We start from the raw sequence: 99,694 nt of genomic DNA on the forward strand, positions 1-99,694 counted from the left end.
GGGGCGGACCTCGCACCCAAAATGCGAGACCCACCCCTCAGGGCGTCCCGAATCAGTCCTCGATAGACCCGGCCACCGTGCAGAAGTTGCCCTGCACCGCTTCCGTGTCGCCGGTAATGGCTCCACCGCCAGTGTCAACAAGGGTGCCGTCGCCCTCGAATGCCTGCTCGCACTCCACGTTCTGCAGGTTGCCGATGACCACGGGGTGCGGGTACGGGTCGTCGTAGCCGCCGGCACTGGCTACCCCGCCACCGACGAGGCTGATGCCGCCGACCATGGCCGCCACGGCCGCAGCCCTCTTCAGCTTGTGCATGCTGTCTCCGTTTTCCTCACGCACACGACCCTCCTTACGGACCGTGCCCGACTGATCACAGACGATAACATACCCTAGCCAATACACCATTCCAGACATGCCCGATGAATATCACCAATTTGCCCGTATGTGCTTTAGCGGCACCGAAAGCACCGGACCGACAGCAACAACAAGGCTCGACACCCCCGAAAAGCCAACCCGACAAGAACCGAGGGGCGGACCTCGCACCCAAAATGCGAGACCCACCCCTCAGCGCGCCCTGAATCAGTCCTCGATAGACCCGGCCACCGTGCAGAAGTTGCCCTGCACCGCTTGCGTGTCGCCGGTGAGGTCTCCACCGCCAGTGTCAACAAGGGTGCCGTCGCCCTCGAATGCCTGCTCGCACTCCACGTTCTGCAGGTTGCCGATGACCACGGGGTGCGGGTACGGGTCGTCGTAGCCGCCGGCACTGGCTACCCCGCCACCGACGAGGCTGATGCCGCCGACCATGGCCGCCACGGCCGCAGCCCTCTTCAGCTTGTGCATGCTGTCTCCGTTTTTCTCACGCACACGACCCTCCTTACGGACCGTGCCCGACTGGTTACAGAAGATAACACGTGCCTCTCTTACCCTTCATTTCCGACACATCCGATTGGATGGCATTGGTCAACTCATGCGAGTTTTAAGGCTGTTGTGGACGACGTCGGGGAGGCGCACCGTCAGGGAGTGCAGATCTCGGTGCTCTCACTGCCGCTCGTCACCTTGGCGCAGACCTTCGCGAGCTTGGGCACGGTGACGCTGACGCTCTGCTGGACGTTGGCCTGAACGGTCTGCTGGAACGTCAGGAGCTCGACGCCGTCCGCGGTGATGGTCGCGGTGACGGGCCGGGTCTCGGCGCACCAGATGTTGACGGTGGCCGTGCTGGCCACGGCGTTGCTGAACCTCTGGACGCCGACTGAGCAGGGAAACGCCTGCTGCGCGGAGGCCTGCGTCGGTACGGCGACGAGTAGCGACGCGGAAGCCAGCATCACGGCGGCCGACGAACGGAGCATACGGTGGGGCATTGGTCCTCCCAGGTGTTCCTTGGGCACGCCGCCAGCGGCGATCGGCCCTCGACTACGGCGCCCAGATGTCTCTTACGCGCCTTTTGGGGAGATGTGACCACGGGTGTACCTAACCGGCAACACAGGGGCGGCATGGCACCGGCCGGGTGGCCGCGAGGAGCGCAGCATCCGGACGGTGCATCGAAAGTTGCCGGTCGTGCCCCAGCGCCCGAAGGTCGAGGAGGATCGGCGAGCCGGATCTCCCGGATGTCAGTTCACGCGTTGTCTCAGCGGGTTGACGGCCCAACAGGCCCAGCAATGCCGTGGGCGCCGGTTCTTCCTGTGGACGAAGGAGAAGAGCATGAAGAAGCGGTTGATTGTGGCGCTGTGTGTGGCAGCCGCTGCGGCACTCACCGCCACGCCCAGCCGAGCGGCTCAGACCGAACTGCTGGTGGACGATGACGGTGTGCAATGCCCGGCGGCGACTTTCACCTCCATCCAGGCGGCAGTTGACGCCGCGCTTCCGGGCGCGACGATCCGTGTCTGCCCCGGGACGTACAACGAAGTGGTCACCGCGAACAAGGCGGACCTGCAACTGGTGGGGCCGAGTGCCCCGTCCGGGTGTACTCAGCCCGCCGCGCCGAACCCTGCCACTCAGGCGATCGTCCAGGCGAGCAACGCCGGCGGCGGCGTCGTCAACCTGCTGGAGAACGGCATCAGGTTCCAGCAGTTCACAGTTCAGAACAATCCGGACGGCCCCGGCGTTCTCACGGGTGCCTCGTTCTCCGGACACAAAGTCACGCAGAACACGGTGCAGAACAACGTGTTCGGGGTCTCCTTCGACTCCGATGGCACAGCACTCTCCGCGGTCCAGCAGAACTGCATCCGCCAGAACAACAGAGACGGAGCCTCCAGCGGTGCCGGAATCTACTCCGACCAGGACCTCGAGAACGCGGACATCGTCCAGACATCTTCTTCGACAACATCGTCTCCGCGATCGTACTGAACGGCACGGCACCGGGAGACGTCAACGACGTCGACATCGAACGGAACATCTCCCAGCAGGACGGTTCGCGCTGGCCATCTTCAACTCCACAAACACCGATGTGCGGTCGAACGTCGCCCGGAACAACTCCGGTTCCGCAATCTTCATCGGCAACGCCAACAGCGGACTGGGGATCCGCTCCAACGCCATCACCAGTGCTGCACGCGGTGTGCGGTCCAGCGCGGCGCTCGGCGTAGGGGGACCGAGCACCGACGCCAGTATCGCGTCCAACGCGATCAGCAACTCGACCAGCCCCACCAGCGGCGACGGGATCAACGTGCGTCCGGACTCGCTAACCAACTCCCTCATCTCGTCGAACGCCATCAGGAACAATGCGAGGGACGGCATCCGTATCGAGGCGGGCGGCAACGGAGGCAACAGGATCCTCTCCAACGCGCTCAGGAGCAACGCTGAGCACGACTGTCACGACGACACCACCGGTACGGGAACCGCTGGCTCACCTCTGGCGACTTCGGCCCGGACAGCGTCGGAGGACCGGGGGTCGTCGCGACGCTCTGGCTGAGGCAGGCGATAGGGCCTCGGTGGTGCGCGGGCGTGCGATCGACGTGTCCGCCACGGGAATGGACTTCTTTGCGCGCTGCGCCGTTCGTGTGGCGTCTGCGACGGATTCTTGTCACATGTTCGGCGTATATGCGGTACTCGACGTAGCCGAACCGGCGGGCCGCCCATCCCTTGTCCGGGGAACGTGGTGGCCGCACGCCGGTTCGTTCCGTTCCTCGCTCGACCGTGCGATGCGTTGTCACGATGGGCACACGAGCCTCGGACAGGGCTGGTCGTCAAGGTCCTGCGCGCGAACGCCGTTAACTCGGTGTTGGACCCGCACCCCTGGTGCGCCCCGGCGACCTGAGATGCGATCGGCCGGTTCGGTACGTCGGCTGCCTGGGATCCCAGGCAGCCGACGTCTTTCAGTCCGGTTCGTGGGCCCGGTGTTCGCTATGCCGACAGAGCGCTGACCGCCCAGCCGACACAGCACCCACCAGCGGAAACATCCGGCCCCCCAGCAAGAGTTCCCACACCATTAACTCATATGGGTGATATTCGGGGTTCCCCATTGTCCCCCGGTTACGGTCGTGGGCTAATGAGATCGGCAACAGACCCGGCGAGCCGCCCATCCTCCGGGGTCGTTGACTTCAGGATGACGTTACTGCCTCCTGAGTCGGCGAAATTGAAGGGGCGGCCTCTCTGAAAGCCGGCGAGAGTTTCTTGCCCGCTGTCGATGTCCCGAGCTACGGGGCTCTCTGGCTGTCCCCATCCAGATCAGGTGACCCCGATCGGGAAGGGTACGTCGTGATGACCAGTGATGCATTGTCGAAGAGTCGTCGGTTGCCGGGGGAACGGAGCGGTTCCCCACCACTCCGCCACTGGCCTGACGGCAGGATCCACTGGTTGATCCACTGACCACGCGGAGCGAGTTCGCGCCGCCACCACGGACAGCCATACCTGCTGCTCGTGCCTGACCACTCCCCGACGTTGGTGCCCCTCTCCCACCGAGGGCGGTACGCGGTGGATGCCGCGAAGTGCTTTGCCGCGGCCCGCCACGCTCACCGCCGTGCGGTCCGCACTACCTGCCTGACCTGGTCCGCCCTCGTCCAGGCCACTCGAGGACTCAGCCCACCACATTATCCATGAACGCCCTGTCTGCAAGGGCTTGTTCGCGAACCGCACCGCTTTCGACTCAGCCCAGGTGATTGCGGCTGAAGCACTCACGATGAGAGGAGGGAATTGCTGTGTCCATTCTGAGGCCGGCATCTGCCGTCCGGCGGAGGACGACCACCGTCGGTCCTTTCGCGGGGGAGCGTCATCAGAAACTCCACTGCGCATCGTGCTGTCACGACGTCGGCCCGGCGTTTGCACATCAGCGCGCGCAGGGCCCTCCGGTCCACCGCGGTCGGTCCGGTGGGCCGTACGCCGGCAACCAGCGGAAACCGGTGGCTACGGACGGGCAGTGCCACGGCTGCGCCCGGAAGGAGATCTCGGCAGCCGGGCTGAACGGGGTGTGCCGGACGACGAGTCGGCCGGACAGCAGGATGCGCGCCGTTGTCCTCGATGGCGGCGCGTGCGCTGACGTCGAGGACCGGCTCGACGAAGAGCTGAACGTGGTAGCACGCCTCTCCGCATCCGATGACTTCCATGAGATCGACGCCGCCCTGACCCTGCATCGGCCCAGGCTGCTGTTCCTCAAGTCCTCCCTGGAGAACCTGGACGCGCGCCTGATGTCTCTTTGCACGGCCCACCGTGTCGAAGTTCTCCTGCTGGCACGCCCCACTTACGGGCTCCTCGGCTCGGTACGGCTCCGGCGGTTCGGTGGACTTGCCTGGCTGCGCCTGCGCTGGCCGGTGCGTGGTCGTGCGGGCGCCTCGGCGAAACGGGCGATGGATCTGCTACTGATCGTGCTCAGTGCTCCGCTCTGGATGCCGGTGATGCTGCTCATCGGTCTGACGGTGTGCTGGGACGGTCCCCCCTTCTACCTACAGGACCGTGTGGGGCGGAACCGGCGCATCATCCGCGTCGTCAAGTTCCGCACCATGCGAGTCGATGCGGAGCGCGACACCGGCCCCGTCCTGGCTGCGGTCGATGACAAGCGCGTGACCCCGGTCGGCCGCGTCCTCAGGCGAACTCGGCTGGATGAACTGCCGCAACTGTGGAACATCCTGCGCGGCGACATGAGTCTGGTCGGTCCGCGCCCCGAGCGGCCGGAATTCGTCGAGGACTTCGTCCGCCAACTTCACTGCTACGACCTGCGCCATCTGATCCGGCCCGGGCTGACCGGCATCGCGCAGCTCACGGACGGCTACCAGGCGACCGTTCCGGAGAAACTGCGCTGTGACCTGCTGTATGTGAGCTGCCGCTCACTGTTCTTCGATGCCCGGCTGCTGATCCAGACGGTCAAGGACCTGCTGCGGGGGTTTCCTCATGGTTAGCACCGCGGACGCTGTGACGGGACGGCTGGCCCGCAACGGGATCAGCGTATGCGCGGCAGGCGCGGCCACCGCGCTGGCGAGCGTGGCATCCGTGCCGGTGCTCTACGAATGCCTGGGGCCACGCCGGTTCGGTGTGTGGGTCGCACTGAACGGGGCCATGGCGGTCGCCGCCCTCATGGACATGGGTCTGGGCTCCGCCCAGGTCCGGGAGGTGGCCCGGGCGCTGAGCGAGGGATGTCACCGGCGCGCACGCATGGTGCTGGGCATGGGTCTGGTATGGACAGCCGGTCTCGGAGTTCTTCTCATGACGGTCACGCTTGTGTACTGGCCGTGGCTGGCCGACTGGTTCGACCTGGGTGAGCTGTCCGCACAGGCACGCGGCGCGCTGTTGCTTCTCCTGGTGGGTCTGGTTCTGGACGGTCTTGGTACGCCGTGGCGGGCCGTACTGGAGGGGGCCCAGCGGTACGCCGTGGTGGCGCAGGTGACGGGCGGTACTGTCGCCTGCGGGGCGGCGGCGGCCATGATCGTGGCCGCGCGCGGCGGTGGGCTGATGACGCTGGCCGCGTGCAGCGCCGCCACCAGCGGGATCCGGGCTCTGGTGCTGACGGCTGCCGCTCGCCGCCACGCTCCCGCGCTGAAGCCGACGCTCCGGGGCATGCGCCGTACCGACATCTCGGCGGTGGCCGGCTACGGGTCGCGGATCCAGGTGTCCAACGCGGCCGCCGTGATCAACAACGAGAGTGACCGGCTGGTCCTCGCGGCCTTCAGCTCCCCGGTGGCCGTGGCCGGCTTCGATGTGGGCAGCCGCCTGGTGAACGTGTTGCGCCTGCCGCCGTGGTCCGTGCTCACCACCCTGTTTCCGGCCGCAGTCACCGCGGCCTGCGGTGAGACGAGGGAACGCCTGGACCGGCTGTACATCGTGATGACCCGTTACCTGTCCGCCTATGTGGCCATGGCTACGGCGATGCTGGTGGTGTCCGCGGAACCGCTGGTCCGGCTGTGGCTCGGCGAGGACGTCCCGCTGGCCTCCGCCACCATCGTGATCCTCGGACTCGGATGCGCGGTCAACATCACCAGCGGAGCTGCCGCCGTGGTGACCCGGTCGGAAGGGCGGCCGGGCCGGGAAACCCGGTACGCGCTGCTGGCCGCCGTACTGAACCTCGCGCTGACGGTGCCTCTGCTGCGATGGCTCGGGCCGGTGGGGGTGCCGCTGTCCACCGCGGTGGCGGCATCGGCAGCCACCGTCTACTTCTTCGTGCATTTCCACCGCGACTCCCGGCGCCCCTTCATGCCGTTGGTGCGGGCCGTAGGGGTTCCCGCCCTCGCCGCTGCCGTCGCCGTGGCCCTGACGTGGGCAGCTGTCCCCGTCCTTCCCGAGGGACCCGGACGACCGGGAGCCGCGCTGGCCGTGGCGAGCCGGAGCGGAACGGCCCTGGTGATCACGGTCGGGGCACTGGCCGCCCTGGGCTTCTTCGACCGGGCCGACCGGGATCGGCTGCGCACCGCGGCGCAGTGGCTGCTGCCCCACCGTCGTAAGGCGACGAGTTCCGACCGGAGGATGACATGACCTTGACATCAGCGCCGGAGACCTGCCTGGTGTGCGACAACGCACCGGGGCGTGCGCTCCTCTTCGACGGCTGTCTGCGCCAGTGCAGCAACTGCACCTTCAAGTGGACCGCCACGCGCGGCCCGACACCGACCGGACAGCTGTACACCTCTGACTACTTCGCCTCCGGCGGCTACCACGACTACTTCCGCCATACGGCGCAGTGGCGTCATGAAGCGCGGCGACGGCTTCGCTGGCTGCTGTCGGCCACGCGTCCGGCGACCCTCCTCGAAGCCGGGTCGGCGGGCGGGTTCTTCCTGGAAGCCGCGCGGGCGGCCGGCATCGTGGTCACCGGGGTGGAGCCGTCCGAGGCGTGCGTACGCTTCGCCGAGACCTCGCTCGGGCTGATGGTCAGGCATGGCGGGTTCGAGACCGCTCAACTGGGCACGCGCGTGGAGGCGGTGTGTGCCTTCCACGTCCTGGAGCACGTGGACGATCCCCGCCGGTTCCTGGACAAGGCCAGGTCGGCCCTGGTCCCCGGTGGCTGGCTGGCACTCGAAGTGCCGAACGTGGCCTCGGCCGCGGCCCGGCGCCAGGGCCGGTCCTGGCACGGTCTCCAACCGGAGTACCACCACTGGCACTTCGACCGCCGTTCTCTGCAGATGCTGCTGACAACGTGCGGATTCGCCGTTCACCGCTGCGACACCGTGCTGCCACGCCACTACATGAGGCTCCGTCAACGGATCAGGCCGTCGGCCATGTCCAGGATCGCGGCGGACTGGATGGAGTGCGGCTCGCTCCACACGGTCCAGCCCGAGATCGGGGACTACCTGCGTGTCCTGGCCCGACGCTCGGACGGGGGGCAGCCGTCATGACGCGTGTCGAGGTCTCCGTTCTGATCGTGAGCTGGAACACGCTTGCCGAGACACGGCGCTGCCTGGACTCCGTGCGTGCGGTCGAAGGCGTCGGCATCGAGGTGATCGTGGTGGACAACGGTTCCCTGGACGGTTCGGCCGAGATGCTCGCCGGCCGCGACGACATCCTGCTCATCCGCAACGGCGAGAACCGTGGCTTCGCCGCCGCGGTGAACCAGGCGTACACGTGTGCGTCCGGCGAGCTGCTCCTGCTGCTCAACAGCGATGTACGGCTGGAGCCCGACACGCTGCGCTCACTCGTCCACTTCTTGCGCGACCGGCCCGAGGCTGCCGGTGTGGCCCCGCTCTACCTCGGCCCCGACGGCATGGTCCAGCAGCACTACATGCGACTGCCGACCTTCGCCGGCGCACTCGCGCTGGCCACCGGACTGCGCAAGCTCCCGGGATTCCGAGCGGCGATGCGCCGATACCTGATGGACGGCGAGGACTTCTCCCGCCCCCGCCCCGTGGAACAGCCCTCGGCCAGTTGCCTGTTGCTGCGGCGGAGGGTCCTCGGCCCACACAGGGTCTTCGACGAGCGGCTGCCCGTCTACTTCAACGACGTATGGCTGGCCCGCAGGCTGAACGACGCCGGCCACCAGCTGTGGATGACACCTGATGCCGTGGTCACCCACACCCTGGGGGCTTCCACCCGCCTGCTGAGCCACGCGGCCCGCTCCCGCCACCATCTCGGCGGCCTGGTCCGCTATCTCCAGCTCACCGAGTCCGCGCCACGCATGAAGCTCTTCCGCGCGTTGGTCTTCGTCGATCGCGCGCTGCGCCGGGCACTGCACCTGCATGGCCACCTGGGCCTGGGGGATCTGCGCGCGGCCCTGGCCGGTGACACCGGCCCGCTCCCCGACGGGGATCCCCGCGAGTGGGTCGTCATGCTCAGCGCCGTTGGCTGGCCCGTTGGCTGCCAGCGCCAGCACGCGCTCGCCCGCCAGCTCGCCGCCCACTACCGGGTGCTCTTCGTCGAACCGCCCGGACAGCGTCCGCGCTGGCGCTTCTCGGTACAGGCGGTCGCACCGTCCCTGTGGCGGGTGACCCCGCCCGGCGTGCTGCCGTTCGGCCGCCAGGTGCCCGCGATCAACCACCTCAATCGCCGGGTGGCGGGCCGGCTGATCCGCCGATGGCTGGATGAGCGCCCGGCTGCCAGAACGGTGTGGCTCGACGAGGACCTCGCGGTGCCCGCAGTCGGCAGGCTCGGCGAGAAGGCCGTGGTGTACGACGTAGCCGATCTGGACTGGACGTTCACCCGCCGCTGGAACCGGTGGCACCTGCGCAGTGCCGCCCGGACCGCAGCCGACGTCGCCGACCTGGTCATCGCCTCTTCCCCCGCGCTGCCCGAGCGGCTGCCCTCCGCGCGGCGCCCGCCCGTCGTGGTGCCGAACGGCTGCGACCCGGAACTGTTCACCGCACAGGGCCCGGTCGCCGACTGGGTGAACCGTCTTGCGGGTCCACGGCTCGGCTACGTCGGAGTGATCGATACCCGCGCCTTCGACGGCGAGCTCTTCGCGGCCGTCGCCCGGCGCCGTCCCGACTGGACCTTCGTGCTGGCGGGGGCATCGACCAGGGCCGGCCGGGCCGCTCTGCGCGGGCTGCCCAATGTGCACCGGTGCGGTCAGCTCCCGCTGGAGGAGGTCCCGGCGTTCCTGCGGGGATGCGACGTGTGCCTGGTGCCCTACCGCGTCGGCGGGCTCATCGACTACGTCCAGCCGAAGAAGCTCTACGACTACCTGGCACTGGAGAAGCCGGTGGTCGCCACGCCACTGCCCGCGCTGTCCCGTCTCGGCCCGGATCTTGTCCGCCTCGCCACGGACGCCGACGGGTTCGTCGCGGCCGTCGAACAGGCGCTGCGCGCCGCCCGGTGCCCCCGTGCGCGAGCGGCGCGCAGGGCCGCGGCGGTGGCCAACAGCTGGACGGCGCAAGGCGAGACGGTACGCACGCTGCTCGCCGGGGTGGGGAGGGCCGATCCGCGATGAAACCGCTCTTCGCAAGTCTCGTGGCCGGCACGATCGCGGTGGCTTCGGGCGCCGCGGGTGCCATGGCGCTCGGCATGCTCCCCGGCGACCTGGGCGCCCTCTGCGCCGGTGCGCTGATCTGCTTCCTGACCTTCCTGCTGTGGCCGTATTCCATCCTCCCCATCGGAATCGTGGGCGGCACGGTGGTCGCCGGGTATCTCGCGGGCGGCCGCGTCAGCGTCGTCATCGCCCTGCACGCGGGCATTCTGGCCATCGGCTGCCTGGCGTTGCTGACCCGGCGCGTCTTCGTACGCGCCGAGGACCGACAGCCGCAGCGCACCGCGGCCGACGGCGCCATGCTGGTCACGGTCTTGTTCCTGCTCGTCGCCGCGGCCTACGGACTGGCCCGTGGCAACGCTCCCCACGCGGTCCTGGTGGCCGCCTACGAGTTCGCCGTCATCCCCGCCTACTTCTTCCTCACCACCTTCACCCTGCCCACCCCCCGGGATCTGGCCAAGGCCGCGGCGTGGTACCTCGCTGGTGCCATCGGGCTGACCGTGGTCCAGCTGATGGAGCCCGACCGGCACGGAGGACTGCTCGCGGCGCTGGCGCTCCCCCCGCTCCTGGTGGCAGCAAGCCGCGTCGGCGGCTGGAAGCGGGGCGGGCTCGCCCTGCTGATCGCGGTCACCGCCCTCGATGTCGTGCTCGCCTCCTACCGGGCGATCTGGCTGGCGACCGGGGTCGCCCTCCTCGTCCTCGCGCTGCGGGGCACCGCACGGGTCAGGCGCACGGTCATGACCGCCGGGGCCATCGGTGCCGTGGCGATCCCCCTGGTCGTCGTCCTCAGCCCGGCGTTGCGGACCCGGGCCCTGGCGACCGCTGAAGCCCTTGAGGAATCCTCCGGCTACCGGCTGCCCGAAGCGTCGGTGGGCCTCGGCACGTTCGCCGACCAGCCGCTGACCGGGGCCGGTCTGGGGCAGTCGACGCCAGGGGTGCACCTGCCTGACTTCGGGGTCACCACGGTGGGACCGGCGTACCACGTCTTCTACGTGATGATCCTGGCGAACCTCGGGCTCACCGGTCTGCTGCTGCTCAGGCCCCTGGCGATCGCGGTCCGCACCGGACTGTCGGCACCTGACGACAAAGCCGTCTCCTTCGCCGCGCTGACCTGCGGTTTCCTCGTCGCCGCCGCCTTCGCCGGACCCACTGACGGTCATTGGGAACTGGGGCTGCTGCCCGCCGTCACACTCCTGGTCGGCCGGGCCGCGAACTCCTCTGTACGCCCTGTACCAAGGGAGGTGCCGTGCAGGATCTGAACACCACCGCGATCGTGGTCACGTACAACTCCGCGGCCTGCATCACCGATTGCCTCACGGCCTTGCGGGAGGCGGGGGCGGAGGTGCGGATCGTCGACAACGCCTCGTCGGACGACACCGTCACGCTGGTCACCGAGCGCTTTCCCGACCTGACTCTGGTCGCCAATGCGGTGAACGTCGGCTTCGCGGCGGCCGTGAACCAGGCCCTGGCGGGCGTCACCACCGACACCGTTCTGCTGCTCAACCCCGACTGCGTCCTGTCGGCCGGTACCGCTCGCGGCCTGGTCACGACCATACGAACCCAACCGCTCGTCGGCGTCACCGGCCCCCGCCTCCTCGGGCCGGACGGCCGCAGCGTCATCAGCGCCCACCCCTTCGAGTCGTTGCTGACCGTCCTGGCCAGTCGCTTCGGCGGCAGCCTGCTGCCCGTCGGGCTGCGGCGCCTGCTGTGCGGGAACCTGCGGCGGCTGGCCTACGACGCCTGCCGTGAAGGCGGTCTGCCGGTCTGTGTCGACTGGCTGTCCGGAGCCTGTCTCGCGGTACGCACCAGCCTGCTGCAGCGGCTCGGCGGCCTCGACGAGGGCTACTTCATGTACTACGAGGACGAGGAGTTGTGCTGGCAGGCGCGGCAGGCCGGCGCCAAGGTCCTGTTCCTGCCCGCGCTTCAGGCCACCCACATCGGCGGTGCCAGCAGCAGCGCCGACCCGACGCAGGTATGGCCTCACCTGTACCGCAGCATGCTGCGGTACTTCGCCCTCCACCACCCCGGCAGCTACCTCCTGGTCCGCACAGCCGTGCTGCTCCGAGCCCTGCTGGGTGTCGGCTGGGCGCTCGTCCGCTCGCCACTGCGGCCGGCCGCCGCGTCCGCCCGTGCCCGGGCCTGGGTCCGGATCGCACGGGTCGCCGCCACCGCTCGCACCCCTCTTTTCCAAGGACGGCAATCATGCGCATTCTGATCACGGCGGTCGGCCAGCGGACCGAGCACTGGATCGACCTGTTCACGGCGCTCACCGACCGGCCGGACGTGGAGCAGCTCACCGTGTACGCCTCCGACGTCTCCCCACTCACCGTGCAGGGGCTTGAAGGCCTCGCCCGCCATCAGGCGCGTTTCCGCTACCGTCTCGCTCCCCACCTGATGGCAGAGGGCCGCACGGGCCACATGGCGTCCGTGATGTTCCGGCCGGGCAGCGGCAGGATGGTGCGCGACGAGCGGCCCGACGTCGTGCACGTCATCGGGGAGGCCGCATATCTGTCCACCCAGCAGGCAGTCCGGCTGCGCAACCGGTACTGGCCCGAGGTACCGCTCACCCTGTACGCCGCCCAGAACGTCGTCATCCGTTTCCCGTTCCCCTTCCCGCTCCTCGAGCGCCGCGCCTACCGGGCAGTCAGCCACGCCCTTCCGATCACCCCGTCCGCACGCCAGGTGCTGCGCGACAAGGGCTACCGGGGGCCGGTCACGATCGTGCCCCTGGGAGTCGACACCGAACGGTTCCACCCGATGAGCGTGCGTCCGCGGCGCTCCTTCACGGTGGCGTTCGTCGGCCGGCTCGAACCACACAAAGGCATCAGCGACCTGCTGCGTGCGGCGGAACTGGCGGACTGCGACGCGCTGGTGGTCGGCGACGGCAGCCTGCGCGGCCTGGTGGAGAAGGCCGCGACCGACCGCCGAGGCCGTGTCGAGCTGAGGAAGTGGGTCGATCACTCGGAGCTTCCCTCGATCCTGGCCCGTGCGGACGTACTTGCCCTGCCCTCACTCCCGGTGACGCAGCGAAACCTCGTCCCGTGGATCGGCATCCCCCTGCGGGAGCAGTTCGGCCGGGTCCTGGTCGAGGCGATGGCCTGCGGCATCCCCGTCGTCGGCAGCGACACCGGGGACATCCCCCACGTCGTCGGAGCGAGCGGCCTGGTCTTCCCCACCGGTGACGTCGCCGCGTTCGCCGACTGTCTCAAGCGGCTTCGGAACGAGCCCGGCCTCGCGCAGCGGCTCGGAACAGCGGGACGCTCCCGCGCCTGCGAGGAATTCGGCTGGCAGGTCATCGCCGACACCCTGTGCCGCACCTGGCGGGGACTCATCGCGCCCGTCCACCGGCTGCGCGCGCCCTCGCCTCGCCCGTCGTCGCCTCCTGGCCGCCCTACGCCGTCCGCCGCCGGGTCGGACCGCGGCAAGGAGGAGACCCGGTGAAGCCGCTGTCCTTCTCCTTGAGCCCGCGAGCCACCGGATTCCGCGTGGCCGTCCCGCTGCTGATGCTCGGCGTGGGCGTGGGCGGGGCCGGCCTGGTGACGGCACTGACCCCACCGACATACCAGGCCCAGGCATCGGTTCTGGTCACCGGCACCGCCACGCGTACCGCCCCGTCACGCGTCGACCAGGCAATGCTGCAGAGCGCCACCCAAAGCCTGATGCCCACGGTGGTCCGCCTGGCCAAGTCCAACACCGTGGCCCTTGCCACCGCCGCTGAGGCCGGCCTCCCGGCAGACCTCGTGACCGACAGCATCGACGCGGACGCACAGCCCAACGTCCAGATCATCACCCTCACGGCCAAGGCCGGCACTCCGAAGCGCGCCTCGGCCATCGCAAATGCCCTGGCACGCACCCTGGAGACGCAGCTGACCCGCAGGCCGCTCAGTGGCGAGACTCTCCTGAGAGTGAAGGGGCGTCAGCTCGACCGGGCCGCACCCCCTCGACAACCGGTACAGCCCCAGCCCCTGCTGAACGCGGCAGTGGGCGGGCTGCTCGGTCTGATCTCCGGTTTCGGCCTGGTCTCCTTCCGCGAGAACCGCGACGACCGCCTGTACTCGCCCGGCGAGATGGAATCCGAACTGGGAACGCTCACGCTGGCCGTCGTCCCGAGGCTGTCGTCCCGCCTCAAGCGCCGCGGGGCACGCATGGTCTACGACCATGCCGACTTCCGCGCCGCGACACGCACCGCGATCGGGGCGCTGGCCGCGGTCTCCCCGCCCACCCGCTGCAAGCGCGTGCTGATCACCAGCGTGCGCGATGACGACGGCAAGACCATGGTGGCCACCCTGCTGGCTCTCGGGCTGGCCGAACAGCACGAACAAGTCACCTTGGTCGAGGGGCAGTTGCACAGCCCCACACTGGCCCGCCACTTCCCCGAGGTCCGGGAGCACACCCTGCAGGACATGCTCGGCAGGGATTCCGCCCCCGTCCATCACCCACTGATCACACACCCGCGGCTGTGCGTGATCCCCGCGCAGACGACCAACCCGCAGAACAGTGCCGCACTGCTGCGCAGCCAGAACTTCACCCGTTTCCTGGACGACGTCGCCGACCGCAACGACATGGTGCTCGTCAACGCGCCTCCGGTGCTCGGCAGCCCGGACTTCGCCGCCCTCGCCCGCCAGTGCGACGTCGTCATCCTCGTCGCACGGGCCGGACACACCAGCGGGCGCGACGCGGGGCGCGTCCTGCAGCTGCTCCAGCGCATCGACACGCCCATCGCGGGCCTCATCGTCACGGACACCCCCGAAGACCGGCGACGCGACCGCAGGCCTCCCACGCCCCTCCCCGAACCGCCGGACTCGTCCGGCGACCGCCTGCCCCCTGCCAGAACACCCCAGAACCTCGGCAGGGCCAGGGCCGCGCACCAGGCCTTCACGCCGACTGCTGCGGACCACTCCCGCCGGATGAACACCACAGCAATGAAAGGGAAGAAGTCATGACCAGTCAACGAGCCATCCGCACCCGCGCGGACGGCGCCGATCCGCTGCCCCGCACGGCGGCGCACACCAAGCCCGGGCCGGGCAACCTCCGTCTGCCGGTGTCGATCGCCGCAGCGGCGGCCATGGCCCTCGCCGGCCTCCTGCCGACCGCCGCACCCGCCCAGGCAGCGGCCGACCGCGCTCCCCTCGCCGTGGCGCTGCCCGCCCAGCCCTATCCGCCCCCCGGATGCGCGGCGACGGTGAACCGCACCGTGGTGTCCGGGGGCGATGATCTCACCGTCTCGGGCAACTGCTTCATGCCGTTCTCCGTAGTCACCATCAGGCTCGACAACACGATCCTCGAGACGGCCGTCGCCGACTCCAGCGGAGTCGTCACCGAGACCGTCACGATCCCGGAGGACACACCCATCGGGCGACACACCATCTCCCTGAGCGGGACAGGCTCAACAGGGAGCCCGATGACACTGAGCGTCGAGATCCGGGTGACGTTCTAGCCGCGGCCGACCGGCATCCATGTGATGCCGACGTCGTGGCCGCACCGGCCGGTGCCGCTGTCCCGACCGAGGACGCGGTGCCGGCCTCGCAACCTCGCCGTATCGCTGTATCGCTGTATCGCTGTCGTCGAGGAGGAATCACGGATGACGGACCAACCACGCCCCGAGCACCTGCCGAAGCGACGACGACGGCGCCGTCTGTTGACCGGGGGCGCGGGCACGCTGCTGATCACGGCCTTCGCCGGCTGGCTCGTCGTCACCGGGTTCTCGGCCCAAGCGGACCTCGAGGCGGCGCGTCGCGCCGTCGACCGACTGCACGCCGACCTCCAGGACGGCCACGCCGAGCGCCCTGACAGCCAACTCGCCGAGATCCGACGTCACACGGCTGCCGCCCGCAGTTCCACGTCGGGCATCGCCTGGTGGCTGGCGGCGCGGCTGCCGCCGACCGACCGCGCCGCGCGCTCCGCACGCGGCATCGCGGCCGCCGCCGACACGATCGCCCATGAGGTGCTGCCGGAACTCACCCGCGCCGCAACGACCCTGCGGCCCGCCGGGACGCTGGTATCCGGCAACGGCGTCGATCTCGCCGCCCTGGCCACCGCGGCCGGCCCGCTGACCGACGCAGACCAGAAACTGACCCGCGTTCAGGCTCAGTTGACGGCCCTGCCGAAGCACAGCGGCATCGACCGTCTCGACCGGGCCAGGGCCGACCTGCTCCAGCAGACAAGTCGACTCACCGACGCTGTGGGGACGGCAGCCACGGCCGCCCGCCTGCTGCCGCCCATGCTGGGTGGCGACGGCCCTCGCCGCTACTTCCTCGCCCTGCAGACCAACGCCGAAGCACGCGGTACCGGCGGCCTGGTCGGCGCCTTCGCCATCCTGGCCGCCGACCACGGGCGTCTGCGGTTCGAGCAATTCTCACCCAACAACGCCCTGCCGAACGCCCCGAAACCCGTCATCGAGCTGGGCCCGGACTTCGACCGCCGCTACACCGACGCACAAAGCACCCAACTGCTCGCCAACTCCAACCTCTCCCCCCACTACCCCTACGCCGCCCGCATCTGGACCAGGATGTGGCAGGAGCGCACCGGCATCCGTCTTGACGGTGCCATCGCCACCGATCCGGTCGGTCTCGCCCATCTGCTCAACGTCACGGGACCCGTCTCCCTTTCCGACGGCCGACGGCTCACAGCCGCCAACGCGGTCGCCCTGACCGAACGGGACCTCTACACCGACTACCCCGACACCAAGGCCCGCAAGAAGGCGCTCACCCGGATCGCGGACTCCGTGGCCGAATCCCTGACCCGCAGGCGGCTGCACGCCCCCGGAATGTTCAAGGCCCTGTCCACCATGGCCACGGACGGTCGCCTGCTCGTGTGGAGCCGCCATCCGGGCGAGCAGCGGCTGCTGGCCGACACCGCCCTCGGCGGCGTCCTGCCGGACACGTCGGCCCCCTACGCACACCTCGTCGTCAACAATGCGGCGGCCAGCAAGCTCGACTACTACCTGCACCGCCGACTGGACTACCGGCTCGGTCCCTGCCGCAACGGCATCCGGAAGAGCACCGTACGCATCCGCCTCACCAACTCCGCCCCGCGCACCGGGCTGCCGGACTACGTCGTCTACCGCGGTGACGATCCCCAGCGCACCCACGTCCACGGCTCCAACCTGCTGTGGACGTCCCTCTACACCACTCAGGGCGCCGAGTTGGCGGAAGCGACCCTCAACGGCAGGCAACTGCTGATGTCGGTCGACCGGGAGCGAAAACACACCGTCTTCTCCACCGTCCTGGAGATCCAGCCAGGACAGACCCACGTCCTCGACATCCGCCTCGTCGAACCGGCCGGCACCGCGCCTCCGCTCACACGGGTGCAACCCCTGGCCCTCCCACAGACCACCACGGTGTCCGGAAAACCCTGCGCAGACCGCTGACAGCACGCCGCCGTCTCCCCACCGGCGACATTCCCGCCACGCACGACCAGAAGGATTGCCCCATATGAAAGCCCTTGTCCTCGCCGGTGGCTCCGGCACCCGCATGCGGCCGATAACCCACACCTCCGCCAAGCAGTTGGTGCCAGTGGCCAACAAACCGGTGCTCTTCTACGGTCTGGAGGCGATCGCCCAGGCCGGCATCACCGAGGTCGGCATCGTCGTGGGGGACACCGGGGACGACATCCGCGAGGCCGTCGGCGACGGCTCCCGGCTCGGTGTCAGGGCCACGTACATCCCGCAGCACGCCCCGCTCGGCCTGGCCCACGCGGTGCTGATCGCCCGTGAGTTCCTCGGTGACGACGACTTCGTGATGTACCTCGGCGACAATTTCATCGTCGGTGGGATCAGCGCTCTGGTCGACGCCTTCCGCGCCGAGCGCCCCGACGCCCGGATCCTGCTCACCCAAGTGCCCGACCCCACCTCCTTCGGCGTCGCCGAACTGGACGCCGAGGGCCGGGTCATCGGTCTGGAGGAGAAGCCGAGCAGGCCCAAGAGCGATCTGGCGCTGGTCGGCGTCTACCTGTTCGGTCCCGCGATCCATGAGGCCGTACGCTCCATCGGCCCGTCCCGGCGCGGCGAGCTGGAGATCACCCAGGCCATCCAATGGCTGATCGACAACCGGAGCGACGTGCGTGCCACCACGATCGCCGGCTACTGGAAGGACACCGGCGACGTCGTCGACATGCTGGAGGTCAACCGCTCCGTCCTGGAAGCGGTCGACCGCTCCGTCCTGGGCAGGGTCGACGAGGCCAGCGAGATCATCGGCCGGGTACGCATCGACGCGGGCGCGCAGGTGCGCGGCTCCCGCATCGTCGGGCCGGTGGTCATCGGTTCCGGCGCGATGATCAGCGGCTCCTACATCGGCCCGTTCACCTCGGTCTCCGAGAACTGCCGGATCAGCGACAGCGAGATCGAGTACTCCATCGTCCTGCGCGACTCGTCCATCACCGGAGTGAGCCGGGTCCAGGCCTCGCTCATCGGCCGCAACGTCGAGGTCACCCCCGCGCCGCGCACCCCCTCAGCCCACCGACTCGTCCTCGGCGACCACAGCAAGGTGCAGATCTCCCCATGACCACAACCAGAATCCTGGTAACCGGCGGCGCCGGCTTCATCGGCTCCCACTACGTCCGCACGCTCCTCTCTCCGGGCGGGCCCGGACACGTGACGGCGACCGTGCTCGACAAGCTCACCTACGCGGGAAATCCCGCCAACCTCGACCAGGTCCGTGACCACCCCCGCTTCGCGTTCGTGCGGGGCGACATCTGCGACCCTGCGTTGGTGGCGGAGCTGATGGCCGACCACGACCAGGTGGTGCACTTCGCCGCCGAGTCGCACGTGGACCGCTCCATCGGATCGGGCGCCGAATTCGTCCGTACGAACGTGGTGGGCACGCAGACCCTGGTCGACGCCGCCCATCGCGCGGGCGTCCAGACCTTCCTGCACGTTTCCACCGACGAGGTGTACGGCTCCATCGACAAGGGCTCCTGGCCGGAGTCCCACCCACTGCGGCCCAGCTCCCCCTATTCCGCGACCAAGGCGGCCGGTGATCTGATCGCGCTGTCCCACCACCACACCCACGGCCTCGACGTCCGAGTGACCCGCGGCTCCAACACCTACGGGCACCACCAGTTCCCGGAGAAGGTCATCCCCCTGTTCATCACCAACCTGCTGGACGGCAGGAAGGTCCCGCTCTACGGAGACGGCGGCAACGTCCGGGAATGGCTGCACGTCGACGACCACGTACGAGGTATCGAACTGGTCCGCACCGAAGGCAGCCCCGGCGAGGTCTACAACATCGGCGGTGGCACCGAGCTGACCAACAAGGAGCTCACCGGGCTGCTGCTGGAGACCTGCGGCGCCGACTGGGACAGCAGCGTCCACCACGTCACCGACCGCAAGGGCCACGACCGCCGCTACTCGCTGGACTGCACCAAGATCCGCACCGAGCTGGGCTATCGGCCCCGCACGGGCTTCGCCACCGGCCTCGCACAGACGGTGCGGTGGTACCGCGACAACCGCGACTGGTGGGAGCCGCTCACACGCCGTCCCGCCTTCACGACAGGCCCGGCAGGGCCCCGCGCCCTGCCGGGCCTGTCCACCGAGGAGGCCATGACATGACCGCCACCTGGATGGTGACCGGCGCCCGCGGCATGCTGGCGCAGGAACTGCTGATCAGACTGGCCCGGGACGGGCAGAGGGCGGTGGGCTTCGACCGTGCCGTCCTCGACATCACCGACCCCGAGGCGGTGCTCCGCACCGTCGGAGAACACCGCCCGGACGTCGTGGTCAACTGCGCGGCGTGGACGGCGGTCGACGAAGCGGAGGCCCGCGAGACCGAGGCACTGCGGGTCAACGGCGACGGACCGCGCCATCTCGCCGACGCCTGCGCCGCGAGCGGCGCCCGGCTGCTCCAGGTTTCCACGGACTATGTCTTCGCGGGCAACGATTCCTTCCCCTACGCCGAGGACGCCCCGACAGCACCGCGCTGTGCCTACGGCCGCACCAAGCTCGCCGGTGAACAGGCGGTGCTGGCAGCTCTCCCCGACACGGGGTACGTGGTGCGCACCGCGTGGCTGTACGGCGCGGGCGGTGCCAATTTCGCCCGTACGGTGATGAGGCTCGCCGACGTCAGGGACACCCTTCACGTGGTCGTCGACCAGCTCGGCCAGCCCACCTGGGCCGCCGACCTGGCCGATCGGCTGGTCCGGCTCGGCCGCGCGGCGCTCACGGGAACCGCACCGGCCGGTGTCTACCACGGCACGAGTGGTGGTGAGACGACCTGGTTCGGCTTCGCCCGCGAGGTCTTCCGGCTGCTGGGCGCCGATCCGCGACGTGTCCGGCCCACCACCAGCGACACCTTCGCCCGCGTGGCACCACGACCCGCGTACAGCGTTCTCGGCCATGCCCGCTGGCGGACGGTGGGCATCGAGCCGATCCGCGACTGGCGCGAGGGGCTGCACGCCGCGTTTCCCGAGCTGTTGGCAGCGGAGCGGCGCTGATCCCGCGAGGGCCACGGACCGCCGTGCGGGTCGCGGCTCAGGCGCGGGGTCGGCGCAGATGGGCGTAGTACGCCTGGCAGACCTCGTACGAGGGCAGCAGAGCGGCCGCCTCGGCTTCCGCCAGGGTCGGTGCGGCGGAGTCCTTGGGCGACAACGTGGGCTCCAGGGAGGCGGGCCATTCGATGCCGAGTTCAGGGTCGAGGGGGTGGATGCCGTGCTCCCGCCGCGGGGCGTAGCCCTCGGAGCAGAGGTAGACGACAGTGGCGTGATGGCTCAGGGCCATGAAGGCGTGACCGAGGCCCTCGGAGAGGTAGACGGCCTGGTGGCCGACGTCGTCGAGGCGGACGGTCTCCCACCGGCGGTACGTGGGGGAGCCGGTCCGGATGTCGACGATCGCGTCGAGTACCGCACCGCGTACACACGTGACGTATTTGGCCTGGCCCGGGGGCACATCCGCGAAGTGGATCCCGCGCAGGGTGCCCCGGCCGGACACAGAGCAGTTGGCCTGGGCGAGCCGCAGTCCATGCCCGGTGGACTCGGCGAAGTCGGGCTGCCTGAACCACTCGTGGAAACTGCCACGGCTGTCGGAGAAGACTTTCGGCTCGTCCACCCAGGCTCCGGAGATGCGGAGTGGCCTCATAAGGGATCACGTCCTCGCGCAAAGTCTCATTCGGCAGGAAGCGCGGCGCGCTGGGGTGAGGGCCCTGGCTGTTCAGAGAAGGCAGAACCGTCCGGCCCGTGGCCCCCCGCAGGGCGACAAGTCCCGTTGTGCAATCCCAGTGACCCATTGGAGAAACCCGATACGCAACGCGCATGACGCCACATCACCCGATTGGCCGAGCGAACCGTCAGGGGTCGGTGCTCCATCATGGGGCCGGTCCGCAGACGAGGGCGTCAGCGCCGGTACAGCGCCTCTATCTCGTGGGCGTATGCCGTCGTCACCGCGTGGCGCTTGACCTTCATGGATGGGGTGAGGAGGCCGTTGTCCTCGTTGAACTCGCCGTCTACCAGCCTGAACTCCCGGATGGACTCGGCGCGGGAGACCGCCTGGTTGGCGTAGTCGACGGCCTTCTGGACGTCGGCGCGCATCCGGGGGTCGTCGACGAGCTCGGAGAGCGGGGTGTCCGGGGACATGCCGCGGACGTGGAGCCAGTGGGTGACGTCCTCGGGGTCGAGGGTGATGAGGGCGGCGACGTAGGGGCGGTTGTCGCCGACGACGATGCACTGGCCGACCGGGGGGCGGCTGCGCAGGCGGTCCTCCAGGACTGCCGGGGAAACGTTCTTGCCGCCGGAGGTGACGAGGATGTCCTTCTTGCGGCCGGTGATGGTGAGGTAGCCGTCCTCGTCGAGTGCGCCGAGGTCGCCGGTGGCGAACCAGGCGTCGGTGAGGGCGGCGTCGGTGGCGACCGGGTTGTTCCAGTAGGTGCCGAAGACAATGGAGCCCTTGATGAGGACCTCGCCGTCGTCGGCGATGCGGATGGCGGTGCCGGGGACGGGCTGGCCGACGGTGCCGGGGCGGGGCTTGAGGGGCGGGACGATGGTGGCGGCCGCCGTGGTCTCGGTGAGGCCGTAGCCCTCGTAGACGATGATGCCGGCGGCGTAGAAGAAGAGGTTGAGGTCGCGGTCGAGGGGGGAGCCGCCGCTGATGGCGTAGCGGAGGTGGCCGCCGAGTTCCTTGCGGACGCGGCGGTAGACCAGGAGGTCGTACAGGGCCCAGGCGGCGTAGAGGCCGCGGGTCGGGCCGGGGCCTCGGTCGAGGAACTTGTCCAGGTGGGACTCGGCGAAGCGGATGCCGATGCGGTGGGCGCGGTCGAAGGAGGCGCCGCGGCCGATGCGTTCGGCGGTGGCGCGGCCGGTGGCGTGGATCCGCTCGAAGAGGTACGGGACGCCGACGAGGAAGGTGGGGCCGAATTTTTTGAGCGCGGGGCGCAGTTCGGCGGGCTTGATGCTCGGGTAGTGGCCCAGCTCGATACGGGCCATCAGGCAGGCGATCTGGATCGTGCGGCCGAGGATGTGGGCCAAGGGGAGGAAGAGGAGGGTCGAGGCGACCTGGCCGGTGACCTCCTTGAAGACGGGGTGGAGCAGTTCGACCGTGTTGGCGGCCTCGGCGTGGAGGTTGGCGTGGGTGAGGACGCAGCCCTTGGGGCGGCCGGTGGTGCCGGAGGTGTAGCAGATGGTCGCGGCCGTGTCGGGGGTGAGGGCGGCGCGGCGCTCGGTGACGTCGTCGGCGATGGTACGGCCCAGGTCGGCGAGGTGGGAGAGGGCGCCTTCGTCCAGTTGCCAGATCTGCGGGGGCTGGGTGTGGCGATCGGTGGCAGTGGCGACGGCGGCCGCGTTCTCCGGGGTCTCCACGATCACGAAGCGGGAGCCGGAGTCGCGGACGATCCACTCGATCTGGTCCGGCGAGGAGGTCGCGTAGATGGGGACGGACTGGCCGCCGGCCGCCCAGATGGCGAAGTCGAGGACCGTCCACTCGTAGCGGGTGCGGGACATCACCGCGACCCGGCCGCCCGGTTCGAGGCCGGCGGCCATCAACCCCTTGGCGGTGGCGGTGACCTCGCGGGCGAAGGCGGCGGCCGTGACCGGGTGCCAGTCGCCGCGGTCGTCGGCGCGGCGCAGGATCACGGCGTCGGGGGCCTCGGTGGCGTTGACGAAGGGCAGGTCGGCGATGCTGCCGCTGGTCGCGCGGGGGGTGAGTGCGGGCGTGCGGGCCTCGCGGACGACACCGTGGGCGTCCTTCACGACTTCGACCTTGACCCGTTCGGTGAGGTCGGTGCGGTGTTTCGCCTGGTTCAGGTCCTTGCGTACGCCCATGGCAGCTCCCCGAGGCCGACGACCGTTTCATTACTGGCGAGTCAACTTACCGGCGCGTAAGGAATTTTCAATGGTTTCGGCTCACAGTCCTCGCCCTCGACTTCCACGCCTACTCGTACGGTCACGGGCGGGCTTTCGCTCACCGGCGCCGGCCGCAGCCAAGTCATGTCATCAACCCATCCGCCGTCGCGATCGTCTCGGCCAGGTCGTACAGGTCCTGGTCCTCGCGGTGTCGGGCCAACTCATCGGCTCGATAGGAGAGTTGGCTTAGGGACGGGCTGCCCGGGAGGTCTGACCAGCGGCTGTCGCCCTGGCGTAGGGCGTCGGCGAAGTACGCGGCTACGGCTGCGACCTGGAGGCCGTGTGGTGATGTGGCCCAGAGGTCGTCGTGGAGGGTGGAGGCTTCGACGGCGGACGATTCCTCGTGCGGGGTGCGGGTGTCGGGGTCGAGCCAGCGGACGGTGGCGGTGGCCAGGTGGCCGTCGGCGCCCGGCTTGGTGCGGACGGCGTAGAGGGCCGTGACGGTGTGGCCGGGGCCGACCTCGCCGCCGTCGACGCGGTCGTCGCGGAAGTCCTCGTCGGCGACCTGGCGGTTGTCGTAGCCGATCAGGCGGAACTCCTCGACCGTCTCCGGGTCGAAGGCGACCTGGGCCTTGGCGTCGCGGGCGGTGAGGTCGATGTGGCGCGGGAGTTCCTCGCAGAAGAGCTTCTCGGCCTCCTCCTCGGTGGAGACGTAGGTGGTGTGGCCGTCGCCCTGGTCAGCGAGCTGTTCCATGAGGGCGTCGCCGTAGTCGCTGCCGACGCCGACGCCGAAGAGGGTGATGCCGTGCTCGCGGCGCTCGGTGCCGATGCGTTCGAGGATGGTGTCGGCGTCGGTGTCGCCGGTGTTGGCGAGGGCGTCGGAGAGGAGGACGACACGGTTGGTCGCGCCCTTGCGCAGGCCCTCGACGGCGGTTTCGTAGCCGGTCTCGACGCCCGCGCCGAGGTTGGTGGAGTTGGTGGGTTCCAGACTGTCGACGGCATCGTGGATCTCGCCCCGGTTGTCGTCGAGGCGGGTCATCGGCAGGACGGTCTCGGCCTCGTCGCTGAAGGTGACGATCGCGACGGAGTCGTCGTCGCGCAGTCGGTCCGTCATCGTGCGCAGGGCGTCCTGGGCGAGGTCGAGGCGGCCCGGTTCGGACATGGAACCACTGACGTCGATGACGAAGGTGAGCGCGGCGGGCGGGCGTTCGCCGTCGTCCCCGGCGGGGCGGGTGGCAAGGCCGACGCGGACCAGGGACCAGTTCTCGTCGGACGTACGGGCGCCGTCGACGGTGACCGAGAAGCCGTCGCCGTCGGGGCGTTCGTAGTCCTGGCGGAAGCTGTTGACGAACTCCTCGGGGCGGATCGTGGTGGGGTCGGGCAGGGTTCCGTCCCCGAGGGTGCGGCGGGCGTAGCCGTAGGAGGCGGTGTCGACGTCGAGGGCGAAGGTGGAGGTGTAGTCGGGGGTCGGGGCGATGTCGCGGGACTCGTCGCCCGGTTGCTCGCCGCGCTGTTCGCCGGAGTCGGTGCCGGTGCCCTCGGGGGCGGGGGCCGGGAAGCCGCCCGTGCTGTTGCCGCCCCCTTCGCGGTCGTACACCGACGAGTTGCCCCGGTCGACGCTGCTCTTGCCGCAGCCGGTGAGGAGCAGGGCGGCGGCCGTGCCCAGGGCGAGGAGCCCGGTGCTCAGCCGCCGTCGTGTCGGTCCTGTCCTGAGTGTCCTGCGATACGCACGCATCCGGGCCCCCTCGGCAGTCAGCTGTCGCCCTTCTGTGGGCGACTGTTGTGACTGTGACGGCGGAGGGGGCCCGGATGTGCGCTACGGGGTGTTGCGGATGCGTCTCGAAGCGGCCACGACCAGGGCCGGTCGAGACCGGTCGGTGATCTTCCGTTGACCTACGAGACCACGTCCTTGCGGCCGAAACCGCGGAAGGCCAGGGCGAACAGGATGAGCGCGTACGTTATGGAGAGGGACGTGCCCTGGATCATGTCGGAGTAGTCGGGCTGGGGGCGGACGACGTCCAGCCAGGCGTACTGGTAGTGCGCGGGCAGGAAGTCGCGCCAGTCACCGAGGGCGGTGACCTCGTCGAGGACGCTGCCGATGATGGTGAGGAAGACGGCGCCGCCGACCGCGCCGAGCGGGGCGTCGGTCCTTGTGGAGAGCCAGAACGCCAGGGCCGCGGTGACCAGTTGGGACACGAAGATGTACGCCACGGTGATCAGCAGCGCCTGCGCGGCTGCCGCTGGGGCCAGTTCGCCGCCCGTGGGCAGCTCCAGTGGGCCCCAGCCGTAGGCCGCCGTGCCGATGGCGAGGGCGATGACCGGCAGCAGCACCAGTGCGGCCAGGCTGAGGGTGAGGCCGACGGCGAGCTTGGACCACAGCAGGCGGGCGCGGGGCACCGGGGCGGCGAGGAGATAGCGCAGGGAGGACCAGCTGGCCTCCGAGGCGACCGTGTCGCCGCAGAACAGCGCGACGGGGATGACCAGCAGGAAGCCCGCGCCGGCGAACAGGTTCACCGCGGCGAAGTTCGTCCCGGACGCCGTCGCTGTGTCCATCAGGTTGACCCGGTTGCCGCCCTCGCCCGGGGTGCCGCCGACCTGGAAGGCGATCAGCAGGATGATCGGCAGGGCGAACAGGACGCCGCCCATGATCATCGTGCGCCGGCGCTTGAGCTGCCGGACCAGCTCGACCCTCAGGGGCAGGGTGCGGCCGGCGCGGTAGCCGTCGGCGACCTCGACGGGGGGCTCCGTGCGACCACCGGGTTCGCCCTGCCCGCCGTGTCGGCCGTCCTCGGCACGGTCGTCGCGCTCGGCGCGCTCGGTCAGCGTGCTCATGCGGACTCTCCGATCAGGGTGAGGAAGGCGTCTTCGAGGCGGCGGTGCGGGCCCACCGACTCCACGGGCACTTCCAGCCGTACGAGTTCGGCGACCAGGCGCTGTGCGCTGCCGCCGGCGTCGAGGCGGACGACCAGGCCGTCGTCGGTGAGCACGGCCGAGTCGATGCCCGGCAGTGCGGCGATCTTCTCGACGACCGGCTCCTCCACGGGTACGGAGGTGCCGACCAGCAGGGTGTCGCCGGAGCCGACGATCTCGCTCACGGGGCCCGCCTGGACGAGCTTGCCGTGGTCCATGACGACCAGGTGGGTGCAGGTCTGTTCGACCTCCGCCAGCAGGTGGCTGGAGACGATGACCGTACGGCCCGCCGCCGCGTACCGGATCATGACCTCGCGCATCTCGCGGATCTGTGGCGGGTCGAGTCCGTTCGTCGGCTCGTCGAGTATGAGCAGATCGGGCAGGCCGAGCATCGCCTGGGCGATGGCGAGGCGCTGGCGCATGCCCTGGGAGTAGGTGCGGACCGCGCGGGCCAGGGCGTCGCCGAGGCCGGCGATCTCCAGGGCCTCGTCCAGGTGGGCGTCCTCGGCCGGGCGGCCGGTGGCCTGCCAGTACAGCTCCAGGTTCTCGCGGCCGGACAGGTGCGGGAGGAAGCCCGCGCCCTCGACGAAGGCGCCGACCCGGGAGAGGACCGGGGCGCCCGGCACGATCGCGTGGCCGAAGACGCGGATCTCGCCGCCGTCCGGCTGGATCAGGCCCATCAGCATGCGCAGGGTCGTCGTCTTGCCCGCGCCGTTCGGCCCGAGGAGGCCGAGGACCTGGCCCTTCTCCACGCGGATGGAGAGGTCACGGACGCTGTAGCGGTCGCCGTTCTTGTACTTCTTGCTCAAGTCCGTGATCTGGAGCGGCACTTCGGCCAGCGTCGGGTCGGGGGCGGGGGTCGCGATACGGCGCCGTCCCGTCAGTATCAGCAGCGCCGCGATCACCGCGCCACCGATCGGCATGTACCAGACCCAGGCCGGCAGGGCGTCCGCACTGCCGACCGTGCCGAACGGCGTCGGCACCGCCAGGTCTCCCTTCAGGGAGACGGTGTACGTCGCCGGGGCGGCCGGCGAGGCGTAGCCGAGGTCGGTGGAGGCGAGGACCAGGCGGAGGCGGTGGCCGTCGTCCAGTTCGTAGTCGATGGCCGGGAGGGTGAGGTCGACGTCCTTGCCGGTCTTGGCGCCCTCCACCCGGATGGGCTCGACGAGCTGAGAGGGCAGGACCTGTGACCTGCCGTCCGGGCCGACGTCGTAGACCTTGGCGAAGAGCACGGCGTCCTCGCTGGTCGACTTCACATGGACGGTGGCTGTGGGTGAGCCGGTGATCTGGAGGTCGTCGGCGACGGGCTGCGACTCGAACGCGGCGAACTGGCCAGGGAAGTCGAGGGAGATGCTGACGCCGAGCGAGGACAGCTGGGCCAGGCCGCCTGCGGCGGAGCCGAGGCCGGGCAGGGCCGACACGGCGGGCGGGTTGGCGCCGGCCGGGTTGCGGAAGCTCTGCTCGCGTCCGGCGAGGGCGATCGACTGCCGGTCGCTCGTGAGGCCCGGGTACGTGTCGTCGGTCGTACCGCTCAGGCGGGTCTCGCCGTCGCCGGAGCCCGAGCCGAGGGTGCGGGTGACGCGGAACGCCGAGCCCGTGTCCGCGGCCTTGTCGTCCTTCAGGTAACGGTCGAACCAGGCGTTGACGCGGGACTGGAGGCGGCTCGTCTCCATGTCGCCGCCGTCATGGCCGCCGGAGATCCAGTCGACCTCCACGGGCGCGCCGCCCGCCTCGATCGCCTTGGCGGCCTCGTCGGCCTGGGCCAGCGGGAAGAGGGAGTCGCTCTGGCCCTGCATCAGCAGCGTGGGCACCTTGATGCGGTCGCCGACGGCCTCGGGGCTGCGCTCCTCAAGGAGCTTCACCGCCTCCTCGTCCGGCTCACCCGACTCCGCGACCCGCTCGTACATCTCGCATAGCTCGGCCTCGAACTTCTCGCAGCCGCCGTTGGTGTAGAAGAAGATGCCGGTCCACAGCTTCTTGTAGACGCCGTTCGGGAACAGGGCGTCCGCGAGGTTCCAGTACGTGATCGCGGGCGCGATGGCGTCGACCCGGTCGTCGTACCCGGCCGCCAGCAGCGAGATCGCGCCGCCGTACGAGGCACCGGCGGCGCCCACGCGCGGGTCGCCGTCCCTGTCCAGCTGGACCTCGGGGCGCTTGGCCAGCCAGTCGATGAGTTTGGAGACGTCGGCGACCTCGCCCTCGGGGTCGTTCAGCCCGATCTTGCCGGTGGACTCGCCGAAGCCGCGTGCCGACCAGGTCAGCACCGCGTAGCCGTCGCGGGCGAGGTCCTCGGCCTGGCTGCGTACGTCTTCCTTGTCGCCGCCGAAGCCGTGGCCCAGGAGGACGGCGGGGCGGCGGTCGTCGTCGCCCGCGCCCGCCGTGAAGTACGAGGTGTCCAGGCGGACGCCGTCGCCCACGGTCATGGCCTGGTCGGTGCGCTTGACCGGCACGGCCTCGTCCGAGGCGGTGGCCGTCCATGTGCCCGCTCCGGCGAGCACGACGACAGCGGCCGCGGCGGCGACGGTCCGTCGTGGCCTCCGCCGCAGTGCTCCGCGCAGTCGCAGTCCGGGCAGTCGAAGATCCATGCGTCAACGGTACGGGGAACCAGTGACAGCCCAGGGCCATCTTCGGGGGGAGGTGTGTGCCATCCCACGGTCGTACGGGGGGATTTCCGCATACAGCGGTCGCGGTACATGGGTGCCGACAGCAACCTGATAAGTCGCCCCCCGCCGCCCCTGCCCGTCCCTCCCCCCACTCTCGGCTTCGCTCGAGCGGGGGGACTCCCATCCAGGGGCGGCTGCCCCTTCGACCCCGCCACGCCTTCGAGCTCGGGGGGACAGGATGGTTGGCGGGTTCGGGTGGGTGGGGGCTGGTCGCGCAGTTCCCCTGAAAAGCTGGGGCTGCGCCCCGCTTTCCAGCGGCCCGCAGGGCCGTGACTTTCTGGGGCGCGGGGAACTGCGCGAGCAACCACGTGCCAACCCGCACCTGCCGACGCGGCGCATCCGGTGGCGGGAGTGTCGGTGGGTCCCGCTAGAGTCACGGCTCACAGTTGACACACATGTCCGCGAGGGACACACAACTTCGGGGTGGGGAAAATGAAGCTGGGGCGGAGCGCTGCCTGGGTGGGAGTCACGGCGGCGGCGCTCGCGGCGACGACGGCGTGCGGCGCGGAGAGCGTGAAGCAGGCGGCCGAGGCCGTGGACAAGTCCGACGCGATCATGGCGGCCCTGGCGAGGGCGACGGACCGGACCCAGGACCTCGGCTCCGCCCAGGTCAAGGCGACCACCGTGCTGAACGAGGGCGCCCCGGTCGTCATGGAGGGCACGTACTCCTGGGGCGACGGGCTCGCGTACGACGTGGTGATGGATACCGAGGCCGCCCAGATGCAGGAGCTGACGGACGACCCGTCCATGCGCGCCCTCTTCGTCGACGGCGCGTACTACTACGACATCGACCCGCAGCCCTCCGGCCCCCTCCAGGGCAAGGAGTGGATGCGGATAGATGCCTCCGCGATGTTCGGCGACAAGGGCGCGTCGGCCTTGGACAGCGGACAGGGCGGCGACCCGACGGCCTCGATGCGCACGCTGAAGTACGCGAACGACGTCGACGACCTCGGTACGGAGACCGTGAGCGGACGCGAGGTCACGCACTACCGAGGCGTGGTCCGCAAGGAGGACTTCGGCAGGTTCAAGGACACCTACGCGCCCGAGGACGAGACCCTCGCGAACCAGCTGACAGGCGGAGTCCAGAAGACGACGATCGACATCTGGGTCGGCGACGACGACCTGCCCGTCCGTATACGGCAGGAGCTGGGCGCGATGACCGTCACCATGGACTTCGGGAAGTTCAGCGCCACCAAGAAGATCCAGGCCCCGCCCGCCTCACAGACCGGCGACCTCACCGACGAGGTCAAGGAAGCCGCCGAGCAGGGCTGACCGCGGACACGGCGGTGCCCCGCTCCTTCCGCGTGGAAGGAGCGGGGCACCGTACGGACTCAGTGGTTGCGCGGGAAGCCCAGGTCCACGCCCGTGGGGGCGTCGGCCGGGTCGGGCCAGCGGGTCGTGACGACCTTGCCTCGGGTGTAGAAGTGGGTGCCGTCGTTGCCGTAGATGTGGTGGTCGCCGAACAACGAGTCCTTCCAGCCGCCGAAGCTGTGGTAGCCGACGGGGACCGGGATGGGGACGTTGACGCCGACCATGCCGGCCTCGACCTCCAGTTGGAAGCGGCGGGCGGCACCGCCGTCGCGGGTGAAGATGGCCGTGCCGTTGCCGAAGGGCGAGTTGTTGATGAGGGACATGCCCTCCTCGTACGTGTCCACGCGGAGCACGCACAGGACCGGGCCGAAGATCTCGTCCTGGTAGGCCTTCGCCGTCGTCGGGACCTTGTCGAGGAGCGAGATGCCGATCCAGTGGCCTTCCTCGAAGCCGTCGACCGTGTAGCCCGTGCCGTCCAGCACCACTTCCGAGCCTTCGGCCGCCGCGCCCTCGACGTACGACGCCACCTTGTCGCGGTGAGCCGCCGTGATCAGCGGACCCATCTCTGACGTCGGGTCGTTGCCGGGGCCGATCTTGATCTTCTCGGCTCGCTCGCGGATCTTCTCCACCAGCTCGTCGCCGATCGCGCCTACCGCCACCACCGCCGAGATCGCCATGCAGCGCTCGCCCGCCGAGCCGTAGGCCGCCGAGACCGCCGCGTCCGCCGCCGCGTCCAGGTCCGCGTCGGGCAGGACCAGCATGTGGTTCTTGGCGCCGCCCAGAGCCTGTACGCGCTTGCCGTTGGCGGAGGCGGTGGTGTGGATGTAGCGGGCGATCGGGGTCGAGCCCACGAACGACACCGCCTTGACGTCCGGGTGCTCCAGGAGGCGGTCCACCGCCACCTTGTCGCCGTGGACGACGTTGAAGACGCCGTCCGGCAGGCCCGCCTCCGACAGCAGCTCGGCGATCTTGATCGACGCCGACGGGTCCTTCTCGGACGGCTTCAGCACGAACGTGTTGCCGCACGCGATGGCCATCGGGAACATCCACATCGGGACCATCGCCGGGAAGTTGAACGGCGTGATGCCCGCGACGACGCCGAGGGGCTGGCGGATCGAGGAGACGTCCACGCGGCTGGCGACCTGCGTGGACAGCTCGCCCTTCAGCTGGACGTTGATGCCGCAGGCCAGGTCGACGATCTCCAGGCCGCGCGCGACCTCGCCGAGCGCGTCGCTGTGCACCTTGCCGTGCTCGGCGGTGATCAGCTCGGCGATCGCGTCACGGTTGGCGTCGAGCAGCGCGCGGAACTTGAAGAGGATGGATGTGCGCTGGGCCAGCGAGGACTGGCCCCACGTCGCGTACGCCTCCTTGGCGGTCGCGACTGCCGCGTCCACCTCGTCGACCGTCGCGAACGCGACCTTCGTGGTGACCGCGCCGGTCGCCGGGTCCGTGACCGGCCCGAACGTACCCGACGCGCCTTCGACGGTCTTGCCGCCGATCCAGTGGTTGACGATCTTCGTCATGCCGAGAACTCCTTCTTACAGATGGCGGCGTCGGGTAGAGACGTGCCGGTCGTACTCCTCGCGGGCCTTGACCGCCGACGGGCGGGTCGCGGTCTCGGCCACAGGAACATCCCACCAGGCCTGCGCGGGAGGCGGGCCCGACACTGTGTCTGCCGTTTCGGTCTCCACGTAGACACATGTGGGAGTGTCGGCGGCCCGCGCCTCGGCGAGGGCCGCCCGCAGGCCGCGGACGGTCTTGGCCCGCAGGACGCGCATGCCGAGACTGGCCGCGTTGGCGGCGAGGTCCACGGGCAGCGGAGCACCCGTGAACGTGCCGTCCTCGGAGCGGTACCGATAGGCCGTGCCGAAGCGCTCGGCGCCGGTCTCCTGGGACAGGCCGCCGATGGACGCGTACCCGTGGTTCTGGATGATCAGCACCTTGATCGGGATGTTCTCCTGCACGGCGGTGACGATCTCGGTCGGCATCATCAGATACGTGCCGTCGCCGACCAGCGCCCAGACCGGCCGCCCGTGGGCCGCCATCCTCACGCCGATCGCGGCCGGGATCTCGTACCCCATGCAGGAGTAGCCGTACTCCAGGTGGTACTGGTCGCGCGACCGCGCCCGCCACAGTTTGTGCAGGTCGCCGGGGAGGGAGCCGGCCGCGTTGATGAGGATGTCGTTCTCGTCGACGAGTTCGTCGAGGAGGCCGAGGACCTGGGCCTGGGTGGGCCGGGTGTCCGGCTCGTCGGCCTCGTAGCAGGCGTCGACGCGGTGCTCCCAGCGCTGCTTGTCCTCGGAGTACTCGGTGACATAAGCGTCCGCGACCCGGTACCCGTGCAGTTCGAGCGCCTGGGTCAGCTCCTCCAACCCGACGCGCGCGTCGGCGATCAGTGGCAGCCCGGAGAGCTTGTGACCGTCGTACGGCGCGATGTTGAGGTTGAGGAAGCGGACGCCGTCGGCGGCGAAGAGGGTGCCGGAGGCGGTCGTGAAGTCCGTGTACCGGGTACCCACACCGATCACCAGGTCGGCGGTGCGGGCCAGTTCGTTGGCGGTCGCGGTGCCGGTGTGGCCGATGGCGCCGACGTCCTGGGGGTGGTCGTAGCGCAGGGAGCCCTTGCCGGCCTGCGTGGACGACACGGGAATGCCGGTGGCGTCGGCGAACTCGGCGAGCGCTTCCTCCCCGCGGGCGTGGTGGACACCGCCGCCGGCGACGATCAGGGGGCGCCCGGCTTCGCGGATCGCCCGTACGGCGGCGGACAGTTCGGAACCGTCGGCCGCGGGACGGCGTACGTTCCAGGCCCGCTCGGCGAAGAACTCCTCCGGCCAGTCGTACGCCTCCGCCTGCACGTCCTGCGGGAGGGCGAGCGTGACGGCGCCCGTCTCGACCGGGTCGGCGAGCACCCGCATCGCCTGGAGCGCGGCCGGGATCAGGGCCTCGGGGCGGGTGATCCGGTCGAAGTACTTCGACACCGGGCGCAGGCAGTCGTTGACGGACACGTCACCCGCGTACGGGACCTCGAGCTGCTGGAGCACCGGGTCCGCGGGCCGGGTGGCGAAGATGTCGCCGGGGAGGAGCAGGACCGGCAGGTGGTTGATCGTGGCGAGGGCGGCGCCGGTGACGAGGTTGGTGGCGCCCGGGCCGATGGACGTCGTCACGGCGTGCGTGGAAAGGCGGCCCGACTGCCGGGCGTAGCCCACTGCCGCGTGCACCATCGATTGTTCGTTGCGGCCCTGGTAATACGGCATGTCGTCGGCGTACTCGATCAGCGCCTGGCCGAGGCCCGCGACGTTGCCGTGGCCGAAGATGCCCCAGGTGGCGCCGATCAGCCGCTGCCGCTCGCCGTCGCGTTCGGTGTACTGGGCGGCGAGGAAGCGTACGAGCGCCTGCGCGACCGTGAGCCTCGTGGTGTTCGTCGAGGTCCCGGTGCTCATCGGTAACCCTCCGTGTGATCGGGGTGGAAGCAGATCCGCCACTGGCGCTCGGAGCCCGGGCCTGCCATGACGTTCAGGTAGTACATGCTGTGGCCGGGCTGCGCGATGGACGGCCCGTGCCAGCCGTCGGGAACCAGCACGGCGTCACCGGAACGGACCTCGGCGAGCACGTCGGATCCGCCCTCGCGGGAGGGGAACACGCGCTGGTAGCCGAAGCCGTTCGGGCCGTCGATCTCGAAGTAGTAGATCTCCTCGAGTTCGGTCTCCTCCCCCGGCCGGTTCTCGTCGTGCTTGTGCGGCGGGTACGAGGACCAGTTGCCACCGGGGGTGATGACCTCGACGGTGATGAGCTTGTCGCACTCGAAGGCGTCGGCGGAGGCGAAGTTGCGCACCTGGCGGGCGCAGGTGCCACTGCCGCGGTCCTCGACGGGGACCTCCGGCGCGGGGCCGTAACGAGCGGGGAGTCGTCGCTCGCACTTCGCTCCTGCCAAAGCGAAGCGGCCTCCCGCGCCGGAGGCGATCTGTACCCGGGAGTCGCGGGGCGCGTAGACGAAGTCGGAGACTCCGGCGAACACGTTCTCCCGGCCCAGGATTTCAAACTCGGTTGTCTCGCTGCCGTCCAGTACCTGAACAGTGCAGGCACCGTTCAGGGACAGCGCGATCCACTCGCTGTCCTCGGTCGTGAACGTGTGCGTACCGCCCGGTGGGAGTTCGACGATGCGCAGGCTGCTGTGGGTCCAGCCCGCCCGCTTCGGGTCGATGTCGACGGCGTATTCCGTGCCCGCCGTCGCCCCCTTGGGGACGTACAGCTCGGTCTTCTGTGTCATGCGGCCCTCACAACAGTCCTACGGCGGTGTCCACGGCGGCGGTCACATCGTCGTCCGCCGGGTAGAGCAGCGAACGGCCGACCACCAGACCCTGGACGGTGGGGAGTTGCAGCGCGCCCCGCCACTTCTCGTACGCGCCCTCCTGGTCCCCGCCGACCTCGCCGCCGAGCAGGACGGCGGGGAGGGTCGAGGTCTCCATGACGCGGGCCATGTCGTCGGGGTTCTCGGTGACGGGCACCTTCAGCCAGGTGTACGCCGAACTGCCGCCGAGCCCGGCGGCTATGGCGATCGACTTGGTGACGGCGTCGGCGCTCAGGTCGTTGCGGACCTTGCCGGTGGCGGGGTCGCGGCGGCTGATGAACGGCTCGACGAACACGGGGAGCTTGCGCTCGGCCATCGCGTCGACGGCGTGCGCGGTGGACTCCAGGGTGTCGAGGGAGCCCGGGTCGTCGTAGTCGATGCGCAGGAGGAGCTTGCCGGCGTCGAAGCCGAGGCGCTCGATGTCCTGGGGGCGGTGGCCGGTGAAACGGTCGTCCAACTCGAAGGAGGCGCCCGCGAGACCGCCGCGGTTCATCGAGCCCATGACGACCTTGTTGTCGAGGGCGCCGAGGAGGAGCAGGTCGTCGAGGATGTCGGCGGTCGCGAGGACGCCGTCGACGCCGGGGCGGGACAGCGCCAGGCACAGCCGTTCGAGCAGGTCGGCCCGGTTCGCCATGGCGAGCCTGCGGTCGCCGACGGAGAGGGCGCCGCGGGCCGGGTGGTCGGCGGCCACGATCATCAGCCGGCCGGAGTCGCCGATCAGGGGGCGGCGGGTGCGGCGGGTTGCGGCTTCGGCGATCGCCTCGGGGTGCTGGGCGCGGGTGCGGGCGAGGGCGGAGACGTCTATGGGGCTGAGGGGGGTGGTGACAGTTGCTTGGGCGGTGCCGGAAGCGCCGAGGCTGTCGGGCTCGGTGAAAGTGGTGTGGACGGTGCCGCCGGGCTCGGTGGCGGTCACAGGACTGCCCCTGCCTTGACCGCGGCCTCGATCTCCTCGGTCGTGGGCATCGCGGAGGAGCACTCCAGGCGGGAGGCGACGATCGCGCCGGCGGCATTGGCGTGGCGCATGATCCGCTCCAGGTCCCAGCCTTCGAGCAGGCCGTGGCAGAGGGAGCCGCCGAAGGCGTCACCGGCGCCGAGGCCGTTGAGGACGTTGACGGGAAGGGGCGGGACCTCGGCGGAGTCGCCCTTGCTGTTGACCGCGAGGACACCCTTGGGGCCCTGCTTGACGACCGCGAGTTCGACCCCGGCGTCGAGGAGCGCGCGGGCGGCGGCCTGCGGCTCACGTACGCCGGTGGCGACCTCGACCTCGTCCAGGTTGCCGACGGCGACCGTGGTGTGGCGGAGGGCCTCCTCGTAGAAGGGGCGGGCCTCGGCCGGGTCGGTCCAGAACATCGGCCGCCAGTCGAGGTCGAAGACGGTCGTGCCGGCCTTGGCCCGGTGGGCGAGGGCCGCGAGGGTCGCCGTACGGCTGGGCTCCTCGCTCAGGCCCGTGCCGGTCACCCAGAAGATGCGGGTGTCGCGGATCGCGTCGAGGTCGAGCTCGTGGGCGTCGATCTCCAGGTCCGGGGCCTTGGGGCGGCGGTAGAAGTAGAGCGGGAAGTCGTCCGGCGGGAAGACCTCGCAGAACGTGACCGGCGTCGGCAGGCCCGGCACCGGGGTCACCCACCGGTCGTCCACGCCGAAGTCGCGCAGGGCCTGGTGGAGGTACTCCCCGAAGGGGTCCTCGCCCGTGCGGGTGATGACCGCGGTGCTGCGGCCGAGGCGGGCGGCGGCCACCGCGACATTGCTCGCCGAACCGCCGAGGAACTTCCCGAAGGACGTCACCTGCGACAGCGGGACCCCCGTCTGCAACGGGTAGAGGTCCACACCGATCCGCCCCATGGTGATCAGGTCGTACGCCATCGAGTTCCCTTCACGCTCCGGTTCCGTCAAGGTCTAGCTCCGTCAGAGCGACCCTGTCAATGTTTTGTCCAGACATTCGGACTACCTATTGACACCATTCGTTTCCGGCCGGAAGCTGACGCCCATGACGTCGTTGTCACCTCAGTCCTCACTCTCCCGCATCAGGATCGGCTCGGCGCCCGACTCCTGGGGCGTGTGGTTCCCCGACGACCCTCAGCAGGTCCCCTGGAAGCGCTTCCTCGACGAGGTCGCCGCCTCCGGCTACGAGTGGATCGAGCTGGGACCGTACGGCTATCTGCCGACCGATCCGGCCGTCCTCACCGAGGAGACCGCCAAGCGCGGCCTGAAAGTGTCGGCCGGCACGGTCTTCACCGGGCTGCATCACGGCCCCGACGTCTGGGAGAAGACCTGGGCGCACGTGGCCGACAACGCGGTCCTCGCGCAGGCGATGGGCGCCAGACATCTCGTCGTCATCCCGTCCTTCTGGCGGGACGACAAGACGGGCGAGGTGCTGGAGCCGAGCGAGCTGACCGTCGAGCAGTGGCGGCACCTCACCCAGCTCACCGAGCGGCTCGGACGGGAGGTGCGTGAGCGGTACGGGCTGCAGATCGTCGTCCACCCGCACGCGGACACCCATATCGACAGCGAGGAGAACGTCGTCCGGTTCCTCGACGGCACGGACTCGTCGGTCGTCTCGCTCTGCCTCGACACCGGGCACTACGCCTACTGCGGCGGCGACAGCGTCAAGCTGATCGAGACGTACGGGGAGCGCATCGGGTATCTGCACCTCAAGCAGGTCGACCCCGAGATCCTCGCCGAGGTCCGCGCGAACGAGACTCCGTTCGGGCCAGCCGTGGCGAAGGGTGTGATGTGTGAGCCGCCGGCGGGTGTGCCGGCACTGGAGCCGGTGCTGGCCGCTGCGGCGAAGCTGGATGTGGATCTGTTCGCGATCGTCGAGCAGGACATGTATCCGTGTGCGCCTGACGCTCCGCTGCCGATCGCCAAGAGGACTCGGGCGTTCTTGAGGTCTTGCGGGGCGTGAGCGTTCCGCTGGGGTGAGCCGTGTAGCGCCGTTGCGGTGCGGGGTCTGTTTTTGGCCGCGGGTTCGTTGTGGCTGGTCGCGCCCACGCGGCGGACCCGCATATCGATGCAGCCACCGCGCCCCTAAAGGGCGCGCCGGCGCTTGGCTGCGTCACAAAGGCACCCTTCTGTCACAGGTGTCACGTGTGCGCGGGTGTGGTGTCACAGGCACTCGACAACGGGGCCCTGGTGGTCACTCTGTGTCGTTGAGGGGGCACAGGTTTTGTGATCACCAGCGCGAGGTGCCATTGATGACCGACCGACGCCTCTGGTCGTACAAGGACATCGCGGCGCACATCAGTGTGCAGCCCGACACCGTCCGCTCGTACCGAAAACACGGGCTGTTGCCGCCGCCCGACCACGTGGAGGGCGGCAAGCCCTACTGGTACGCCGACACGATCCGCGCCTGGGTCGCCTCCAGACCGGGCAATCGGGGGCGCAAGGTCGACTGACCGACTCCGCACGCCATTTATTTGTTTACTCCCTTTATTCATTTGTCCCCGGGTCCGTCCGCTGTCCAGGATCCGGGGATGAGCTTTTCCGTGAAACCCGTGCTCACCGGTGAGCGGACCGTGCTGCGGCCGTTCACCGAGGAGGACGTGCCCGTGATGGCGCGGATCCTGTCCGATCCGGAGGTCATACGGCTCACCGGCAGCCCGACCGAGGCGCTCGGCCCGGACCGGCTGCGCTCCTGGTACGGCACTCGCAACGACCAGAGCGACCGCCTCGACCTCGGCATCGTCGACCGGGCGAGTGGCGAACTCGTCGGTGAGGCCGTGCTGAACATGGGGTCCCCCCGGCTCGAGCGAAGCCGAGAGCTGGGGGAGGGATGAGGCGAACCGCAGCTGTTGCTTACGGATTCTCATCGGTCCCGGTGGGCGGGACCGTGGCCTGGGCACGGAGGCCGTGCGGCTGACGGTCGGCCACGCCTTCGAGCGGCTCGGCCTGCACCGCGTCTCGTTGTACGTGTTCACCCACACCCCCCGGGCACAGCGCGCCTACGAGAAGGCCGGTTTCGTGGCCGAGGGTGTGGAGCGGCAGACCCTGTGGCAGGACGGGGAGTGGATCGACGCCGTACGGATGTCGATCCTCGCCCCCCGAGCGGGCCGCCCATCGGGGGCGGCCCGGGGTCGGGAGCGTCAGCTCCACGGCTGGATGACCGTCACGCCGCTGCCGGGGGCTGTGTCCATCGCCGCGAGGGCGGCCGGGGCCGCGGCCAGCGGGATCGTCGAGGTCACCAGGAGGTCGGGGCGCAGAACGCCTGCGCGGACCAGTTCCAGCATCTCCGGGTAGGCGTGGGCCTGCATGCCGTGGCTGCCCAGGAGTTCGAGTTCCAGGGCGATCGCTCGGGCCATGGGGACCGGGGTGGTGCCGGTCTCGGAGGGGAGCAGGCCTACCTGGATGTGGCGGCCTCGGCGGCGGAGGCTGTTGACCGAGGCCGCACAGGTGATCGGGGAGCCCAAGGCGTCCAGGGAGAGGTGGGCGCCGCCGGCGGTGAGGTCGCGTATCGCCTCGGCCGTGTCCGGTACGCCGGAGGCGTCCACGCACTCCGCCGCGCCGAACTTCCTCGCCAGGTCCAGGGCCTGGGCGGAGACGTCCACGCCGATCACGCGGGCGCCGGAGGCCGCCGCGATCATCACCGCCGACAGGCCCACGCCGCCGCAGCCGTGCACCGCGACCCATTCGCCCGCCTTGACGCGGCCCTGTGCCACGACCGCGCGGAACGCCGTCGCGAAGCGGCAGCCCAGGGAGGCCGCCGTGCCGTACGACAGTTCCTCGGGCAGGGCCACGAGGTTCACGTCGGCGTGGTCCAGTGCCACGTACTGCGCGAACGAGCCCCAGTGGGTGAAGCCCGGCTGTGTCTGGCGCTCGCACACCTGCTGGTCGCCTGCGGCGCAGGACGCGCAGGTTCCGCAGGCGCAGATGAAGGGGACGGTGACTCGGTCGCCGGGGTGCCAGGCGGTCACCTCGGCGCCGACCGTCTCCACGACTCCGGCGAGTTCGTGGCCGGGGACGTGGGGCAGGGTGATGTCCGGGTCGTGGCCCTGCCAGCCGTGCCAGTCGCTGCGGCAGAGGCCGGTGGCTTCGACTCGTACGACTACGCCGTGCGGGGGTGGGGTGGGGTCCGGCATGTTCCGTATCTCGGCCGGCTCGCCGAACTGCTCGAACACCACCGCGTACATCTGCCTCACCTTTCGCCCCGCCGTCGCTACCGACCAGCATTGTCGCCCCCGCCGCCCCTACCCGTCCCTCCCCCACTCTCGGCTTCGCTCGAGCGGGGGGACCCTCATCCAGGGGCTGCCGCCCCTTCGCCCCCGCCACGCCTTCGAGCTCGGGCGGTGGGGTTGAGTGGCGGGTGCGGGTGGGTGGGGGTTGTTCGCGCAGTTCCCCGCGCCCCTTAAAAGCCACGGGTGCGGGTGGGTGGGGGCTTGTCGCGCCCACGCGGCGGAGCCGCAAATCGACACAGCCCCGCCCCTGAAGGGGCCTGCGGCCCTTCAGGGGCGCGGCCTGGCTTGGCCTCAGACTCGGGTCGGGCTGGATATCGGCTCCGGCTTCTCCGGCTCCGCCTCAGCGGTCAATGCCGTCGTGGACGCCGGCTCTCCCTCGCTCAGGCCGAAGCGTTCGTGGAAGCGCTTCAGGGGGGCGGGGGCCCACCATGTGGCTCGGCCTGTGAGGCGCATGACGGCTGGGACCAGGAGGCTGCGGACGACCATCGCGTCCATCAGGACGGCGAGGGCTATGCCGAGGCCGAGCATCTTGGTGTTGGTGACTCGGGAGGTGCCTATGGCGGTCATGACCACGGCCAGGATGACGGCTGCCGCCGTGATGAGGCCGCCGGTGCGTTGGAGGCCGAAGCGGACGGAGGCGGTGTGGTCACCGGTGTGGTCGTACTCCTCCTTAATGCGGGAGAGCAGGAAGACGCCGTAGTCCATGGAGAGTCCGAAGGCGACGCAGAACATCAGGACCGGGAGGGTGGTCTCTATGGAGCCCGGGCTGGTGAAGGACAGGAGGCCGGAGAGGTGGCCGTCCTGGAAGACCCAGACCATCGCGCCGAACATCGCGGTGAGGCTGAGCGCGTTGAGCAGGACCGCCTGGAGGGGGATCAGCACGCTGCCGGTGAGGAGGAAGACCAGGATCAGGGTGACGATCGCGATGAAGGACAGGGCCCAGGGTATGCCGTCCGCTATCGCGGACTTCGTGTCGACCAGGACCGCCGCCGTGCCCGTCACCGAGGTCTCGAAGGGGGCGTCCGTCGCCCTGATGTCACCCACCAGACGTTGCGCGCCCTCGTCCACCGGCTCGCCCTTCGGCAGCACCGTGAAGTAGGCCGCGTCGCCCTGCACCAGCGGGCCGTCCACCCGGAGCACCTCGGGCAGGTCGGCGATCCGTTCCTTGTACGCGGCGTAGTCGGTCTCCGTTGCCCTGCCTTCGGCCAGCACCTCCAGTCCGCCGCCGGGGCTGCCGGGGAATCCGTCGCGGATGTGCTGCTGCACCACATGGGACTCGGCGGAGGAAGGGAGCTGGCGGTCGTCGGCCGTACCGAACTTCACGCCCAGGAAGGGCAGGCCCAGGAGGACCAGGCCGGCTGTCGTGGCGATCGCGAAGAACGGGGCGCGGCGCATCACGAGCGCTGCCATCCGGCCCCAGACCGCGCCCTCCTCCGCCGCCGTGTCGGCCGCCGAGTCTTCCCCCTTCGGCTTCGCCTTCCCGCGCCTGAACAGTCGCCGCATGTCCAGCGCGTTGACCCGCTCGCCCAGCAGCACCAGGGCCGCCGGGAGGAGGATCAGGGCCGCTGCCGCGGCCAGTAGGACGACCGCGATGCCCGCGTAGGCGAAGGACTTCAGGAAGTACTGCGGGAAGACCATCATGGCGGCCAGGGAGACGGCGACCGTGAGGGCCGAGAAGAGGACTGTGCGGCCGGCGGTGCGGAGGGTCGTGGCCACTGCGGCGAGCGGGGTGGCGCCCGTGGAGAGTTCCTCCCTGAAGCGGCGGACGATGAAGAGGGCGTAGTCGATGGCGAGGCCCAGGCCCAGGGCCGTCGTCAGGTTCAGGGCGAAGACCGAGACGTCGGTGACCTCGGTGAGGCCGCGCAGGATCGCGTTGGTGCCGAGGATCGCGACGATGCCCACGCCGAGCGGCAGCAGGGCGGCGACCGCGCTGCCGAAGACCATGACCAGCAGGACGAGGGTCACGGGCAGGGCGATCATCTCGGCCCGCAGCAGGTCCTCCTGGATGATCGCCTGCATCTCGTGGCGCACGGCGATGATGCCGCCGATCTTGACGTCGACCGGGCCGTGCGTGCCGCGGAACTCGGGCGCGATGCGGTCCAGGGTCTTGTTCATCGCCGTCTCGTCGCCCGCGAGGCGGGCCGCTATCAGCGCCTCCCTGCCGTCCTCGGCGCGCAGGGTGGGGGCGCCGGACTGCCAGTAGGAGCCGACGCCGGTCACGCCCTTCTCGGCGGCGAGCCGTTCGGCCAGCCGCTTTGCCTCGGCGGCGACCTCCGGGTCGTCGACCGAGGCGCTGCCCGCGTCGACCAGCAGCAGGAAGTTCGGCTGGGAGTCGGGGAACTCGCGCTCCAGTGCCTTCGTCGCGTACGTCGACTCGGCCTTCGGATCCTCCCAGCCGCCGCTGCCCAGGCGGTCCGCCACATCGCTGCCCGCCACGACCGCGAGGGCCGTGATCAGCAGGGCGACGAGCAGGGAGAGCCGGGGACGTGCGGTCACGAAGCGGGTCCAGCCACCCACTCGAGGTGGCCTGTTGACTTCGGTCATGGTGCGGTGTCCCCTTCACTCTGATCACTCTGGTCCGTGCTGTGCGCAGCCGGGCAGCATGGAAGAGCCAAGCCATAGACTGGCAAACACGAGAGATCGCTCGCGTTTCACCAGAATGCGAGCGACCACTCGTGTTTGTCAATCGCGTCCGGAAAGCTGGGGATAACCGCGTGGCCACGAACCAGGAGAAGCAGGAGAAGGAGCAGCCGCGCCGCCGTCAGGCCCGCGGTGAGCGCCGTATCGCCCAACTCCTCGAAGCCGCGGCCACCGTGTTCAGCTCGACCGGCTACACCGCCGCGAGCACCAACGCCATCGCCCGCGAGGCGGGCGTCTCGCCGGGCACGCTGTACCAGTTCTTCCCAAACAAGGAAGCGATCGCGATCGAGCTGGGCGAGCGGCTCATGCGCGAGATGCGCGAGACGTACGGCGAGGCGCTCGCCCCGGTCGACCCGGCGACCCCGCTGGAGGAGGCCGTCGCGGCGGCCGTGGACCGGTTCATCGACTTCAACCGCCGGCACCCGGCGTTCTTCACGCTGATGCACGGCCCCGACATCCCGGGCCGGATCGCCGAGGAGCACGACGCCCTGCACGCGACCCTGGTCGCGCGGGTGGAGTCCCTGCTCACGCCCTTCCTGCCCGACATCCCGGCCGCCGACATCACCCGTACCGCACACGTCTGCGTAGCCATGTACAAGGCGGGCCTGGAGTTGGTCCTCGCCAGCGAGGGCGCCGAGCGCGACGCGTACGTCCAGGAGCTGAAGAAGGTCCTGCTCCGCTACCTCCAGCCCCTTGTGGGCGACAGACTCGCCGCGGGGCCTACCCCCTAGGGGTATAGAGTGGGTGGTTTGAAGGTTACTCGCACCCCCCATGCCCCGAAGAGGAGCAACGACATGACCGCCCAGATCGACACCTCGGCTTCCGTCACCACCGTCTACAAGGTGAGCGGCATGAGCTGCGGGCACTGCGAAGGCGCCGTATCGGGTGAGATCTCCGAGATCGCCGGCGTCTCCTCCGTGAAGGCCGTCGCCTCCAGCGGCGAGGTCACCGTGATCTCGGCCGCCCCGCTCGACGAGGAGACCGTCCGCGCCGCCGTCGACGAGGCAGGCTTCGAGTTGGTCGGCACGGTCTGATTAGCTCGATCGTGTGACGGTCCGTTCCCGGGCTTGCGGGGTGCTGGGCCGTTCGGGCTACGGTGAGCGTGCGATCTGGGACGCCGGGCATGGCGCCAGCGTGCGGGACCCCCGCTCCACCGGAGTGATGGTTCGGGGCCTCCCCGTCGCCTCTGGCCGTACCCACCTGGCCAGGTCGTGAGGGCTGTATCCATCAGCGGCCTCCGGCCGCGGGGGCCTCCCGGGCCCGGACCACGGACAGGATCCGTGTCGCCGCCCCGGGGTCGAGTACGCCGGGGACCAGTACGCCCAAGACCGTTCGGGGCGTGCGACTGAGCGGACTCACTCCTGCTCAGTCTTCAGGAACGATGGAAGTCGCCGATCTGATCGCGACCGTGGTGAAGACGGGGCATACGGCCGAGGAACCAACGCCACCGACCCCGCCGCAGGACGAGACGGCTCAGGAGCAGAAACAGGAACAGGACGCCTAGGACGACGATCCCGAGCTCGCCTCCCTGCGTCAGCGCCTGACCGTGTCGGTGCCGCTCGCCGCCCCCGTCGTCCTCATGTCCATGATCCCGGCCCTGCAGTTCGACAACTGGCAGTGGCTGTCGCTGACGCTCGCCGCACCGGTCGTCGTCTGGGGCGGACTGCCCTTCCACCGGGCCGCTTTCACCAACCTCCGGCACGGCGCGGCCACGATGGACACGCTCGTCTCGGTCGGCACGCTCGCCGCCTTCGGCCGGTCCCTGTGGGCGCTGTTCTGGGGGCACGCGGGCATGCCGGGCATGCGGCACGGCTTCACGTTCACCGTGGCGCGTACGGCGGGGTCCTCGACGATCTATCTCGAAGCAGCCGCCGGGGTCGTCGCGTTCATCCTCCTGGGCCGCTATCTGGAGGCCCGCTCCAAGCGCCGCGCGGGCGCCGCCCTGAAGGCGCTGCTGAAGCTGGGCGCCAAGGACGTCTCGGTGCTGAGCGAGGGGCGGGAGGCGCGGATCCCGGTCGACCGGCTCGCGGTGGGCAACCGTTTCGTCGTACGCCCCGGGGAGAAGCCCGCCACCGACGGGGTAGTCGTCGAGGGCTCCTCGGCCATCGACGCGTCCATGCTGACCGGCGAGTCGGTACGGGTGGACGTGACCGTCGGGGACGCCGTCACGGGCGCGACCGTGAACGCCGAGGGCCGGCTCGTCGCCGAGGCGACCCGGGTCGGCGCGGACACCCAGCTGGCCCGGATGGCGCGGCTGGTGGAGGACGCGCAGAACGGCAAGGCGGAGGTTCAGCGGCTGGCCGACCGGATCTCGGCCGTGTTCGTCCCGGTCGTCCTGCTCATCGCGGTCGCCACGTTCGGCGCCTGGTTCGGTGCCACGGACGACACGACGGCGGCCTTTCACGGCTGCCGTCGCGGTCCTGATCATCGCCTGCCCGTGCGCGCTGGGCCTCGCCACCCCGACCGCCCTGCCGGTCGGCTCGGGCCGCGGCGCCCAGCTCGGCATCCTCATCAAGGGCCGAGGTCCTGGAGTCCACCCGCCGCGTCGACACCGTCGTCCTGGACAAGACGGGCACCGTCACCACCGGCCGGATGACCCTCCAGAAGGTGTACGTCACCGAAGAGAGCGGCGAAGACGTCCTCGAAGAGGACGTACTGCGGCTCGCGGGCGCCGTCGAACACGCCTCCGAGCACCCCGTCGCCTGGGCGATCGCGGCGGGCGCCGAGGAGCGGATCGGCGCCCCGCCCCCCCGTCGAGCACTTCGAGAGCGTGCCCGGGAAGGGCGTACACGGCCGCGTGGAGGACCACGGCGTCCAGGTGGGGCGGATCCACGACGGGACCGCTCCCCGAGTCCCTGAAGGCCGCCAAGGAAGCCGCCGAGGACGCGGGACACACGGCGGTCGTGGTCGCCCGCGACGGCGTGGCACTCGGTGTCCTCACAGTCGCCGACGCGGTCAAGGAGACCAGCGCCGAGGCCGTACGACGGCTGCGGGCGCTGGCTCACGCCGGTGCTGCCGACGGGGGACAACGAGCGGGTGGCCCGATCCGTGGCCGCGGCGGTCGGCATCTCCCCCGAGCACGTGATCGCCGAGGTGCTGCCGCAGGACAAGGTCGACGTCGTACGCCGGCTCCAGGCCGAGGGCCGTACGGTCGCGATGGTCGGGGACGGGGTCAACGACGCGGCCGCGCTGGCCACGGCCGACCCGGGCCTCGCCATGGGCACGGGGACGGACGCGGCGATCGAGGCGGGCGACCTGACACTCGTCCGCGAGGATCTGCGGGTGGCCGCCGACGCCATCCGACTGTCGCGGCGGACCCTGACCACGATCAAGGGGAACCTGGTCTGGGCGTTCGGATACAACGTGGCCGCCCTGCCGCTGGCCGCCGCCGGGCTGCTCAACCCTATGATCGCGGGGGCCGCGATGGCCTTTTCGTCCGTTTTCGTCGTGACGAACAGCCTGCGGCTGCGGACATTCTCATGACAGTCGGGTAAAAGTCCCTCTGGAGTCCGGCCCCGGCCTCACATAAGCTCTTCACAAGGCTCGCGCATCATCCCTACGCTGGGCCCCTGTCGCCGTATCGGGTCTCTTGCCCATCTTCAGGACATAGGACAAGAGACGCAGATCACAGCGACGGGAACGTAACCATCGAAGGGGTTCGTGAGTCTAAGTTGGCGATGTCAGAAGCGTCTTGGGGGGCGTGACTGACATCTGGGGATGTCTTGGGGGACGTTCCCGGAAATGCGTTGCCGGGGCACGTGCACCGGGGAGCTTTGAGCGGCCCTCCCGTACGTACGCGTCCCGGCAGACCGCAGCAGTACAGGTACAGGCAGGACGAGTTTCGCTCGTCCAGTCCAGCGATTCAGGCGCTGGCCCACCAGACGCCCGGCCGGATCCCGTGGGGGGAATCCGCACCGGGACATGGGAAGGCGCCCTGCTCGCCGGCCCGTGGGGGGACCAGCGGCGCGGGGCGCCTTCTCCTATGCCTGTGAAAAGCCTGTGCGACACCGCAAGGCCCCGCACCGGAGGATTCCGGTACGGGGCCCAGCAGAGCGATCGGTGACTAGCGGGACTCGACCGGAACGAAGTCGCGCTCAACAACGCCCGTGTAGATCTGCCGCGGACGGCCGATGCGGGAGCCGGGCTCCTTGATCATCTCGTGCCACTGGGCGATCCAGCCCGGCAGGCGGCCGAGGGCGAAGAGGACCGTGAACATCTCGGTCGGGAAGCCCATGGCGCGGTAGATCAGACCCGTGTAGAAGTCCACGTTCGGGTAGAGGCTGCGCGAGACGAAGTAGTCGTCGGAGAGCGCGTGCTCCTCCAGCTTCAGCGCGATGTCCAGGAGCTCGTCGGACTTGCCGAGCGCGGAGAGGACGTCGTGCGCGGCGGCCTTGATGATCTTGGCGCGCGGGTCGAAGTTCTTGTAGACCCGGTGGCCGAAGCCCATCAGACGGACGCCGTCCTCCTTGTTCTTCACCTTGCGGATGAAGGAGTCGACGTCGCCGCCGGCGTCGCGGATGCCCTCCAGCATCTCCAGCACGGACTGGTTGGCGCCGCCGTGCAGCGGGCCCCAGAGGGCGGAGATGCCGGCGGAGATCGAGGCGAACATGTTCGCCTGCGAGGAGCCGACCAGGCGGACCGTGGAGGTCGAACAGTTCTGCTCGTGGTCCGCGTGCAGGATGAGCAGCTTGTCGAGCGCGGAGACGACGACCGGGTCGGGCACGTACTCCTGGGCGGGGACCGAGAAGGTCATGCGCAGGAAGTTCTCGACGTAACCGAGGTCGTTGCGCGGGTAGACGAACGGGTGACCGATCGACTTCTTGTACGCGTACGCCGCGATCGTCGGGAGCTTGGCGAGCAGGCGGATCGTGGAGAGGTTGCGCTGCCGCTCGTCGAACGGGTTGTGGCTGTCCTGGTAGAACGTCGACAGGGCGCTGACCACGGAGGACAGCATCGCCATCGGGTGGGCGTCGCGCGGGAAGCCCCGGTAGAAGTTCTTGACGTCCTCGTGCAGCAGGGTGTGCTGCGTGATGTCGTTCTTGAACGCGGAGAGCTCGTCGACGGTCGGCAGCTCGCCGTTGATCAGCAGGTACGCCACCTCCAGGAAGGTGGAGCCCTCGGCCAGCTGCTCGATCGGGTAGCCGCGGTACCGCAGGATGCCCTGCTCACCGTCGAGATAGGTGATGGCGGATTTATAGGCGGCGGTATTGCCGTAGCCGCTGTCCAGGGTGACCAGACCGGTCTGGGCCCGGAGCTTCCCGATGTCGAAGCCCTTGTCGCCGACGGTGCTGTCGATCACCGGGTAGGTGTACTCGCCGTCGCCGTACCGCAGTACTACAGAGTTGTCGCTCACGTCTTCCCTCACCGACGTAGTGCCTCATCTTCGAGGTGCCCTGACTGTCTCTACCATCCCCCAATTGGCTCAGGAGAGTGCACTCGGGGTCGACCATCGGGCCTATCGGCGGCACTGAGTGCCGCCAACTTGTTCATCCTGCCCCCTCCGTCCGACATCTGGAAGACCCGTGTGACCTTTACGACTCATTTGATCGATCAAATTTCATCTCACGCGCCACCAACGGCACATGAGAGGTCCGTCCCGGAGATCCTGCGGGCCGCTCGGAGCCCGTCCGGAGATCCTGCGGCCTACAACGCCCGGGGCGCGAGCCGGAAGTCGAGGGCCGTGCAGCGCCGGCCCGCGGAGACCGTGCGCACCGCCTGCCCTATCGCCTTGCGGGAGCCGACGAGGACGACCAGCTTCTTCGCCCGGGTGACGGCCGTATACAAGAGATTGCGCTGGAGCATCATCCAGGCCCCGGTGGTCACCGGGATCACCACGGCCGGGTACTCGCTGCCCTGGGAGCGGTGGATGGTCACCGCGTAGGCGTGCGCCAGCTCGTCCAGTTCGTCGAACTCGTACGCCACCTCCTCGTCCTCGTCGGTGAGGACCGTCAGCCGCTGGTCGACCGGGTCGAGCGCGGTGACCACGCCGACGGTGCCGTTGAAGACGCCGTTCTCGCCCTTCTCGTAATTGTTGCGAATCTGGGTGACCTTGTCGCCGACGCGGAAGACCCGGCCGCCGAACCGCTTCTCGGGCAGATCGGGGCGGGCCGGGGTGATGGCCTGCTGGAGCAGCCCGTTGAGGTTGCCCGCGCCGGCCGGGCCCCGGTGCATGGGTGCAAGGACCTGGACGTCCCGACGTGGGTCAAGCCCGAACTTGGCCGGAATACGACGGGCCGCCACATCCACCGTGAGCCGCCCGGCCTCCTCCGTGTCGTCCTCGACGAAGAGGAAGAAGTCCTTCATGCCGTCGGTGACCGGGTGCTGCCCGGAGTTGATCCGGTGCGCGTTGGTCACCACGCCGGACTGCTGGGCTTGGCGGAAGACCTTGGTGAGGCGGATCGCCGGGATCGGGCCGCCGTCGGCCAGCAGGTCCCGCAGGACCTCGCCCGCGCCGACGCTGGGAAGTTGGTCGACGTCCCCGACGAACAGCAGATGCGCCCCCGGAGGCACCGCCTTCACCAGCTTGTTGGCGAGCAGGAGGTCGAGCATGGACGCCTCGTCGACGACCACGAGGTCGGCGTCCAGCGGGCGGTCCTTGTCGTAGGCCGCGTCGCCGCCGGGCTTCAGCTCCAGGAGCCGGTGGACGGTGGAGGCGTCCGCTCCGGTCAGCTCGGAGAGGCGTTTGGCGGCGCGGCCGGTGGGGGCGGCGAGCACGACCTTCGCCTTCTTCGCGCGGGCCAGCTCGACGATCGAGCGGACGGTGAAGGACTTGCCGCAGCCGGGACCGCCGGTGAGCACGGCCATCTTCTCGGTGAGCGCGAGCCGGACGGCCGCCTCCTGCTCGGGGGCCAACTCCGCGCCCGTACGCCCCTTGAGCCACGACAGCGCCTTGTCCCAGGGCACGTCCCGGAAGCCCGGCATGCGGTCCTCGTCCGTGCGCAGGAGGCGCAACAGCTGGGCGGAGAGGGAAAGTTCGGCCCGGTGGAAGGGGACCAGGTAGATCGCGGTGACCGGCTCGCCGTGCTCTCCGGGCACCTTCTCCCGTACGACACCGGGGTCGCCGGAGTCCTCGTCCGGCTGGGCCAGTTCCGCCAGGCACTCGATGACCAGGCCCGTGTCGACCTGGAGGAGCTTGACTGCGTCGGCGATCAGCCTCTCCTCGGGGAGGTAGCAGTTGCCCTGGTCGGTGGCCTGCGAAAGGGCGTACTGGAGGCCCGCCTTGACGCGCTCCGGGCTGTCGTGCGGAATGCCGACGGACTGGGCGATCTTGTCGGCAGTGAGGAAACCGATGCCCCAGACGTCGGACGCGAGGCGGTACGGCTGGTTCTTGACGACGGAGATCGAGGCGTCGCCGTACTTCTTGTAGATGCGCACGGCGATGGACGTGGACACCTCCACCGTCTGGAGGAAGAGCATGACCTCCTTGATCGCCTTCTGCTCCTCCCAGGCGTCGGCGATCTTCTTGGTGCGCTTGGGGCCGAGACCGGGGACCTCGATGAGCCGTTTCGGCTCCTCCTCGATGATCTTCAGGGTGTCCAGGCCGAAGTGCTGGGTGATGCGGTCGGCGAAGACCGGACCAATGCCCTTGACGAGGCCCGAGCCGAGGTAGCGGCGGATGCCCTGGACGGTGGCGGGGAGGAGTGTTGTGTAGTTCTCGACAGTGAATTGCTTTCCGTACTGCGGGTGGGAGCCCCAGCGGCCCTCCATGCGGAGGGATTCGCCGACCTGGGCGCCGAGCAGCGCGCCGACGACCGTGAGGAGATCACCGGCGCCGCGCCCGGTATCCACACGCGCGACCGTGTAGCCGTTCTCCTCATTGGCGTACGTGATGCGTTCGAGTACGCCTTCGAGCACGGCCAGGTGCCGCTCCCCGGACCCCGTCTGATTCGCCACCATGATCCGACGCTACCGCCGAGGTCTGACACAACGGATCGAACCTATTGACTTCCTGTGACCCCTGTCATTACCGTCTCCCAGAATTTCGAACAACGTTCGTGATTTCGAACATTTCGAACCATCGCATGAGTGCCCAATGGAGGACACCTCGATGCGTCACCGTCCCAGACGTAGACGTAGCAACCGCACGCTGGCCGCCCTGTGCGGCTCGGTGTTGTCCGTCAGCCTGTTGTCGGCAGGACCCGGAGCGAGCCCGGCGCAGGCCGCCGACGACCCCAACGCCGTCGCGCTCGACAAGGACGCGATCCTCGCCGGGAACCAGCTCGACGAGCGCAAGTGGTACAAGGACAACATCCCGTTCCTGGACACGCCCGACGAGGACATCGACGAGGTCTACTACTACCGCTGGAGCACCTTCAAGCGGGCGCTGCGCTACACCGTGCCGGGCACCGGGTACGTGTCGACCGAGTACGACGTGCCGATCGGGTACGCCGGGAACCCGTACACCGCGCTCCCGGACGCGACCGGCTACCACCTGCTGGATGGGCGCTGGCTGCACAACCGCGACTACGCCGGTGAGTACCTCGACTTCTGGCTGCGCGGGGCGGGCAACTCGGGCGTACGGAACTACAGCGAGTGGATCACGAGCGCCGCGTACCAGCGCTATCTCGTGACCGGGGACGCCGCGCAGATCAAGTCGGCCCTCCCCCATCTCATCGCCCTGTACAAGCGGTGGGACTCCAACTTCACCAGCGACATCACGGTGAACGGCACCCAGTCGACCAGCGACCTGTACCACCAGACCCCGCTGTCCGACGCCACGGAGTACACCGAGACGTCGATGAAGAGCAGCAACTGGTTCAGCGGCGGCCCGGGTTACCGGCCCACGCTCAACGCGTACATGTTCAGTGCCGCCCAGGCCATCAGCAAGATCGCGACGCTGAACGGGGACACGGCGACCGCGAACGAGTACGACGCGAAGGCCGCGCAGCTGAAGGCCGCCGTGCAGAACTCGCTCTGGGACCCGCAGCGCAACTTCTTCATGCAGGTCTACAACACGCACAGCACCAACGGCACGCTGAAGCAGACCAGGACGACCTGGCGCGAGGCGATGGGCTTCGCGCCCTGGGCGTTCAACCTGCCCGACGCGCAGTACTCGTCGGCGTGGAAGTACCTGGTGGATTCGAAGCGGTTCAAGGCGCCGTTCGGGCCGACCACGCTGGAGCGGGTGCACGACTTCGAGGCCGAGCAGGCCACCCGTAACCATGCGAACGTGTTCAACTCGTCGACGGCCTCTAACGGTTCGTACGTCGGGCAGATCGACTTCGACGACAGCTACGTCACGTTCACCGTGGACGCGCCCGGCGCCGGGACGTACCCCGTGACCGTCCACTACGCCAACGGCACGACCGCCGCGTCGACCCACAAGCTCATCGTCAACGACAACACCGCGAGCCCGATCACGGTCAACTACGCGCCCACCGGGGCCTGGCAGAAGTTCTCCGAGTCGCAGTCCGTGACCGTGCAGGTCCCCATGAAGGCCGGGGCCAACACGCTGAAGTTCGCCAAGGGGACGGGCTTCGCCGAGCTCGACCGGATCACCGCGAACCCGTACTTCAACTACGAGGCGATACCGGCCGAGCAGAAGCGCGACGACGCCAACTGCTGCCACTGGAACGGCCCGAGCTGGCCGTACCAGACGAGCCAGATCCTGACGGGCCTCGCGAACCTGCTCCAGGACTACCCCGCGCAGAGCTTCGTCACCAAGGCCGACTACCAGACGATGCTGGCCCAGTTCGCCGACCTCCAGCACAAGGACGGCAAGCCGTATGTCGCCGAGGCCGCCAACGGGGACACCGGCGACTGGATCTACGACGGGTTCAACTTCAGCGAGCACTACAACCACTCCAGCTTCAACGACCTGGTGCTGAGCGGTCTGCTGGGCATCAAGCCGCAGGCGGGCAACACGCTGGTGCTGAAGCCGCTGGTCCCGTCCGGGTGGGATTACTTCGCTGTGGAGAGCCTGCCGTACCACGGGCACACGTATTCGATCCGCTGGGACCGGGACGGCTCGCACTATGGCAAGGGCAGCGGGCTGCAGATCTTCCAGGACGGGCAGCGCATCCACCAGTCGTCGACGATCGGCACCAGTACAACCGTGAACGTGGCCGCTCCGGTCACCCCGGCGCAGCCGACGCGACTGATGAACGTCGCCGCCAACCCGCTGACCGCTGAGCAGGACTGGCTGGGCCGCACCGTCACCCAGCCGTACCCGAAGGCCTTCGCCTCCTACACCAACACCGTCTCCAACGGCCCGCACTGCCACAGCGGCCAGACCTGCAAGCCGACGACCTTCGACGCCCCGCTGCGGGCGACGGACGGCTGGATCCGGTACGACAAGATCCCCGACAACCGGTGGACGAACTCCGGTTCACCGAACACCACCGATCACCTGGGCGTCGACTTCGGGGCGCCGCGCAAGATCAACGAGGTGAAGTTCTACACGTACGACGACGGGGCGAACATCCGTGTCCCGGCGAGCTACACCGTCCAGTACCTGAACAACGGCTCGTGGGTGAACGTCCCGAACCAGACGAAGAGCCCCGCGACGCCGGTCGCGAACAACGCCAACGAGGTGACCTTCCCGACGATCACGACATCGCAGTTCCGGGTCGTGTTCACGCCTCAGGCGGGCAAGTTCGTCGGGGTCACGGAGCTGGAGTCCTGGTACCCGGAGACGCCGCGCGTGAAGATCACCAACAGGAACAGCGGCCTTGAGCTGGGGGTCGCCGGCTCCTCGATCGCCCCCGGAGGCGCCGTACAGCAGCAGACCGTCGGGGACAGCGCCAACCACTGGTGGAAGATCGTCCCCGCCGAGAACGGCTACTACAAGATCTTCAACACCAACAGCGGTCAGGTCCTCGGCATCAAGGACGCCTCCCAGACCGCCGGTGCGACGGCGTTGCAGTGGGACGACACGCTCACGGCCGACCATCTGTGGTCGGTGGTGGACGCGGGTGGCGGTTACGCCAAGCTCGTCAACAGGAACAGCGGCTTGGTGCTCGGCATCGACGGGATGTCCAAGTCGTCCGGGGCGCAAGCTTTGCAGTGGGACGACAACGGCACGGCGGACCATCTGTGGAGAATCACCACGGAGGACGGCTCCACACCGTTCACCTCGTGACGGGGGTTTGCATCGTCACCGGGTTCGCTTCGTGATCAGGTTCGCTTTGTGACCGGACGTCCGCCGTGGCTCGCATTGAGGGCCGCGGCGGACACCGGCGTTTTCGGTAGCGACCACGACAAGCAATATGGGGCTGGCCCCATCCGTGTTCACCCGACCTTGCGCAGCTCCCCGTCACCGAAGACCGCCACCATGACAAGGCTCCCGCCCAGCGCCTCTACGTACCGCGCCACGACATCCGTGCCGGAGACCTGGCCGCTCTCGATCTGCGAGGCCCTCCCCTTGCTCACCCCCATTCGCTCAGCCACCTGAGCCTGGGTGAAGCCGCGTTCCTGGCGCATGTCGACCAACCGCCAGGCGCGGGCCTCGGCGAGCAAGCGCTGGGTGTATTCGATGAACGCCTCCCGGCCGCCGGACAACTCCTCCGCCCGCTCCTGATGCCCGCTCGCCGACCACGCGACGTGTCCGTTCAGTTTCCCAACCCCTCTGACGCACCTCGCTCCGGCCGGAGGACCCGGGACGCAGCTCCTTGAGGTTGGGCAAAGCCGATCCCCGAGCAAGCGGGATCCTGCGGACTTCACCCGTACGAGGCCGCGCGAGCCTCACTCCGGCGGCAGGTTCGCCACCGCCAGCGCCGCTGCCTCCTCCGGTGTCGCGCCCTCGCCCAGGAGCTCGGCGTAACCCGATGCGTAGACCCTGTACGGCGGGGCGCCCGCGAGGATGAACGGCAGGTCGTCTCGGCCCGAGGGATCCCACGGCGGGGCGCTGCGCAAGAAGTGCAGGGTGCCGTGAGTCGGGAACGGATAGAGCGCGCGCAGGCGGGGCTCGGCGTGCGCGGCCTCAGCGATGGGCAGCAGTGAGGCGGTGTCGTAGTGGCCGCGGGTGCCCGGTCTGCGTTCCAGGAGCCACTGCCAGGCGGTCGGGATGTCGGGGGCTTCGGACATGGGTCCATCCTGAGGGCCGGCTCATCACGATCTGGTCTCAGGGGCTTGATTAACCCCCGTGTAATCGATTCCAATCCTCCGTACACGTCGATGTAATCGATTCCAAGCAATCGATCACGTCGTCCTACGAGTCCTACAAGTTCCACGAGGAGGTGGAGCGGCGATGGCGAGCATCAAGGATGTCGCCGCCGAGGCGGGGGTTTCCGCTGCCACGGTGTCGCGTGTCCTGAACGACCATCCGTCGGTCAGTGCGGAGGCTCGCGCGCGCGTGATGACCGCCGTGGCAGCGCTGGGGTATCGGCCCAACGCCGTCGCCCGCTCCCTGCGTACCGACCAGACCCACACCTTCGGGCTGGTGATCAGCGACGTCATGAACCCGTACTTCACGGAGCTGGCGCGGTCCGTGGAGGAGGAGGCGCGGGCGCTCGGGTACAGCGTGATCATCGGGAACGCCGATGAGCGGCCGGATCTTCAGGATCATCATGTGCGGAATCTGCTGGACCGGCGGATCGATGGGCTTCTTGTGTCGCCCACTGACGGTGGGTCGCCGTTGATGTTGGACGCCGCTCGGGGCGGGACCCCGATGGTGTTCGTGGACCGGTGGATTCCGGGCGTCGACGTGCCTGTCGTGCGGGCGGACGGGCGGGGTGCCGTACGGGATCTCGTGGCGCATCTGCACGGGCTCGGGCACCGGCGGCTCGCGATCATCGCGGGGCCCGCCGCCACCACGACCGGCAGTGAGCGTGTCGAGGCCTTCCGGGCGGCCCTCGCCGAGTACGGGATCCCCCTCCCGGACGCCTACACAGGGCAGGGCGATTTCCAGGCCGAGAGCGGGCGTCGGGTGACCGAAGGGTTCCTCGACCTGGCCGAGCCGCCCGAGGTCGTGTTCGCGGCCGACAACCTGATGGCGCTGGGTGCGCTGGACGCCATCCGCGCGCGTGGGATGCGTGTTCCGGACGACATCGCGCTGGCCGCGTTCGACGACATCCCCTGGTTCGTGCACACCGATCCGCCGATCACCGCGATCGCCCAGCCGACCGGTGAGCTGGGGCGGGCCGCCGTACGGGCGCTCGTCGACCGTATCGAGGGGCGGCCCCCGCAGTCCGTCACCCTCCCCGCCCGTCTCGTCGTACGCCGCTCGTGCGGCGAGAACCCGGCTTCCTCAGAGCCGTCCCCCGTAACGAACAGGAGCCATTCGTGAGCGATCCGGGCGAGTTGCTGCGCATCGAAGGCATACGGAAGACCTTCCCCGGTGTGGTCGCGCTGGACGGCGTCGACTTCGATCTGCGCCGGGGCGAAGTGCACGTATTGCTCGGTGAGAACGGCGCGGGCAAGAGCACCCTCATCAAGATGCTCTCCGGTGCCTATCGACCCGATGCCGGGCGCGTCTTCGTCGACGGCCGGGAAGTGACCATCCATGGGGCGCAGGACTCCGAGCGTCTCGGGATCGCCACCATCTACCAGGAGTTCAACCTCGTCCCCGATTTGACGGTCGCCGAGAACATCTTCCTCGGGCGGCAGCCGCGTCGCTTCGGGATGATCGACGGGAAGCGGATGGAGGCCGAGGCCGCCGAACTCCTCGAACGCGTCGGCGTCAACGTGTCTCCACGCGCGCGTGTGCGTGAACTCGGCATCGCCCGGCTTCAGATGGTCGAGATCGCCAAGGCACTGAGCCTCCACGCGCGCGTGCTCATCATGGACGAGCCGACCGCCGTACTGACGACCGAGGAGGTCGAGAAGCTCTTCGCGATCGTGCGCCGGCTGCGCGAGGACGGCGTCGGGATCGTCTTCATCACCCATCATCTGGAGGAGATCGCCGCCCTGGGGGATCGGGTCACCGTGATCCGGGACGGGAAGAGTGTCGGGCAGGTGCCCGCCGCCACGCCCGAGGACGAGCTCGTACGGCTCATGGTGGGGCGGTCGATCGAGCAGCAGTACCCGCGGCAGCAGCCCGACGCCGGGGAGGCGTTGCTCGTCGTCGAGGGGCTCACCAGGGACGGTGTCTTCCATGATGTGAGCTTCGAGGTGCGGGCCGGTGAGGTCGTCGGTATCGCGGGGCTCGTCGGGGCCGGTCGTACGGAGGTCGTGCGGGCCGTGTTCGGCGCCGATCCGTACGACAAGGGGGCCGTGAAGGTCGCCGGCGCCCCGGTCCGCAAGGACGACGTCAACGCGGCGATGGCGGCCGGGATCGGGCTCGTCCCCGAGGACCGCAAGGGCCAGGGGCTGGTGCTGGACGCGTCCGTCGAGGAGAACCTCGGCCTGGTCACCCTGCGGGGCGCCACCAAGGGCGGGTTCGTGGACCTCAGGGGGCAGCGGGCCGACGCGGCCCGGGTCGCCGAACAACTCGGGGTCCGCATGGCCGGGCTGCACCAGCATGTGCGCACCCTCTCCGGCGGCAACCAGCAGAAGGTCGTCATCGGCAAGTGGCTGCTCGCGGACACCAAGGTGCTGATCCTCGACGAGCCGACGCGCGGCATCGACGTCGGCGCGAAGGTCGAGATCTACGAGCTGATCAACGAACTCACGGCTCAGGGCGCCGCCGTGCTCATGATCTCCAGCGATCTGCCCGAGGTGCTCGGCATGAGCGACCGGGTCCTGGTCATGGCCCAGGGGCGGATCGCGGGCGAGCTGCCCGCCGCCGAGGCCACCCAGGACGCCGTGATGGCGCTCGCCGTATCCAACCCCACCACCCTCACCAGTGAAACGGAGGCCTCCCGTGGCCGCTGACACGCTCAAGAGCACTGCGGGCGCGAGTGGCGCCTCGGGGCTTCGCCGGCTCCTGCTCGACAACGGGGCGCTCACCGCGCTCATCGTCCTTCTCGTCGCCATGTCGGCCCTGTCGGGCGACTTCCTGACGGCCGACAACCTGCTGAACGTCGGCGTCCAGGCGGCCGTGACCGCCATCCTCGCCTTCGGCGTCACCTTCGTGATCGTCTCGGCGGGCATCGACCTGTCGGTCGGCTCGGTGGCGGCCCTGTCGGCCACCGTGCTGGCCTGGAGCGCCACTTCGGAGGGCGTTCCGGTCTGGATAGCCGTGATCCTCGCGGTCGTCACCGGTCTCGCGTGCGGTCTCGTCAACGGCTTCCTCATCTCGTACGGGAAGCTCCCGCCGTTCATCGCGACGCTGGCCATGCTGTCGGTGGGCCGGGGTCTGTCGCTGGTGATCTCGCAGGGCAGCCCGATCGCGTTCCCGGACTCGGTGTCGCACCTCGGTGACACGCTGGGCGGCTGGCTGCCGGTGCCGGTTCTGGTGATGGTCGTCATGGGGATCGTGACGGCCGTGATCCTCGGGCGTACGTACATCGGTCGGGCCATGTACGCGATCGGCGGCAACGAGGAGGCGGCCCGGCTGTCCGGTCTGCGGGTGAAGCGGCAGAAGCTCGCGATCTACGCGCTGTCCGGGCTGTTCGCCGCCGCCGCGGGCATCGTGCTCGCCTCCCGCCTCTCCTCCGCGCAGCCGCAGGCCGCGCAGGGCTACGAGCTCGACGCGATCGCCGCGGTCGTCATCGGCGGCGCCTCGCTGGCCGGCGGTACGGGCAAGGCCTCGGGGACGCTGATCGGCGCGCTGATCCTCGCGGTGCTGCGCAATGGGCTCAATCTGCTGTCCGTGTCGGCGTTCTGGCAGCAGGTCGTCATCGGTGTCGTCATCGCGCTGGCCGTGCTGCTCGACACCGTGCGCAGGAAGGCGGGGGCGACGCCGGTTCCGGCCGGTGCCGGTGGCTCCGGGGACCGGCGCAAGCAGGCGGCGACGTATGTGCTGGCCGCGGTGGTCGCGGCGGCGGTCGTGGGCGCGACCTCCTTCCTGCACAGCGGTTCGTCGGCGGCGAAGAGCCAGAAGATCGGGCTGTCGCTGTCCACCCTCAACAACCCCTTCTTCGTGCAGATCCGCGCCGGCGCGCGGGACGAGGCGAAGAAGCTGGGCGTGGACCTGTCCGTCACCGACGCGCAGAACGACGCCTCGCAGCAGGCCAACCAGCTGCAGAACTTCACCAGCGAGGGCCTCGGCACGATCATCGTCAACCCGGTGGACTCCGACGCGGTGACCCCGGCTGCCAAGGCCGTGAACAAGGCGGACATCCCGCTGGTAGCCGTCGACCGCGCGGTCAACGGCGCGAACACCGCCGCGCTCGTCGCCTCCGACAACGTCAGCGGCGGCGAACTCGCCGCCGAGGCGCTCGCCGAGAAGCTGGGCGGCAAGGGCGAGATCGTCATCCTCCAGGGCCAGGCGGGCACCTCCGCCAGCCGTGAGCGCGGCGCCGGCTTCGCCGAGGGCCTGAAGGCCTACCCGGGCATCAAGGTCCTCGCCAAGCAGCCCGCCGACTGGGACCGCACCAAGGGCCTCGACGTGATGACGAACCTCCTCCAGGCCAACCCCGACATCGACGGCGTCTTCGCCGAGAACGACGAGATGGCCCTCGGCGCGATCAAGGCGCTGGGCTCCAAGGCCGGCAAGTCCGTCCAGGTCATCGGTTTCGACGGCACCGCCGACGGTCTGAAGGCCGTCGAGGGCGGCACGCTGTATGCCTCGGTCGCGCAGCAGCCGGCGGAACTCGGCCGCATCGCCGTGCGCAACGCGGTGAAGGCCGCCGAGGGTGAGAAAGTCGAGAAGTCGGTGATGGTGCCGGTGAAGGTGGTCACGGCGGAGAACGTGGACGAGTTCAGCGGCTGACGACCGACCGGCTCCAACACCTTCAATCGACCGGCTCCAATTCACCTGCACAGGGAGATGTTTCATGTACGACTACGACCTCCTGGTCGTGGGATCGGCCAACGCCGACCTGGTGATCGGTGTCGAGCGGCGGCCGGGGGCCGGGGAGACCGTGCTCGGCTCCGACCTGGCCGTCCACCCGGGCGGCAAGGGTGCCAACCAGGCCGTCGCGGCGGCCCGACTGGGTGCCCGTACGGCCCTGTTGGCCCGGGTCGGCGACGACGGCAACGGGCGGTTGCTGCTCGACTCGCTGGGGGATGCCGGGGTCGAGACGGCGGGTGTGCTGGTCGGCGGGGCACCCACCGGGGTCGCGCTGATCACGGTGGACCCGTCCGGGGACAACAGCATCGTGGTGTCGCCCGGCGCCAACGGGAAGCTGACCCCCGAGGACGTCCGGGCCGCCGACGCGCTCCTGCGGGCCTCCCGGGTGGTCTCGGCGCAGTTGGAGATCCCGTTGGAGACGGTCGTGGAGGTCGTACGGCGGCTGCCGGAGGGAACGCGGTTCGTGCTGAACCCGTCGCCGCCGCGGGAGTTGCCCGAGGAGGTGCTGGCCGCCTGTGATCCGCTGATCGTCAACGAGCACGAGGCGCGGGTCATCGTCGGGGGTGAACTGGAGGGTTCGCCAGAGGACTGGGCGCGGGCGCTGCTGGCGCGCGGGCCGCGTTCGGTGGTCGTCACGCTGGGGGCGGAGGGGGCGCTCGTCGCGACCGCCGAGGACAGTGCGCGGGTGGCCGCCGTGAAGGTGGAGGCCGTGGACACCACGGGGGCCGGGGACGCGTTCACCGCCGCGCTGGCGTGGAAGCTGGGCGCGGGCGCGAAGCCCGCCGAGGCCGCCGCGTACGCGGCCCGGGTCGGGGCCGCCGCCGTCACGAAGGCCGGGGCTCAGGTGTCCTTCCCGACCGCGGAGGAGGTCGAGGCACTGTGAAGCGGGCCGGGATCCTCAACCGCCATCTGTCGGGTGCCCTCGCCGAGTTGGGCCATGGGCACGAGGTGCTGGTGTGCGACGCAGGCATGCCCGTACCGGAGGGGCCGCGTGTGGTGGACCTCGCGTTCCGGGCCGGGGTGCCGTCGTTCGCCGAGGTGCTGGACGGGCTGCTCGACGAGCTCGTGGTCGAGGGCGCGACCGCCGCGTACGAGGTCCGCGAGGCGAACCTGGACGCGGCGGCTCTGCTGGAGGGACGGTTCTCCGAGCTGGAGTTGGTCTCCCACGAGAAGCTGAAGGAGCTGTCGGCGGGCGCGCGGCTGGTCGTACGGACGGGGGAGGCGCGGCCGTACGCGAATGTGCTGTTGCGCTGCGGGGTTTTCTTCTGAGCAGTTCTGAGCCGTGTGAGCAGGGTGTCCCGACATGCTTCGAGGGGCCCGGTCCAGTGGACCGGGCCCCTCGGCTTTCCCCTCCGTATCAGAACCCCCGCGATCCCCCCAGATCCCCCTCCGAGAAGTCCCGATGCCAAGTACGACCGACGGGTCGGGGGAAGGGTTGCACGGCGTCCGGAGAATTTTTCCGGTCAGGTTCTCGGGCACGTTCTGGTTATGTCCCGATCATGTCACTTCACACGCTTGTGCGTTGCGGCTGCAACGCGTTGCGGGAGAGCATGTTCGGGACGTAGGTGACCCAGACAGACGGGGGTGGACACGACGTGAAGTTCGACATGGGGTCGACGACTCTGGCGGACCTCGGGAAGAGCACGGTCGGGTCGAGTGACGACCTGGGAACGCTGATCCAGTTGCTGATCAGCGCGGCGGAGCCGCTGGAGGGCAAGTTCAACGGATCGGGCAAGGTCGCGTTCGACTCGTTCAAGAACCGCGCGGACGAGATCACCGCCGACCTGAACGGCTCGCTCGCCGCGATCCTGGGCGGTCAGTCGGGCATGGACAACGCGTTCGGCACCGGTGACATCGAGTCCCAGGACAACGCCAACCAGAACATGGGCCTGGCCAACTTCGACGCGGCCCGCTTCGGCGCCCGATAAGCAGCTAAGGGGGATTCACCATGGGTCAGAACCAGGACCGCCGTTCGTACGACACCGGCGCCTCGGGTGAGGTGCAGACCGCGCTCGGCACGATCGTGGGCCAGTTGGAGCGGGTGCTCGGCGACCGCGACGCCGCCGTCAAGGCCGCGATGACCGACTTCCAGGCCGACGGTGTCTCGGACGAGTACCACGGCAAGGAAGAGCGCTGGAAGAAGGCCGCGAACGAGGTCCGCGAGATCATCCGCCTGGTGCGCACCACGCTGGAGCAGAACGACGGCACCGCCCAGGCCACCCAGGCCAAGGCCCGCGCGGCGGTCGACCAGATCGGCTGACGGGCAGGTAGTCCGGGGGTGTTCACGGAAGTGGTAGGGGTCCCGTAGCCATGGCAGCGCAGGATTACGACAGCCAGTTGCTGGAGTCGGTGTCGGTGCGGCGCCGGCGGCTGCGGGACGCCCTGCTGTTCGGGGCCGGGCGGCAGCGGCGTTCGGTCGACGAACGGATCGGGAAGATGTTCGCCGGGATCGTGATCGCGGCGGTGTTGTGCGCGGGGTGTGTGGGGTGGTCTTTCGTGTCGAACCGCATCATCGGCAAGAGCCCGTACGGGGGTTCCGTGCAGCCCTCCGGCACGCCTTCCCCGACGTTTTCCACAACCCCTTCTCCGACGTTTTCCACAGCCCCGACCAGCAATTCTTCCCGGTGATAGGTTCGATCGCGTGATGGCTACGGGGGCTCTGGGACAGACGACCGACAGCGGTCGGACGGCCGACAGCGGTCGGACGGCTGACGGCATGCGTACGGCGCTCAGCCGGGTGACGCTGGTCGGCGAGCGGCGACGCGTCGATCTCGTGCTGCCGTCGCGGGAGCCGGTCGGCCTGCTGCTGCCGGAGATCATGCGGCTGCTCGACGACCGGGTCGGCGGGCGGCCCGAGTTGCGTCATCTCGTCACCGCGGACGGTTCCGCGCTGGCGCACGACAGCACGCTGGAGTCGGCCTCGATCCCGGACGGTGCCGTACTGCGGCTGGTTCGCGCCGAGGACGCGCCGTCGGCGCCCGTCGTGCACGACGTCACGGACGAGGCCGCCGAGGATCTCGACGCGCGCGGCCGGCGTTGGCGTCCGGCCACTCGGCGCGTCACGGCCGGGCTCGCCACGGTCGGCTGGGCCCTGACCGCCGGGGTGTTCGCGCGGGACGCGTACGAGCCGGGGACCGTCGCGGGCGCTCTGCTCGCCGTCTCCGTGGTGGCCGCGCTCGCGGGCGCGCTGCTCGGGCGGGCCGGCAAGCGCGGGCTGGCCACGACGCTGATCGCCACGGCCGGTGCGCTGGGCCTGCTCGGCGCCTCCACCCTGGCCGACGCCGAGGGCTGGTCCGGTATGCCGCAGGTCGCGGCGATGGCGGCCGCCGGGGTCGTCACCCTTGTCCTGCTCGGACTGTTCACCCCGCTCGGGCGTGGCGGACTGGTCGGGGCCGGGGCGCTGGCCGGGACCGTCGTGTGCTGGCTGGGGGTCGCCGCGTTCGTGTCGGGCCCGATGGCGGACTCGGTGCCGGTGGTGGAGCAGGCCGAGGTGGGGGCCGTTCTCGCGGTGGTCTCCGTGCTCGTGCTCGGGCTGCTGCCCCGGCTCGCGCTGATGGCGTCGGGCCTCTCCGGCCTCGACGACCGGCGCTCCGGCGGTGCCTCGGTGAGCCGCTACCAGGTGGCCGCCGCGCTCACCGCCACACACCGGGGGCTGGCGCTCGCCACGGTCACCATGGCCGTCTCGGCGACCGCGGCCGGGGTGTTCGCGCTCCGCGCGCCCACCAAGTGGACCGTGCTGCTGGCCGTCCTCACCATGGTCGTCCTCGTGCTGCGCGCCCGGGCGTTCCCGCTGGTCGCGGAGGTCGTGGTGCTGTTCGGTGCGGCGGCGGTGCTCGCGGTGCGGCTCGTCTCCGTCTGGCTGGACCACTCCGGCGCCGCGGCCGGTCCGCTCGCCGTGCTCGCCCTGCTGGCCGCCCTGCCACTGCTGGTGCTCGCCGTGGAGCCCGCCGAGCACGTACGGGTACGGCTCCGGCGCCTCGGCGACACGCTGGAGTCCATCGGTGTCATCGCCCTGTTCCCGCTGCTCATCGGGGTGTTCGGCGTGTACGGACGACTGCTCGACACCTTCGCTTAGGACTGGGGGCCCACCATGGCGCAGGCAGAGGACTGGCAGCGGGATGTGCTGCGCGAGCTGGGCCGGGACCGGGAAGGTGCCGGGGCCGGGTCGGGTGGCGAGGCGGGGGCCGGGTCGGCGTCCGGTGCGGGATCGGGTGCGGGTGCGGCGGGGGCTCCCCATGCGCCTGCTCGGCGGGCGGAGCCGACGCTGCGGCTGGTGCGGTCGGTGCCGTCCGAGTCGGCTGAGCCGTCCGGGGCGTCCGGCTCGTCCGAACAGCCGCAAGGTGCGCAGCCGCCGGTGCGGCCCGTCGTCACACCGCCGGTGCAGCCGGTCGTGCAGCCGCCGGTGCCCGCGCCCGTCGTACAGCCGCCGGTCCACCCGGCGCCCGTCGTACAGCCGCCCATGCAGCCGGCCCCCGTCGTGGACCCGCGTACAGGCCTCCCCCACGCCGCCGCGCACGCGCAGCCGCCGGGGGATCCCGGTCGGCCCACTCAGCCCAACCCGCCCGCCCAGCCCGGCGATCCCCGTCCCGCCGCCCCCGTTACTCCCCCGGCCTCCACGCCGGCGCCCCGCGGCTCCCGTATGCCGCAGTCGCCCGCCCACGCACCCGAGTCCGTGCCCACCATCGACCCCCGGCTCGCCCACGCGCTGGGTCGCCCGCAGCACGGCGACTCCGTGGCCCGGCGTACGGGGCGGTCGTTGCGGAAGCTGACGTCGTCCGCCGCGCAGGACGTGGCGGAGGAGACGCGGATCGCTCAGGAGTTGCAGCAGCCGGTGACGACGGGGCGGGTGATCGCCGTGACGTCGATCCGGGGCGGGGTCGGGAAGTCGACCGTGGCCGCGCTGCTGGGGCGGACGTTCAACCACTACCGGCACGACCCGGTGCTCACCCTGGAGGCGGACGCCGCGCTCGGTACGCTGCCGGTGCGGATGGGGGCCGATTCCGTGCGCTGGGCGGCGGCCGATCTCGCCCAGATCCTCAATCCTGCGATGCAACTCACCGATGTCACCGGCTACTTGGTGCCCGTGTCGGACGGGGGCTGGTTGCTGCCCGCCAGTCAGGGGCGGGTCGGGGCGCCGCTGGACATCGCCACGTACCGCACGGTGACCCTCGCGCTGCGGCGCTACTTCGCGGTGACCGTGGTGGACTGCGAGACGCTGCCGGGTGAGGTGGCCCGTACCGCGATGGACACGGCCCACGCGCGCGTGGTCGTCGCGCCCATGACCGCCGAGGGCGTCAACGGCACCCGGCAGGTCCTGGACTGGCTCGGGCAGTTGCCGCACTCCGCGCTCGCCTCGACCGTCGTCGCGCTGACCGCCAACTCCCCCGATGTCACTCTGGACCGGAAGACGGCGGTGGCGCACCTCAAGGAGTCCGGCGTGCACGTCGTCTCCCTCCCCTACGACCGGCATCTCGCCCAGGGCGGCCCCATCCGCACCGCCCTCCTGGGCCAGGAGACCCGCGAGGCGGCCGTCACCCTGGCGGCGGAGGCAATGAACCGGGCGGTGAGGATGCGATGACCCAGCAGCTGATCCACCGCCCCGCGCGCAGCACCCGCCCGCTCGCGTCCGCCCCGGCCCGCACGATCGAGCCGCCGCCGAACCTCCCGGAGGGCAAGGCGGGCAGCCCGGCGACGGCGTTGCTGCCGATGGCGGGTGTCATGGGCTCGGTCGTGATGATGACCGTGATCCGCAGCAGCCAGTTCGCGGCGCTCGGCGCGATCGTGCTGGTCTTCGCCCTGCTCGGCGCGGTCGCCCTCTTCCTCTCCCAGCGTGGCAAGGCGCAGCGCACCCGGCGTACGCAGCGCGAGCGCTACCTGGAGTATCTGGAGGAGCTGCGCGAGGAGTTCGGGAACGACGAGCGTGACCGGCGGCGGTTGGCACGGGAGCTCAACCCGCCGCCGGAGGCCCTCTACGACCTCGTACGCGATCCCGCCCGGCTCTGGGAGCGCCGGCGGCGGGACCCGGACTTCCTCCGGGTGCGGGTCGGTACCGGTGACGTGCCCGTGGCGGAGTTGGCCATCGGGCAGAACCAGGGCGGGGTGCTGACGCCGCCGGACCCGTTCATGCTGAACGAGGCCCGCGCGCTGCTGGCCCGCTACTCGATGGCGAGCGACTGCCCGATCACGGTGCCGTTGGACCGCGTGGGCAACGTCAGTGTGGTGGGCGACCGGGAGGGCGTGCTGCGGGTAGCCCGGGCGCTGCTCGTCCAGGTCGCCGTCACGCACGCCCCGGACGACGTGGCCGTCGCGCTCGGGGTGCCCGGCGAGCGGCTGGGCGACTGGGAGTGGACCAAGTGGCTGCCGCATGTGCTGGACGGCCAGGAGCACGACGGCCCGGTCGCCGCCCGCCGTATCGCGCCGAGCTTGCCGCAGCTGGCCCGGCACTTCCGCCATGAGCTGGGCCGGCGTGCCTCGTACGCGGCGGAGGTCCGCCGGGGGCTGGCCGACCGGAACGCCCTGCGGCTGGCCTCGCGCATGCTCGTCGTGAGTGACGAGTACGGGGAGGCGGCGACCGAACTGCCGCTGCCCGACACGGCGGTGGGGCTCGGCGACATGGGGGTGACCGTGCTGCATCTGCTGGGGGAGCAGGTGCACGAGCCGGACCAGGTGTCGGTGCGGATCACGGTGCGGGGCGACGAGGTCGTCGTCGAGGACCTCCGCGAGACCCGTACGGTCGCGCAGGGCACCTCCGATGACGTGACCGCGGCCGGCGCCGAGGGCGTCGCCCGGCTGCTGGCGCCGCTGCGGCTGTCGGCCGAGTCGGCGGCGGAGGGCGCCCCGGTCACCGGGCCCGTCGACTTCCCCGGTCTGCTCGGCATCGACGACCCGGCCCTGCTGGACCTGGCCCGGTTGTGGGCGCCGCGCGGCGAGCGTGAGTTCCTGCGCGTGCCGATCGGCTTGACGGACCGTCATGAGCCGGTGCTGCTCGACCTCAAGGAGTCGTCCGAGCTGGGCATGGGTCCGCACGGGCTGTGCGTGGGCGCGACCGGTTCCGGCAAGAGCGAGCTGCTGCGCACCCTCGTCCTGGCCCTCGCGGCCACCCACTCCCCCGAGGATCTCGCCCTCGTCCTGGTCGACTACAAGGGCGGCGCGACCTTCGCCCCGTTCACCGAACTCCCGCACGTCGCGGGCGTGATCACCAACCTGGAGAACCAGGCCGGACTCGTCGAGCGCGTGCACTCCAGCCTCGCGGGCGAGGTCAAGCGCCGGCAGCAGGTGCTGAAGGACGCGGGGAACGTGGCCGACATCGGGCACTACGCCGCCCTGCGCGCGACCCGGCGGCCGGACCTCGAACCGCTCCCGCATCTCTTCGTCGTGATCGACGAGTTCGGTGAACTCCTCACCGCCAAACCGGACTTCATCGACCTGTTCCTGTCCATCGGCCGCATCGGCCGCTCCATCGGCGTCCATCTCCTCCTCTCCAGCCAGCGCATCGAGGGCGGCAAGCTCAAGGGCCTGGACACCTATCTCTCGTACCGGCTCGGGCTGCGGACCTTCTCCGCCGACGAGTCGCGTACCGTCCTCGACACCACGGACGCCTTCCATCTGCCGCCGCTGCCGGGCTTCGGCTATCTGAAGGTGGACACGTCGACGTACGAGCGGTTCAAGGCGGGGTACGTCTCCGGCGCCTACCGGGGGCCTGCGCTCGCCCAGCAGGAGGACGACACGCCGCTCGCGTGGCCGTATCCGACGTACAACACCCTCGACAGCGCGACGCCCGCCACGGGCGGCGCGCCCGAGGAGCCCAAGGCGACCAAGCGGGAGACCGGGCCGACGGTGATGTCGGTGATGGTCGGCCAGCTCGCCTCCGCCGCCCGGCCGGTCCGCCGGATCTGGCTGCCGCCGCTGCCGGACGCGGTCACGCTCGACGCGGCGGCCGGCCCCGTGCAGGTGGACGAGCGCGGACTTCAACTGGCCGTCAGAGAAGGCCCGTTGCGGATACCGCTCGGTGTGCTGGACGATCCGGCGAAGCAGTGGCAGGGCCACTGGGTGCTCGATCTGACGGTCGCGGGCGGTCATGCGGCGGTGATCGGCGGCCCCCAGTCCGGCAAGACGACCCTGCTGCGCACCCTGGCCCTGTCCCTGGCGACGACCCACACACCCGCCGAAGTCGCCATCTACGGTCTCGACCTGGTCGGCGGCGGTCTCTCCGCCCTCTCCGGGCTGCCGCACGTCGGCGGGATCGCGGGCCGCGCCGACCGGGAGCGGGCCGCGCGCACGGTCGCCGAGGTGCGCACGATGCTGATCGAACGGGAGGAGTTGTTCCGCGAGCACGGCATCGACTCGGTCGACCAGCTGCGGCACCTGCGCGCGCAGGGCAAGCTGCGCGAGCTCGGCTCCACCGACGTCGTGCTCCTCATCGACGGATTCGGCGCGCTGCGCGACGAGTTCGCCGAGCTCGACGACACGGTCGTGGACCTCCTCAAGCGCGGCGGCGGCTACGGCATCCACGTCGTCGGCGGCATGCTCCGCTGGAACGACGTACGGATCGCCACGCAGTCGATGTTCGGCACCCGGGTCGAGCTGCGGCTCAACGACCCGAGCGATTCGAGCGTCGACCGCAAGCTCTCCGAGACGCTCTCGCCCGACACGCCGGGCCGCGTCCTGACCGACGGCAAGCTGTTCGCGCAGACCGCGCTCCCCCGCCTCGACAGCCGTCCGTCGACCGGCGATCTCGGTCCGGCGCTGGACGACGCGGCCCGTACGATCCGCTCCACCTGGCACGGCGAACTGGCCGCGCCTGTACGGGTGTTGCCGACCCGGCTGCCGGTGGCACAGCTGCCGTCACTGGTCGCGGAGCCTCAGCGGGTGCCCATCGGCGTGGACCAGGACGCCCTCGCCCCCGTCCTCCTCGACCTCTTCGGCTCGGACCAGCATCTGCTGATCCTCGGCGACAACGAGTGCGGCAAGACCAACCTGCTGAAGCTGGTCGCGGACCGGCTCGTGGAGCGGTACTCGGACGAGGAGCTGGTCTTCGGCGTCTTCGACCCCCGGCGCGGTCTGCGGGGTGTGATCCCCGAGCCGTACCGGGGCGGCTACGCGCACAACGCCAAGCTCGCGGTGGGGCTGGCGTCGGGCATCGCGAGCGAGCTGGAGAAGCGGATGCCGGAGAGTGCCGACCCGGACGCGATGACCGACGAGCCGTCCTTCAAGGGCCCGCGGATCGTGATCCTGGTCGACGACTACGACATCCTGACGACGGCCGGTCAGCAGCCCCTCGCGCCGTTCCTGCCGTACGTCTCCTCCGCTCAGGACATAGGCCTGCACTTCGTGGTCGCGCGCCGGGTCGCGGGCGCGTCGCGGGCGATGTACGAGCCGCTGCTGCAGACGCTCCGCGAAACGGGCACGTCGTCCTTGCTGATGACCGGTGAGCGCAGCGAGGGCCAGCTGTTCCCCGGCCTGTACGCCTCCGCCCAGCCGGCCGGGCGGGGCACGCTGGTCCGCCGGGGCCGGGCCCACCAACTCATCCAGACGGCACTCAACAGCGAGGAGGGCGACCGCCCGTGACCAAGGACGTCATCGCCCTCACCCCGAAGATGCCCAACGTCTGGGCCCTCATGGCGAGCCTGTACGCCGGCGGCTCCGACCTGGACCTGTCGGCGGCGGCCGACGGAGCGGTCGTACAACTCCACGGTCCCGGTGGGCGGCCGCTGGTGTCCGTGGAGTCGCCGCTGCTCGTGCAGGTGCCGGGCGAGGCGGAACGGCTGCTCGGGCAGAGTGTGGAGACGCCGTTCTGGTGGACGGAGGCGCGGGCGTCCACGGCGGTGCCGGAGGCGGAGAAGCTCGCGGGTTCGGTGTGCGGACGTCTCAACGCCCTGCTCGGCGGGACGACTTGGCCGTCGGACGCCGCGACGACGGAGATCGTGGACGTGTCCGCGGTGCCGTCGGCGGGTTCGGGGCAACCGGCGGTGGATGTCGTGACCGACAACGCCGCCGTGGTGTTGATCGACCGCCCGGTGGTCGCCCTGACCACCTGGCTCGCGGAGATCATGCGCACGGCTGTGGCCTCCCGCCGCGCCCTCCAGATCGTCACCCCGCCGCATGTCCGCCTCTCCGCCCCCGCCCGTACGACCCTCGCCCGCGTCCCCAACCGCTGGGTCGTCCAGGACCCCGAGTGCGGCTACTACGACGGCCTGTCGGGGGCGGTGCTGCGCTGGCAGGACGGGGCGTTCGCGCCCGCGCCGGCGGAGGCGTCCGGCGAGGCGACGGTGGCCGGGGCCTTCACCCGGGCTCCCGAATCGCTGGGCCGCCAGCTGATCGTCGCCATCCGCACCGTCCACAAGGCGGACGAACGGCTGTTGCTGGGCGGGGCGCTGGAGACGGCCTGGGAGACGCTCACCGGATCGGCCCCCGCCGGTTGGGGCACCGCCGAACCCGTCAACCTCCCCTGGTCCCCACGCCAGTTGACCGACCTGGCCCGCGAACGCGCCCCCGAGCCCTCACACCTGGTCGTCGTCGGCAGCCCCGACCGCCCGGCCATGGCGACGGTCCGCGTGACCCGTACGACGAAGGGCGTGGAGGAGGAGGTGATCCTGACGGTCGGCTACGGCGCCGACGAGGAACTCCCCCTGGACCGGATCCAGCCCCTGGCCGAGACCCTGGTCAAATCCCACGCCCTGAAGACCATGCTCACCTCCGTCCGCCGCGCCCGCCCCGACCTGACGACCACGCCCCGCCTGGAGGGCCCGCCGATCCCGTACTCCTTCACCCTCGGCTCGGAGGACGTGCACGCCATCGGCTTCGATCACGCCCGCCGGCCACCGGTCGAGGTTCGGCCGACGGGGTTGGGGGCACCGGCCCGGCCGGGTCTGCACTTCCCGTTGGGGGAGGCGGAGGATCCGGAGGCGTGGGGGCGGTTGCGGGGGGTTACGGCGCATCTGCGGGCGGCCAGGTGATTACCGTCTCAGCGTGGTGCGGTCGCCGCGGCGACGAACATCGGCAACGCCAGGAACAGCCGGTCGGACTCGGCCCGCGTGCGCTGATCAGCGATCCAGGTGTCCGTCTGTTCGTTCGTGACGGCGCCGGTCAAGCGGACCGCTTGGGCCAGTCCGGCGAGCAAGGGCAACACCGCCGGTCCGGTGAACACGCCGGTGTGCACCTCGACCGTCACGTCGTCGAAGCCGGTGTCCAGGAGCAGGTTGCGGTACTGGCGGGCGGCACGCGGCCCGGCGGTCAGGTCGGCGCGGGCGTGCACGATGGTGCGGGTGAGGTCCGGTTCGTCGGAGTCGATGACGATGGTGTCCCAGTCCTGGCCCAGCAGCACGATCCGCCCTCCGGACCCGAGAACCCTGCGGGCCTCTCCCAACGCCCGCTCGGGTTCGGCCAGTTCGTGGAAGACCTTGTCGGCGCGGTAGCCGTCCACGGAGGCGTCCGCCAGCGGCAGTTCGTACGCCTCCGCGATCCGGAAGTCCGCCTCGGGCCAGCGGCCGCGGGAGACGGCGATCATCCGCTCGCTCGGGTCCACGCCGATGGCCTTCACGCCCCGCTCGGCCAGCTCCGCGACGGCTCGTCCGGCGCCGCAGCCCACGTCCACGGCGGTCCTTCCAGGTCCGACGCCGAGCAAATCGTAGGAGTGCGCCCGCAGTTCGCCCGCACCCGGCAGTCGGTCGGCGGCATCGAGCAGTGTGATGAGGCTGTCCGGCGACTGGCGCGTTTGTTCCGTGTCCTTGGTCATGAGCGCCAGGCTGCGACTTAATGTCGGCATGAAGTCAAGCGAGCACAGGATGCCGGTCGGCGGTGAGCGCGCGTCGATGAGCATCGGCGCCCTCGCCGAACACTTCGGTCTGGCTACGCACGTCCTGCGTCACTGGGAGTCGATGGGGCTGCTCACGCCCGCCCGGGACACCGCCGCTATGGGCCCGCCGACGTCACACGCGTCGCCATCATCGTGCGCGCCAAGGAGGCGGGACTCTCCCTCGCCACCATCCGCTCGCTGGTCGCGACCGGGAATCCCGGCCGGCGCGGGGACATCCTGCGCAGAGAGGCCGAGTTGCTTCGCTCCCGCGTTTCGGCCATGCAGGCGTCTCTCGCACTGATCGAATGCGCCCTCTGCTGCGACCACGAGGACTTCTCCCAGTGTGCCCATTTCCAGCAGGTGGTGGGACACCCCAGCTAGCCCTGGTGCGTTTGCGGGGACGTCTCGTAATCGCGGACATGGCGGAGGGAGGATGCCTGCGGCTCCACGTGCTTCCCTCCGGGGTCGGGTCCCATACTCGATCTTCGGTACGGCCTGGTTCACCGACGCCGGCCACCTCTTACCCGCTGGTGCCCGCTTGCCAAGAACCCCGGTGGCGTCTGGCCTTCTCGCAGCCCTTGGCCATGCCAGGGGCGTACAGGCTCAGGGTGCCGATGTGCCCCTGAGACGGACTGCCCCCTGCAAGGGCGGGCCGGACACACCACTTCTAATAGAAGTTCTGTTAGAATTTGCGGGTGACCGCTTCCACCTATGGCCCCGGCGAGGGCCCCACAAAGACCGTGTCCGTATCCGTCCACGAAGGCACCATCGCGGCAGTCCGGACCCGCGTCGGCAAGCGCGGCCTCTCCGCCTACGTCGAAGCCGCCGTGCAGCGTCAGATCGAGCGCGACCAGCTCGACGAGCTCATCGCCGCGAACGAGGAACTCCACGGTCCTCTCACCGAGGAGGAGATCGACGCCGCCGAACGCGAAATGTTCGGCAACGCTCAGGACGGCCAGGCAGCAGCTTGAGCGGGACCTGGATCCTGGACAGTCAGGCGCTGTCCCTGTACCTGCGCGCCGACCGCACCATGACCGCGAAGCTCGCCGCGGCCCGCAGGCGAGACGTACGCGTGATCACCAGCGCGGCCACGATCGTCGAAGCCGATCCTCAGGGCGTGCACACCGCGCGTCTGGCCTGGGCCCTCTCCCAGCTCGTGGTTGAGCCGGTCACCAAGGACACCGCAAAGGAGGCCATCACGCGGATGCGGGACAGCGGCAGGACCGGCGGGCACAAGTACGCTCTGGACGCGATCGTCGCCGCAACCGCTCATGCGGCAGCGCCCCCGGTGACCGTTCTCACCTCCGACCTCGACGATCTCAAGCCGCTCTGCGGCAAGAACATCGAGGTCAAGGAGGTCTGAGGGGTACAGCACCCCCTTCTCCTGCGGCAGCGCGGACTGTGAGGACCATCGGCGATCATTCCCAGCCATCACCGGTCCTCAAGGAGGGTGACTCGGGTCACTAACACAACGACCAATACGAGCAGTAAGAGCTCTGACGGCTGAAGGATTTACCGGCCTGACCTGGGTCCCTAACCTCCCGGCAACAGCTGCCACACGGCACGCGCCAGGAGGAGAACCATGGCCAGATCCAGCCACATCGGCATTACCGCGCTCGCCGCGACGCTCGCGCTCGGCACCCTGGGCGCCTGCGGCGGCAGCGAGGACGACGCGCCGAAGGTCGCGGAGAACAAGATCTCCGCGGGCCAGGTGCCGGACTACTACCCGGCGGACTACTCCGACCTGATCGAGGCGGCGGAGAAGGAGGGCGGCGAGCTCACCGTCTACTCCAACCTCGGCGACGAGAACATGGCGCCCATCGTCCGGGACTTCAAGAAGAAGTACGACTTCATCAAGACCGTCTCCATCAGCGAACTCGACAGCGATGAGCTGTTCCAGAAGACCCTCTCGGAGAACGCGGCCGGGTCCTCCCCGGCGGACGTGCTCATCTCCAGCGCGGCCACCGCGTGGGCGGACTTCTCCGGTCGCAAGGGCACGGTCCTGGAGTACAAGTCCCCGGAGCTGTCCGAGCTCGGCGACAGTGCCGAGCTGCTGCCGAGCGTGTACTCCATGTCCCAGGACCCGATGACCATCGCGTACAACACCACGCTGATGGAGACCCCGCCGACCACCCTGACGGACTTCGCGGAGATCGTGACCTCGGACGAGGACAAGTACAAGAACAAGGTGACGGTCCGTGACCCGGAGGGCTCGTTCGGCTTCACGGTCACGCACGCGCTCACCGAGGGCAACCCGGAGGCCTGGGACGACCTGAAGAAGATCCTTCCGCTGACCCGCCCGGAGACCTCCTCCGGCACCCAGCTGGAGAAGATCGTCGCCGGTGAGTACATGGCCGGCTTCCTGATCAGCGCCTCGCCCGCGTACCCGGTGGTCGAGGACAGCGCCGGCCTGGTGAAGATCGTCTTCCCGAAGGACGGCACCGTCGTCCTGCCGCGCGGCATCGGCATCGCCTCCGAGGCCCCGCACCCGGCGACCTCGAAGCTCTTCCTGGACTTCGCCCTCTCCGAGGAGGGCCAGCGGGCCGTCGCCGAAGGCGGTCTGGCGTCGTACCGCGAAGGGGTCGAGGGCGAGGGGCTCCACACCTACCAGGAGGTCGTCGACGCGGTCGGCGAGGAGAACATCATCCACGTCAAGTACGAGCCGATCGCGAAGAACGACGCCGCGGCCTGGCTGGAGCGCTTCGACGGACTCCGTAAGTAGGCAGCCTCCCCGACAGACTTGGGACGATCGGAGTCAGAGCAGATGTCCACCCTCACCCAGCCGCCCCGCACACCGGCCGGCGAGTCACCCGCGGAGACGTTCAAACCGCCGCGCTACCGCCGCCCCTTCGGCATCGGACGGGACACGGTTGTCCAGTACGCGGTGCTGGCGTTCCTCGCCGTGCTGGTGCTGGCCCCGATCGTCCCGACCCTCTACCAGAGCATCCGCAACCGCCCGCTCTACGAGGCGGGCGGCGCCTTCACCCTCAGCGGCTACACCGACCTCTTCACCGAGGCCGGCTTCGGCGAAGTCGCCCTGAACACCCTGCTGTTCGCCTCGCTGACGACCATCCTGAGCCTGGCCATCGCCATTCCCATGGCGATCGTGGTCGTACGGACGAAGCTGCCGGGCGGGCGGCTGGTCGCGCTGGCGATGCAGTGGCCGTTCTTCATCTCGTCGCTGATCCTGGGCTTCGGCTGGATCATCATGTACGGCCCGGCCGGGTTCGTCAGCGTGAAGGTGCAGCAGGTCTTCGGCGGGGTGCCGTGGAACCTGTACTCGATTCCCGGCATGGCCCTCACCGAGGCCGTGGCGCTCGCCCCGATCGCGTACGTCTTCTGCGCCAACGCGCTCCGGCAGTCGGACGCCTCGCTGGAGTCGGCGGCTCAGGTGTGCGGGGCCGGTCCCTTCCGGATCCTGGCGCAGGTGATCGTCCCACTGCTGCGGCCCCCGATCGTCTACTCCGCGATCCTCGTCTTCTCCGTCTCCATCGAGACGCTGAGCGTGCCGCTGCTGTACGGCCAGCCGGTCAACATCGACGTCTTCTCAACTTTCCTCTACCACAACGGACTTCAGTCCGTGGACCCCGACTACACGATGCTGGGCGCAGCGTCGACGGTCATCCTCGTCGTCACGCTCAGCCTGGTGGCCGTACAAGCGAAGCTGCTGAAGGACGCGGCCCGCTTCGTCTCCGTACGCGGCAAGGTGACCCGCCCGCGCAAGCTGGACCTGGGCTGGCTGAAGTGGGTGAGCATCGCGTGCATCTGGTTCTACGTGATCGTCGGCGCCCTCGTCCCGATCGCGGGCCTGGTGATGCGTTCCTTCACGCTCGTCTTCACCCCGCTCCAGTCGCCGTTCAGGACGGTCACGACGAAGAACTACGAGATCGTCTTCGACTCCGACAACTACGTGCAGTCGCTGTGGAACAGCCTGATCGTGGCGGGTGTCGGCTCGGTGGTCGTCAGCGCGCTCGCCGTGTTCGCGGTGATGGTGGCCCGCCGCTCGACGTTCCGTTTCGGAAGGGCTGTGGAGTATCTGGCCCTCATCCCCCAGTCCCTCCCCGGCATCATCATCGGTATCGGCTTCTTCTGGGCCTTCGCCCTCGCTCCCTTCGGGATGGGCTCGGTCCTCCAGGGCACGATCTACGCCGTCATCATCGCCTTCGGCATGCGGGCCCTGCCCAGCGCGTTCGGCTCGGTGGCCCCGGCGATCATGCAGATCGGCGGTGAGCTGGACAACGCGGCCCGGGTGTCCGGCGCCGACTGGCTCATGACCTTCTTCCGGGTCCTGCGGGCCCTGATCACGCCGGCGTTCGCCGGGGCCCTCGTCCTCACCTTCGTGATCATGCTCAAGGAGTACTCCCCGGCCGTCTTCCTCAGCTCGGCCGACAACAACATCCTCGGCACCACCATGCTCAGCCTGTGGACGCAGGGCAGGGCCGGTTCCGTCGCCGCACTGGCAACCCTCCAGATCGCCATCACCGCGGTCTTCGTCGCCCTCGCCGGACTGCTCATGAAGGGAAAGCACCATGCCTGAGGTGACCGTCAAGAACCTGGCCAAGACATTCGGGGACAACTCCGTCCTGCGCGATGTCACCTTCACCATCAAGGACGGCGAGTTCTTCACCCTGCTGGGCGCGAGCGGCTGCGGCAAGTCGACGACGCTGAACTGCATAGCGGGTCTTGAGCAGCCGACGGAGGGCTCGATCGCGGTGGGCGGCCGGCCGTTCGTGGACGCCGGGGCGAGCGTGTTCCTCCCGCCGGAGGAGCGGAACCTGGGCATGGTCTTCCAGTCGTACGCCCTCTGGCCCCATATGACCATCGCGCAGAACCTCGCCCTGCCGCTGAACATCCGCAAGGTGCCCAAGGACAAGCAGAAGACGCTGATCCACGACGCGCTGGACAAGGTGGGCCTCGCCGACCTGTCCGCCCGTTACCCGCACCAGCTCTCCGGCGGCCAGCAGCAACGCGTGGCACTGGCCCGGGCGTTGGTCTACTCCCCGACCGTGCTCCTGCTCGACGAGCCGCTGTCGAACCTCGACGCCAAGCTCCGCGAGCAGGCGCGGGCGTGGCTGAAGCGCCTCCAGGAGGAGCTGGGCATCACCACCGTCTACGTCACCCACGACCAGGACGAGGCCCTCGCCCTCAGTGACCGGATCGCCGTGATGGAGGGCGGCAACATGATCCAGATCGGCACGCCGCACGAGATCTACGAGCGCCCGGCGGCGCCCGCGGTGGCGGCCTTCGTGGGCCGCTGCAACTTCCTCACCGGCAAGGTGGTGGCGCAGGACGGCAACCGGCACAGCGTCCGCCTGGACGCGAGCGGGGACGTGGTGCGGGTCGACAGCGAACGGCCGGTCGTGATCGATGACTCGGTCACGGTGGCGGTCCGCCCGGAGCGCCTGGAGGTCACGACGGCGGAGGCGGCAGCCGGCGCGAACAGACTCACCACCCAGGTCATCACCAGCTCCTACGTCGGCTCCCGCTACGAGTACGACGTCCGCCTCGGCGACCAGGTCGTCCAGGTCCTGAGCGCCAACGGTGGCCTGTCGGGCGAGGTGGCGCTGGTCTTCGACCCGTCGCACGCGTTGCTCTACGCCGACAAGGTCGAACTGCCGGAGGACCAGCGGGACTTGCTGACAGTCGCGAAGTAGGCGGACGGCCGGACAACAGCCGCCGAGCGACAACCGACCTTTTCCCTTCCCCGGTTCCCGGGAGGGCCGCCTCCCCCGGCCCTCCCGGGAACACTCATGTAAGGGCCGGACCAGCTACGCCTCTTCAGAGGTCTGCACTCCGGAAGTCGCCGCTGTCCCCGGCAACGGCGAACGCGGTGGACAAGGCGGTCACCGAAATGCCTGTGCCATCTGCCCCAGCGGGACCGCCGCTGAGAAACCCGGCCCGCAGTTCCGGATCTCGCAGGAGGACGAGGACGTCGGCGAACGGTCGGTCCCAGGCGATGCGGACGATGTCCCGTGCCTTCCGGCTCCGGCCGTGGTCGGTGGCGGCGCGCCACATGTCGAGGGTGTCCTCGCGGTCACGTAGGCGTCGTGGCGGCCCTTGACCGGCGGGCCGCGGTTGAGCCCGAAGACAAGGGCTCTTCACCCCATCCCTCCCCACCCCTCAAGTCCCCCGTACACATGTGTCATACTCGGGCGCCGATCATGGCAGGAAACGACCGGGGGGCCGTGTGTACGCCGTTTCTCTGGACGCCCCCTATCTGGACACGGATGCGGATCAACTCTGCTTCTCGCTGAGCCTGACGGAGCGTCCGGCGCTAGCAGAACGCGTGGTGTCGCTCGGCGGGCTGGACGTACGGCTGCGGCTGCTCGGGGCCTCGCACCAGGTGTTCGCCGGTCCCGTGTGGGAGACGGTGGCCTGTCTGCAGGGCGCGGTGAGGGGGCTGCCCGAGACCTGCACCCGTCATCTACCGGGCTGGGTCTACGACTTCGGCGCCACCACCCGCCGACTGGCCCCTGAGGAGTTCAGCGCCGAGGTGGCACAGGTCCTCGGCCGGGCCACCGACGCCGAGCACAGCCTGTGCGGAGTCTTCCCCGGCTCGCCGGAGGCGGTCACCGCGGTGGTCGTCGAGACGGTCGAGGGACCGTACGGCGCCGGGCTCCTCTGGCGCACCTGGCACACGTATCCGCAGAACGGTCAGATCGTATCGACGCACAGCCGGCTGGAGGCCCGATGAACAGCGCCCGACTCGTCCGCGCAGCGGTGGCAGCCGTGCTGGCCGCGACCCTGCTCACCGCCTGCGCCGGCGACGGGGACAACAACGCGGTCCCGCGCGAGTGGATCAGGAAGACGTACACCGCGACCGGGGCGGAATGGCTCGACTCGGACAGCACCCCGAGCGAGGTCGCCCAGGCGATCCACACCAAGCGGACGGCCCTGGACCGTGCCTCCGGCGACAGCATGGAGTTCCTGCGCTACGGCGACGACATGGTCACCGTCTCGCCGTACCGGAGCGGCAGCCTGATCGAGATCGAGGACTACCGCAACGGCTACCACCGCCACCAGCGGCACCTCACCTACTGGCCGGACCCGGACAGCGCGAGCTTCCGCGGCGGCGGCCCCGGCGAGGGCAAGTAACGCCCGGTGACCGGCCGGATCCCCCCGACGCGTCCCACGTTCCTCCCGCACAGCACCTGATCACGCCCCGACCTCGCCCCCAAGAAAGGCAACGCAGTGACCGAGATCTTCGAGTCGACCGGCCAGGCCCTGCTCTATGGAGTCGTGGGCCTCGTCGTGATGGCCGTCGGCTTCATCGCGCTCGACCTCGTCACGCCGGGCAAGCTGTACCACGTGGTATGGACCGACCGGAACCGCGGCGCGGCCGTCCTGCTGGGCAGCCAGTCCGTCGCTGTGGGCCTGGTCATCATGAAAGCCATCGAGGCGAGCGAGTCCGAGCAGGGCCTCGGCTACGGCCTGATCAGCACGCTGCTGTACGGCCTGGCCGGGGTGCTGGTGATGACAGTCGTCGGCATCGTGATCGGCGTGTTCACGCCGGGCCAGATGGGCGCGGTCGTCCTCGACGACCAGGACGGCCGTCCGCACCCCGCCGCCTGGGTCCAGGCCGGCATGTACCTGGGCACCGGGTTCATGGTCGGCGCGGCGATCTCGTAACGGCGCCCCACGATGAGCGCCACCACGCTGCAAGGCGGCGACACCACCGCGGCACCCTCCCGCCCCCCGGTCGTCCGGCACACCCGGGGGGCTCGTTTCCTGCTGCTCTTCGCCGTCTTCCTCTGCGCGGCCTGCGGCCTCGTGTACGAGCTGGCCCTCACCGCGCTGGGCAGCTACCTCATCGGCAACTCGGTGCTCCAGACCTCCGTGGTGATCTCCGTGATGGTGTTCGCCATGGGGCTCGGCTCCCTCGCCGCCAAACCCCTGCGCCGCCGCGCGGTGGGCGCGTTCGCGCTCGTCGAGGGCGTGCTGGCGCTGGTCGGCGGACTGTCGGTGCTGGTGCTGTACTCGGCGTTCGCCTGGCTCCAGCTGTACACCCCGGCGATGATCGTGGTCACGGTGGCCATCGGCCTGCTGATCGGCGCCGAGATCCCGCTGCTCATGACCCTGCTCCAGCGGATCCGACGGCAGGAGGCGGGCAGCGCGGTCGCCGACATGTTCGCCGTCGACTACATCGGGGCGCTGGTCGGCGGCCTGTGCTTCCCGCTGTGGCTCCTGCCGACGTTCGGCCAGCTGAAGGGCACGCTGGTGGTCGGCGCGGTCAACGCGGTGGCCGGGGTCATCGTCGTGGTGTTCATCTTCCGCCGGCAGATCCGGCGCTGGGTCCGCAACGCCCTGCTGGCCGGCGTCACGGCGGTCCTGGCCGTGCTCGGTACGACGTACGCGCTCGCGGACGACCTGGAGGTGACCGCGCGCCAGCAGATGTACCGGGACCCGATCGTCCACGCGGAGACGACGTCGTACCAGGAGATCGTCGTCACCCGCTCCACCGCCTTCACCGGCGAACCGGACATCCGGCTCTTCCTCAACGGCGATCTCCAGTTCAGCTCCGTCGACGAGTACCGCTACCACGAGTCCCTCGTCCACCCCACCCTCGCCGGCTCCCGCGCCAACGTGCTGATCATGGGCGGCGGTGACGGGCTCGCCCTGCGCGAGGTGCTGCGCTACGACGACGTACAACACGTCACTCTCGTCGAACTGGACCCGGCGATGACCCGGCTCGCGCGCGACTTTGAGCCCCTGCGCGACCTCAACGACAAGGCGCTGGACGACCCCAGGGTCAAGGTCGTCAACGCCGACGCCTTCAACTGGCTGCGCGGCGCCCGGCAGCGGTACGACGCGGTCGTCATCGACTTCCCCGACCCGGACACGGCGGCGCTGGCCAAGCTGTACTCGGTGGAGTTCTACCACCTGCTCGGCCAGGTCCTGACCCCGCGGAGCAGGGTGATGGTGCAGAGCGGTTCACCGTTCTTCGCGCCGAAGACGTACTGGTCGATCGCGAAGACGATCGAGACGGCGGGCTACACGACCACCCAGTTCCAGGTCGACGTACCGAGCTTCGGCAACTGGGGCTTCGTCCTGGCCACCCCGGGCGGCGGCACCTCCCCGCCGCTGCGGCTGGCATCGGAGGCCCCGCAACTGCGCTACCTGGACGAGGCGGTCCTGAAGGCCGCCGCGGTGTTCCCCGTGGACCGCCGCCGCCAGGACGTACGGCCGAGCACGCTGATGGACCCGGCCGTGCTGGAGTACGTGCTGGACGAGTGGGAGAACTACTGATCGCCTCCGGCCAAGTCCGAGAGCGCGGCTGTGTCGCTCTGCGATGAGTTTCGGGCGGGGCGGGAGTCTGTAGTGGTGTCCGTCGTAGGACGCGCATGACGTCGTACGACGGTGACCGGTACGAGACACCACGGAGGACACCATGACGACCTCGCCGGACGACCCGACCACCGCCGCGCTGCCCGGCCGCCCGCCCGTTGTCGACCTGGCCACCTGGCAGGCCGCCCGTGATGAGCTGTTGGTGCGCGAGAAGGCACACACCCGCGCGGGCGATGCCATCGCCGCGGCCCGTCGGCGGCTGCCGATGGTGGAGTTCGACGGGACGGTCGAGGTTGTGGGACCCGACGGGCCGGTTCCGTTCCTGGAGCTGTTCCAGGGCCGCGACGAGCTCGTGGTGTACAAGCACATGTGGTACGACGGGGCGCCGCACCAGGGGCAGTGCGAGGGCTGCACCACCACGGCCTGGCATCTGAAGGACGCGGTCTACCTCAACGCCCGCGGCGTCTCGTTCGCCATCGTGACCACGGGCCGGTGGGAGGAGGTGGCCGCCTTCGTCGAGTTCATGGGCTACACCCAGCCCTGGTACTCGGTGCGCGACGTGGACGGGCCGGTCGGCGGCCCCATGGGTTACATGACCTCCTACCTGCGCGAAGGCGACCGCACGTTCCTCACCTACTCCACGACGGGCCGTGGCACCGAGCGGGTCAACGGGTCCCTCGGTCTGCTCGACATGACGCCCTACGGCCGTGGCGAGGCGTGGGAGGACAAGCCCGAGGGCCGGCCGGAGGGGGACGTCCCGTGCTGGTCCTGGCGCATGGACGCGGACGGGAACGCCACCTGGGGGCCGACCAGCCGCCCCGTGCCGCAGTGGACCCGCCCCGGTGCGACCCCCGTGGAGACCCTCGGCCGGCACGGCCCTCACTCCTGACGCGCCTCCCGCCACTTGGCGGACCTGCTGGACGAGGACGACGACTCCTACGACGGCCAGGGCCTGTTCAGGATCAGCGATTCAGATCCATGGCCCCGACCCCGAGCCCTTCGTAGGGTTCCGGCTCCACGGTGGCGACGAGCGCCCCCATGGGGATGGAGTGGTTCGGCCTCGCGGCATGCACGGCGGCCGAGACTCCGAAGGCGACGCCCGCTCGGTTCAGTTCGGCGATGGTGACGGCCATCGCGAAGTCGTCTTCGATGAGGTGCATGACCTCGACCAGCACGCCCACATGGTCGACAATCCCGGGGCGCTGCCGCTCGGCTTCCAGAAGGCACAGGACCGGCACCCACAGCCGTACGTCATCACTGGACGCCGCGACGTGGACGAGGCCGGAGACCTGCTTGTTGCCTCCCATCGCCAGGAGGGTCGGAGCATCGAGAACGTAGTGCTCGGTCAGGTTCAACGGGACGACTCCGACTCCGCGAGGGTGGCTCGGTGTGCGGCCGCGGCCTCCCGCATCTTGCGCCGCATCTCGGCGGACTCCTCGTCGGACACGTAGTGCCCGAAACGCTCGGCGAGCAGGGCGCGGGTGCGATCGGCCCGTTCCTTGATCTGCTCGGGAGTCAGGGTCTGAGCCGCTATGTCCTGCATGAGAGCACGAAGGCTGGTCCCCCGCGCCTCGGCCACGGCGGCCAGCTGGTCACGGACTTCGGCGGGCACTCGGATCATGACATCGGACATGGGTCGAGTATACGCCACGTATACTCGACCTATGTACGCGAGCTACGCCGCGTGCTGCGCGAACCGCTCCGCCGTCTCGCGGAGCAGTTCGTGGCCGTCGCGGGCCCACAGGTCGTCGTTGAAGAGTTCGACCTCGATGGGGCCGGTGTAGCCGGCGGCTTCGACGTAGCCCTTCCACTCGCGCATGTCGATCGCGCCGTCGCCGATCTGGCCTCGGCCGTTCAGGACGCCCTCGGGCAACGGGGTGATCCAGTCGGCGAGTTGGAAGGTGTGGATGCGGCCGGAGGCGCCCGCCCGCGCGATCTGCGCGGGCGCGTTGTCGTCCCACCAGATGTGGTACGTGTCGACCGTGACGCCCACCTGCTCCGCCGGGAAGCGCTCGGCGATGTCCAGGGCCTGGGCCAGGGTGGACACCACGCAGCGGTCCGAGGCGAACATGGGGTGGAGCGGTTCGATGGCCAGCCGTACGCCCCGTTCGAAGGCGTACGGGCCCAGCTCCGCGAGGGCGTCGGCGATGCGCTCCCTCGCGCCGTGCAGGTCCTTCGAGCCGGATGGGAGGCCGCCGGAGACCAGGACCAGTGTGTCCGTGCCCAGGGTCGCCGCCTCGTCGATGGCCCGGCGGTTGTCCTCCAGGGCCGCCGCGCGCTCCGCCGGGTCGATGGCCGTGAAGAAGCCGCCCCGGCAGAGGGTCGTGACCGTCAGGCCCGCGTCGCGGATCAGTTTGGCCGTCGCGTCCAGGCCGTACGCCGCCACCGGCTCGCGCCACAGGCCCACGCCCGGGATACCCAACTCGACGCAGCCGGCGACCAGTTCGGCCATCGACAGCTGCTTCACCGTCATCTGGTTGATGGAGAAGCGGGAGAGGTCTCCGGTCGTCTTTTCCGTGCTCACTGGGCCACTCCGTAGAAGGAGAGGAGGGTCTTCATACGGGTCTCCGCCAGCGCCGGGTCCGGGAACAGGCCCAGGCCGTCGGCCAGTTCGTAGGCGCGGGTGAAGTGCGGCAGCGAGCGCGCCGACTGCAGGCCGCCGACCATCGCGAAGTGCTCCTGGTGGCCGGACAGCCACGCCAGGAAGACGACGCCCGTCTTGTAGAAGCGGGTCGGGGTCTGGAAGAGGTGACGGGACAGCTCGACCGTCGGGTCCAGGAGTTCCCGGAAGCCCTTCACGTCGCCCGTGTCCAGGACGCGGACCGCCTCCGCCGCCAGCGGGCCCAGCGGGTCGAAGATGCCGAGCAGGGCGTGGCTGAAGCCCTGCTCGTCGCCCGCGATCAGCTCGGGGTAGTTGAAGTCGTCGCCCGTGTAGCAGCGGACCCCGTCAGGGAGCCTGCGGCGGATGTCGATCTCCCGCTGCGCGTCCAGGAGGGAGACCTTGATGCCGTCGACCTTGTCCGGGTGGGCCGCGATGACCTCCAGGAACGTGTCCGTCGCCGCGTCCAGGTCCGACGATCCCCAGTAGCCCTCCAGCGCCGGGTCGAACATCGGGCCGAGCCAGTGCAGGACGACCGGCTCGGCGGACTGCCTCAGGAGATGTCCGTAGACCTCCAGGTAGTCCTCCGGGCCCGTCGCCGCCGCGGCCAGCGCGCGCGACGCCATCAGGATCGCCTGGGCGCCCGATTCCTCGACGACGGCCAGCTGCTCCTCGTACGCCTTGCGGATCTCCTCCAGCGAGGCCGGGGCGGTGAGCTGGTCGGTGCCCACGCCGCACGCGATGCGGCCACCGACCGACTTGGCCTCGGCGGCGGACCGACGGATCAGCTCCGCCGCGCCCGCCCAGTCGAGGCCCATGCCGCGCTGGGCGGTGTCCATCGCCTCGGCGACGCCGAGCCCGTGGGACCACAGGTGGCGGCGGAAGGCGAGCGTCGCGTCCCAGTCGACGGCGGCGGGCGAGTCCGGGGACACGTCCGCGTACGGGTCGGCCACGACGTGCGCCGCCGAGAAGACCGTACGGGAGGTGAAGGGGGCGCCCGTCGACAGCGCCAGCGGTTCGGTACGGGGGGTGTAGGCCCTCAACACCCCACTGGAACCCGGGAGTTGGATCGTCACAGCGAGATCTCCGGTACGTCGAGACGGACGCCCTCGGCGGAGGACTTCAGGCCCAGTTCGGCGAGCTGGACGCCGCGGGCGCCGGCCAGCAGGTCCCAGTGGTAGGGCGCGTCGGCGTAGACGTGCTTGAGGAACAGTTCCCACTGGGCCTTGAAGCCGTTGTCGAACTCGGCGTTGTCCGGCACCTCCTGCCACTGGTCGCGGAAGGAGTAGGTGGCGGGGATGTCGGGGTTCCAGACCGGCTTGGGGGTGGCGCTGCGGTGCTGGACACGGCAGTTGCGGAGGCCTGCCACCGCCGAGCCCTCGGTGCCGTCGACCTGGAACTCCACCAGCTCGTCGCGGTTGACGCGGACGGCCCAGGAGGAGTTGATCTGGGCGATGGCGCCGCCGTCGAGCTCGAAGATGCCGTACGCGGCGTCGTCGGCCGTGGCGTCGTACGGCTTGTCCTGCTCGTCCCAGCGCTGCGGGATGTGGGTGGCGGTGAGGGCCTGCACGGACTTCACGCGGCCGAACAGCTCGTGCAGGACGTACTCCCAGTGCGGGAACATGTCGACGACGATGCCGCCGCCGTCCTCGGCGCGGTAGTTCCAGGAGGGGCGCTGGGCCTCCTGCCAGTCGCCCTCGAAGACCCAGTAGCCGAACTCGCCGCGGATGGAGAGGATGCGGCCGAAGAAGCCGCCGTCGATGAGGCGCTTCAGCTTGAGCAGGCCGGGGAGGAAGAGCTTGTCCTGGACGACGCCGTGCTTGATGCCGGCGGCGGCCGCGAGGCGGGCCAGTTCCAGGGCGCCGTCGAGGCCGGTGGCGGTCGGCTTCTCGGTGTAGATGTGCTTGCCCGCGGCGATGGCCTTCTTGATGGCCTCCTCGCGGGCCGAGGTGACCTGGGCGTCGAAGTAGATCTCGACGGAGTCGTCGGCGAGGACCGCGTCGACGTCCGTCGCCCAGTGCTCCAGGCCGTGCTGCTCGGCGAGCGCCTTCAGGGCGTGCTCGCGGCGGCCGACGAGGATCGGCTCGGGCCACAGCACGGTTCCGTCGCCGAGGTCGAGGCCGCCCTGTTCGCGGATGGCGAGGATGGAGCGGACGAGGTGCTGGCGGTAGCCCATGCGCCCGGTCACGCCGTTCATGGCGATCCGTACGGTCTTGCGTGTCACGGCCGATCCCTTCATTGATATGTCGTTATGTCGTTCGAGCGTGCGTTGGGGGCGTACGCGTCCGCGCCGCGTACGCCCGGAGAACCCGTCGGAGAACTCGTCGGAGAGGTGAGCGTGACAGCAAGCGCTTTCTATCTGATGAGAAGCTAGCCTCTGAGCAGCGGTAAGGACAAGACCGTAGGGGGGTCGACTTGTTCGAGGGGGCGAACGGTGATCGCGGCCGTATGGTTCCCCCGGACGAGCCGTGGGGTGCCCGCGCGAGCCCTGGGTTCCCGATGAGCCATGGGGATCCCGGGTTCCCCGCCGACCCGAACGAGAGACGCGACCGGAGGACGAATGACAGTGACCCTGGCGGACGTGGCGGCCCGTGCGCAGGTGTCGCCCGCGACCGTCTCCCGGGTACTCAACGGCAACTATCCGGTGGCCGCGTCCACGCGTGAGCGGGTGCTGAAGGCCGTGGACGAGCTCGACTACGTCCTGAACGGCCCCGCGAGCGCCCTCGCGGCCGCCACCTCCGACCTGGTCGGCATCCTGGTGAACGACATCGCCGACCCCTTCTTCGGGATCATGGCGAGCGCGATCCAGTCCGAGATCGGCGGACCGGGCGGGCGTGCGGGCGGGGAGCGGCTCGCCGTGGTGTGCAACACCGGCGGCTCCCCGGAGCGCGAGCTGACCTATCTCACGCTGCTCCAGCGGCAGCGGGCGGCCGCGGTCGTCCTGACCGGTGGGGCCGTGGAGGACGCGGCGCACGGGGCGGCCGTCGGCAACAAGCTGCGCAGGCTCGCGGAGGCGGGCACCCGGGTGGTGCTCTGCGGGCGGCCGCCCGCACCCGAGGCGATCGCCATCACCTTCGACAACCGCGGCGGCGGCCGGGAACTCACCGAGCATCTGATCGGCCTTGGCCATCGGCGGCTCGGGTACATCGCGGGGCCGGAGGAGCGGACGACCACCCGCCACCGCCTGGAGGGCCACCGGGCCGCCCTGGCCGCGCACGGCATCGAGGAGGACCCACGCTGGACGGTGTACGGCCGCTACGACCGCCGCTCCGGGTACGAGGCGACGCTTGAGCTGCTGCGGCGCGACCCGAGCCTGACGGCCGTTGTCGCCGCGAACGACACGGTCGCGCTGGGCGCGTGCGCCGCGCTCCGCGACTCGGGGCTGCGGATCCCGGACGACGTGTCCGTCGCCGGGTTCGACGACCTTCCGTTCAGCATCGACGCGGTGCCTTCGCTCACGACGGTGCGGTTGCCGTTGTCGGAGGCGGGGGCTCGGGCCGGGCGGATCGCGATGGGGCGGGAGGAGCCGCCGCCCGGCGGGATCGCCACCGTGAGGGGGGAGTTGATGGTGCGGGGGTCTTCGGGGGTGCCTCGGGTGGGGTGAAGTTGAACGCCGGCCTGTCAGGCGGCCTGCCAGTAGGTGTATCCGAGAGGCATCAACCCCTCGGACAGACACAGCCGGTCGGAAGCGCCACCGACCTCGGTCTGAAGAAGCTGGTAGGCCGTACCATGGGACTGTCCCCAGTGCATTGCCGCGCGCCAGAGGAGGCGCCCGTATCCCCTGCCTCGCGCGGCCGGCCGTACACCGAAGTACTGGGGCATCAGTTGCGGGGTTCCGATGGCGTCGGGACGGATCTCCATGGGGCCGATGGCGCCCAGCACGTTCCCTTCAACGACGGCCACGAGGACGGGACCGACCCTTCCGGCCCTCATCCGCTCGTACAGGAAGCCGAAGCCGTCCGCAGCCATCTCCTGGGAGAACTCGGCGAAGCCGCGTCGCACGCCCGTGGGCCAGTCCTGGAAGGGAAGAACGGGGCCGTCACAGGGAGGGCATGGGCCTGACGTGAAGTCCTTGAGCTGGATTCGGGTGCCTTGCCCGTCCGGTGACTCGGGACCGAGAAAACGGACGACACGGGCTTGGGCGGTTCCGTGCTCCGCTGCGAGTTTCCGGGCCAGTTCGATCGCGGGGAGGAGAGCGGCGTCCGGCTGCACCCCGTAGAGATGCACCTTGATCATTCCGCTCCCTCGGCGCATCAGCGTGGGGATCAGCGTTTCACCGGGCCGATGAACGATGTCCTCGACCAGGACGCTCTCGTCCTTGGTGTCGGACCAGCGGATGTCCTTGTCGTAGCCGAGGAACCATCGGTCTGTGTCAGCCGCGATCAACGTGTCCGTGAAGAGATCGTGGGTGAGCACGGACGGATGTACTGGGCCGAGCGTCGGCACGTAAGGGACCTGCACCACCGGACGTAGCCAGTCCCAGCGGAATCGCATGTTCTCAGCGTACTCATCTCGTGCTCAGGGCTCGGGCCCCGACGCAGATGTGCCAGGGCCCGAGCGGATGACCTGACGTGCGCGATCAGTTGGGGTTGTCGTCGCCCACCGCGCAGGAGCAGGCGCTTTCCTCCATCAGGGCGTCCGCGTCGCGCTCGATCACGAGCGACGTGGTTGCGACCAGGGCCGTGGGAAGGACCGGGCGGACGGCCGGGGGGCGACTGGTCTGGATCGTGACGGGAACGGGGCTCATCGGTGCACCATCTCCTTGGTGTCTCCGTGCTGGCAGTAGGTGTTCAGCGGTGCCTTCGCCTCCTGGTAGACCTTCGCGAGCGGTCGGCAAACCCGGCAGGAGCCGGAGAGCGAGCAGCCCGAACAGCCACCGGTGCGAAGCATGAGCCGATCGGAGATTTCTCCGAGTCGGCGAAGGCCGTCGAGGCCCTCGGTCATCAGGTCGATCTGATCGTCGCGGCCGATCTTGCAGATCGAGACCCTCGCGTGTGGGTCGGCGTGGAAGAAGGTCACGCCCGCGTTGCACCCCTCGAAGACAGGGCGTCTGCGAAGGAACTCCGTGGACTGGACAAGGAGGGGTTCGCCCGTGCCCGAGAACGTCGGCTGCATGTTGGTGTAGACGTGATGGTCGAGGCCCCAGCCCTCGACGAGGGCCTTCATGGCGTCGACCTCGTGGGCGTTGTCCTCGGTCACGACGATGGACACCCGGAGCGGAAGGTTGGCGTCGCGTGCTGCTGCCATGCCCCTCTCGAAGCTCCTCCACGCGCCCCGCCGCTGGGTCAGTTCGTCGAAGGAGCCCTCCGAGGCGCCGTACATGCTGACCACGACGCGGTAGGGCGGACAGTCCCGGAACAGGCGCAGGATCCCCGGGCTTCCACAGACGGGATGCGTTGGTGGAGACCGTGAGCATCATGCCCTGACTGAACGCGTAGCGGTAGGAACCTTCGAAGTCGGGGTCGACTGTCGGTTCGCCGCCCGTGATCTGGAGCCACAGGACGCCCGAGTCCCGGAAGATGTCGATGAGTTCAACCTTCTGCTCCCAGGTCAGGCCGGCGAGCGGGCGTTCGCCGAGGTAGCAGTGCTTGCAGCCGAAGTTGCAGTAGAGGTTGATCTCCCAACTCGCCCGAGCGAAGCCGAATTCGGTGGGCTCCCGAACCAGGAGGGCGGAGCCGACAGGCTCGCCGTCGAGATCCAGCCCCCAGGCGTCAGCGGCGATCTTCACCAACCAGTCGGGGACTGGCTCATCCGTACCAGTGCCGTGGCGTCGCACGGTCTCGTAGTGCTCGGTAGGAAGGCGCACACAGGTGGTGCTGCCCGGCCGTACGACGAGGTGCCCGTCAAGAAAGGGGCTGACGATCAGCTTGTGCATCCGGTTACCTCATTCCATTGGTTTTGGGGCCCCGGGGCGTGTGTCAGGACACGGGTGCGTGCTTGTCTGCGGCAGGTATCGGCGAGTGCGTCGCAGCTGTCGGTGTGCACGCAGCCCTTGAGAGCCACTGCCGAATTGCCCGACAGATGGGCCCAATTGCGGGATTCGCCCTCATTGAGTGGCTGGGAGCAGACGCCGCACTCCTTCCGTCGTACGGTCTGCTCGATCTCCTCCCGGCCGTAAGGCGTTTCGAGCAGGCCAGGCGTCTCGTAGAGAGCGAGGAGCACCCGCGCGCTGACGGCGAGGTCGTGGACGAGGAACCGCTCCTCGGCCGGACTCGTTTCCTTGGCGTCGTCCAGGATCTGGTGTGCCTGGGCGAGGCAGTGGATGCCGACGGACCGGGTGAAGCCGCGCATACGCGCCACCACGTCGGTGACCTCCGGCACAAGCAACTGCACATGCCCCGCCAGGAGCAGCCGGAGCTCGGCCAGCCGCGACGCCCCCTTCACCAGGTTGACGCCCCAGACATCGAAGCCTGTTTCGTACGACTCCCGGATGGTCTGAGCATCCAGTTGGGCATGCTGGTTGGCACTCACCGGCTCGCCTCTTCCGTACATGCCAACCGGTACCGGCCGACGGACAGCAGCTGCGACACCGCCTCGGCGGAGGCGAGTTCTCCCGCGCCATCCATGGGGACGCACCAGTACGCGCGAGGGCCGTCGGGGCTCGTCGCGTGCACGCTCGGTACGCCGAGGTAGTGGCTCCGGCCCAGGTACTCGGCGTCCCCGCCCGGCCGCCTGGCCCACTCGGAGCGGCTGCCCGTGCTGGGAGGCACCATGACGTAGTAGCGGCGGGTGACCGTGTCCGTGAACACCGGCCCGCCGAGCATCGCCCGCGCGAGGAAGGTATCCACCTCGTACGGGTCCTCTGTCCCGGCCGCCGCGTACACGATCTCCCCGGAGATCCGGATCGCGCCGAAGAGCGTCCCGCACCGCAGGAGCGCGACGCCGGACTCCCGCCATTCGCTCCGGGCCCGGCTGCTGTCATCGGCTGCCGACAGAAGCCAGTGCTCCACGGCAAGCGCGCGTCCGGCGGCTGTCGTGATGTGCCGATCCTCGGCCTCTTCGAACTTATCGAGGGGCGTGGCCACCGTCACCGGACCTCCCGCAGCGGCGAGGCCAGGAGCCGAGTGCGTTCGTCCTCCGGCAGCAAGTACGCCCGTACGAGCATGCCGTCGATGCCAGTGGGGTCGTACTCGAGAGTGGGCGACACGGCGGGCGGCCACAGGTGCGGGGCCCGGCGATGACGCGCCAGCGCGAGGATCGCGCCCCACATCCCCGGTGACGGGCAGGCCCCGGTCGGATATGGGCCAGGCTCCGGTGCCACTCCCGCACAGGCCCTGCGGCTGGGAATCTGCGGCCCGAACAGGAGGGTTCTCACCCTTTTGAGCGCACGTGATAGAAGGTGCATTGTCGATCTGCTCCGATCAGGTCGGCCGAGCCCCGGGGCCGTCGCGAGCGGTCGCCGGGGTGTCTCGGTTTGGTGCGGCTTGGCGGTTGGCAGTTGGTACGGGCCACTTCGGCTGTGCGGTTGCCACGGAGTTCACCCCGTCCGATGCGACGCGGAGTGCGTCCTCCAGTCGGGGGTGAGGGCCCCGGCCTTGCAGCAGCAAGTGCGGTCTGTGGTCTGTTCGTGTCAGGGAGGCATGTCCCAGCACACCTTGTGCGATGGGGGCGCCCGCCAGAGCGGGCGGCAGACCATCGGCCACAGATGCGGACCTCGACGGCGGCGCGCCAGCGTGAGCATGACGCCCCACACGCGGGGCGTCGGACACCGCGCGGGCAGGCTCCAGCGGGCATTGGTGATCTGTGGTGCGGCCATGCATCCAATGCTTTCCCGACCACTTGCCGCACCGGGAGTGTGTGGACGGGGTGATCCGCATTGGCGCTTTCACACACTGTGTGAACTGAGTGTGGTTACGCTTCACACACTGAGCGATACGGAGCGCACGTATGGAGCCGAACACCCTTCTCGATGCCCTCCTCGACGAGGCGGGCATGTCCAGAGTCGGTCTCGCCGCCCGTGTCAACGAAGCCGCACGGGCTCGCGACAAGTGCGCGCGCTACGACCACAGTTCAGTCATCCGTTGGCTCAAGGGCCAGCGTCCACGCGGCATCGTCCCGGACGTGATCTGTGAAATCCTCGCTGCCCGGATCGGCCGCCCGCTCAGCCTTGAGGACATCGGCATGGGCAAGTCCAGCACGCCGCCCCCTGTCTCCACTCCGCTCGCCGGATTCATCGATCGCTCCACCGCGCTTTGGCGGGGAGACCTACAGCAGCGGCCGGACCTGCAAGCGGCCCCGCTCATCACTGGCCTGCCCGCAGTCGGCCCGGTCTGGGAATGGGAGAACCCACCGGACGATGTCGACGTGTCCCGCAATGGCACGCCACGGGTGGGAATGGGGGATGTCTCGTTGCTTCGTGGGGCACGCGACCACTACGAACAGATGTACCGTAAAGCTGGCGGGGTGACAACAAGGACCCGGGTCCTGCAGTTTCTCAACTCGGAGACGGCGCCCCTGCTGCGTGGCGCCTACTCCGACGCCACGGGCAGGGAACTGCACCGAGCTGTTGGGGGCCTTGTCGCCGTCGCCGGTATCTGCTCGTACGATTCCGACGCCCAGGGCCTCGCCCAGCGGTACTTCCACCAGGCGCTGCGGCTTGCGAAGGCGTCCGGTGACCGCGCGTTCGGCGGGTACGTGATCGCGCTCCTGGTCAACCAGTGCTTGTACATGCGCGAGTACCGGCAAGCCGTCGCGTTCGCCGAGGCGGGTCTGCGTACAGCGGGCCATGCCGTCTCGCCCGCGCTCGCCTGCGACTTGCACGCGATGCAGGCGAAGGCCTTCGCGCGCATGGGCGATCAGTCCGGGGCTCACCGCGCCATGGCTGCCGCCGAGACCGCAGCCGGGCGGATTCGCCCGGAACAGGAGCCAGAGGAGACTGGGTATGTACAGCCGGGGCTCCTTGAGGTCAACATGGCCGACGTCCTGATGCGACTCGGTGATATGTCTCCTGCCACCGTCTACGCCGCCGAGGCAGTAGCCGCCCATGCCCATGAGCGCGGCCGTGTACATCGGCTAGCCACACTCTCCGACTGCCAACTTCGAGCCGGCGACGCCGAACAGGCGGCAGCCACCGCCACTGACATCCTGGACGCCATGCGCGGCATGGAGTCCCAACGGCTGCGCGACCGGCTCGTGCGTCTGCGCGGCACCATGTCCGGCCTCGGCAGCAGCGCGACTACCGACGTCGCCGAGCGGATCGACGACACCCTCAGGATTCCGCTGTAGCCGGTCCCGTGTGCTGGGATGGCCTCGTACCCGACGAGAGGCGACGGCGTGTCTGTGTGGCGCAACCTCAGCGAACGCACCGTGTACGAGAACCGGTGGGTGTCCGTGAACATGGCCGACGTCGAGTTGCCCGACGGCCGACACCTGGACCACACGGTGATCCGCCTGCGGCCCGTCGCCGTGGCCACGGTTGTCAACGAGGCGAACGAGGTGCTCCTGCTGTGGCGCCACCGGTTCATTACTGGCGCGTGGGGGTGGGAACTGCCCTCTGGGGGTACCGGTGAGGGCGAGGATCCAGGGGCCGCCGCCGCGAGGGAGTTCGAAGAGGAAACCGGCTGGCGGCCCGGGCCGATGCGACTGCTCCTGGCGGTCGATCCCATGCCCGGCATTTCGACGAGCCACCACCGCGTCTACTGGTCGGACCGGGCCGAGCGTGTGGGCGAGCCGCGCGATGCCTTCGAGTCGGCGCGACGCGAGTGGGTCCCCCTGGAGACAGTGCCAGAGCTGATCGCGCGCGGAGAAGTCCACTCGGCCAACGCCGTCGCAGCGCTGCTGATGCTGCACCATCTCCGACTGCACTGACCCGGACGTGGCGAGATGCCCGCTCCCTTCGCGCTCTCGCCGGGAAAGGCGACGCCTGATTTGATCCGCAGCTATGACGACTCACCCCGAGACCACGCGAAACCACCGGTGTTGGCGGCCCGGTTGGAGCGTCGGCGCCGGTTCTATACCTGGCATCTGAACTTCGAGGGGCAGGAGGACGTGCACCGCCTCGCGGCCGAGTACCGGTCCGCGCTCGCCTCGCTCGGAGAGATCCTCACGCCCATCCCCGACCGATGGCTGCACCTGACCATGCAGGGCATCGGCTTCGTCGGCGAGGTCGAGGAGACGGACGTACGGGCCGTGGCCGACGCCGCCCGGCGGCGGCTCGCGGACGTGCCCGCCTTCGGTCTCCGGATCGGGCCGGAAGTCATCGCCCCCGAGGCCGTACTGCTCCACGTCCACCCCGACGGCCCCGTCCGGGAGGTCAGGACCGCGATCCGGGCGGCGATCGGGGACGTGTTCGGACCAGGCCAGGTACCGGAGACGGCCGAGGGCTTCACCCCGCACGTGTCAGTGGCCTACAGCGCCGGGGACGGCCCCGTCGAGCCGATCGCGCGGGCCCTGTCCGGGTTGAAGACAGCTGCTGCTCAAGCTCGCATCTCCACGGCCGAGTTGATCGTCATCCACCGCGACAACCAGATGTACGAGTGGGACACCTATGCCACGGTGCCGCTCGGCTGATCCCCTGCCACCGTCGTGGGAGGCGCTGAGCGAAGCCCCCGCTCACGTACCGTGACGCTCCAGCGCGCGCCCTCACCGGGTCCGTCTTACGTTGGCCGAGTAGCCACCCCACCCAAGGAGGAGCCATGGCCGACAAGGGCCGTGCGGACAAGATCAAGGGCAAGGCCAAGGAGATGACCGGGAAGGTCACCGGTGACCGGGAGCAGCAGGTCGAGGGGAAGCTCGAACAGGCTCGCGGTGAGGCCAAGAAGATGAAGGGCAAGGGGCAGGAGCGGGCGCAGGAGACGAAGCGTTCCGTGAAGCGCGACCGCACCTGAGCGCGTACGGCGTGACTGGTGGAAGGGGGCTCCCGTGATCGCGGGAGCCCCCTTCGCATGGCCGCGTGGCCGAGGCTGCGTGGCCGTCGCCGAGGCTGCATGGCCATGGCCGCAGGAGCCGCGTGGCCGCATAGCCGTGGCCGTGTGACCGCGTCGCCGTGCCTGCATCGCGGCCCGTACCGCCGCACGCCGGGCCCGCGGAAACCGCATGGCCGCATCGCCGGACCCGGAGAGGCCGTGCCGGGCCCGCATCGCCGCATCGCCCGGCCCGCGGAAACCGCATGGCCGCATCGCCGGACCCGCCGGGAGCCTCATGGCCGCGTTGCCGGGACCAGAGACGTCGGCGTCACCTGGACGGTCGGGCATCGGGTGAGCACCGCCGCATCGCGGGTACCCGGCGCGTATGAGTGTTCGGTCCCGGTCCCGGTCCGATGGGCCACCGCTGCCTGAAGGCAGGGGTGGAGTTTCGGGTGCCGTCGTCGAGGGGCTGCGGAAGGCCGGGCCGTTGCCCGGTGAGCAGGCGGTCGCGGGGGGCGATCCGTTCGGGGACGATCTGCAGCTGGCGCTGTATCTCTGCTACGAGCTGCACTACCGGGGGTTCGCCGGCGTCGACGACGACTGGGAGTGGGATCCAGAACTGCTGCGGCTGCGGGCGGCCCTGGAGTGGCCGTTCCTCGAAGCGCTGCGGGCGGTCGCTACGCGGCACAAGGGCGCCGAGGAGGCGCTGGACGAGTTGCTCGTGGAGCCGCCGGAGGGGGAGGGCACCGGTGTCAGTCACTTCCTGGCGGACGAGGGCGAGCTGTGGCAGGTGCGGGAGTACGCCGTCCAGCGGTCGCTCTACCACCTGAAGGAGGCCGACCCGCACGCGTGGGTCCTGCCCCGGCTGTGGGGGCGGGCGAAGGCGGGGATGGCCGCTGTGGAGTACGACGAGTTCGGCGGCGGCCGTGCCGACCGCGTGCACGCGCGCCTCTTCGCCGACCTCATGACCGACCTGGGCCTCGACCCGGCCTACGGCCGCTACGTGGACGCCGCCGGCGCCGAGGCGCTCGCGCTGGTGAACCTGATGTCCCTCCTCGGCCTCCACCGCGCCCTGCGCGGCGCCCTCGTCGGGCACTTCGCGACCGTCGAGATCACCTCCTCCCCCGCCTCCCGCCGGCTCGCCACCGCGATGCGGCGTACGGGGGCCGGGACGGCCGCCGCGCACTTCTACGACGAACACGTCGAGGCCGACGCCGTACACGAGCAGGTCGTACGGCAGGAGGTGGTGAGCGGTCTGCTGGAGCAGGAGCCGCATCTCGACGGGGACGTGGCGTTCGGGGTGGACGCCACGTCGTATCTGGAGGACGCGCTCGCCGCCCGGCTCCTCGGGGCATGGCGGGACGGCCGGTCGTCGCTGCGTACGCCACTCACCTCGATCACCTCGACTGTCTGACGGACCCTGGAGGCCCCTTCCCGTGACCCCGCCGCTCTCCCTGCCCGGCGTCTACGCCCCTCAGGACGACACCGACCTCCTCGTCACCGCCCTGGGGCGGGAGCCGCTCGCCCCACGTGCCGACGTGCTGGACGTGGGCACGGGGACCGGGGTCGTCGCGCTGGCGGCGGCACGGCGTGGCGCCCGGGTCACGGCCGTCGACATCTCCTGGCGGGCGGTCCTCAACACCCGGGTCAACGCCGTGCTGACGCGGCTGCCGCTGAGCGTCGTACGGGGGAACCTGCTGGACCCGGTGGCGGACCGGTCCTTCGACCTGATCCTGTCCAATCCGCCGTACGTGCCCGCACCGGGGTCGCGTACCGACGGCCGCCCCGCCCGGGGTGTCGCGCGGGCGTGGGACGCCGGGCGGGACGGCCGTCTCGTACTGGACCGCCTCTGCCGGGACTCGCCCGCCCTGCTCCGGCCCGGCGGGGTGCTGCTGCTGGTCCAGTCCACCCTCAGCGACGAGGAACGGACGCTCGCGCAGCTTCGGGCGGCGGGGCTCCGTACGGACGTCGTGGACCACCGTCGCATCGCCTTCGGGCCCGTTCTGCGGTCCCGCGGCGATTGGCTGCGCGGGCGGGGGCTGTTCCACGCCGACGACGCCGACGACGAGAAGGAAGAGCTGGTGATCATCCGTGCCGAACGTCCCCGCGGAAACCGCTGAAACCGCCGAACGCCGTCGTATCACCGTCCAGCGCCCCGGCCCGCTGCTGGTCGAGGGGCCGGTCGAGGTCACGCTGGAGGACGGTACGACCGTGTCGTCGGACCGCTTCCGGGTGGCCCTGTGCACCTGTCGCCGCAGCCGGATCCAGCCGTGGTGCGACACCAGCCATCGGCGCCGTGCTCAGCCGCCCGCGCCGCCCATGCCGCCCATGCCGCCCATGCCGCCCAGGTGAAGGAGAGCCATGAAGCAGAGGTCGTACTGGATCGAGACCGCGCCGCAGCGGAGCCCGTACCCGGCGCTCGACGGTGATCTCGTCGTCGATGTCGCCGTCGTCGGGGCCGGTATCGCGGGGATCAGCGCCGCGTGGGAGCTGGCCCGCAGGGGGCGGCGGGTGGCGTTGCTGGAGGCGGGGCGGATCGCCGCCGGGGTGACCGGGCACACGACCGCCAAGCTCACCGCCCTGCACACGCTCGTCTACGAGCGGCTGCGGCGGACCCGGGGCGGTGCGGCCGCGGAGCTGTACGCGCGCTCGCAGACGGAGGCGATCCGGCATGCCGCCGCGCTGGTGGAGGAGCTGGGGATCGCATGCGACTGGGAGGAGGCGGCGGCCTTCACGTACGCCGAGGACGAGGGGCGTGTCGGGGAGTTGAGGGCGGAGGCGGCGGCCGCCCGGGAGGCGGGGCTGCCCGCCGAGTACGTCACAGGGGCGGAGACGGGGCTGCCGTTCCCGGTGGCGGGGGCGGTGCGGGTGACGGGGCAGGCGCAGTTCCATCCGCGCAAGTACCTGCTGGCGCTCGTCGACGATCTGGTCCGGCAGGGCGGCGCCCTCGTCCATGAGCGGACGCGGGTGACGCGGCTCAAGGAGGGCACGCCGTGCCGGCTGACGACCGAGGCGGGGTTCACGGTGACCGCCGGGGACGTCGTCGTCGCCACGCACTACCCGGTGTTCGACCGGGCGCTGCTCTTCACCCGGCTCTCCCCGCGCCGCGAACTGGTGCTCACCGCGCCGATCCCGGCCGACGCCGACCCGAGCCCGGCCGGTCCCGACCCGCACGGCATGTACATCACCCCCGAGCAGCGCACCCGCTCGCTGCGCACCGCCCCGTACGCGGACGGGCGGCGGCTGCTCGTGGTCACCGGGGAGCACTTCACGCCGGGGACGGGCGCCGACGTCGGCGAACGGTCCGAGCGTCTCGCCGGCTGGGCCGTCGAACGCTTCGGCCCGCTCGACTTCACCCACCGGTGGGCCACCCAGGACAACGACTCCACCGACTCCGTACCGCTCGTCGGCCCCTTCCACCCGGGCAGCCGGCACACGTGGGTGGCGACCGGGTTCGGCGGGTGGGGGCTGAGCGGCGGCATCATGGCGGGCCGGCTCCTCGCCGAGCAGATCACCGGGCACAAGGTGCCGTGGAGCGACCTGTACGACCCGCGCCGGGTGCTCAGCGCCGTACGGGAGGCACCGAGCTTCCTCAAGCACCAGGCCCAGGTCGCCCGCCACTTCGTCGGCGACCGGCTCTCCCCGGCCTCCGACACCTCCGCCGACGCCATCGCCCCGGGGGACGGCGCGGTCGTCCGTGCGGGCGGCCACCACTGCGCGGTCCACCGCGACGACGACGGCACCCTCCACGCCGTCTCCGCCCGCTGCACCCACCTCGGGTGCCTCGTCGCCTTCAACCCCACCGAACGCACCTGGGAATGCCCCTGTCATGGGTCCCGCTTCGACCCGGACGGGAACATCCTCCAGGGCCCGGCGACGAAGCCGCTGGAACCACGGGACGTCTAGGGCCCGCGAAGGCCGGAAGAGCAGGTCAGAAGAGCAGTACGACCTTGCCGCTCAGGCCCCCGGCCTCGAAGCGTTCGTGGGCCGTGCGTACCGCCGTCACCGGGTGGTGTTCCGCCACGCGTACCCGCAGCCGGCCGGTGTCCACCAGGTCCACCAGCTCGGCGAGGTCCTTCTTGCTCTCCTGTACATAGCTCTTGGTGGCACCGGGTACGGCGGGCAGGGGCTCGTCGGCGATCGAGACGTAGAGCCCTCCCTCGGCGAGCGCCGGAGAGACGTCCACGCCCGCGGTGTCGAGTACCGCGTCGTACGTCCCCTCGGCCAGGACTGGCGGCTGGACCTGCACGGCACGGTGGACGCGACGGTGGACACGACGGTGGAATGACGGAGGATGCCGAGTAGGGTCCGAAGGCATGAAACTCGCCTTCTCCACCCTCGGTGTCCCCGGTCTCCCCATCGCCGACGTCGTACGGCTCGCCGTCACGCACGGCTATCACGGCGTCGAGTTGCGCGCCCACCCCGAGGAGCCGGTGCATCCGGGCATCGACGCCGCCGAACGGGCCGACGTGGCCGCCGAGTTCAAGGCGGCGGGGGTGGAGATCCTGGGGCTCGCCGGGTACGCGCGGGTCGCGGCGCCGGGTGACGACGGGCCGGTGCTGGACGAGATCCGGCAACTGCTGGATCTCGCACGGGACTTGGGCGCGCCTTTCATCCGGGTCTTCCCGGGTGCCGAGCTCGGCGGCGAGGGTGGGCAGCACGTCGACGAGGCCGACGCCGTCGCCGCCCGGCGGCTCGGTACGGCGGCGGAGGAGGCGGCCGACCACGGCGTACGGATCCTGCTTGAGACCCATGACTCGCACCGCACCGGCGCCGACGCGATCCGCGTCCTCGGCCAGGTCGGCCACCGCAACGTCGGCTCGCTCTGGGACGTGATGCACACCTGGCTCGGCGGAGAGCAACCCTCCGAGTCCTACGCCGCCCTCGCCCCCTTCCTCGGCTACGTCCAGGTCAAGGACATCGCCTCCGCCGACGACACCACCCCGCTGCCGCTCGGCGCGGGCGTGCTCCCGCTCGCCGAGTGCGTCGAACTCCTCTCCCGCAAGGACTGGGACGGCTGGCTCTGCTGGGAGTACGAGAAGCGGTGGTACGAGGAGGCCGCGCCGCTGCCCGGGCTACTGGGGGCCGGGCGGGAGCACCTCGGGCGGTTGCTGAACGACGCGGCATGAGACTGACGCGACACAAGCATGAGACTGACGCGGCGTAAAACCTTGGCCTGAGCTTGAATTGTCAAGCTCAGCAAGGATTTTGACGACGAATCAACACCGAGTCACCCAAAGCTGATCAGCCGTCGACCAGATACCGACAGTAACTCTTGGAAAACGGAGCGCTCCGGCACGCCCCTGTACCAGACTTGCCCCCCGCACGACAGTCCCAACTAGTCAGATCTCGGGGGGATTTGGCATATGCAAGGCACAATCGACGGCTTCAGCTACGGTGCGGTCACCCCAGTGGCCGCCTACATCATGGCCTGCCTCGGCGCGGCGCTCGGGCTGCGCTGCGTGGTCAGGTCCGTCTACAACGAACAGTCCTGGAAACCCGGTTGGCTCGCGTTAGGCGCGGCGTCGATCGGCTGCGGCATCTGGACGATGCACTTCATCGCCATGATCGGCTTCCGGGTGAAGGAGAGCCCGATCCACTACGACGTCGGTCTGACCGTGCTCAGCCTCGTCGTGGCGATCACCGTCGTCGGCATCGGGGTTTTCGCCGTGGGGTACCGCGGCGTCAGCACGGCCACGCTGTGCGCCGCCGGCAGTGTCACCGGGCTCGGTGTGGCCGCCATGCACTACCTGGGCATGGCGGCCCTCCAGATGAACGGCTACATCCAGTACGACATCCTTGTCGTCGCTCTCTCCGTCGTCATCGCCATCGTCGCCGCGACCGCCGCGTTGTGGGCGGCGGTGTCGATCCGGGGCTTCCTGACCAGTCTGGGTGCCAGTCTTGTCATGGGGGTCGCGGTGTCCGGGATGCATTACACCGGGATGGCCGCGGTGGGGGTGCATCTGCATGGCGGGAATGGTGGCGGGGAGTTGACCGGGGAGTCGCCGTTGTCCATTCTGCTGCCGATGCTGATCGGGCCGGTGATCTTTTTGCTGCTGGCGGGTGTGGTGGTGATGTTCGATCCGATGCTGGTTCTTGGTGAGGGGGACTGGAACCGGAGCTCGGCTCCTCGGGCAGGGGGCAGTCCCTCGCGGGTCGGTCCCTGGCGGGCTGAGCGCTCCGAGGCGGCTGCGGGCGGACCCGACGACGCGGGCGGGTCGCTCTTCGAGCCGCCGGTTCGGCATGCTGCTCGGCGCGTGCAGGAGTGGTGAGTTTTTTCGCCCCCCCCCCCCCC

Annotated in this window: 86 protein-coding genes and 4 pseudogenes; 57 read left to right on the forward strand and 33 right to left on the reverse strand. The window is 69.9% G+C overall.

All coding sequences use genetic code 11. The annotated features are described in order from the left end of the window. Positions 1 to 52: 52 nt before the first annotated feature. The 3 genes from F3T56_RS24180 to F3T56_RS24190 form a co-directional block, all read right to left on the reverse strand. Positions 53 to 337: a hypothetical protein gene (locus tag F3T56_RS24180; RefSeq protein WP_342786979.1), complete on the reverse strand. Its 285-nt coding sequence runs from the start codon at positions 335 to 337 to the stop codon at positions 53 to 55. 240 nt (positions 338 to 577) lie between these two features. Further along, entirely contained in the window at positions 578 to 838 is a 261-nt protein-coding gene (locus F3T56_RS24185) for a hypothetical protein (protein ID WP_149827483.1), read from the reverse strand. Between the two features lie 173 nt (positions 839 to 1,011). Then, positions 1,012 to 1,356, reverse strand: a complete 345-nt coding sequence (locus F3T56_RS24190; RefSeq protein WP_149827484.1) for a hypothetical protein — start codon at positions 1,354 to 1,356, stop codon at positions 1,012 to 1,014. A gap of 340 nt (positions 1,357 to 1,696) precedes the next feature. On the opposite strand from F3T56_RS24190, the gene F3T56_RS24195 reads away from it, so the two are divergent. Then, positions 1,697 to 2,341, forward strand: coding sequence for a right-handed parallel beta-helix repeat-containing protein (locus F3T56_RS24195; protein WP_149827485.1), 645 nt, complete (start codon positions 1,697 to 1,699; stop codon positions 2,339 to 2,341). A gap of 21 nt (positions 2,342 to 2,362) precedes the next feature. Here F3T56_RS24195 and F3T56_RS24200 read toward each other — a convergent pair whose 3' ends face one another. After that, positions 2,363 to 2,704, reverse strand: a complete 342-nt coding sequence (locus F3T56_RS24200; RefSeq protein WP_149827486.1) for a hypothetical protein — start codon at positions 2,702 to 2,704, stop codon at positions 2,363 to 2,365. A gap of 1,724 nt (positions 2,705 to 4,428) precedes the next feature. On the opposite strand from F3T56_RS24200, the gene F3T56_RS24205 reads away from it, so the two are divergent. The 13 genes from F3T56_RS24205 (at position 4,429) to rfbD (ending at position 20,231) form a co-directional block, all read left to right on the forward strand. Then, positions 4,429 to 5,322, forward strand: coding sequence for a sugar transferase (locus tag F3T56_RS24205; RefSeq protein WP_149827487.1), 894 nt, complete (start codon positions 4,429 to 4,431; stop codon positions 5,320 to 5,322). After that, positions 5,315 to 6,889 carry a lipopolysaccharide biosynthesis protein gene (locus tag F3T56_RS24210; RefSeq protein WP_149827488.1) on the forward strand — a complete coding sequence of 525 codons (1,575 nt, stop codon included), beginning with the start codon at positions 5,315 to 5,317 and terminating at the stop codon, positions 6,887 to 6,889. The genes F3T56_RS24205 and F3T56_RS24210 overlap by 8 nt, the downstream gene beginning before the upstream one ends. Beyond that, a complete protein-coding gene (locus tag F3T56_RS24215) occupies positions 6,886 to 7,743 on the forward strand; it encodes a class I SAM-dependent methyltransferase (protein WP_149827489.1) in 858 nt (285 codons plus the stop codon). Before F3T56_RS24210 ends, F3T56_RS24215 begins: the two co-directional genes overlap by 4 nt. After that, the gene (locus tag F3T56_RS24220) at positions 7,740 to 9,767 is read left to right on the forward strand and encodes a glycosyltransferase (RefSeq protein ID WP_149827490.1); all 2,028 of its coding nucleotides are present in this window, start codon (positions 7,740 to 7,742) and stop codon (positions 9,765 to 9,767) included. The genes F3T56_RS24215 and F3T56_RS24220 overlap by 4 nt, the downstream gene beginning before the upstream one ends. After that, positions 9,764 to 11,062: an O-antigen ligase family protein gene (locus F3T56_RS24225; RefSeq protein ID WP_149827491.1), complete on the forward strand. Its 1,299-nt coding sequence runs from the start codon at positions 9,764 to 9,766 to the stop codon at positions 11,060 to 11,062. The genes F3T56_RS24220 and F3T56_RS24225 overlap by 4 nt, the downstream gene beginning before the upstream one ends. After that, positions 11,050 to 12,018, forward strand: a complete 969-nt coding sequence (locus F3T56_RS24230) for a glycosyltransferase family 2 protein (protein ID WP_172639108.1) — start codon at positions 11,050 to 11,052, stop codon at positions 12,016 to 12,018. Before F3T56_RS24225 ends, F3T56_RS24230 begins: the two co-directional genes overlap by 13 nt. Continuing rightward, on the forward strand, positions 12,006 to 13,244 hold the full coding sequence (locus F3T56_RS24235; RefSeq protein WP_172639109.1) for a glycosyltransferase family 4 protein: 1,239 nt from the start codon (positions 12,006 to 12,008) through the stop codon (positions 13,242 to 13,244). Before F3T56_RS24230 ends, F3T56_RS24235 begins: the two co-directional genes overlap by 13 nt. Next, positions 13,241 to 14,746, forward strand: coding sequence for a tyrosine-protein kinase domain-containing protein (locus F3T56_RS24240; protein WP_149827494.1), 1,506 nt, complete (start codon positions 13,241 to 13,243; stop codon positions 14,744 to 14,746). The genes F3T56_RS24235 and F3T56_RS24240 overlap by 4 nt, the downstream gene beginning before the upstream one ends. Continuing rightward, the gene (locus F3T56_RS24245; protein ID WP_149827495.1) at positions 14,743 to 15,240 is read left to right on the forward strand and encodes a hypothetical protein; all 498 of its coding nucleotides are present in this window, start codon (positions 14,743 to 14,745) and stop codon (positions 15,238 to 15,240) included. The genes F3T56_RS24240 and F3T56_RS24245 overlap by 4 nt, the downstream gene beginning before the upstream one ends. A 144-nt stretch (positions 15,241 to 15,384) precedes the next feature. After that, positions 15,385 to 17,172 carry a DUF4012 domain-containing protein gene (locus tag F3T56_RS24250; RefSeq protein WP_172639110.1) on the forward strand — a complete coding sequence of 596 codons (1,788 nt, stop codon included), beginning with the start codon at positions 15,385 to 15,387 and terminating at the stop codon, positions 17,170 to 17,172. Between the two features lie 64 nt (positions 17,173 to 17,236). After that, on the forward strand, positions 17,237 to 18,304 hold the full coding sequence (locus F3T56_RS24255; RefSeq protein WP_149827497.1) for a glucose-1-phosphate thymidylyltransferase: 1,068 nt from the start codon (positions 17,237 to 17,239) through the stop codon (positions 18,302 to 18,304). After that, entirely contained in the window at positions 18,301 to 19,350 is a 1,050-nt protein-coding gene (gene rfbB / locus F3T56_RS24260) for a dTDP-glucose 4,6-dehydratase (RefSeq protein ID WP_149827498.1), read from the forward strand. Before F3T56_RS24255 ends, rfbB begins: the two co-directional genes overlap by 4 nt. After that, positions 19,347 to 20,231, forward strand: coding sequence for a dTDP-4-dehydrorhamnose reductase (rfbD, locus tag F3T56_RS24265; protein ID WP_149827499.1), 885 nt, complete (start codon positions 19,347 to 19,349; stop codon positions 20,229 to 20,231). The genes rfbB and rfbD overlap by 4 nt, the downstream gene beginning before the upstream one ends. 37 nt (positions 20,232 to 20,268) lie before the next feature. Here the strand turns inward: rfbD and F3T56_RS24270 are convergent, their stop codons facing one another. The 5 genes from F3T56_RS24270 to F3T56_RS24290 all read right to left on the reverse strand — a co-directional run bounded on the left by F3T56_RS24270 (position 20,269) and on the right by F3T56_RS24290 (position 28,561). Next, on the reverse strand, positions 20,269 to 20,871 hold the full coding sequence (locus F3T56_RS24270; protein WP_149827500.1) for a dTDP-4-dehydrorhamnose 3,5-epimerase family protein: 603 nt from the start codon (positions 20,869 to 20,871) through the stop codon (positions 20,269 to 20,271). Positions 20,872 to 21,125: 254 nt separating this feature from the next. After that, positions 21,126 to 23,045, reverse strand: coding sequence for an AMP-dependent synthetase/ligase (locus F3T56_RS24275; RefSeq protein WP_149827501.1), 1,920 nt, complete (start codon positions 23,043 to 23,045; stop codon positions 21,126 to 21,128). A 163-nt stretch (positions 23,046 to 23,208) separates the two neighbouring features. Then, entirely contained in the window at positions 23,209 to 24,801 is a 1,593-nt protein-coding gene (locus F3T56_RS24280; RefSeq protein WP_149827502.1) for a vWA domain-containing protein, read from the reverse strand. 158 nt (positions 24,802 to 24,959) lie between these two features. After that, a complete protein-coding gene (locus tag F3T56_RS24285) occupies positions 24,960 to 25,898 on the reverse strand; it encodes an ABC transporter permease (RefSeq protein WP_246203798.1) in 939 nt (312 codons plus the stop codon). Next, complete coding sequence (locus tag F3T56_RS24290) at positions 25,895 to 28,561, reverse strand: alpha/beta fold hydrolase (protein WP_149827503.1); 2,667 nt, start codon at positions 28,559 to 28,561, stop codon at positions 25,895 to 25,897. The genes F3T56_RS24285 and F3T56_RS24290 overlap by 4 nt, the downstream gene beginning before the upstream one ends. A 510-nt stretch (positions 28,562 to 29,071) precedes the next feature. On the opposite strand from F3T56_RS24290, the gene F3T56_RS24300 reads away from it, so the two are divergent. Continuing rightward, on the forward strand, positions 29,072 to 29,911 hold the full coding sequence (locus F3T56_RS24300; protein ID WP_149827505.1) for an SCO4651 family lipoprotein: 840 nt from the start codon (positions 29,072 to 29,074) through the stop codon (positions 29,909 to 29,911). Positions 29,912 to 29,970: 59 nt separating this feature from the next. Here F3T56_RS24300 and mmsA read toward each other — a convergent pair whose 3' ends face one another. From mmsA to iolC, 5 genes are all read right to left on the reverse strand, one after another. After that, on the reverse strand, positions 29,971 to 31,473 hold the full coding sequence (mmsA, locus tag F3T56_RS48115) for a CoA-acylating methylmalonate-semialdehyde dehydrogenase (RefSeq protein ID WP_246203799.1): 1,503 nt from the start codon (positions 31,471 to 31,473) through the stop codon (positions 29,971 to 29,973). A 15-nt stretch (positions 31,474 to 31,488) separates the two neighbouring features. Next, positions 31,489 to 33,387 carry a 3D-(3,5/4)-trihydroxycyclohexane-1,2-dione acylhydrolase (decyclizing) gene (gene iolD, locus F3T56_RS48120; protein WP_246203800.1) on the reverse strand — a complete coding sequence of 633 codons (1,899 nt, stop codon included), beginning with the start codon at positions 33,385 to 33,387 and terminating at the stop codon, positions 31,489 to 31,491. After that, the gene (gene iolB / locus F3T56_RS24310; protein WP_149827506.1) at positions 33,384 to 34,214 is read right to left on the reverse strand and encodes a 5-deoxy-glucuronate isomerase; all 831 of its coding nucleotides are present in this window, start codon (positions 34,212 to 34,214) and stop codon (positions 33,384 to 33,386) included. The genes iolD and iolB overlap by 4 nt, the downstream gene beginning before the upstream one ends. Before the next feature lie 7 nt (positions 34,215 to 34,221). After that, complete coding sequence (locus F3T56_RS24315; RefSeq protein ID WP_149827564.1) at positions 34,222 to 35,100, reverse strand: Cgl0159 family (beta/alpha)8-fold protein; 879 nt, start codon at positions 35,098 to 35,100, stop codon at positions 34,222 to 34,224. Between the two features lie 104 nt (positions 35,101 to 35,204). Next, positions 35,205 to 36,155 carry a 5-dehydro-2-deoxygluconokinase gene (gene iolC / locus F3T56_RS24320; protein ID WP_149827563.1) on the reverse strand — a complete coding sequence of 317 codons (951 nt, stop codon included), beginning with the start codon at positions 36,153 to 36,155 and terminating at the stop codon, positions 35,205 to 35,207. A gap of 124 nt (positions 36,156 to 36,279) precedes the next feature. Here iolC and F3T56_RS24325 point away from each other — a divergent pair, with 124 nt between their 5' ends. From F3T56_RS24325 to F3T56_RS49360, 3 genes and pseudogenes are all read left to right on the forward strand, one after another. Continuing rightward, positions 36,280 to 37,197, forward strand: a complete 918-nt coding sequence (locus tag F3T56_RS24325) for a sugar phosphate isomerase/epimerase family protein (protein ID WP_149827507.1) — start codon at positions 36,280 to 36,282, stop codon at positions 37,195 to 37,197. Between the two features lie 289 nt (positions 37,198 to 37,486). Beyond that, entirely contained in the window at positions 37,487 to 37,687 is a 201-nt protein-coding gene (locus tag F3T56_RS24330; protein ID WP_149827508.1) for a helix-turn-helix transcriptional regulator, read from the forward strand. A 78-nt stretch (positions 37,688 to 37,765) separates the two neighbouring features. Further along, positions 37,766 to 38,394, forward strand: a pseudogene (locus F3T56_RS49360) (GNAT family N-acetyltransferase). Here F3T56_RS49360 and F3T56_RS24340 read toward each other — a convergent pair. After that, entirely contained in the window at positions 38,375 to 39,418 is a 1,044-nt protein-coding gene (locus tag F3T56_RS24340) for a zinc-dependent alcohol dehydrogenase family protein (RefSeq protein WP_149827509.1), read from the reverse strand. The pseudogene F3T56_RS49360 and the gene F3T56_RS24340 sit on opposite strands and share 20 nt — an antisense overlap. 336 nt (positions 39,419 to 39,754) lie before the next feature. After that, positions 39,755 to 42,007 carry an MMPL family transporter gene (locus F3T56_RS24345; RefSeq protein WP_149827510.1) on the reverse strand — a complete coding sequence of 751 codons (2,253 nt, stop codon included), beginning with the start codon at positions 42,005 to 42,007 and terminating at the stop codon, positions 39,755 to 39,757. Positions 42,008 to 42,177: 170 nt separating this feature from the next. Between F3T56_RS24345 and F3T56_RS24350 the strand changes: the two genes are divergently transcribed. The 3 genes and pseudogenes from F3T56_RS24350 (at position 42,178) to F3T56_RS48130 (ending at position 45,586) form a co-directional block, all read left to right on the forward strand. After that, entirely contained in the window at positions 42,178 to 42,834 is a 657-nt protein-coding gene (locus F3T56_RS24350; RefSeq protein ID WP_149827511.1) for a TetR family transcriptional regulator, read from the forward strand. Between the two features lie 63 nt (positions 42,835 to 42,897). Continuing rightward, positions 42,898 to 43,137: a heavy-metal-associated domain-containing protein gene (locus F3T56_RS24355; protein WP_149827512.1), complete on the forward strand. Its 240-nt coding sequence runs from the start codon at positions 42,898 to 42,900 to the stop codon at positions 43,135 to 43,137. 242 nt (positions 43,138 to 43,379) lie between these two features. Beyond that, positions 43,380 to 45,586, forward strand: a pseudogene (locus tag F3T56_RS48130) (copper-translocating P-type ATPase). A gap of 580 nt (positions 45,587 to 46,166) precedes the next feature. Here F3T56_RS48130 and F3T56_RS24375 read toward each other — a convergent pair. Both F3T56_RS24375 and recD2 read right to left on the reverse strand, forming a co-directional pair. Then, entirely contained in the window at positions 46,167 to 47,456 is a 1,290-nt protein-coding gene (locus F3T56_RS24375; protein WP_149827516.1) for a citrate synthase, read from the reverse strand. 290 nt (positions 47,457 to 47,746) lie between these two features. After that, positions 47,747 to 49,999, reverse strand: a complete 2,253-nt coding sequence (gene recD2, locus F3T56_RS24380) for an SF1B family DNA helicase RecD2 (protein ID WP_149827517.1) — start codon at positions 49,997 to 49,999, stop codon at positions 47,747 to 47,749. 151 nt (positions 50,000 to 50,150) lie between these two features. On the opposite strand from recD2, the gene F3T56_RS24385 reads away from it, so the two are divergent. Next, positions 50,151 to 53,183: an MGH1-like glycoside hydrolase domain-containing protein gene (locus F3T56_RS24385; RefSeq protein ID WP_149827518.1), complete on the forward strand. Its 3,033-nt coding sequence runs from the start codon at positions 50,151 to 50,153 to the stop codon at positions 53,181 to 53,183. 149 nt (positions 53,184 to 53,332) lie between these two features. On the opposite strand, the gene F3T56_RS24390 is transcribed toward F3T56_RS24385, so the two are convergent. Beyond that, the gene (locus F3T56_RS24390; RefSeq protein ID WP_246203801.1) at positions 53,333 to 53,602 is read right to left on the reverse strand and encodes a helix-turn-helix domain-containing protein; all 270 of its coding nucleotides are present in this window, start codon (positions 53,600 to 53,602) and stop codon (positions 53,333 to 53,335) included. A gap of 183 nt (positions 53,603 to 53,785) precedes the next feature. Next, positions 53,786 to 54,127: a DUF6193 family natural product biosynthesis protein gene (locus tag F3T56_RS24395; RefSeq protein WP_149827519.1), complete on the reverse strand. Its 342-nt coding sequence runs from the start codon at positions 54,125 to 54,127 to the stop codon at positions 53,786 to 53,788. A gap of 163 nt (positions 54,128 to 54,290) precedes the next feature. On the opposite strand from F3T56_RS24395, the gene F3T56_RS24400 reads away from it, so the two are divergent. The 12 genes from F3T56_RS24400 (at position 54,291) to F3T56_RS24455 (ending at position 69,832) form a co-directional block, all read left to right on the forward strand. Next, complete coding sequence (locus F3T56_RS24400) at positions 54,291 to 55,328, forward strand: LacI family DNA-binding transcriptional regulator (protein WP_149827520.1); 1,038 nt, start codon at positions 54,291 to 54,293, stop codon at positions 55,326 to 55,328. Continuing rightward, positions 55,325 to 56,854, forward strand: a complete 1,530-nt coding sequence (locus F3T56_RS24405; RefSeq protein WP_149827521.1) for a sugar ABC transporter ATP-binding protein — start codon at positions 55,325 to 55,327, stop codon at positions 56,852 to 56,854. Before F3T56_RS24400 ends, F3T56_RS24405 begins: the two co-directional genes overlap by 4 nt. Next, positions 56,844 to 58,796 carry an ABC transporter permease/substrate-binding protein gene (locus tag F3T56_RS24410; protein ID WP_149827522.1) on the forward strand — a complete coding sequence of 651 codons (1,953 nt, stop codon included), beginning with the start codon at positions 56,844 to 56,846 and terminating at the stop codon, positions 58,794 to 58,796. Before F3T56_RS24405 ends, F3T56_RS24410 begins: the two co-directional genes overlap by 11 nt. Positions 58,797 to 58,860: 64 nt before the next feature. Continuing rightward, positions 58,861 to 59,760: a ribokinase gene (locus F3T56_RS24415; protein WP_149827523.1), complete on the forward strand. Its 900-nt coding sequence runs from the start codon at positions 58,861 to 58,863 to the stop codon at positions 59,758 to 59,760. Next, positions 59,757 to 60,146: a D-ribose pyranase gene (rbsD, locus tag F3T56_RS24420; RefSeq protein ID WP_149827524.1), complete on the forward strand. Its 390-nt coding sequence runs from the start codon at positions 59,757 to 59,759 to the stop codon at positions 60,144 to 60,146. The genes F3T56_RS24415 and rbsD overlap by 4 nt, the downstream gene beginning before the upstream one ends. A gap of 326 nt (positions 60,147 to 60,472) precedes the next feature. Further along, positions 60,473 to 60,805 carry a hypothetical protein gene (locus F3T56_RS24425; protein WP_172639111.1) on the forward strand — a complete coding sequence of 111 codons (333 nt, stop codon included), beginning with the start codon at positions 60,473 to 60,475 and terminating at the stop codon, positions 60,803 to 60,805. Between the two features lie 20 nt (positions 60,806 to 60,825). After that, complete coding sequence (locus F3T56_RS24430) at positions 60,826 to 61,137, forward strand: pore-forming ESAT-6 family protein (protein ID WP_149827525.1); 312 nt, start codon at positions 60,826 to 60,828, stop codon at positions 61,135 to 61,137. 50 nt (positions 61,138 to 61,187) lie between these two features. Continuing rightward, positions 61,188 to 61,505 (forward strand): hypothetical protein, encoded by a 318-nt coding sequence (locus tag F3T56_RS24435; RefSeq protein ID WP_149827526.1) that lies wholly within the window; start codon positions 61,188 to 61,190, stop codon positions 61,503 to 61,505. 88 nt (positions 61,506 to 61,593) lie between these two features. Next, positions 61,594 to 62,952, forward strand: a complete 1,359-nt coding sequence (gene eccD, locus F3T56_RS24440; RefSeq protein WP_149827567.1) for a type VII secretion integral membrane protein EccD — start codon at positions 61,594 to 61,596, stop codon at positions 62,950 to 62,952. A gap of 15 nt (positions 62,953 to 62,967) precedes the next feature. Further along, on the forward strand, positions 62,968 to 64,455 hold the full coding sequence (locus F3T56_RS24445; RefSeq protein WP_149827527.1) for a hypothetical protein: 1,488 nt from the start codon (positions 62,968 to 62,970) through the stop codon (positions 64,453 to 64,455). Continuing rightward, positions 64,452 to 68,444, forward strand: coding sequence for a type VII secretion protein EccCa (gene eccCa / locus F3T56_RS24450; protein WP_149827528.1), 3,993 nt, complete (start codon positions 64,452 to 64,454; stop codon positions 68,442 to 68,444). Before F3T56_RS24445 ends, eccCa begins: the two co-directional genes overlap by 4 nt. Then, positions 68,441 to 69,832, forward strand: a complete 1,392-nt coding sequence (locus tag F3T56_RS24455; protein ID WP_149827529.1) for a DUF6177 family protein — start codon at positions 68,441 to 68,443, stop codon at positions 69,830 to 69,832. The genes eccCa and F3T56_RS24455 overlap by 4 nt, the downstream gene beginning before the upstream one ends. 8 nt (positions 69,833 to 69,840) lie before the next feature. On the opposite strand, the gene F3T56_RS24460 is transcribed toward F3T56_RS24455, so the two are convergent. Continuing rightward, positions 69,841 to 70,611, reverse strand: a complete 771-nt coding sequence (locus F3T56_RS24460) for a methyltransferase domain-containing protein (RefSeq protein WP_149827530.1) — start codon at positions 70,609 to 70,611, stop codon at positions 69,841 to 69,843. A 76-nt stretch (positions 70,612 to 70,687) separates the two neighbouring features. Here F3T56_RS24460 and F3T56_RS49780 point away from each other — a divergent pair. From F3T56_RS49780 to F3T56_RS24490, 7 genes and pseudogenes are all read left to right on the forward strand, one after another. Continuing rightward, positions 70,688 to 70,815 (forward strand): annotated as a pseudogene (locus tag F3T56_RS49780) (MerR family transcriptional regulator); the annotation flags it as partial. A 9-nt stretch (positions 70,816 to 70,824) separates the two neighbouring features. After that, entirely contained in the window at positions 70,825 to 71,052 is a 228-nt protein-coding gene (locus F3T56_RS49785) for a hypothetical protein (RefSeq protein ID WP_342786980.1), read from the forward strand. A gap of 314 nt (positions 71,053 to 71,366) precedes the next feature. Then, complete coding sequence (locus F3T56_RS24470; RefSeq protein ID WP_149827531.1) at positions 71,367 to 71,642, forward strand: hypothetical protein; 276 nt, start codon at positions 71,367 to 71,369, stop codon at positions 71,640 to 71,642. Further along, positions 71,639 to 72,034 carry a DNA-binding protein gene (locus F3T56_RS24475; RefSeq protein WP_149827532.1) on the forward strand — a complete coding sequence of 132 codons (396 nt, stop codon included), beginning with the start codon at positions 71,639 to 71,641 and terminating at the stop codon, positions 72,032 to 72,034. Before F3T56_RS24470 ends, F3T56_RS24475 begins: the two co-directional genes overlap by 4 nt. Before the next feature lie 219 nt (positions 72,035 to 72,253). Continuing rightward, positions 72,254 to 73,393 (forward strand): ABC transporter substrate-binding protein, encoded by a 1,140-nt coding sequence (locus F3T56_RS24480; RefSeq protein WP_149827533.1) that lies wholly within the window; start codon positions 72,254 to 72,256, stop codon positions 73,391 to 73,393. A gap of 42 nt (positions 73,394 to 73,435) precedes the next feature. Continuing rightward, positions 73,436 to 75,208, forward strand: a complete 1,773-nt coding sequence (locus tag F3T56_RS24485) for an ABC transporter permease (protein ID WP_149827534.1) — start codon at positions 73,436 to 73,438, stop codon at positions 75,206 to 75,208. After that, positions 75,201 to 76,325 carry an ABC transporter ATP-binding protein gene (locus F3T56_RS24490; protein ID WP_149827535.1) on the forward strand — a complete coding sequence of 375 codons (1,125 nt, stop codon included), beginning with the start codon at positions 75,201 to 75,203 and terminating at the stop codon, positions 76,323 to 76,325. Before F3T56_RS24485 ends, F3T56_RS24490 begins: the two co-directional genes overlap by 8 nt. Before the next feature lie 124 nt (positions 76,326 to 76,449). Here F3T56_RS24490 and F3T56_RS24495 read toward each other — a convergent pair whose 3' ends face one another. Further along, positions 76,450 to 76,686 (reverse strand): hypothetical protein, encoded by a 237-nt coding sequence (locus F3T56_RS24495; protein ID WP_149827536.1) that lies wholly within the window; start codon positions 76,684 to 76,686, stop codon positions 76,450 to 76,452. Between the two features lie 172 nt (positions 76,687 to 76,858). Between F3T56_RS24495 and F3T56_RS24500 the strand changes: the two genes are divergently transcribed. The 5 genes from F3T56_RS24500 to F3T56_RS24520 all read left to right on the forward strand — a co-directional run bounded on the left by F3T56_RS24500 (position 76,859) and on the right by F3T56_RS24520 (position 80,845). After that, positions 76,859 to 77,365 carry a DUF2617 family protein gene (locus F3T56_RS24500; protein WP_149827537.1) on the forward strand — a complete coding sequence of 169 codons (507 nt, stop codon included), beginning with the start codon at positions 76,859 to 76,861 and terminating at the stop codon, positions 77,363 to 77,365. Beyond that, a complete protein-coding gene (locus F3T56_RS24505) occupies positions 77,362 to 77,766 on the forward strand; it encodes a DUF4247 domain-containing protein (protein ID WP_149827538.1) in 405 nt (134 codons plus the stop codon). Before F3T56_RS24500 ends, F3T56_RS24505 begins: the two co-directional genes overlap by 4 nt. A gap of 96 nt (positions 77,767 to 77,862) precedes the next feature. Then, positions 77,863 to 78,300 (forward strand): DUF350 domain-containing protein, encoded by a 438-nt coding sequence (locus F3T56_RS24510; protein ID WP_149827539.1) that lies wholly within the window; start codon positions 77,863 to 77,865, stop codon positions 78,298 to 78,300. A gap of 12 nt (positions 78,301 to 78,312) precedes the next feature. Continuing rightward, positions 78,313 to 79,917 carry a polyamine aminopropyltransferase gene (locus tag F3T56_RS24515; protein ID WP_149827540.1) on the forward strand — a complete coding sequence of 535 codons (1,605 nt, stop codon included), beginning with the start codon at positions 78,313 to 78,315 and terminating at the stop codon, positions 79,915 to 79,917. A 142-nt stretch (positions 79,918 to 80,059) separates the two neighbouring features. Beyond that, on the forward strand, positions 80,060 to 80,845 hold the full coding sequence (locus F3T56_RS24520) for a DUF899 family protein (RefSeq protein ID WP_149827541.1): 786 nt from the start codon (positions 80,060 to 80,062) through the stop codon (positions 80,843 to 80,845). A 73-nt stretch (positions 80,846 to 80,918) separates the two neighbouring features. Here F3T56_RS24520 and F3T56_RS24525 read toward each other — a convergent pair whose 3' ends face one another. The 5 genes from F3T56_RS24525 to F3T56_RS24545 are packed head-to-tail and all read right to left on the reverse strand — an operon-like array spanning position 80,919 to position 84,779. Continuing rightward, positions 80,919 to 81,263, reverse strand: a complete 345-nt coding sequence (locus F3T56_RS24525) for a PIN domain-containing protein (RefSeq protein ID WP_172639112.1) — start codon at positions 81,261 to 81,263, stop codon at positions 80,919 to 80,921. A gap of 44 nt (positions 81,264 to 81,307) precedes the next feature. Next, positions 81,308 to 81,589 carry an Arc family DNA-binding protein gene (locus tag F3T56_RS24530; protein ID WP_149827543.1) on the reverse strand — a complete coding sequence of 94 codons (282 nt, stop codon included), beginning with the start codon at positions 81,587 to 81,589 and terminating at the stop codon, positions 81,308 to 81,310. A gap of 42 nt (positions 81,590 to 81,631) precedes the next feature. Beyond that, positions 81,632 to 82,429, reverse strand: coding sequence for a sugar phosphate isomerase/epimerase family protein (locus F3T56_RS24535; RefSeq protein WP_149827568.1), 798 nt, complete (start codon positions 82,427 to 82,429; stop codon positions 81,632 to 81,634). 47 nt (positions 82,430 to 82,476) lie between these two features. Then, complete coding sequence (locus tag F3T56_RS24540) at positions 82,477 to 83,631, reverse strand: dihydrodipicolinate synthase family protein (RefSeq protein ID WP_149827544.1); 1,155 nt, start codon at positions 83,629 to 83,631, stop codon at positions 82,477 to 82,479. Further along, positions 83,628 to 84,779 carry a Gfo/Idh/MocA family protein gene (locus tag F3T56_RS24545; RefSeq protein ID WP_149827545.1) on the reverse strand — a complete coding sequence of 384 codons (1,152 nt, stop codon included), beginning with the start codon at positions 84,777 to 84,779 and terminating at the stop codon, positions 83,628 to 83,630. Before F3T56_RS24545 ends, F3T56_RS24540 begins: the two co-directional genes overlap by 4 nt. A 336-nt stretch (positions 84,780 to 85,115) precedes the next feature. Between F3T56_RS24545 and F3T56_RS24550 the strand changes: the two genes are divergently transcribed. Next, positions 85,116 to 86,159: a LacI family DNA-binding transcriptional regulator gene (locus F3T56_RS24550; protein WP_149827546.1), complete on the forward strand. Its 1,044-nt coding sequence runs from the start codon at positions 85,116 to 85,118 to the stop codon at positions 86,157 to 86,159. Between the two features lie 17 nt (positions 86,160 to 86,176). On the opposite strand, the gene F3T56_RS24555 is transcribed toward F3T56_RS24550, so the two are convergent. From F3T56_RS24555 to F3T56_RS24570, 5 genes and pseudogenes are all read right to left on the reverse strand, one after another. Beyond that, positions 86,177 to 87,049, reverse strand: a complete 873-nt coding sequence (locus F3T56_RS24555; protein ID WP_149827547.1) for a GNAT family N-acetyltransferase — start codon at positions 87,047 to 87,049, stop codon at positions 86,177 to 86,179. A gap of 85 nt (positions 87,050 to 87,134) precedes the next feature. Further along, on the reverse strand, positions 87,135 to 87,302 hold the full coding sequence (locus F3T56_RS46340) for a hypothetical protein (protein WP_172639113.1): 168 nt from the start codon (positions 87,300 to 87,302) through the stop codon (positions 87,135 to 87,137). Beyond that, positions 87,299 to 88,430: pseudogene (locus tag F3T56_RS24560) on the reverse strand (radical SAM protein). The gene F3T56_RS46340 and the pseudogene F3T56_RS24560 overlap by 4 nt, the downstream one beginning before the upstream one ends. After that, positions 88,418 to 89,026 (reverse strand): DUF6415 family natural product biosynthesis protein, encoded by a 609-nt coding sequence (locus F3T56_RS24565; protein WP_149827548.1) that lies wholly within the window; start codon positions 89,024 to 89,026, stop codon positions 88,418 to 88,420. Before F3T56_RS24565 ends, F3T56_RS24560 begins: the two are co-directional and overlap by 13 nt. Further along, a complete protein-coding gene (locus tag F3T56_RS24570) occupies positions 89,023 to 89,586 on the reverse strand; it encodes a hypothetical protein (protein WP_149827549.1) in 564 nt (187 codons plus the stop codon). The genes F3T56_RS24565 and F3T56_RS24570 overlap by 4 nt, the downstream gene beginning before the upstream one ends. A gap of 856 nt (positions 89,587 to 90,442) precedes the next feature. Here F3T56_RS24570 and F3T56_RS24580 point away from each other — a divergent pair. The 8 genes from F3T56_RS24580 to F3T56_RS24615 all read left to right on the forward strand — a co-directional run bounded on the left by F3T56_RS24580 (position 90,443) and on the right by F3T56_RS24615 (position 97,305). After that, entirely contained in the window at positions 90,443 to 91,780 is a 1,338-nt protein-coding gene (locus tag F3T56_RS24580) for an NsdA family TPR-like regulatory protein (protein WP_149827551.1), read from the forward strand. A gap of 48 nt (positions 91,781 to 91,828) precedes the next feature. Beyond that, on the forward strand, positions 91,829 to 92,362 hold the full coding sequence (locus F3T56_RS24585; protein ID WP_149827552.1) for an NUDIX domain-containing protein: 534 nt from the start codon (positions 91,829 to 91,831) through the stop codon (positions 92,360 to 92,362). A gap of 60 nt (positions 92,363 to 92,422) precedes the next feature. After that, complete coding sequence (locus tag F3T56_RS24590) at positions 92,423 to 93,064, forward strand: 2'-5' RNA ligase family protein (RefSeq protein ID WP_246203803.1); 642 nt, start codon at positions 92,423 to 92,425, stop codon at positions 93,062 to 93,064. Between the two features lie 125 nt (positions 93,065 to 93,189). Then, positions 93,190 to 93,381 (forward strand): CsbD family protein, encoded by a 192-nt coding sequence (locus F3T56_RS24595; RefSeq protein ID WP_149827553.1) that lies wholly within the window; start codon positions 93,190 to 93,192, stop codon positions 93,379 to 93,381. Between the two features lie 403 nt (positions 93,382 to 93,784). Then, positions 93,785 to 94,813, forward strand: coding sequence for an iron-containing redox enzyme family protein (locus tag F3T56_RS24600; RefSeq protein WP_149827554.1), 1,029 nt, complete (start codon positions 93,785 to 93,787; stop codon positions 94,811 to 94,813). Positions 94,814 to 94,835: 22 nt separating this feature from the next. Then, positions 94,836 to 95,519: a HemK2/MTQ2 family protein methyltransferase gene (locus tag F3T56_RS24605; protein WP_246203804.1), complete on the forward strand. Its 684-nt coding sequence runs from the start codon at positions 94,836 to 94,838 to the stop codon at positions 95,517 to 95,519. Beyond that, complete coding sequence (locus F3T56_RS24610; RefSeq protein WP_149827556.1) at positions 95,491 to 95,751, forward strand: CDGSH iron-sulfur domain-containing protein; 261 nt, start codon at positions 95,491 to 95,493, stop codon at positions 95,749 to 95,751. The genes F3T56_RS24605 and F3T56_RS24610 overlap by 29 nt, the downstream gene beginning before the upstream one ends. 9 nt (positions 95,752 to 95,760) lie before the next feature. Further along, positions 95,761 to 97,305 (forward strand): FAD-dependent oxidoreductase, encoded by a 1,545-nt coding sequence (locus F3T56_RS24615; protein ID WP_149827557.1) that lies wholly within the window; start codon positions 95,761 to 95,763, stop codon positions 97,303 to 97,305. A gap of 25 nt (positions 97,306 to 97,330) precedes the next feature. Here the strand turns inward: F3T56_RS24615 and F3T56_RS24620 are convergent, their stop codons facing one another. After that, positions 97,331 to 97,648, reverse strand: a complete 318-nt coding sequence (locus F3T56_RS24620) for a zinc-binding dehydrogenase (RefSeq protein ID WP_246203806.1) — start codon at positions 97,646 to 97,648, stop codon at positions 97,331 to 97,333. 67 nt (positions 97,649 to 97,715) lie between these two features. On the opposite strand from F3T56_RS24620, the gene F3T56_RS24625 reads away from it, so the two are divergent. Together F3T56_RS24625 and F3T56_RS24630 are read left to right on the forward strand one after the other, a co-directional pair. Next, on the forward strand, positions 97,716 to 98,528 hold the full coding sequence (locus F3T56_RS24625; RefSeq protein ID WP_149827559.1) for a sugar phosphate isomerase/epimerase family protein: 813 nt from the start codon (positions 97,716 to 97,718) through the stop codon (positions 98,526 to 98,528). A gap of 237 nt (positions 98,529 to 98,765) precedes the next feature. Then, the gene (locus tag F3T56_RS24630) at positions 98,766 to 99,671 is read left to right on the forward strand and encodes an MHYT domain-containing protein (RefSeq protein ID WP_149827560.1); all 906 of its coding nucleotides are present in this window, start codon (positions 98,766 to 98,768) and stop codon (positions 99,669 to 99,671) included. The last annotated feature ends 23 nt before the right edge of the window (positions 99,672 to 99,694 follow it).

Origin of the sequence: Streptomyces tailanensis (assembly GCF_008386495.1) — a bacterium.
GTDB lineage: Bacteria > Actinomycetota > Actinomycetes > Streptomycetales > Streptomycetaceae > Streptomyces > Streptomyces tailanensis.

What these genes read in the sequence shown, in the direction of transcription:
- F3T56_RS24275 (WP_149827501.1), bottom strand. Translation starts at nt 23,045, where the DNA reads ATGGGCGTACGCAAGGACCTGAACCAGGCGAAACACCGCACCGACCTC.
- F3T56_RS24200 (WP_149827486.1), bottom strand. Translation starts at nt 2,704, where the DNA reads ATGGCGTTCGACGAGATGAGGGAGTTGGTTAGCGAGTCCGGACGCACG.
- F3T56_RS24185 (WP_149827483.1), bottom strand. Translation starts at nt 838, where the DNA reads ATGCACAAGCTGAAGAGGGCTGCGGCCGTGGCGGCCATGGTCGGCGGC.
- F3T56_RS24290 (WP_149827503.1), bottom strand. Translation starts at nt 28,561, where the DNA reads ATGGATCTTCGACTGCCCGGACTGCGACTGCGCGGAGCACTGCGGCGG.
- F3T56_RS24625 (WP_149827559.1), top strand. Translation starts at nt 97,716, where the DNA reads ATGAAACTCGCCTTCTCCACCCTCGGTGTCCCCGGTCTCCCCATCGCC.
- F3T56_RS24285 (WP_246203798.1), bottom strand. Translation starts at nt 25,898, where the DNA reads ATGAGCACGCTGACCGAGCGCGCCGAGCGCGACGACCGTGCCGAGGAC.
- F3T56_RS24280 (WP_149827502.1), bottom strand. Translation starts at nt 24,801, where the DNA reads ATGCGTGCGTATCGCAGGACACTCAGGACAGGACCGACACGACGGCGG.
- iolD (WP_246203800.1), bottom strand. Translation starts at nt 33,387, where the DNA reads ATGAGCACCGGGACCTCGACGAACACCACGAGGCTCACGGTCGCGCAG.
- F3T56_RS24300 (WP_149827505.1), top strand. Translation starts at nt 29,072, where the DNA reads ATGAAGCTGGGGCGGAGCGCTGCCTGGGTGGGAGTCACGGCGGCGGCG.
- F3T56_RS24235 (WP_172639109.1), top strand. Translation starts at nt 12,006, where the DNA reads ATGCGCATTCTGATCACGGCGGTCGGCCAGCGGACCGAGCACTGGATC.
- F3T56_RS24490 (WP_149827535.1), top strand. Translation starts at nt 75,201, where the DNA reads ATGCCTGAGGTGACCGTCAAGAACCTGGCCAAGACATTCGGGGACAAC.
- F3T56_RS24630 (WP_149827560.1), top strand. Translation starts at nt 98,766, where the DNA reads ATGCAAGGCACAATCGACGGCTTCAGCTACGGTGCGGTCACCCCAGTG.
- F3T56_RS46340 (WP_172639113.1), bottom strand. Translation starts at nt 87,302, where the DNA reads ATGAGCCCCGTTCCCGTCACGATCCAGACCAGTCGCCCCCCGGCCGTC.
- F3T56_RS24495 (WP_149827536.1), bottom strand. Translation starts at nt 76,686, where the DNA reads ATGTGGCGCGCCGCCACCGACCACGGCCGGAGCCGGAAGGCACGGGAC.
- F3T56_RS24255 (WP_149827497.1), top strand. Translation starts at nt 17,237, where the DNA reads ATGAAAGCCCTTGTCCTCGCCGGTGGCTCCGGCACCCGCATGCGGCCG.
- F3T56_RS24535 (WP_149827568.1), bottom strand. Translation starts at nt 82,429, where the DNA reads ATGACGGTGAAGCAGCTGTCGATGGCCGAACTGGTCGCCGGCTGCGTC.
- F3T56_RS24220 (WP_149827490.1), top strand. Translation starts at nt 7,740, where the DNA reads ATGACGCGTGTCGAGGTCTCCGTTCTGATCGTGAGCTGGAACACGCTT.
- F3T56_RS24225 (WP_149827491.1), top strand. Translation starts at nt 9,764, where the DNA reads ATGAAACCGCTCTTCGCAAGTCTCGTGGCCGGCACGATCGCGGTGGCT.
- F3T56_RS24520 (WP_149827541.1), top strand. Translation starts at nt 80,060, where the DNA reads ATGACGACCTCGCCGGACGACCCGACCACCGCCGCGCTGCCCGGCCGC.
- rfbB (WP_149827498.1), top strand. Translation starts at nt 18,301, where the DNA reads ATGACCACAACCAGAATCCTGGTAACCGGCGGCGCCGGCTTCATCGGC.
- F3T56_RS24505 (WP_149827538.1), top strand. Translation starts at nt 77,362, where the DNA reads ATGAACAGCGCCCGACTCGTCCGCGCAGCGGTGGCAGCCGTGCTGGCC.
- F3T56_RS24600 (WP_149827554.1), top strand. Translation starts at nt 93,785, where the DNA reads ATGAGTGTTCGGTCCCGGTCCCGGTCCGATGGGCCACCGCTGCCTGAA.
- F3T56_RS24215 (WP_149827489.1), top strand. Translation starts at nt 6,886, where the DNA reads ATGACCTTGACATCAGCGCCGGAGACCTGCCTGGTGTGCGACAACGCA.
- F3T56_RS24195 (WP_149827485.1), top strand. Translation starts at nt 1,697, where the DNA reads ATGAAGAAGCGGTTGATTGTGGCGCTGTGTGTGGCAGCCGCTGCGGCA.
- F3T56_RS24400 (WP_149827520.1), top strand. Translation starts at nt 54,291, where the DNA reads ATGGCGAGCATCAAGGATGTCGCCGCCGAGGCGGGGGTTTCCGCTGCC.
- F3T56_RS24485 (WP_149827534.1), top strand. Translation starts at nt 73,436, where the DNA reads ATGTCCACCCTCACCCAGCCGCCCCGCACACCGGCCGGCGAGTCACCC.
- F3T56_RS24330 (WP_149827508.1), top strand. Translation starts at nt 37,487, where the DNA reads ATGACCGACCGACGCCTCTGGTCGTACAAGGACATCGCGGCGCACATC.
- F3T56_RS24580 (WP_149827551.1), top strand. Translation starts at nt 90,443, where the DNA reads ATGGAGCCGAACACCCTTCTCGATGCCCTCCTCGACGAGGCGGGCATG.
- F3T56_RS24250 (WP_172639110.1), top strand. Translation starts at nt 15,385, where the DNA reads ATGACGGACCAACCACGCCCCGAGCACCTGCCGAAGCGACGACGACGG.
- F3T56_RS24205 (WP_149827487.1), top strand. Translation starts at nt 4,429, where the DNA reads ATGCGCGCCGTTGTCCTCGATGGCGGCGCGTGCGCTGACGTCGAGGAC.
- F3T56_RS24460 (WP_149827530.1), bottom strand. Translation starts at nt 70,611, where the DNA reads ATGACCAAGGACACGGAACAAACGCGCCAGTCGCCGGACAGCCTCATC.
- mmsA (WP_246203799.1), bottom strand. Translation starts at nt 31,473, where the DNA reads ATGACGAAGATCGTCAACCACTGGATCGGCGGCAAGACCGTCGAAGGC.
- iolB (WP_149827506.1), bottom strand. Translation starts at nt 34,214, where the DNA reads ATGACACAGAAGACCGAGCTGTACGTCCCCAAGGGGGCGACGGCGGGC.
- eccCa (WP_149827528.1), top strand. Translation starts at nt 64,452, where the DNA reads ATGACCCAGCAGCTGATCCACCGCCCCGCGCGCAGCACCCGCCCGCTC.
- F3T56_RS24435 (WP_149827526.1), top strand. Translation starts at nt 61,188, where the DNA reads ATGGCAGCGCAGGATTACGACAGCCAGTTGCTGGAGTCGGTGTCGGTG.
- F3T56_RS24345 (WP_149827510.1), bottom strand. Translation starts at nt 42,007, where the DNA reads ATGACCGAAGTCAACAGGCCACCTCGAGTGGGTGGCTGGACCCGCTTC.
- F3T56_RS24555 (WP_149827547.1), bottom strand. Translation starts at nt 87,049, where the DNA reads ATGCGATTCCGCTGGGACTGGCTACGTCCGGTGGTGCAGGTCCCTTAC.
- F3T56_RS24525 (WP_172639112.1), bottom strand. Translation starts at nt 81,263, where the DNA reads ATGGGAGGCAACAAGCAGGTCTCCGGCCTCGTCCACGTCGCGGCGTCC.
- F3T56_RS24515 (WP_149827540.1), top strand. Translation starts at nt 78,313, where the DNA reads ATGAGCGCCACCACGCTGCAAGGCGGCGACACCACCGCGGCACCCTCC.
- F3T56_RS24190 (WP_149827484.1), bottom strand. Translation starts at nt 1,356, where the DNA reads ATGCCCCACCGTATGCTCCGTTCGTCGGCCGCCGTGATGCTGGCTTCC.
- F3T56_RS24550 (WP_149827546.1), top strand. Translation starts at nt 85,116, where the DNA reads ATGACAGTGACCCTGGCGGACGTGGCGGCCCGTGCGCAGGTGTCGCCC.
- F3T56_RS24615 (WP_149827557.1), top strand. Translation starts at nt 95,761, where the DNA reads ATGAAGCAGAGGTCGTACTGGATCGAGACCGCGCCGCAGCGGAGCCCG.
- F3T56_RS24270 (WP_149827500.1), bottom strand. Translation starts at nt 20,871, where the DNA reads ATGAGGCCACTCCGCATCTCCGGAGCCTGGGTGGACGAGCCGAAAGTC.
- F3T56_RS24530 (WP_149827543.1), bottom strand. Translation starts at nt 81,589, where the DNA reads ATGTCCGATGTCATGATCCGAGTGCCCGCCGAAGTCCGTGACCAGCTG.
- F3T56_RS24385 (WP_149827518.1), top strand. Translation starts at nt 50,151, where the DNA reads ATGCGTCACCGTCCCAGACGTAGACGTAGCAACCGCACGCTGGCCGCC.
- F3T56_RS24210 (WP_149827488.1), top strand. Translation starts at nt 5,315, where the DNA reads ATGGTTAGCACCGCGGACGCTGTGACGGGACGGCTGGCCCGCAACGGG.
- F3T56_RS24325 (WP_149827507.1), top strand. Translation starts at nt 36,280, where the DNA reads ATGACGTCGTTGTCACCTCAGTCCTCACTCTCCCGCATCAGGATCGGC.
- F3T56_RS24355 (WP_149827512.1), top strand. Translation starts at nt 42,898, where the DNA reads ATGACCGCCCAGATCGACACCTCGGCTTCCGTCACCACCGTCTACAAG.
- F3T56_RS24340 (WP_149827509.1), bottom strand. Translation starts at nt 39,418, where the DNA reads ATGTACGCGGTGGTGTTCGAGCAGTTCGGCGAGCCGGCCGAGATACGG.
- recD2 (WP_149827517.1), bottom strand. Translation starts at nt 49,999, where the DNA reads ATGGTGGCGAATCAGACGGGGTCCGGGGAGCGGCACCTGGCCGTGCTC.
- F3T56_RS24415 (WP_149827523.1), top strand. Translation starts at nt 58,861, where the DNA reads ATGTACGACTACGACCTCCTGGTCGTGGGATCGGCCAACGCCGACCTG.
- F3T56_RS24595 (WP_149827553.1), top strand. Translation starts at nt 93,190, where the DNA reads ATGGCCGACAAGGGCCGTGCGGACAAGATCAAGGGCAAGGCCAAGGAG.
- iolC (WP_149827563.1), bottom strand. Translation starts at nt 36,155, where the DNA reads ATGGCGTACGACCTGATCACCATGGGGCGGATCGGTGTGGACCTCTAC.
- eccD (WP_149827567.1), top strand. Translation starts at nt 61,594, where the DNA reads ATGCGTACGGCGCTCAGCCGGGTGACGCTGGTCGGCGAGCGGCGACGC.
- F3T56_RS24395 (WP_149827519.1), bottom strand. Translation starts at nt 54,127, where the DNA reads ATGTCCGAAGCCCCCGACATCCCGACCGCCTGGCAGTGGCTCCTGGAA.
- F3T56_RS24445 (WP_149827527.1), top strand. Translation starts at nt 62,968, where the DNA reads ATGGCGCAGGCAGAGGACTGGCAGCGGGATGTGCTGCGCGAGCTGGGC.
- F3T56_RS24480 (WP_149827533.1), top strand. Translation starts at nt 72,254, where the DNA reads ATGGCCAGATCCAGCCACATCGGCATTACCGCGCTCGCCGCGACGCTC.
- F3T56_RS24430 (WP_149827525.1), top strand. Translation starts at nt 60,826, where the DNA reads ATGGGTCAGAACCAGGACCGCCGTTCGTACGACACCGGCGCCTCGGGT.
- rfbD (WP_149827499.1), top strand. Translation starts at nt 19,347, where the DNA reads ATGACCGCCACCTGGATGGTGACCGGCGCCCGCGGCATGCTGGCGCAG.
- F3T56_RS24245 (WP_149827495.1), top strand. Translation starts at nt 14,743, where the DNA reads ATGACCAGTCAACGAGCCATCCGCACCCGCGCGGACGGCGCCGATCCG.